Annotated in this window: 76 protein-coding genes and 1 pseudogene (1 of these 77 cut by a window edge); 59 read left to right on the forward strand and 18 right to left on the reverse strand. The window is 67.0% G+C overall.

Features of this window, described 5'->3' with window-relative positions; all coding sequences use genetic code 11:
* A protein-coding gene (gene mutS, locus G332_RS0108955) for a DNA mismatch repair protein MutS (protein WP_026340740.1) crosses the window boundary here: on the reverse strand, positions 1 to 2,430 show its 5' portion. Its footprint begins 174 nt before the window's first position; 2,430 of the gene's 2,604 nt are visible here — the first part of the coding sequence; its start codon is at positions 2,428 to 2,430; its stop codon lies beyond the left edge, outside the window.
* 265 nt (positions 2,431 to 2,695) lie between these two features.
* Between mutS and G332_RS0108960 the strand changes: the two genes are divergently transcribed.
* From G332_RS0108960 to kdsB, 14 genes are all read left to right on the forward strand, one after another.
* Positions 2,696 to 2,998 (forward strand): PilZ domain-containing protein, encoded by a 303-nt coding sequence (locus G332_RS0108960; protein ID WP_019626659.1) that lies wholly within the window; start codon positions 2,696 to 2,698, stop codon positions 2,996 to 2,998.
* A gap of 7 nt (positions 2,999 to 3,005) precedes the next feature.
* Positions 3,006 to 3,521, forward strand: coding sequence for a CinA family protein (locus G332_RS0108965; RefSeq protein WP_019626660.1), 516 nt, complete (start codon positions 3,006 to 3,008; stop codon positions 3,519 to 3,521).
* 527 nt (positions 3,522 to 4,048) lie between these two features.
* Positions 4,049 to 5,095, forward strand: a complete 1,047-nt coding sequence (recA, locus tag G332_RS0108970) for a recombinase RecA (RefSeq protein WP_019626661.1) — start codon at positions 4,049 to 4,051, stop codon at positions 5,093 to 5,095.
* Positions 5,070 to 5,558, forward strand: coding sequence for a regulatory protein RecX (locus G332_RS0108975; RefSeq protein ID WP_019626662.1), 489 nt, complete (start codon positions 5,070 to 5,072; stop codon positions 5,556 to 5,558). The genes recA and G332_RS0108975 overlap by 26 nt, the downstream gene beginning before the upstream one ends.
* Before the next feature lie 187 nt (positions 5,559 to 5,745).
* Entirely contained in the window at positions 5,746 to 6,657 is a 912-nt protein-coding gene (gene cysM, locus G332_RS0108980) for a cysteine synthase CysM (protein ID WP_019626663.1), read from the forward strand.
* Positions 6,654 to 7,460, forward strand: coding sequence for a 3'-5' exonuclease (locus tag G332_RS0108985; RefSeq protein WP_019626664.1), 807 nt, complete (start codon positions 6,654 to 6,656; stop codon positions 7,458 to 7,460). The genes cysM and G332_RS0108985 overlap by 4 nt, the downstream gene beginning before the upstream one ends.
* Entirely contained in the window at positions 7,460 to 8,788 is a 1,329-nt protein-coding gene (gene rlmD / locus G332_RS0108990) for a 23S rRNA (uracil(1939)-C(5))-methyltransferase RlmD (RefSeq protein ID WP_019626665.1), read from the forward strand. The genes G332_RS0108985 and rlmD overlap by 1 nt, the downstream gene beginning before the upstream one ends.
* Before the next feature lie 30 nt (positions 8,789 to 8,818).
* Positions 8,819 to 9,457 (forward strand): MotA/TolQ/ExbB proton channel family protein, encoded by a 639-nt coding sequence (locus G332_RS0108995; RefSeq protein ID WP_019626666.1) that lies wholly within the window; start codon positions 8,819 to 8,821, stop codon positions 9,455 to 9,457.
* Complete coding sequence (locus G332_RS0109000; protein WP_019626667.1) at positions 9,454 to 9,882, forward strand: biopolymer transporter ExbD; 429 nt, start codon at positions 9,454 to 9,456, stop codon at positions 9,880 to 9,882. The genes G332_RS0108995 and G332_RS0109000 overlap by 4 nt, the downstream gene beginning before the upstream one ends.
* Positions 9,872 to 11,653: a lipid A export permease/ATP-binding protein MsbA gene (msbA, locus tag G332_RS0109005; protein ID WP_019626668.1), complete on the forward strand. Its 1,782-nt coding sequence runs from the start codon at positions 9,872 to 9,874 to the stop codon at positions 11,651 to 11,653. The genes G332_RS0109000 and msbA overlap by 11 nt, the downstream gene beginning before the upstream one ends.
* Positions 11,643 to 12,779 carry a glycosyltransferase N-terminal domain-containing protein gene (locus G332_RS0109010; protein ID WP_020722875.1) on the forward strand — a complete coding sequence of 379 codons (1,137 nt, stop codon included), beginning with the start codon at positions 11,643 to 11,645 and terminating at the stop codon, positions 12,777 to 12,779. The genes msbA and G332_RS0109010 overlap by 11 nt, the downstream gene beginning before the upstream one ends.
* Positions 12,780 to 12,781: 2 nt before the next feature.
* Complete coding sequence (gene lpxK / locus G332_RS0109015) at positions 12,782 to 13,804, forward strand: tetraacyldisaccharide 4'-kinase (RefSeq protein WP_026340741.1); 1,023 nt, start codon at positions 12,782 to 12,784, stop codon at positions 13,802 to 13,804.
* 3 nt (positions 13,805 to 13,807) lie between these two features.
* Positions 13,808 to 14,002, forward strand: a complete 195-nt coding sequence (locus tag G332_RS0109020) for a Trm112 family protein (RefSeq protein WP_017942319.1) — start codon at positions 13,808 to 13,810, stop codon at positions 14,000 to 14,002.
* Positions 14,003 to 14,010: 8 nt separating this feature from the next.
* The gene (kdsB, locus tag G332_RS0109025; RefSeq protein WP_019626670.1) at positions 14,011 to 14,778 is read left to right on the forward strand and encodes a 3-deoxy-manno-octulosonate cytidylyltransferase; all 768 of its coding nucleotides are present in this window, start codon (positions 14,011 to 14,013) and stop codon (positions 14,776 to 14,778) included.
* 15 nt (positions 14,779 to 14,793) lie between these two features.
* Here kdsB and G332_RS0109030 read toward each other — a convergent pair whose 3' ends face one another.
* The 3 genes from G332_RS0109030 to G332_RS0109040 form a co-directional block, all read right to left on the reverse strand.
* Positions 14,794 to 18,246 carry an AAA family ATPase gene (locus G332_RS0109030; protein ID WP_019626671.1) on the reverse strand — a complete coding sequence of 1,151 codons (3,453 nt, stop codon included), beginning with the start codon at positions 18,244 to 18,246 and terminating at the stop codon, positions 14,794 to 14,796.
* Entirely contained in the window at positions 18,243 to 19,520 is a 1,278-nt protein-coding gene (locus tag G332_RS0109035; protein ID WP_019626672.1) for a metallophosphoesterase, read from the reverse strand. Before G332_RS0109035 ends, G332_RS0109030 begins: the two co-directional genes overlap by 4 nt.
* A 301-nt stretch (positions 19,521 to 19,821) precedes the next feature.
* Positions 19,822 to 20,469: an ERCC4 domain-containing protein gene (locus G332_RS0109040; RefSeq protein WP_019626673.1), complete on the reverse strand. Its 648-nt coding sequence runs from the start codon at positions 20,467 to 20,469 to the stop codon at positions 19,822 to 19,824.
* Positions 20,470 to 20,858: 389 nt separating this feature from the next.
* Between G332_RS0109040 and G332_RS0109050 the strand changes: the two genes are divergently transcribed.
* A complete protein-coding gene (locus tag G332_RS0109050; protein WP_019626675.1) occupies positions 20,859 to 22,178 on the forward strand; it encodes a DEAD/DEAH box helicase in 1,320 nt (439 codons plus the stop codon).
* Between the two features lie 308 nt (positions 22,179 to 22,486).
* Positions 22,487 to 23,716 carry a methyl-accepting chemotaxis protein gene (locus tag G332_RS0109055; protein WP_019626676.1) on the forward strand — a complete coding sequence of 410 codons (1,230 nt, stop codon included), beginning with the start codon at positions 22,487 to 22,489 and terminating at the stop codon, positions 23,714 to 23,716.
* A 402-nt stretch (positions 23,717 to 24,118) separates the two neighbouring features.
* Here the strand turns inward: G332_RS0109055 and G332_RS0109060 are convergent, their stop codons facing one another.
* Positions 24,119 to 25,630, reverse strand: coding sequence for a DUF255 domain-containing protein (locus tag G332_RS0109060; RefSeq protein ID WP_019626677.1), 1,512 nt, complete (start codon positions 25,628 to 25,630; stop codon positions 24,119 to 24,121).
* Between the two features lie 255 nt (positions 25,631 to 25,885).
* On the opposite strand from G332_RS0109060, the gene G332_RS0109065 reads away from it, so the two are divergent.
* The 4 genes from G332_RS0109065 (at position 25,886) to lysS (ending at position 30,003) form a co-directional block, all read left to right on the forward strand.
* Positions 25,886 to 26,350, forward strand: a complete 465-nt coding sequence (locus G332_RS0109065) for a phosphate-starvation-inducible protein PsiE (protein ID WP_019626678.1) — start codon at positions 25,886 to 25,888, stop codon at positions 26,348 to 26,350.
* Positions 26,351 to 26,517: 167 nt separating this feature from the next.
* Positions 26,518 to 27,306 carry a hypothetical protein gene (locus G332_RS0109070; protein ID WP_026340743.1) on the forward strand — a complete coding sequence of 263 codons (789 nt, stop codon included), beginning with the start codon at positions 26,518 to 26,520 and terminating at the stop codon, positions 27,304 to 27,306.
* Between the two features lie 86 nt (positions 27,307 to 27,392).
* A protein-coding gene (gene prfB / locus G332_RS0109075) for a peptide chain release factor 2 (RefSeq protein WP_156000805.1) occupies positions 27,393 to 28,488 on the forward strand; the annotation gives its coding sequence in 2 pieces (ribosomal slippage) (positions 27,393 to 27,464 and positions 27,466 to 28,488; 1,095 coding nt in all).
* Positions 28,489 to 28,512: 24 nt separating this feature from the next.
* The gene (lysS, locus tag G332_RS0109080) at positions 28,513 to 30,003 is read left to right on the forward strand and encodes a lysine--tRNA ligase (RefSeq protein WP_019626681.1); all 1,491 of its coding nucleotides are present in this window, start codon (positions 28,513 to 28,515) and stop codon (positions 30,001 to 30,003) included.
* Positions 30,004 to 30,014: 11 nt separating this feature from the next.
* Here the strand turns inward: lysS and glgB are convergent, their stop codons facing one another.
* Positions 30,015 to 32,225 carry a 1,4-alpha-glucan branching protein GlgB gene (gene glgB / locus G332_RS0109085; protein WP_019626682.1) on the reverse strand — a complete coding sequence of 737 codons (2,211 nt, stop codon included), beginning with the start codon at positions 32,223 to 32,225 and terminating at the stop codon, positions 30,015 to 30,017.
* A 133-nt stretch (positions 32,226 to 32,358) separates the two neighbouring features.
* On the opposite strand from glgB, the gene glgC reads away from it, so the two are divergent.
* From glgC to malQ, 3 genes are read left to right on the forward strand one after another with little or no spacing between them, the layout of a single operon-like run.
* A complete protein-coding gene (gene glgC, locus G332_RS0109090; protein WP_019626683.1) occupies positions 32,359 to 33,624 on the forward strand; it encodes a glucose-1-phosphate adenylyltransferase in 1,266 nt (421 codons plus the stop codon).
* Entirely contained in the window at positions 33,614 to 35,359 is a 1,746-nt protein-coding gene (locus G332_RS0109095) for a glycoside hydrolase family 57 protein (RefSeq protein ID WP_019626684.1), read from the forward strand. The genes glgC and G332_RS0109095 overlap by 11 nt, the downstream gene beginning before the upstream one ends.
* 3 nt (positions 35,360 to 35,362) lie before the next feature.
* Positions 35,363 to 36,838 (forward strand): 4-alpha-glucanotransferase, encoded by a 1,476-nt coding sequence (gene malQ, locus G332_RS0109100; RefSeq protein WP_019626685.1) that lies wholly within the window; start codon positions 35,363 to 35,365, stop codon positions 36,836 to 36,838.
* Between the two features lie 799 nt (positions 36,839 to 37,637).
* Here the strand turns inward: malQ and G332_RS0109105 are convergent.
* From G332_RS0109105 to mtgA, 5 genes are all read right to left on the reverse strand, one after another.
* Positions 37,638 to 38,165, reverse strand: coding sequence for a hypothetical protein (locus G332_RS0109105; RefSeq protein WP_019626686.1), 528 nt, complete (start codon positions 38,163 to 38,165; stop codon positions 37,638 to 37,640).
* 57 nt (positions 38,166 to 38,222) lie between these two features.
* Positions 38,223 to 38,939: a class I SAM-dependent methyltransferase gene (locus tag G332_RS12830; protein WP_038059665.1), complete on the reverse strand. Its 717-nt coding sequence runs from the start codon at positions 38,937 to 38,939 to the stop codon at positions 38,223 to 38,225.
* Positions 38,940 to 38,965: 26 nt separating this feature from the next.
* A complete protein-coding gene (locus G332_RS0109115) occupies positions 38,966 to 39,652 on the reverse strand; it encodes a zinc metallopeptidase (protein ID WP_019626688.1) in 687 nt (228 codons plus the stop codon).
* Between the two features lie 81 nt (positions 39,653 to 39,733).
* Positions 39,734 to 42,037 carry a mechanosensitive ion channel domain-containing protein gene (locus G332_RS0109120; RefSeq protein WP_019626689.1) on the reverse strand — a complete coding sequence of 768 codons (2,304 nt, stop codon included), beginning with the start codon at positions 42,035 to 42,037 and terminating at the stop codon, positions 39,734 to 39,736.
* A 184-nt stretch (positions 42,038 to 42,221) separates the two neighbouring features.
* On the reverse strand, positions 42,222 to 42,941 hold the full coding sequence (gene mtgA, locus G332_RS0109125) for a monofunctional biosynthetic peptidoglycan transglycosylase (RefSeq protein WP_019626690.1): 720 nt from the start codon (positions 42,939 to 42,941) through the stop codon (positions 42,222 to 42,224).
* 291 nt (positions 42,942 to 43,232) lie between these two features.
* On the opposite strand from mtgA, the gene G332_RS0109130 reads away from it, so the two are divergent.
* The 4 genes and pseudogenes from G332_RS0109130 to G332_RS12835 all read left to right on the forward strand — a co-directional run.
* Positions 43,233 to 43,562, forward strand: coding sequence for a hypothetical protein (locus G332_RS0109130; RefSeq protein ID WP_019626691.1), 330 nt, complete (start codon positions 43,233 to 43,235; stop codon positions 43,560 to 43,562).
* Positions 43,555 to 43,953: a thiol-disulfide oxidoreductase DCC family protein gene (locus G332_RS0109135; protein ID WP_019626692.1), complete on the forward strand. Its 399-nt coding sequence runs from the start codon at positions 43,555 to 43,557 to the stop codon at positions 43,951 to 43,953. Before G332_RS0109130 ends, G332_RS0109135 begins: the two co-directional genes overlap by 8 nt.
* The gene (locus G332_RS13315) at positions 43,877 to 44,122 is read left to right on the forward strand and encodes a DUF2256 domain-containing protein (protein ID WP_081619793.1); all 246 of its coding nucleotides are present in this window, start codon (positions 43,877 to 43,879) and stop codon (positions 44,120 to 44,122) included. Before G332_RS0109135 ends, G332_RS13315 begins: the two co-directional genes overlap by 77 nt.
* A 46-nt stretch (positions 44,123 to 44,168) precedes the next feature.
* Positions 44,169 to 44,477: pseudogene (locus tag G332_RS12835) on the forward strand (histidine phosphatase family protein); the annotation flags it as partial.
* Between the two features lie 17 nt (positions 44,478 to 44,494).
* On the opposite strand, the gene G332_RS0109145 reads toward G332_RS12835, so the two are convergent.
* The 3 genes from G332_RS0109145 to G332_RS0109155 are packed head-to-tail and all read right to left on the reverse strand — an operon-like array spanning position 44,495 to position 50,356.
* Positions 44,495 to 46,072: a TolC family protein gene (locus G332_RS0109145; RefSeq protein ID WP_019626694.1), complete on the reverse strand. Its 1,578-nt coding sequence runs from the start codon at positions 46,070 to 46,072 to the stop codon at positions 44,495 to 44,497.
* Positions 46,065 to 49,139: an efflux RND transporter permease subunit gene (locus tag G332_RS0109150; RefSeq protein ID WP_019626695.1), complete on the reverse strand. Its 3,075-nt coding sequence runs from the start codon at positions 49,137 to 49,139 to the stop codon at positions 46,065 to 46,067. Before G332_RS0109150 ends, G332_RS0109145 begins: the two co-directional genes overlap by 8 nt.
* Entirely contained in the window at positions 49,136 to 50,356 is a 1,221-nt protein-coding gene (locus tag G332_RS0109155) for an efflux RND transporter periplasmic adaptor subunit (protein WP_019626696.1), read from the reverse strand. The genes G332_RS0109150 and G332_RS0109155 overlap by 4 nt, the downstream gene beginning before the upstream one ends.
* Before the next feature lie 136 nt (positions 50,357 to 50,492).
* Here G332_RS0109155 and G332_RS0109160 point away from each other — a divergent pair, with 136 nt between their 5' ends.
* The 5 genes from G332_RS0109160 to G332_RS13870 all read left to right on the forward strand — a co-directional run bounded on the left by G332_RS0109160 (position 50,493) and on the right by G332_RS13870 (position 54,406).
* Positions 50,493 to 51,008 carry a TspO/MBR family protein gene (locus tag G332_RS0109160; RefSeq protein WP_026340745.1) on the forward strand — a complete coding sequence of 172 codons (516 nt, stop codon included), beginning with the start codon at positions 50,493 to 50,495 and terminating at the stop codon, positions 51,006 to 51,008.
* Positions 51,009 to 51,354: 346 nt separating this feature from the next.
* The gene (locus tag G332_RS0109165; RefSeq protein WP_019626698.1) at positions 51,355 to 52,368 is read left to right on the forward strand and encodes an ArsJ-associated glyceraldehyde-3-phosphate dehydrogenase; all 1,014 of its coding nucleotides are present in this window, start codon (positions 51,355 to 51,357) and stop codon (positions 52,366 to 52,368) included.
* A gap of 7 nt (positions 52,369 to 52,375) precedes the next feature.
* Positions 52,376 to 53,611 carry an organoarsenical effux MFS transporter ArsJ gene (gene arsJ, locus G332_RS0109170; protein WP_019626699.1) on the forward strand — a complete coding sequence of 412 codons (1,236 nt, stop codon included), beginning with the start codon at positions 52,376 to 52,378 and terminating at the stop codon, positions 53,609 to 53,611.
* A 153-nt stretch (positions 53,612 to 53,764) separates the two neighbouring features.
* Positions 53,765 to 54,046 carry a type II toxin-antitoxin system ParD family antitoxin gene (locus G332_RS0109175; protein ID WP_019626700.1) on the forward strand — a complete coding sequence of 94 codons (282 nt, stop codon included), beginning with the start codon at positions 53,765 to 53,767 and terminating at the stop codon, positions 54,044 to 54,046.
* Positions 54,047 to 54,049: 3 nt separating this feature from the next.
* Complete coding sequence (locus G332_RS13870) at positions 54,050 to 54,406, forward strand: type II toxin-antitoxin system RelE/ParE family toxin (protein ID WP_081619794.1); 357 nt, start codon at positions 54,050 to 54,052, stop codon at positions 54,404 to 54,406.
* On the opposite strand, the gene G332_RS0109180 is transcribed toward G332_RS13870, so the two are convergent.
* Positions 54,387 to 55,304 (reverse strand): LysR family transcriptional regulator, encoded by a 918-nt coding sequence (locus G332_RS0109180; protein ID WP_019626701.1) that lies wholly within the window; start codon positions 55,302 to 55,304, stop codon positions 54,387 to 54,389. The two genes, G332_RS13870 and G332_RS0109180, sit on opposite strands and share 20 nt — an antisense overlap.
* A gap of 255 nt (positions 55,305 to 55,559) precedes the next feature.
* On the opposite strand from G332_RS0109180, the gene leuC reads away from it, so the two are divergent.
* The 17 genes from leuC (at position 55,560) to iscR (ending at position 74,187) form a co-directional block, all read left to right on the forward strand.
* Entirely contained in the window at positions 55,560 to 56,972 is a 1,413-nt protein-coding gene (gene leuC / locus G332_RS0109185; protein ID WP_019626702.1) for a 3-isopropylmalate dehydratase large subunit, read from the forward strand.
* A 3-nt stretch (positions 56,973 to 56,975) separates the two neighbouring features.
* Complete coding sequence (gene leuD, locus G332_RS0109190) at positions 56,976 to 57,626, forward strand: 3-isopropylmalate dehydratase small subunit (RefSeq protein WP_019626703.1); 651 nt, start codon at positions 56,976 to 56,978, stop codon at positions 57,624 to 57,626.
* Between the two features lie 126 nt (positions 57,627 to 57,752).
* Positions 57,753 to 58,826 (forward strand): 3-isopropylmalate dehydrogenase, encoded by a 1,074-nt coding sequence (gene leuB / locus G332_RS0109195; RefSeq protein ID WP_196800059.1) that lies wholly within the window; start codon positions 57,753 to 57,755, stop codon positions 58,824 to 58,826.
* Positions 58,827 to 58,872: 46 nt separating this feature from the next.
* Entirely contained in the window at positions 58,873 to 59,898 is a 1,026-nt protein-coding gene (locus G332_RS0109200; RefSeq protein ID WP_019626705.1) for an aspartate-semialdehyde dehydrogenase, read from the forward strand.
* An 85-nt stretch (positions 59,899 to 59,983) separates the two neighbouring features.
* The gene (locus tag G332_RS0109205) at positions 59,984 to 62,407 is read left to right on the forward strand and encodes a FimV/HubP family polar landmark protein (RefSeq protein WP_026340746.1); all 2,424 of its coding nucleotides are present in this window, start codon (positions 59,984 to 59,986) and stop codon (positions 62,405 to 62,407) included.
* Between the two features lie 665 nt (positions 62,408 to 63,072).
* On the forward strand, positions 63,073 to 63,699 hold the full coding sequence (locus tag G332_RS0109210) for a hypothetical protein (RefSeq protein ID WP_051080546.1): 627 nt from the start codon (positions 63,073 to 63,075) through the stop codon (positions 63,697 to 63,699).
* 25 nt (positions 63,700 to 63,724) lie between these two features.
* The gene (truA, locus tag G332_RS0109215) at positions 63,725 to 64,573 is read left to right on the forward strand and encodes a tRNA pseudouridine(38-40) synthase TruA (RefSeq protein ID WP_051080547.1); all 849 of its coding nucleotides are present in this window, start codon (positions 63,725 to 63,727) and stop codon (positions 64,571 to 64,573) included.
* A gap of 429 nt (positions 64,574 to 65,002) precedes the next feature.
* The gene (locus G332_RS0109220; protein WP_019626709.1) at positions 65,003 to 65,644 is read left to right on the forward strand and encodes a phosphoribosylanthranilate isomerase; all 642 of its coding nucleotides are present in this window, start codon (positions 65,003 to 65,005) and stop codon (positions 65,642 to 65,644) included.
* Positions 65,631 to 66,839 (forward strand): tryptophan synthase subunit beta, encoded by a 1,209-nt coding sequence (gene trpB, locus G332_RS0109225; protein WP_019626710.1) that lies wholly within the window; start codon positions 65,631 to 65,633, stop codon positions 66,837 to 66,839. Before G332_RS0109220 ends, trpB begins: the two co-directional genes overlap by 14 nt.
* A complete protein-coding gene (gene trpA, locus G332_RS0109230; protein ID WP_019626711.1) occupies positions 66,836 to 67,669 on the forward strand; it encodes a tryptophan synthase subunit alpha in 834 nt (277 codons plus the stop codon). Before trpB ends, trpA begins: the two co-directional genes overlap by 4 nt.
* Before the next feature lie 36 nt (positions 67,670 to 67,705).
* A complete protein-coding gene (gene accD / locus G332_RS0109235; RefSeq protein ID WP_019626712.1) occupies positions 67,706 to 68,668 on the forward strand; it encodes an acetyl-CoA carboxylase, carboxyltransferase subunit beta in 963 nt (320 codons plus the stop codon).
* Positions 68,669 to 68,674: 6 nt separating this feature from the next.
* Positions 68,675 to 70,003 (forward strand): folylpolyglutamate synthase/dihydrofolate synthase family protein, encoded by a 1,329-nt coding sequence (locus G332_RS0109240; RefSeq protein ID WP_019626713.1) that lies wholly within the window; start codon positions 68,675 to 68,677, stop codon positions 70,001 to 70,003.
* Between the two features lie 83 nt (positions 70,004 to 70,086).
* A complete protein-coding gene (locus tag G332_RS0109245; RefSeq protein ID WP_019626714.1) occupies positions 70,087 to 70,683 on the forward strand; it encodes an SPOR domain-containing protein in 597 nt (198 codons plus the stop codon).
* Between the two features lie 73 nt (positions 70,684 to 70,756).
* The gene (locus G332_RS0109250; protein WP_026340749.1) at positions 70,757 to 71,284 is read left to right on the forward strand and encodes a CvpA family protein; all 528 of its coding nucleotides are present in this window, start codon (positions 70,757 to 70,759) and stop codon (positions 71,282 to 71,284) included.
* Between the two features lie 33 nt (positions 71,285 to 71,317).
* Entirely contained in the window at positions 71,318 to 72,826 is a 1,509-nt protein-coding gene (gene purF / locus G332_RS0109255) for an amidophosphoribosyltransferase (protein WP_019626716.1), read from the forward strand.
* A gap of 12 nt (positions 72,827 to 72,838) precedes the next feature.
* Positions 72,839 to 73,414: a L,D-transpeptidase gene (locus G332_RS0109260; protein ID WP_026340750.1), complete on the forward strand. Its 576-nt coding sequence runs from the start codon at positions 72,839 to 72,841 to the stop codon at positions 73,412 to 73,414.
* 293 nt (positions 73,415 to 73,707) lie between these two features.
* Positions 73,708 to 74,187, forward strand: coding sequence for a Fe-S cluster assembly transcriptional regulator IscR (gene iscR / locus G332_RS0109265; RefSeq protein ID WP_019626718.1), 480 nt, complete (start codon positions 73,708 to 73,710; stop codon positions 74,185 to 74,187).
* Between the two features lie 255 nt (positions 74,188 to 74,442).
* Here the strand turns inward: iscR and G332_RS0109270 are convergent, their stop codons facing one another.
* From G332_RS0109270 to G332_RS0109280, 3 genes are read right to left on the reverse strand one after another with little or no spacing between them, the layout of a single operon-like run.
* On the reverse strand, positions 74,443 to 76,464 hold the full coding sequence (locus G332_RS0109270; RefSeq protein ID WP_026340751.1) for a transglutaminaseTgpA domain-containing protein: 2,022 nt from the start codon (positions 76,462 to 76,464) through the stop codon (positions 74,443 to 74,445).
* 44 nt (positions 76,465 to 76,508) lie between these two features.
* Positions 76,509 to 77,534: a DUF58 domain-containing protein gene (locus G332_RS0109275; RefSeq protein ID WP_019626720.1), complete on the reverse strand. Its 1,026-nt coding sequence runs from the start codon at positions 77,532 to 77,534 to the stop codon at positions 76,509 to 76,511.
* Positions 77,516 to 78,454, reverse strand: a complete 939-nt coding sequence (locus G332_RS0109280; protein WP_019626721.1) for a MoxR family ATPase — start codon at positions 78,452 to 78,454, stop codon at positions 77,516 to 77,518. The genes G332_RS0109275 and G332_RS0109280 overlap by 19 nt, the downstream gene beginning before the upstream one ends.
* Positions 78,455 to 78,585: 131 nt before the next feature.
* On the opposite strand from G332_RS0109280, the gene G332_RS0109285 reads away from it, so the two are divergent.
* From G332_RS0109285 to G332_RS13790, 10 genes are all read left to right on the forward strand, one after another.
* The gene (locus tag G332_RS0109285; protein ID WP_019626722.1) at positions 78,586 to 79,728 is read left to right on the forward strand and encodes an MlaE family lipid ABC transporter permease subunit; all 1,143 of its coding nucleotides are present in this window, start codon (positions 78,586 to 78,588) and stop codon (positions 79,726 to 79,728) included.
* A 3-nt stretch (positions 79,729 to 79,731) separates the two neighbouring features.
* Complete coding sequence (locus G332_RS0109290; RefSeq protein ID WP_019626723.1) at positions 79,732 to 80,535, forward strand: ABC transporter ATP-binding protein; 804 nt, start codon at positions 79,732 to 79,734, stop codon at positions 80,533 to 80,535.
* Positions 80,532 to 81,545, forward strand: coding sequence for an MlaD family protein (locus G332_RS0109295; RefSeq protein ID WP_019626724.1), 1,014 nt, complete (start codon positions 80,532 to 80,534; stop codon positions 81,543 to 81,545). Before G332_RS0109290 ends, G332_RS0109295 begins: the two co-directional genes overlap by 4 nt.
* Positions 81,546 to 81,549: 4 nt before the next feature.
* Positions 81,550 to 82,218 (forward strand): ABC-type transport auxiliary lipoprotein family protein, encoded by a 669-nt coding sequence (locus tag G332_RS0109300; protein ID WP_026340753.1) that lies wholly within the window; start codon positions 81,550 to 81,552, stop codon positions 82,216 to 82,218.
* Positions 82,215 to 82,718, forward strand: a complete 504-nt coding sequence (locus G332_RS0109305) for a glutathione peroxidase (protein WP_019626726.1) — start codon at positions 82,215 to 82,217, stop codon at positions 82,716 to 82,718. The genes G332_RS0109300 and G332_RS0109305 overlap by 4 nt, the downstream gene beginning before the upstream one ends.
* Positions 82,708 to 83,235, forward strand: coding sequence for a tRNA adenosine(34) deaminase TadA (gene tadA / locus G332_RS0109310; RefSeq protein WP_019626727.1), 528 nt, complete (start codon positions 82,708 to 82,710; stop codon positions 83,233 to 83,235). Before G332_RS0109305 ends, tadA begins: the two co-directional genes overlap by 11 nt.
* 319 nt (positions 83,236 to 83,554) lie before the next feature.
* On the forward strand, positions 83,555 to 85,687 hold the full coding sequence (locus G332_RS0109315) for a type I secretion system permease/ATPase (protein WP_026340754.1): 2,133 nt from the start codon (positions 83,555 to 83,557) through the stop codon (positions 85,685 to 85,687).
* Positions 85,684 to 87,108: an HlyD family type I secretion periplasmic adaptor subunit gene (locus G332_RS0109320; protein ID WP_019626729.1), complete on the forward strand. Its 1,425-nt coding sequence runs from the start codon at positions 85,684 to 85,686 to the stop codon at positions 87,106 to 87,108. Before G332_RS0109315 ends, G332_RS0109320 begins: the two co-directional genes overlap by 4 nt.
* Before the next feature lie 5 nt (positions 87,109 to 87,113).
* Positions 87,114 to 87,716 (forward strand): response regulator transcription factor, encoded by a 603-nt coding sequence (locus G332_RS0109325; protein ID WP_019626730.1) that lies wholly within the window; start codon positions 87,114 to 87,116, stop codon positions 87,714 to 87,716.
* Positions 87,717 to 87,988: 272 nt separating this feature from the next.
* Positions 87,989 to 88,810: retention module-containing protein (locus G332_RS13790; RefSeq protein WP_019626731.1), on the forward strand; the 822-nt coding region annotated here is incomplete at its 3' end.

An 88,810-nucleotide genomic window follows, 5' to 3' on the forward strand; every position in this document is an offset into this window, starting at 1 on the left:
GAACAGGCCGAGCTGGGGCGAGTCGCTGGCGGCTGCGCGGTCTTCCAGTTCGCGCAGGTGGCTGCGCGCCAGCTTCAGCACGTCGGCCGGCACTCCGGCCAGCTGGGCCACTTGCAGGCCGTAACTCTGATTCGCCGGGCCTTCGCATACCTGATGGAGGAACACGATGCTGTGCTCGTGTTCCATCGCATCGGTATGCACGTTGGCGACGGCCGGTTCGCGCTCGGCCAGGGTGGTCAGCTCGAAGTAGTGGGTAGCGAACAGGGTCAGTGCGCGGTTGTGGCGCGCCAGGCGTTCGGCGCAGGCCAGTGCCAGCGCCAGCCCGTCAAAGGTACTGGTCCCGCGGCCGATCTCGTCCATCAATACCAGGCTCTCGGGACCCGCGTTGTGCAGGATGTTGGCGGCCTCGGTCATTTCCACCATGAAGGTGGAGCGCCCGGAGGTGAGATCGTCGGAGGCCCCGATGCGGGTGAAGATGCGGTCCACCGGCCCGATCTGCGCCCGCGTGGCCGGCACGAAGCTGCCCATGCAGGCGAGCAGTACGATCAGCGCGGTCTGGCGCATGTAGGTGGATTTGCCGCCCATATTGGGGCCGGTAATGACCAAAAGGCGACGCGCCTCCGGATCGAGTTCGGTGTCGTTGGCGACGAACGGCGTGTCCAGGCCATTTTCCACGACGGGGTGGCGACCCTGCTCGATGTGGATGCCGGGGTTCTCCACCAGTTCCGGGCAGTGCCAGTCGAGTCGTTCGGCCCGCTCGGCCAGGCAGGCCAGGGCATCGAGCTCGGCGAGTGCGTCTGCGATCGCCCGCAGACGCGGGGCGCGGCCCTGGAGTTCGCCAATCAGGCCATCGAACAGTGCGCGTTCGCGCGCCATGGCCTGCTCGCGGGCGGAGAGGATCTCGTCTTCAAAGCGCTTGAGTTCCTCGGTGGTATAGCGTTCGGCATTCTTCAGCGTCTGGCGGCGCATAAAGCGCCCGGGCAGCTCGGCCGAGCGCGTGCGCGAGACCTCGATGTAGTAGCCGTGCACGCGGTTGTAGGCCACCTTCAGTGTGGGGATGCCGGTGGCCTCGCGCTCGCGCGCCTCGATCTCGCGCAGGAAGGTGTCGGCGTCATGTTCCAGGGCGCGCAGGCGGTCGAGTTCGGCGTCGAAGCCGGCGCGGATCATGCCGCCGTCGCTGACCCGCAGCGGTGGTTCTTCGACCAGTGCGGCGGCCAGGGTCGCGCTGAGCGGATCCTCCGGGGTCAGTGTCTGATGCAGGACCTGAAGGGAAGCGGCGCTGGTGGCAAGCGGGGTCAGGATCTGGTGCAGGGGCGGCAGGCGCTCGAGGCTCGCGAGCAGGGCGGTGAGGTCACGCGGGCGGGCGCTGCCGAGGACGATCCGCGACAGGATGCGTTCGACGTCCGCACTGCCGGCCAGGGCCACGCGCAGGGGGCCACTGGCGTCTGCCTCCAGCAGGGCGGTGATCGCGGTCTGGCGTTCGCGGATCAGCGCGCGATCCCGCAGTGGCTGGTGCAACCATTGCAGCAGGCGTCGCGACCCCATTGCCGAGCGGGTGGTGTCCAGCAGGGCCAGCAGCGAGCCATGACGTTCGCCGCCCAGGGTGCGGGTCAGTTCCAGATTGCGGCGAGTGGCCGGGTCCAGTACCAGCATCTGGCTGCGCAGCTCGTGCGCGAGGCCGGTAATGTGGGCCAGATCGCCGCGATAGCGGCTCTGCACATAGGCCAGCAGCGCGCCGGCTGCGGCAATACCCAGGTCGAGGCCCTCGCAGCCGAAACCGGCCAGGTCACGGGTGCCGAAGTGGTCGGTAAGTACGCGGCGGGCGGTGACGCCGTCGAAGTGCCAGTCGGCGTGGCGTTGCGGGGCGAACGCCTCGATCCCGGGAATGGCGGCGGCCTGGTCCGGTATCAGGCATTCGACCGGGTCCAGCCGTGCGAGCTCGGCGGCAAGTTCGGTGGTGTCCGCCACCTCGAGCAGGCGAAACTGGCCGCTGGCGAATTCCAGGCTGGCGATCCCGTAACCATTCTTGCGGCCCTTGATGGCGGCCGAGCCGGCAGGGCATACCGCGACCAGGCGGTTGATGTTGCGGGCCTCCAGCAGGGCCTCCTCGGTGACCGTGCCGGGGGTGACGATCCGCACGACTTCGCGCTTGACCGGGCCCTTCTGCGCGCCCACCGCACCGGTTTGTTCGCAGATCGCCACGCTCTCGCCCAGTTTCAGCAGGCGTGCGAGGTAGCTTTCCTGGGTGTGCACCGGGATCCCCGCCATGGGGATCGGCTGGCCGGCCGATTCACCGCGCCGGGTCAGGGTGATGTCGAGCAATGCCGCAGCGCGCTCGGCATCGTCGTAGAACAATTCGTAGAAATCGCCCATGCGGTAGAGCAGCAGCGTATCCGGGTACTCGGCCTTGATACCGAGGTATTGCTGCATCATCGGGGTGTGGGCAGAAATAGCTTTATTATCAGTCACTTGGATGCGTTTGTCTGAGGAGATTGGGTTTCAGTTAGACAGTTGTCCAATACTCGGGGGTGTGGCGCGCACGGTATCATGGGTGCGGACCTGGTGGCGGGTGGTGCCCGGGGTGCGTCACCAGGCTCGGCCCCGGGAACCGGGCCCTTGCGTCCGGTGGGGGCGTGCCGGCCTTTGTGCCACACTCGGGAGTGTGCATCTGGCAGGTTCCAGGGAGGCGAAGGGGATGATCGGGGAAGAGGATCGGCGCGATCACCGGCGCATGCGGGTGACAACCGAGGCGCGGGTGACCTGGCGCGCAGATGGCGAATCCATGGTGGTGCAGCTGGAGGACCTGTCAGCCACGGGTTGTGCCTTCGTGGCATCGCGCGAGTGCGGCGAACGCATGGGATTGAGTGTTTCGGTGCCCAGCCCGGACCATCGCCTGGACGGGCTGGAACGCCGTGGCCGGGTGGTGCGATGCGAGCCGCTCGGGCCGGGCCGCGAGGACGGCTGGCGAGTGGCCGTAGCGTTCGAGGCCGAGGAGTGAGCGCGATATGAGGGCGGCCCCGGAAGGCAGTACGCGGCGCGCCGCGGATGCGACTGGTCTGCCGGCCCTGGCCCATGCGCTGGGTGAACGGCTGCTGGGGCGGGGCGAGCGCCTGTGTACCGTTGAGTCCTGTACCGGCGGGGGTATTGCGAAGGTTGTGACGGATGTCCCCGGCAGTTCGCAGTGGTTCGAGTGCGGCTGGGTTACGTACTCCAATGCGGCCAAGACGGCGATGGTTGGGGTTTCGCCTGCACTGATCGCGGAACACGGTGCCGTGAGCGAGGCCGTGGCCCGGGCGATGGTCGCAGGCGCCCTGGCGCGTTGCGAAGCGGATCACGCGGTGGCAGTGACCGGGATTGCCGGGCCGGGTGGCGGAACACCCATGAAGCCGGTGGGCACGGTCTGCTTTGGCTGGCAGACGCGTGGTGGCCCGGCCCGGGTTCAGACCTGTCAGTTTGACGGCGACCGCCATGGCGTCCGTTTGCAGTCGATCTTCCACGCGCTGAGGGAGACGCTGATTTAATCGCACGTCCGCGTTGGCGCCCCCCCCCCAGTTTCCGGAGACACGCGTTCCGAGACAAGACGCGTCGTGCAGCGATTAGTGGTTCTGCCCGCCCGTTTCTGATGGATTCGGGGCGCAACGCAGGCTCGGGCCATATTCATTCAGAATCGGGGGGGGCACCAACCCCACAAGCCATTGAAAGCAGGGGCTCGGCCGCCCGTTGCTGATCAAAAACGGGCGCGGGAACGGCGTTGCGGTTCACCTGTAGCAGAATGACTGCACGGCCGTCACCGCGCATTAAACGCACGCAAAAGCGACTCGAGCGCGGACGCGCGATTCAATCAGCGTCTCCCCGAGCGAATTGCGCGTGAAACACTGAGTGGTCGGGCTTTCCACAGTTCCGGACCGGGCGATCGGCCGGGCCACGGGCCGCATCATGGGCCATCCAGCGGGTTGGGTCGCCCCCCGCCCTGTGGGATACTGCGACCCCGTATCTGCCCCGGGGAAACGGGTCGGAAACCATCGCTGCAAGCATCGGGAGGCATACCGTGGACGAGAATCGCAAGAAGGCCCTGACCGCCGCACTGGGGCAGATCGAACGCCAATTCGGTAAGGGCGCGGTGATGCGCATGGGCGATCAGCAGGCGGTGGATGTGCCGGCCATCTCCACGGGCTCCCTGGCGCTGGATATCGCGCTGGGTATCGGCGGTGTACCGCGCGGGCGCGTGGTCGAGATCTACGGCCCGGAGTCCTCGGGCAAGACGACCCTGACCCTGCAGGTGGTGGCCGAGGCGCAGAAGCTGGGCGGCACCGCCGCGTTCGTGGATGCCGAGCATGCGCTGGACCCGACCTACGCCGAGAAGCTGGGCGTGAATGTGGATGACCTGCTGGTCTCGCAGCCGGATACCGGCGAGCAGGCGCTGGAGATCGCCGACATGCTGGTGCGCTCCGGCGCGGTGGACGTGGTGATTGTCGACTCCGTGGCCGCGCTGACGCCGAAGGCCGAGATCGAGGGCGAGATGGGCGACTCCCACGTTGGCCTGCAGGCGCGTCTCATGTCGCAGGCGCTGCGCAAGCTGACCGCCAACATCAAGCGCTCCAACACCCTGGTGATCTTCATCAACCAGATCCGCATGAAGATCGGCGTGATGTTCGGCAGCCCCGAGACCACCACCGGCGGCAACGCGCTCAAGTTCTACTCCTCCGTGCGCATGGACATCCGCCGCATCGGCGCGATCAAGAAGGGCGACGAGGTGATCGGCAACGAGACCCGCGTGAAGGTGGTGAAGAACAAGATGGCGCCGCCGTTCAAGGAGGCCTATTTCGAGATCCTCTACGGCCAGGGGATCTCAAGGGTGGGCGAGATCATCGAGATGGGCGTGAAGGAAGGCCTGATCGACAAGGCCGGGGCCTGGTACAGCTACAACGGCGAGCGCATTGGCCAGGGCAAGGAAAATGCCCGTCAGTACCTGAAGGACAATCCGCATATCGCCGAGGAAGTCGAGAAGATTCTGCGCGAACGTCTGCTGCCGAAACGCAACAAGTCCGGGGAGGAGGACGAGCCGGTCGATGCCCCGGTCGAGGAGAAAGGCTGATCCGGCCGATCCGGACGCCGCACTGGAGGCCGGACTCCGGCTGCTGGTGCGGCGTGAGCATTCCGCGCCGGAACTCGCGCGGAAACTGGCCGAGCGTGGTTTCGAGCGCGATGCAGTGGATGCCGCACTCGAGCGCGCGCGCGAGCTCGACTATCTGAGCGACACCCGCTACGCGGACTTCATTGCCCGCCACCGCACCGAACAGGGCTACGGCGAACAGCGTATCCGCGCCGAACTGGCCCACAACGGTATCGGCAGCGATACCGTCAACACCGCGATCGACGCCCTGGAGGTCGACTGGATCGACCAGGCCCGCGGTCAGATGGAACGCCACTTCCGCCAGCTCCCCGAGACCCGTGAGGACGAGGCCCGCTGCTTGCGCCACCTCGCCAGCCGTGGCTTCCCTGGCGGCGTTGCGCGCCAGGCCCTCGCGGCCTGGAAGGCCGCCGGTGACGCTTCCTGATGCACTGCGCAGCGGGTGGCATGTTGATCTCTGGCCCGCCAGGCCGTGGTCGGATGGACCATGCGATTCCGCGCCTTGCAGCGGGCGGCGCGCGGGGTGTGCACGTTGAGGGTCTGTCGGGTTCGAGTGAGGGTCGCGCGCGTGCCGTCGTGGGCAGGGGCGGGCCCGGTCGTTATACTCTGCGCGCATGAAGAAACGCCTGCACCCTGAATCCTTCCCGACCCTTGAGCAGTTCGTCGGCAACACGCCGCTGGTGCATCTGCAGCGCATGGCGGCGGACCTGCCGTCCACCGTGCTGGTGAAGCTCGAGGGCAATAATCCCGCCGGTTCGGTCAAGGACCGGCCCGCGCTGAACATGATCCAGGCGGCCGAGCGCCGCGGCGACATCCAGCCCGGCGATACCCTGATCGAGGCAACCAGCGGCAATACCGGCATCGCGCTGGCGATGGTCGCGGCAATGAAGGGCTATCGCATGGTCCTGGTGATGCCGGACAACATGTCTGCCGAGCGTCGCGCCTCGATGAAGGCCTTTGGCGCCGAGCTGGTGCTGGTCTCGCGCGAGGAGAGCATGGAGGGTGCGCGGGATCTGGCCGATCAGATGGAGGCCGAGGGCAAGGGCCGGGTGCTGAACCAGTTCGGCAACCCGGACAACCCGGACGCGCACTACATCGGCACCGGCCCGGAGATCTGGCGCGACACCGAGGGCACGGTGACCCATTTTGTTTCCGCGATGGGGACCACCGGCACCATCATGGGCGTGTCGCGCTATCTGAAGGAGCGCGACCCCGATGTGCAGATCGTCGGCGTGCAGCCCACCGAGGGGGCATCCATCCCCGGCATCCGGCGCTGGCCGGAGGCCTATCTGCCGACGATCTTCGAGGCCGCACGGGTCGATCAGACCGTGGATGTGACCCAGGAAGAAGCGGAGGACACCATGCGCCGGCTGGCCGCCGAGGAGGGCATCTTCGCCGGGGTCTCCTCCGGGGGTTCCGTGGCCGCGGCCCTGAAGCTTGCGGCCGCGACGGAGGGCGGGACCTTCGTCGCGATCATCTGTGACCGCGGCGACCGCTACATCTCCACCGGCGTGTTCCCGTCATGAGCGCCCCGATCCTGATCTTCGATCTCGAGACCGTCCCGGATATCGACGGCGCCCGGCGCCTGCACGACTTCGAGGACCTGAGCGATCACGAGGTGGCCGAGGCGCTGTTCGCGCTGCGGCGTGCGCAGGCGGGGACGGAGTTCCTGAAACACCCGCTGCACCGCATCGTCTCCATCGGCGTGCTCTACCAGGGGGGTGACGCGCTGAAGCTCTCCGCCTTCGGGCGCGAGAGCGAGGACGGTCAGGTGCCGACCGAGGCCGAGCTGCTGCGTCAGTTCTTCGACGTGATCGACAAGCGCACGCCGCAGCTGGTCAGCTGGAACGGCGGCGGCTTTGACCTGCCGGTGCTGCACTACCGCGCGCTGGTCAACGGCGTGCAGGCCCCGCGCTACTGGGAGCAGGGCGATGACGACCGCGAGTTTCGCTATAACAATTACCTGTCGCGCTTCCACTGGCGCCATGTGGACCTGATGGACGTGCTGGCGGGGTTTCAGGGGCGCGCGGTGACCAGCCTCGACACGATGGCCAGCCTGCTGGGTGGTCCCGGCAAGCTGGGCATGGATGGCTCCAGGGTCTGGCCCGCCTGGCGCGACGGTCGCGCCCGCGAGATCCACGACTATGTGGAGCATGACGTCCTGAACACCTATCTGGTCTGGCTGCGGTTCGAATACATGCGCGGCCATCTGACGGACGCGGCCCTGGCCAGTCGCCAGCAGCAACTGGCCGAGTACCTGGGCGGCACCGGCGCCGCACACCACCGCGAATTCCTTGACGCCTGGCAGGCGGCCGGACGCACCGACTGATGGCACGCATCGACAAGACCCCGTTCGAGGCCACCATCGAGGAGGTCACGCTGGATGGCCAGGGCGTGATCCGCCGCGATGGCAAGGCCTGCTTCATCCACGGGGCGCTGAAGGGCGAGCGGGTGCGGGCCGTGCAGACCGGGCGCAAGCGCCGTTTCGATTCCGCCGAGGTGGTCGAAGTGCTGGAGCCGGCCGCGGGCCGGGTCGAGCCGCCCTGCGAGTTCTTCGGCCTGTGCGGTGGCTGCAAGCTGCAGCATGCGTCGATCGAGACGCAGCGTGCGATCAAGGAGCAGGCCCTGTTCGATGCCCTGGAGCGTATCGGCCACGTGACTGCCGAGGCCCGCTTCGAGCCGCTGACCGACACCACCCTCGGCTATCGGCGCACCGCGCGGCTGGGGGCGAAGTACGTGCCCAAGAAGGGCGGGGTGCTGGTCGGATTCCGCGAGCGCGGCAGCCCGTATCTGGCCGAGATGGACCACTGCGAGGTACTGCACCCGGCCGTCGGTAAACGCATCCGGGCGCTGCGCGAGCTGATTGGCGGTCTTGAGGCGCGCGACCGCCTGCCGCAGATCGAGGTGGCGGTGGATGATGACGAGCGCGTGGCGCTGATCTTCCGCAACCTCGATCCGCTGTCCGAGGCAGACAGCGCACGCCTGTCCGCCTGGGCGGAGGCCGAGGGCATCCAGGTGTATCTGCAGCCTAGCGGCCCGGAGACGGTGGAACCGCTGGCCGGTCCGATCGAGCCGCTGGTCTATCGCCACCCGGAGTACGCCGTATCGGTCCCGTTCATGCCGACGGACTTCATCCAGGTGCATGCCGGGATCAACCGCAAGATGGTCCCGCAGGCGCTGGCCGCGCTGGACCTGGAGCCGGGCCAGCGGGTGCTGGACCTGTTCTGCGGACTGGGCAACTTCACCCTGCCGCTGGCGCGTACGGTGCGCGATGGCGAGGTGGTCGGCGTCGAGGTGGACGACGCGATGCTGGCACGGGCGCGCGACAATGCCCGCGACCAGGGCATTGCGAACACCCGCTACGAACGCGCCGACCTGGACGACGTCGAGGCCCTGAAGAGCGCCGGTTGGCTCGCCGGGCGCTATGACCGCGTGTTGCTGGACCCGCCGCGCACCGGTGCGGCCGCGGTGATCGAGGCGCTGGCGCCGCAGCGCATCGAGCGCATGGTCTATGTGTCCTGCAACCCGGCCACGCTCGCCCGTGACGCCGAGCGCCTGGTGCATCATCATGGCTATCGCCTGGAGCGGGCCGGGATCATGGACATGTTCCCGCATACCGCGCACGTGGAATCCATGGCGGTGTTCCGGCGCGGCTGACGCGCATCGATACGCTACCCGAGGGGAATTATGCTGGAGATCGTACAAGCGGGCGGCTGGCTGATGTTGCCGATCCTGCTGTGTTCCGTACTGGCCGTCGCCATTGTGCTGGAACGCCTGTGGACGCTGCGCCGGTCGCGCGTGGCCCCGCCGCGTCTGCTGACCACAGTGTGGGAGCAGATGCGCATCCATGGGCTCAAGCTCGACGATATCCAGCGCCTGCGCGCGGGTTCCCCGCTGGGTGCGATCCTGGCGGCCGGTCTCGTCACCCATGACCGGGCGCGCCAGATCACCCGGGAGAGTATCGAGGAAGCCGGGCGCCGGGTCGCCCATGATCTCGAGCGCTACATGAACACGCTGGGCACCATTGCGATGATTACCCCGTTGCTGGGCCTGCTTGGCACCGTGGTCGGGATGATCGAGGTCTTTACCGTGATCACCGAGATCGGGGTTGGCAGCCCGCGCGATCTGGCCGGGGGCATCTCCCAGGCCTTGATCACCACCGCCGCCGGCATCGGCGTGGCGATCCCGGCGCTGGCCTTCCACCGCTATTTCCGCGGGCATATCGACGAGCTGGTGCTGGAGATGGAGCAGGAGGCCACCAAGCTGGTCGAGGTGATCCACGGCGAGCGTGCGGCCGGAACGGCCGAGGGCGAGGCCAGGGCGTGAATTTCCGGACCCCGCGACGACAGGAGGAGCCGGGCGTCAACCTGACGCCGTTGATCGATGTCGTCTTCCTGCTGCTGATCTTCTTCATGGTCTCGACCACCTTCGACCAGCACGCGGACATCGAGCTCACCCTGCCCGCGGCCGACCGCGAGGCCGAGGCCGTGGAGCGTGCATGGATCGATATCATCGTGGATGCCAATGGCCACTACTTCGTTAACGGGCAGGAGCTGGTGAACCGTCGCGCGGAGACGCTGGAGCGAGTGCTCGCCGAGGTGCTGGAAGATCGGGAGGATGACCCGGTGCTGATCCGTGCCGATGCCAACGCAAGCCACCAGTCGGTGGTGCGTGCCCTCGACGTGGTGGGCCGCCTGGGCATTACCTCGGTCTCCATCGCGACCCTGGGTCAGGGTGCCGATGCCGACTAACGAACATCACGCGCCGCATTTCGAGTCCGGCTGGACGGTCTATCGCCGTCTGCTGAGCTATGCCTTTGTTTACTGGCCGCTGCTGGCGATCGCGACCGTGGCGATGCTGGGCATGGCGGCGACCGAGGCCGGGTTCGCGGCATTGATGAAGCCACTGATGGACGAGTCCTTCGCCGAGGGCGAGGGGCATCCGCTGGTGGCGTGGATTCCGCTGGCACTGATTGGCCTGTTCCTGGTCCGCGGCATCGCCGAGTTCGGGTCCGTTTATGCGATGCGCTATGTCGGCCGGCAGGTGGTGAAACGCCTGCGTGAAGAGCTGTTCGAGCGCCTGCTGCACATGCCGGTGCAGCGCTTTCAGGAGCAGAGCAGTGGCGAGCTGATCTCGCGGGTCACCTACAACGTGGAGCAGGTGGCCACGGCCGCCACCGATGGCTTCAGCACCCTGGTGCGCGACACCCTGACAATCATCGCGCTGCTGGCCTGGATGTTCTGGCTGACACCGAGCCTCACCCTGACCATCCTGATCATCGCACCGGTGATGGCCGTGCTGGTGCGCGTGGTCACCAGGCACTTTCGCCGCATTTCGCACCGCCTGCAGTACAACATGGGCGATGTGACCCATGTGACCCAGGAGGTGATCGAGGGGCACCGGGTGGTGCGCATCTTTGGTGGCGAGACCTACGAGCGCGGGCGCTTCGAGGACATCAACGAGCGCAACCGGCGCCTGCATATGCGCATGGAGGGCATCAAGGCGGCGTATACGCCGACCATCCAGTTCCTGGTGGCAACGGTGCTGGCCTTCGTGATCTGGGTCGCGACCTCCGATTTCGGCGAGGACACCGTGACTGCGGGGACCTTCGTCTCCTTCCTGACGGCGATGCTGCTGCTGTTGAGCCCGATCCGCCGGCTGTCGATGATCAACGCGACCCTGCAGCGGGGTATCGCCGCGGGACAGAGCATCTTCGCGGTGCTGGACGAGATCCCCGAGCGTGACAGCGGGCACCTGCCACTGGAACGCGCGGAGGGCCGGCTGACGTTCGAGGACGTCGCGTTCCGTTACAGCGAGGATGGACCGGACGTACTGAAGGCCATCTCCTTCGAGGTGAAACCGGGTGAGAACGTGGCCCTGGTCGGGCGCTCGGGCAGCGGCAAGACCACGCTGGTCAATCTGCTGCCGCGCTTCTATCAGCCCACCGAGGGCCGCATTCAGCTGGATGGTCACGACCTCGAGACCATCCGCCTGCGCGACCTGCGCCGGCAGATTGCCTATGTCGGCCAGAACGTCACCCTGTTCGCGGATACCGTGGCCGCCAACATCGCCTATGGCCGCCCGGAGGCGACCGAGGCGGAGATCCGCGAGGCGGCACGCGCGGCGCATGCGCTGGAATTCATCGAGCACCTGCCGGACGGGATGCAGACCCTGGTAGGGGAAAATGGTACCCGTCTCTCTGGCGGTCAGCGTCAGCGCCTGGCAATTGCCCGCGCCCTGCTGCGGGATGCCCCGATCCTGATCCTGGACGAGGCCACCTCGGCCCTGGACAACGAATCCGAGCGTCAGGTACAGGCCGCGCTGGATGCGCTGGTGAGCACGCGCACCACGCTGGTGATTGCCCATCGTCTGTCCACGGTCGAGGGTGCTGACCGTATCCTGGTGATGGACAGTGGCCGCATTGTGGAGAGCGGGCGGCACGAGGAACTGATCGCCCGTGGCGGCGTATACACCCATCTGCATCGCCTGCAGTTCCGCGAGGAGGCAGGGGATGCCGGGTGATGCCGCCGGTTACGGGCGTCGGCCCCTTTCGGTCTGGCATGCGACCTGGCGCGACTATCGCCATGGCGAGGGCGCCCGGGCGCGTGCTCGCCGCGGGTTCCTGACCCCGCCCGCCGACCGCGGGCGACTGATCTGGATCAAGGCCGGTGCCAGTCCCGAGGATGTGCGCCTGGGGATCGAGCTGCTGGGGGCGGTGCGCGACAAGCGCCAGGATGTGCGCATCGTCCTGACCTTCGAGCAGGATTACCCGGAACTCTTCCAGCGCCACATGCAGCCGTTTCGCAAGGTCGGGGTGGGCTACGGTCCCTGCGACCGGCCGCGGGTGGTGCGCCGGGTGCTGCGACGCTTTCAGCCCCACGGCATTCTGCTGGCCGGGGGGCAGGCCCCGGTCAATCTGTTGCAGGAGACCGAGGCGCCGGTGATCGCGGTCAATACCGCTCCGGCGAGCGTGGAGATGAGCCGGGTAAGCAGTCACTGGCCCGTGGACCCCGCCGCGGCGGCGGCCTGGCCGGCTGCTGCCCGGGCGCAGGCGCTGGACCCGGCCGACCCCCAGGCCCGGTTCGTCGAGGCGCAGGCCGATGTCGTGCTGCGCTCGCTGGTCGGGGGCGGGGTGGAGCGCCTGTGGTGGTGGCATGGCACGCCGGCGCAGTGGCCGGCCTGGCGGGCGGCCTGGGAGGCCTCCGGACGGGGCGAGACCGACATCCTGCTGGCGAGCCTGCGTGAGGGGAAGGACGCCGTCCCGTTGCCCGGGGCCGATCGGGTGGTCTCGGCCTGGGATCGTTCGGCATTGCCACCGGGGACCATTCTGCACCTGGACGACCGGCGCTGGTTCGCAGCCGCGGCCAGTGCCGCGCATGCGGTGCACCTGGCCACGCCGGATCGCCAGGCCCTGTGGCAGGGCCTGGCCGGCGGGGCGGCGGTCAGCCTGGGCGCGCCACCGGCTGCGGAGGTTCCCTGTCCGGTGCTGGGCGAGCCGGCCGCGGTACTGGCGGCGTGGCAGGCACTGCGTGATGATCCGGCGGCGCGGCGCCAGCAGGGGGATGCCGCGCGCCGGCGCTTCTGGGATGAACGGCGCCAGGTGGATGCGAATTTCGAGGCGGTGCTGCAGCAGGTCTGGGACTGGTAGCCATGGGCTCGCTACAGGCATGGCTGGGTGCCCGGTTGTGGGATCACTGGAGCCAGCGCGGGCCGTTCGCGGCGGCGATGTTTCCGCTGTCACTGGTCTATGCCGGTCTGGCCGAGTGGAATCGTCAGCGTCAGGAGCGGTGGCGGCGCGAAATCACCATCCCGGCCCGGGCGGTGATCGTGGTCGGCAACCTCACCCTGGGCGGCAGTGGCAAGACGCCGATGACGGTGTGGCTGGCCCGGCGCCTGAGCGCGGCCGGGTACCGGCCGGGCATTGTCAGCCGGGGCTACGGTGGGCGCGGGGGTGGCGCCGGGATTGCGGTAACCCCCGCTTCCGATCCGATGATGGTGGGCGATGAACCCGTGTTGATCGCGCGGCGTACCGGGGTCCCGGTGCAGGTGGACCGCGACCGGGTTCGCGGGGCGCGGGCCCTCACCGAGCAGGGAGTGGATGTGGTGATCGCCGACGACGGCATGCAGCACCATCGCCTGCCGCGCGATATCACCATCCTGATGGTCGATGGCAAGCGTCGCTTCGGCAACGGGCTCTGCCTCCCGGCGGGGCCGTTGCGCGAGCCCAGACGTGCCCGCGAGCGGGCCGATTTCGTGGTGGTCACCGGTGGCGAAGCCGGTCCCGGCGAAGTCCCGATGGAACTGGTGCCGGCCAGCCGCCTGCTGCGGGTGGACGGGGCCGAGGAGGCGCGCAAGCCGGATCGGTTTGCGCGCCGCGATGCCCATGCCGTCGCCGGGATCGCGGACCCGGAGCGTTTTTTTCGCACCCTGGAGGCGGCCGGGATCGGTATCATTCGACATCCGTTTCCGGACCATCATCGCTTCCGGCCACGAGAGATCCGCTTCGACGACGAGCGGCCGGTTCTGATGACCGAGAAGGATGCCGTAAAATGCCGGTCGTTTGCGCAGGACAATCACTGGTACTGGCCGATCGCGGCCCGGTTGCCAACCACTTTCGAGCCGGCGCTGCTCGCGCGTCTGGAGACCGTCAGTCGGCTCAAACACCTGGGGTAATGCATGGACAAGCGTCTGCTCGATATTCTGGTCTGCCCGGTCACCAAGGGTCCGCTGAAGTATGACCGCGAGAACCAGGAGCTGATCTCGGTCTCCGCCGGGCTCGCCTATCCGATCCGCGACGACATCCCGGTCATGCTGGAGGACGAGGCCCGCGCGCTCTCCGAGGACGAGAAGGAACGCTGGCGCGCGGCCTGAGCGTCCGCATGACGGGCTTCGTCGTGGTGATCCCGGCACGCATGGCCTCCAGCCGGCTGCCGGACAAGCCGCTGGCGGCGGTTGCCGGGCGCCCGCTGATCGCGCATGTGATCAGCCGCGCGCAGGAGAGCGCCGCGCGCCGCGTGATCGTGGCCGGGGATGACGAGCGCATCCTCGCGGTCGCGCGCCAGTGCGGGGCCGAGGCCTTCCTGACCGACCCCGCGCTGCCCTCGGGCACCGACCGCATCGCCGCGGTCGCGGCCGCCGAGGGCTGGGGGGACGAGTCCATCGTGGTCAACCTGCAGGGCGACGAGCCGCTGACCCCGGGGCCGTTGCTGGATGACCTGGCGGCCCTGCTGGCACAGACCCCGCAGGCGGACATGGCCACCCTCGGCGTGCCTATCCGCTGCGCACAGGACCTGGCCGATCCCAATCAGGTCAAGCTGGTGACGGACCGCAACGGCCGGGCCCTGTATTTCTCCCGTGCCCCGATCCCCTGGGATCGCGAGGCCCACCGCGCCGGGCGCGCCTCGGCGCTGGATCAGGCGACCCGCCATCTGGGGCTGTACGCCTACCGCGCCGGCTTCCTGCGGCGCATGAGCGCCGAGCCGCCGGCCCCGCTGGAACAACTGGAGCAGCTGGAGCAGCTGCGTGCCCTCGACATGGGCGCGTGGATCCAGGTCGGCCGCCGTGCCGAGGCCCATCCGCCCGGCGTCGATACCCCCGAAGACCTGGACCGCGTCGACGCCTTCCTGTCCGGGCGCGCCCGCGCCTGATCCCCGCCCGCGGACTCAGTTCGAGCGCAGCCCCGCCTGCAGACTCCGCGCCAGGGCCTGGCCGTCGCGGGTCGCGGCGTCCTGGGAGGGGCTGAAGGGTTGTAGTGTGGTGATCACCCGGTGCTCGAGGGTGGTGTCGCTGTTGGTCGGTTCCGGGTCGATGTAGCCGTGCTCGCCGAGCCATGCCTCCAGGCGTTCGCGGGTCGCGCTCTGGAAGCGCTTGACCGCGCCCTGTTCCAGTTCCCGGATCAGGGCCTCGGCGTCTCCGTCCACCTGTGTGGCCAGCTCACTCACCGCTTCGATAAAGGTATCGCTGATCACGCCGGAGGCCTCCAGCGCGGCGCGGTCCACCGGGCGCCCGCGGCCCTGGCGCCAGGCGCGCAGCAAGGCGCGCGCGCCCTCGACCCGGGCCGCAAATCGCTCGCGCTGTGCCGGGTCCCCCAGGAGTTCGGCATCGGGCCCGCGCAGGACGGTCTCCAGCGTGCCGACGCTGTCCACCCCCAGGGTGAGCAGGCGGTGCAGGGCGTCGAGGTCGTCGCGCAGCAGATGGAACGGGTGGATCCGAGCCGCATCCTGCCACGGGTCGATCGGCGGCACGCCGAGCGTGGTGGCGTAGTCCTCGGGGTGGGCGTCGCCCGCGGCCGGGATCGTTTGGCGCTCGGGCAGGGCCAGATCGCCGGCATCGGTGATGGCGTGCTGGGCGCCGCGCACGGCCGGCAGGTCGATGATCCGCACCGTGGCATCCCGGGCGGACCAGTAGCGCGCATCCTCGGGCTGGGCCGTGAGATAGAAGACCTGGCGGTCATCCTCCTGTGCCAGTAGCTGCAGGCTTTCGGCGACCGCGCGGAAGCGCTCCGGGTCGGCGGTGCCCAGGGCCTCGTCGAGGAACAGGGGCAGGGGCGTGCGCCCGCGCTCGGCCTCCAGCGCGAAGGCGATGCGCACGGCCAGCACGAGCTGCATGCGGGTGCCGCTGGAGAGTTCGGACAGGCCGCGGGTGTCGCCCGTGGCGGTCTCGCGCGCGGCGAATGGGGTGGCCGTCGCGCCGGAGCTGAACAGCAGCTCGTACTGATGCCGCGTAAAACGCTGAAACCAGTCACGCGCCCGGCGCAGGGCAGCGGGCTGTGCGGTCTCTTCGTGCTCGGTGGTGACCTGGTCCAGCAGAAACTGGCCCGCGGTGGCGAACAGGGCCTCGTCCAGACGCGCGTCCAGGGCGTCGCGGGCCTGGGCCCACCGGGCGCGCGCGGTCTCCAGTGCGCGATCCCGTCCGGCGCGGTCGATCTCGGTCTCGATGCGGGTGATCTCGCGGGTGAGCTCGTCGCGCTGCTGTGCCTGGTGTTCGCATTCGGCCAGCGCTTCGCGCAGCGCCGCCTCGGCGTCCTGATCGACCAGCGCCAGCAGGTCCGGTTGTGCCTCGAGGTGACGGCTGCGGTCGCCTTCGCGGGCGCGGACGTCGCGCAGCTCATCCTGCAGGCCCTGCCATTCCGGCCGCAGCCGTAGGTGTTCGCGCAGTCCCGCTTCGTCATCCGCTTCCAGCCCGGCCCGGGCGTACAGTTCGGTGACGCGCGAGCGCGTGGTGTCGGCCTCGACCTCCAGGCGCTCAAGCTCACGCCGCGCCGCGTGCTGTTCGCGACGTGCCTCGTCCCGGTCCTGCAGGCGGCGGGCTAGCCGTTCCAGACGCTGCGCCAGGACGTCGGCTGTGGGCTGCGCGTCCTCCGGGGCGGCCGCGTATGCATCCAAGAACCGCACCAGGGCCGTGCGCAGTTCGTCCATACGGGCCGTCAGTGGCTTCTGCTCGCCCCGGGCCGTGGCCTCGTCGAGGCGGGCGCGGTCCAGTTCCGCGCTCAGGTGGATCCAGCGCTGCAACGAGGTATCCAGACACTCGGGGTCGAAGCCGACCGCCGCGGCCGTCTGGCGCAGTTGTTCCCGAGCAGCTGCCAGCGCGGCGTGCTTCTCCTCCAGTTCACGCTCCAGCCGGGTGCGGCGTTCGGCCGCGTGACGGTCGGCCTCGGCCGCGCGCAGTTCCCGTTCCACGGCCTCCAGGCGTTCACGCACCGCCTCCGGCGTCCAGGCCGGGGGTGGCTCGATGCCGGTATCGCGGTAGCGCGCCTCGGCCGCCTGGCGCGGGACGGTGTCGTGGTTCGGTCGTGCGAGTATCCAGCCCGACCAGGCCACGGGGAGCGCCAGGACGAGGAAGCCCCAGTGGACCCACAGGGCCGCACTCCCGATGGCCGCCGCAGCTGCGGCCAGGGCCGTGATCCGCGCTACTCGGTGCAGGACGGAGTTCGCCGGCGGCCGTGGGGCGCCGAGCCAGTGCAGTAGTTCGTCCCGTGCGCGGCGCAGTGCCTCCGGGTCGGGTCGGTCGGGGTCGAGCGCGGGCAGGCCGGCCAGTTCGTCCTCGCGGCGGCGGATTGCGGCCTGCAGCTGGCGCTGGGTCTCGAGGGCCTGTTCCGTCGCGTGGACCGAGGTCGGGTCCAGCGTCGGGACGGCAGCCGGGTCGGCGCCCAGCGCGTCAGCTGCCGAGGCGACGGCCGCACGGGCGGCCTGCAGCTCGCGTGCGGCCTGCTCGGCGCGGCTCTCCAGTCCCTGCAGCTCGCGTACGCGGGCGCGCGGGTCGTCGAACGCGGCGGCCTCCAGGGGGCTTTCGGATAGCCCGCTGGTGTCCAGCTGGTCACGGGCCGTATCGAGCCGGGCTTGGGCCTGCCGGCGCTCGTGGTCGAGGCGGCGCAGCGTCTCCCGCAGCTGTTCCAGGCTGTCCAGTTCGTCGCCGCGCAGCCAGGCCAGCCCCTCCGGGAAGGCTGCCAGCCGGGTCTCCAGGGACTGGCGTTCGCGGCGGGCCTTTAGCAGGTCCAGGGCGCGTTCGTACTGGGCCGCCGCGTCGCTGGCCCGCTGCGCGTCCTGGCGCTGCGTCTCCAGTTCGGCGAGGCGCTGTTCGTCGTCCTGTAGCGCGCGCTGTTCGCGCGTGCGCTGGCGCAGCTCCTGCTCGGCGGTAGCCAGAGCCTGTGCCTCACTGCGGGCATGGGTGGTCTTCAGGGCCAGGGCGGGGTCCGCGCGCAGGGCCGGGAGGTCGTAGCCGCCGGCCAGTTCGCGCGCCAGCCAGTCGCCGATCGCCCGTTCGGTCGCGTGGTCCGCGGCCAGCAGGTCCTCGATGTGCAGGGTGTAACAGTCGATGAAGCGATAATCCGGCAGCAGCGGCGGGTCGCCGCGCTGGCCGTCGCGCAGCCAGTACAGGTCGGTACCGACGCGTTGCGCCTCGAGCCGGCCCTGTGCGTCGCTGAAGCGGGCCGCGACCTGCACGCCCCTGTTGCGCTGTTCCTGCGGATAGAGGGCGGCGCGCAGACCGCGCAGCAGGCTGGACTTGCCCGAGGCATTGGGGCCGACCACGACGTTCACGCCCGGCCCCAGGGCCTCCAGTCGGAAGCCCGGATGGATGCCGGGGAGGCGCTGGATGTCGAGAGAGTCCAGCTTCACTGGTCGCCCTCGCGTTGCAGCAGCAGGCGGTCCAGCGCGTGCAGAGCCGCGGCCTCCAGAGTCGCCGCGAGTGCGGTGTCATCCGGGGCCTCGCGTCCCAGGGCGCGGTAGTGCGGGGCGCGGGTCACCTCGGCGAGGGGCTCGCGCGCGGCGTCCAGCAGGGCGCGGCGCGCTTCGCTGTCCGCCCCTTGCAGTAGCAGAAGCTTGCGTGCGAGCAGGGCGGCCGGGTCATTCCCCGTGGCCAGCGCCTCGAGGTCCACGGCCGGCTGGGCCTCCAGGCGCCAGTCGTGGACGAAGTACAGGCGATCGCCCAGGGTCTGCACCGTGGCGCGCGGATCGTCCGCACGCAGGACGCGTTCCAGTGCCGGGCGCTGGTCGCTGCGGCCGGTGAATCGCAGCCGGCAGCCGACCGCCAGCGGGCGCTGCGGCCACTGCTCGATTTCGGCGTGCAGGCGTTCCAGGGCCTCGGTCACACGGTGATGGATGTCCGTGGCGTCCAGGCCGTCGACCGGGATCTCCAGGGTGTCCCAGTACAGCGGTGCCAGCGGGACCTGCTGGATGGCGAGCGCGCCGTTCGCGGCCAGTTCCAGCTGCCAGGGGCCGTGGCGCCCGGGCTCGCCCGGGTCCATGCCGGTCAGGGAGCCGAGGTAGCCCATCGGGCGCGGCGCGGCGAGGGCATCGGGGCGATGAATGTGGCCGAGCAGCCACGCCTCTACCGGGGCCGCCTCCAGTGCGCTGCTGCGCACCGGTGCGTGCGGGCTGCGCGCCTGGTCGCGATCGCAGTGCAGCAGACCGAGGGTGGGGCAGTCGACGGGCTCGGGAAAGCCGGATTCCAGCGGGCTTTCGCTGACGCGGGCCTGCGGGAATGACCAGCCGGCGATGCGCGCGCGGCCGCCCTCGCGGCCCTGAAGCTCACGGGTCTCCCACTGACCACCGGCGCCCAGCAGCTCGAACGCCGGCAGGGCCTTTGCGAGGCGCGGGAGGACCTGGACATCATGGTTGCCGGCGACCCCGAGTACGCGGATGCCGGCAGCGGTCAGGCGTTCAACGCCTGCGCGCAGGTCGCGGTAGGCCTCGAAGAAGTCATCCTCCTGTTCCACCACGTCGCCGGCCAGCAGGACGGCGTCGACCGGCTGTTCCAGCGCGTAGTCGATGCTGCGCCGCCAGGCCGCGGCGGGGCCGAGTGCGGCAATGCCGACCGCGTCATCCACCGCGGGCGGGATGCGCGAGGGCTGGCGGCCCAGGTGGATGTCGCCCACACACAGGAGCTTCATGGATGCAGGGAGGCAGTCGGGATCATGGCGGCAGTTTGGAAGAACCGGGCCGCAAAGCCAATCCCGGACATTCCTGCTGCCTGCACGACTACGTGGAGGAAAGCCGCGCCCCGGTGCTCCGGGGTGCGGCTCGGCCGGGCGGGTTGGGGCGATCGTCGCGAGCGCAGGGCAGGGGGCGAGGCCCTTTTTTCGGTCTCTCGACGCGCACGGTGGGGCGATGTAACGAGGAAGAGAGCGGAAAACGGGACCGTTCTCCTGCCTGCGCGCAGCCGATGCGTCCCGAATCCGACAGGCTCCTGGTTCAGGTACTGCGGCTGCCGTAGGTGATGACGGAGACGATGCGCTCGGCGCGTTCCGGATCAAGCCCGTCGGTGCGGGCGAGGGTCTCGGCATCGGCGTTGAGGACGTCGCGGACGCTGCCATGGTCGCGCAGCAGGTCGCGTGCGGTGTCAGCCTCGACCCCGGGCAGGCCGCTGACAATGAATTCGGCCGCACGGCGGCGGGTGTCCGGTTTGGTGGGGCGGTCGGCCGGGTCGGGTTCCGTCTGCGCGTTCAGGCCCAGCAGGTAGACGAGCATGCCGCTGTTGTCGGCATCCGGGCTCGGCAGCACGCTGATGCCGAGGGCGATGGTGAGGTGCGCCAGCGCGCGGTGGATATCCAGCGCCTGCTGGTGGAAACGCGGTTCGTACAGGTCGCCTTCGACGATGTAGACCACCTGCTCGTGGTTGGCCTTCAGCTTCGCCGCGTTCTCCCACAGGGTCTTGTCGACCACGCTCAGCACCATGTCGGTAGCGGACTTGCGCTCGACCACGACGCCGTTGGGCAGCAGGTAGTCGCCCACGTCGAGGTCGGTAAATTCCAGCTCCACGCCCTCCAGGCGCTCGATGCGCTGAATGATCTTGCCCTGTTCACGGCGGTCGACGCGGATCGGCAGGTGAATGTTGTCCATGATGGCTCCAGTTGGTGGTCGCGACCCGGCACTCTAGGAAAACCCGTGGACGGCGCCAAATGGCCGGATGTCGGGCGGGGCGAGCCCGAGGGGCGCCTCCTGTTGCCACAGGGGATGAATCGGGGGATGAATCGCGGTCATTGCGAGGGCAATATCCTGCGCGGCCGGGAGCCGGAACTGTGTGGCGTGACCGGGTGCATATGCGAGCGAAAATGGCGGAGTGTCTTTTCATTGACGAAAAGCGTATGATCCGCTGCATCGAACGCCCCGCCCGTCAGCGTCCGTTCATCTGATCCAGAGTCCATTCCGGCTCACCGTGATCCCCCTGATTTCGTTTCCCCCGATGGGTGCTCTTGTTGAACGAGTGGCGGGTAGCGTTGGAGCATTCCATGACTGATACGACCTTTGCCGACCTCGGGTTGGCCGATACCCTCTTGCGCGCGCTGGATTCCGCCGGCTACCAGCAGCCGACCCCGATCCAGGCCCGGGCCATCCCGGAAGTGCTGAAGGGGGGCGACCTGCTGGCCGCTGCCCAGACCGGGACCGGCAAGACCGCGGGCTTCACGCTGCCGATCCTGCAGCGCCTGTCCACCACGGAGGCGCCGCGTGCCGCCAATGGCCGTCCGCGCTGCCTGGTGCTGACCCCGACGCGTGAACTGGCCGCCCAGGTCCACGACTCCGTGAAGACCTATGGCCGCAATCTGAATATGCGGTCCATGACGATCTTTGGCGGCGTGAACATGAACCCGCAGATCAAGTCCCTGCGCGGGCGCATGGACATCGTGGTGGCCACCCCCGGGCGTTTGCTGGATCACGCCAATCAGAAGACGGTTGACCTGTCCGGCGTCGAGATCCTGGTACTGGACGAGGCCGACCGCATGCTGGATATGGGGTTCATCCGCGATATCCGCAAGCTGATTGCACTGATGCCGAAGACTCGCCAGAACCTGATGTTCTCGGCCACCTTCTCCAACGAGATCCGGTCGCTTGCAAACAGCCTGCTGACCCGGCCGGCGGAGATCGACATTGCCCCGCGCAACACGACCGCCGAACGCGTGCAGCAAAGCGTGCATCTGGTGGAAACCAGCCAGAAGCGCGAGTTGTTGAGCCATCTGATCCGCACCCACAGTTGGGAGCAGGTACTGGTGTTTACGCGCACCAAGCATGGCGCCAATCGTCTGGCCGAGAGGCTGACCAAGGACGGGGTGCGGTCGGAGGCGATTCACGGCAACAAGAGCCAGGCGGCGCGTACCCGTGCCCTGAAGCAGTTCAAGTCGGGGCAGGTCCCGGTGCTGGTGGCAACCGATATCGCCGCGCGCGGGCTGGACATCGACCAGCTGCCGCAGGTGGTCAACTTCGAGCTGCCGAACGTGCCGGAAGACTACGTTCACCGCATCGGTCGTACCGGACGTGCCGGCTGCGAAGGCTCTGCGCTGTCGCTGGTGGATGGCGAGGAGATGAAGCTGTTGAAAAACATCGAGCGACTGATCCAGCGCCCCATCGATCGCATCGAGACCGAGGGGTTTGCCGCGCCGCGCCCGGCCGCGAATGACGGGAATGGCAATCGTCGTGGTGGCCGAGGCGGGAAGCCCGATGCGGGGGCACGCAACGGTGCCCCGCGCAAAGGGCGTGGTGGCAAGCCCGGTGGCGGGCGTGGTGGCAATGGTCGTGCCGCCGCCAATGGTAACCGCGCAGCACGCGGGCGGTAATCCGCCCGGCCAGCGTTGTGCCGCGAACCCGCGGTCCCGAGTTTCGGGGTCGCGGGTTTTTCGTATCCGGCCGGCGCGGGCGGAAGCGGTCACCGGCCGCGGCGAAACCGGATGGATGTACCCGCGCGGCTGCGTCGTGATTGCGCGCCGTTTAATTCGGCTGGAGTGCTTCGGGGTGGCGGACGATGTGGTCCGGAGCCGGGCCAGATCAAGGCAGCGGGGGCCGGGTTGCGGGATACTGTGCCGGGTTCGGGACCCGGCTCAAGGCTCGGGTGGTGCGGCCGTTAGTCTGTGAAAGGAGGATGTCGATGAAGATCGGGAATCTGGGTAGCCTGCGGCTGAAGCTGATTATTCTGGTGATCGTGGTGAGCACGGTGCCGTTGTCGATCATGGGCGGCGTAACCTTTCATACGATGAAGGGGGATCTCGCGGCCGAGGTCGATGCCGCCCTGGTTACGCAGCTGTGGTGGTTGCTGTGGGCGCTGTGGGTGATCGCGTTCGTGGTCGCCCTGGGTATTGGCTGGTTCTATGCCAGTGTGCTGACGCGGCCGCTGGAACGACTGGCGAAGGGCCTGGAGGCCATTGGTGCGGGGCGTGCGGATCTGGGGCATCGCGTCGAGGTCACCACCGATGACGAGATCGGACGCACGGGTGCGGCCTTTAACGCGCTGATGGAGCGGCTGTCGGGCCTGATCCGGCAGGTAGCCGATGCGGCGGATGGCATCGCTGCCTCGGCGCGGCAGCTGGATGGTCGCAGTCACGAGCTGGCTCGTGCTACCCAGGATCAACGCGCCGATGTGGAGCTGGTGGTTACCGCGATGAATCAGATGTCGGCGACCGTGCAGGAGGTGGCCAGCAACACACACAGTACCGCGGAGAATGCCGCTCAGGCGACGCGGGCGGCCGAGGGCGGGCGTACTGTGGTACACGGCACGCAGACCGCGATCGACACGCTTGCCGGCGAGATTCGTCAGGCCAGTCGCGTTATCACTGAGCTGAAGGGCGACAGCGATAACATCGGCACGATCCTGCAGGTGATCGAGGAGATCGCCGAGAAGACCAATCTGCTGGCATTGAACGCCGCGATCGAGGCGGCGCGGGCGGGCGAGGCCGGTCGCGGCTTTGCGGTGGTGGCGGACGAGGTGCGTCACCTCGCCCAGCGCACCAATGACTCTACCGGGGAGATCCGGGAGATTATCCAGCGTCTGCAGGCGGGTGCTACCCGCGCGGTGCAGGCGATGGAGGTGAGCCAGCAGCATGCGGAGACGTCGGTGTCCAGGGCGGGTGAGGCGGGGGCGACCCTCGAGTCCATTCACGAGTCGGTCACCACCATTGACGACATGACCCGGCAGGTGGCGACTGCGACGGAACAGCAGAGCCAGGTGGCGGAGGATATCAACCGGAATATCCACCACATCAACGATATTGCCGTTCGCAACGCCGACGGGGCAAACGAGATGCAGCAGGCCGTCGAGGCCCTGGAGGCCCTGGCGCAGCGCCTGCAGAGCGAGGTTGCGGGATTCCGCCAGAGGTTCTAGCAAGACGCGGGTTGCTGGCATTTCCTCGCGGCACAGGGGATGCCGCCGGACTCGACGACGGCAAGGGCGGTTCTGATTCGCAACGAGCGTTAGCCAGTGGGGGCATCAGTACCCCCGCCCTGTCAGCCTGGCCGTAGCGCAGCGCCGGGATCTCCACACGCCGGTCCGGCCCCAACGTACGGGTCCCCAGACCCGTGGCGATCCCGGATCACCACGGCGCTGTCTCCGGGATGGCGAAGTGGGGGCGGCCGGAGACCCGGGCCCGCACGGCCTTGAGCCAGGCTGACGCCCGCTGCGCATCAGGAGGGTGGTTGAGGCCGAAGCAAACGCCGACGCTTCTTGCCAGTGCAAGGCATCACGGGGCCATGCAGCGCGGCCTGCGCCGAGCAAGTCGGGATAGCTCTATTCGGTATTGTCCTGGACCCCGCGGCGCAGGGCATCGAAGCCGAGGGCGACATCGTCGGGGTCGGCCCCGGGCTCGATGCGCAGGCGCGCGCGCACGGTAGCGCGTTCGATGTGAGCTGCGTTGATTGCGGCCTCCGGGACACGATAAAGCCACCAGGCCAGGGCGGCTTGACTGCGCGTCTCGGACCAGGGTGCCAGGTCCGATCCCACGCGTTCGGCATGCGCTCCGAGCTCAGCGTCGAAGAAGGGTGCCAGCCGATCCAGAGTGGCAACCGGATCGGGCATGGACGGGCGTTCGTCTGTCAGTGTCTCGGTGGCCAGTGCCAGCTCCTGGCGGGCGATCTCGGGCCAGATCTGGGCCGGGAGGTAACCCGCCATGGCCGGGCGTCCGGCCGCCGTGAGACCATGCAGGTAGCCGCTATCGGTGAGCAGGTAACGGTCCAGTGCCTGCAGGGCCTCGTGCGCCCAGTCCAGGGTGTCGCGATCCTCCATCACTCGGGCAAACTGCGCCAGAGCGGCGATGGCCTGGCCGGAGGTGTCGGCGTAGGTGTTGCGGTCGATCCGCGGCGGTTCCGTGGCGAGGCGCTCCTCGGTATCCAGCTGGTAGTAGTCGCGGTCGGCATACTGGCTGTTCCCGAAACGTAACTGGCGCGCGTCCCATAGCTGTTCACGCAGGTAGTCGTGAACGCCGCGGGCAATCTCGCCGTAGCGTGCGTCGCCGAAGTGCTCGTAGGCCTCGGCGAACAGCCAGAGGAAGGCGGCGTTCTGGTCCAGACGTTTCGAGGTCTCCAGGGCCAGTACGGGGTCGCGCTGGTCCGGATCGTGGAAAAAGAAGAACCCGCCGTCGACCTCATCAAAGAGGTCGTCCGCAACCTGGTGCAGCAGCCCCGGCATGCGCGATTCCCAGCCCTCGGTGTGCAGCAGGAAACGGTAGGTCCAGGGCTGCGGGCGCTTGCTGAGGGTTCCGAAGGTGGCGCTGCCGCTGAGGCGGTCGGCGCGCGCGTCGTAGACCTCGTCCAGCATCTCCACGAAGGTGTCGAGATCGTCGATTGCGGCGTCATCGGGGGTGATCTCGCGTCCGGTCACCGAGAACATGTCGCGCTGGCGCTCGAGGATGCTCCGCAGGTCGCGCGCACTCACGTGTCCGGTGAAACGGGTCAGCATCTCGTCCTCGGCGTTCACGATCACCACGAAGGGCAGGCCGCGTCCGCCATAGCGCCGGAACAGATCCGCGCGTTCATCCAGATCCACCAGTACCGGGAGATAATGGCGCTCGATGTGGTCAACCACATCCGGGTTCTCCAGCGATTCATCCTGAAAGTCACGGCACCAGGTGCACCACTGGCCGTGGAAGTAGAAGAAGATCGGACGTTCGCGCGCCGCGGATGCGGCGAACAGGTCGCTATCCCAGCTTTGCCAGTTGATACTGGAGTCGGCCGGGTAGTCTTCGGCGGCCACGGACACGGCAAGCGCCAGGAGAAGCAGTCCGGCGAATGCGGCACCCACCATTCCCGCGTGTTGGCGGAGGGGCGATGATGGGCCGAGAATGCGGGACGGGTAGTGCATGGCTGGGACCGGATTCGGCTATGTTTAAATCATTGGACCCGACGGATGAGCGCACGTTCCGGCCTGGAGCGGGTGATACGATGGCGCGGGTCCCGTGAGCCTGTCGGATTCGGAGCGCGTCTCCTGCCCTGCGCTCGTGACGATTACCCGAACCTGACAGGTGCCCGGTTCGGCGAATCCTTGTAACAAGAGAGAGTCATGAACATCGAACACACTGGACGCCGCGTCCTGCATCATGTCGAGGTGATGGTGCTGGTGGTCATTGCCGTAGCCACCGTGATCGCGATCCTGCAGGAGATCGCCAGTATGATCTCGGCAATGTGGGTGGGACTGGCCGACTTGCTGTTGCTCTTCATCTTTCTCGAGGTGCTGGCCATGGTCGGGATCTACCTGCAATCCGGACGCCTGCCGGTTCGCCTGCCGATCTATATCGCGATCGTCGCACTGGCGCGCTACGTGATCATCGACATGAAGGAGATGGATGTCTGGGAACTCATCGCGGTTACCACGGGCGTCCTGATCCTTGCCGGTGCCGTGTTGGTACTGCGCTATGGCCATATCCGGTTTCCCTATAAGGACGAGGGCTGGCCCACGCCGGGTATGGAAAACGACCCGGTGCAGGAACAGGATAGGCCGAGGGGACGCGTCGGGTCCGATCAATGACTGGTGACGGGACGGACAGGCGGATGATCGTGCTGCTCCCTGGCCTGTGGGCGGCACCGAGGACAACCGTGGGTGAGCCATCGCGCCCGGTGCGGCGTCTGGCCCGCTGGCTGGGGCGCGCGCGGGCTTCCGGAGATTCCGGAGCGGCGCCGGGCTGGGAGGCGGTTCTGGCCGAAAGGCTTGGGTATCGGCCGCAAGGCGGGGGAGCGCGGACCTGGCTGGCCCAGCCGGTCCAGTTGACACCGGGGATGAAGGATCTGGTCGCGCATCCGGTGGATGCGGTCGCGGAGTCCGAACGCGAGGCGCTGTGGGCGGCTGCACAGCCCGAACTCGAGGCTGCCGGTGCCCGGTTGGTAGTGGCCGCGGACGGGTTGTGGGAGCTGTGCATGGATGCGGAAGGTGAGGTGGGCGGCGTGCCCCCGTCATTGGGCCTGGGGCAGGCGATGTCTGCGCCCCCTTTGCGTAGCGAGGCCGCGCGGCGGTTGCAGGTGCTGACCACAGGCCTGCAGATGGCCTGGTTCCAGCATCCGGTGAACCTGCAGCGGGAACGGGATGGACGCGGGGCCGTTCACGGCCTGTGGCTGTGGTCGCCCGGACAGCCGGGCGCGGCGCGCGCAGCAAGCCGCGTCTGCGGGGGCGGCGCGCTGGGGCGGTGGCTGGCCGCGGGCGCGGGGCTCGACTGGCAGGCCGATCCGGCCGCGGCCCCCGCGGAGCAGGGTGATACCGTGGTGGTGGTTGATGCGCTGGCGGCGCCACCGATTCCCGAGCGGCGGCTGGAGCTGCTGGAATCGGTGGCCACGGAGGTGGTGGGTCCGCGGTTGCCGGGGTTGCTGCGCGGCCAGCTCACGATGCTGGAATTCATCGACCCTCAGGCAGAGGCAGGGACCGGACCGGGGTCTCTTGTGCTCGGCCGTGGTGATCTGCTGGCTTTCTGGCGGCGGCCGCGCAGGCCCTGAACCGTGCTGCGGGTGTTATACTGCGCGGCTTTTCTCGCCACAGAACGGGGCGCTGCGGTTGTGCCGCGGCACCGGACGGAACTGCCATGGAACTGAACGCGCTGTATGCCCAGATTGATGACCTGAGAGGCCGCCTGGAAGGCCTTAGGGGGTATCTTTGACTATCCGGTCAAGGAAGAACGCCTAGAAGAGGTCCAGCGCGAGCTGGAAAATCCGGATATCTGGAACGACCCGGAGCGGGCGCAGGCGCTGGGCAAGGAACGCGCCCAGCTCGAGAACATCGTCGTCAACATCCGCGAGATTGGCACGCAGCTGGATGACAGCCGCGACCTGCTGGAGATGGCCGAGGCCGACGCGGATGCCGAGACCGCATCCGCGGTGGAGGCCGATGTCGCTGCCCTGACCGCGCGGGTCGAGGCGCTGGAGTTCCGGCGCATGTTCTCCGGCGAGATGGACGAGGCCAATGCCTATCTGGATATCCAGGCCGGCTCCGGCGGCACCGAGGCCCAGGACTGGGCCAATATCCTGCTGCGCATGTACCTGCGCTGGGCCGAGAACCACGGCTTCAAGACCGAGATCATCGAGCTCTCCGAGGGCGAGGTCGCCGGGATCAAGAGCGCGACCGTGCGCATCGAGGGGGAGTACGCCTTTGGCTGGCTGCGCACCGAGACCGGGGTGCACCGCCTGGTGCGCAAGTCGCCGTTTGATTCCGGGAATCGTCGGCACACCTCGTTCGCCTCGGTGTTCGCCTCGCCGGAGGTGGACGACAGCTTCGAGATCGAGATCAACCCGGCCGATCTGCGCGTGGATACCTACCGCGCCTCCGGGGCGGGCGGGCAGCATGTCAACCGGACCGAGTCCGCGATCCGTATCACCCACGAGCCCTCCGGCATTGTGGTGGCCTGCCAGAACGATCGCTCGCAGCACAAGAACCGCGATACGGCGATGAAGCAGTTGAAGGCCAAGCTGTACGAGATGGAGATCCAGAAGCGCAACGCCGAGAAGCAGGCGGCCGAGGACGCCAAGTCCGATATCGGCTGGGGCAGCCAGATCCGCTCCTATGTGCTCGACCAGTCGCGGATCAAGGATCTGCGCACCAGCGTGGAGGTCGGCAATACCCAGGCCGTGCTCGACGGCGACCTGGATCAGTTCATTGAAGCCAGCCTGAAGAGTGGGCTGTAACGCTTTCTTTTAACCGGATTCCCGATGACCGAGATTACCGACGAAAACAAGCTGATCGCACAGCGCCGCGCCAAGCTGAACGAGCTGCGCGCAGCCGGCCCGGCCTTCCCCAATGACTTCCGCCGTGACGCCCTGGCGGCCAAGCTGCACGCCGCGCATGACGACACTGAAGGCGAGACGCTGGAGGGGCAGGGGATCCGCGTGACCGTGGCCGGGCGCATGATCGGCAAGCGCGTGATGGGTAAGGCGAGTTTCGTGCGTCTGCGCGACCAGTCGGGGGATATCCAGTTGTTCGCGGAGCGTGACCGCCTGCCGGAGGGTGTCTACCCGGCGTTCAAGCAGTGGGATCTCGGCGACATCATTGGCGGGCAGGGCACGCTGTTCAAGACGAAGACCGGGGAGCTGACGGTCCATCTGGACGAGCTGCGCCTGCTGACCAAGAGCCTGCGCCCGCTGCCGGAGAAGTTCCATGGCCTGACCGATCAGGAACAGCGCTACCGCCAGCGCTACGTGGACCTGATCACCAGCCCGGACAGCCGCGAGCTGTTCCGCACCCGCACCCGGATCGTGCGCTACATCCGCGAGTACTTCGAGGGCGAGGACTTCATCGAGGTGGAGACCCCGATGATGCAGGTGATCCCCGGGGGTGCGACCGCGCGGCCGTTCGCCACCCACCACAATGCGCTGGACATGCCACTGTACCTGCGCATCGCGCCGGAGCTGTATCTGAAGCGCCTGGTCGTCGGCGGCTTCGAGAAGGTCTTCGAGATTAACCGCAATTTCCGCAATGAGGGGCTGTCCACCCGGCACAACCCCGAGTTCACCATGCTCGAGTTCTACGAGGCGTTCGTGGACTACCACGCGCTGATGGACCGCACCGAGACGCTGCTGCGCGGGCTGTGTGAGGACGTGCTGGGCACGACCGCCATCGAGTATCAGGGCGAGACCTACGACTTCGGCCAGCCGTTCACCCGTATGACCGTGCGCGAGGCAATCCTCGAGCATAACCCGGAGATCAGCAGCGAGGACCTGGCCGACATCGACAAGGTGCGCGCCCACTGCGAGCGCCTGGAGATCCCGATCAAGCAGAGCTTCGGGCTCGGCAAGCTGTGGACCGAGATCTTCGAGTACACCGCCGAGAACAAACTGCGTCACCCGACCTTCATCACCGCCTATCCGACTGAGGTCTCGCCGCTGGCGCGGCGCAACGACCGCGACCCGTTCGTGACCGACCGTTTCGAGCTGTTCGTCGGCGGGCGCGAGATCGCCAACGGCTTCTCCGAGCTCAACGACCCCGAGGACCAGGCCGAGCGCTTCCAGGCTCAGGTCGCGGAGAAGGACGCCGGTGACGACGAGGCGATGCACTATGACGCCGACTACATCCGTGCCCTGGAATACGGCCTGCCGCCCACGGCGGGCGAGGGCATCGGCATCGACCGCCTGGTAATGCTGCTGACCGACAGCGCCTCGATCCGTGACGTGCTGCTGTTCCCCCACCTGCGCCCGGAAGCCTGAGTACGCGAGGGCTAGTCGACGGGTTCCAGCAGTAGGGCGGCCAGCGGTGGCAGGTGCAGGTACAGCGTGGCCGGGAATCCCCTGCGCTCGACCGGTTCCGCATGCGCCTGGGCCGGGCCGCGCGAGGCGCCGCCATAGGCCTCGGCATCGGTATTCATGATGACCCGCCAGTTGCCGGTATGCGGTGCCGGGACCGGGTAGGCCGGGCGCTCCATCGGGGTCAGGTTCAGTATCACCAGGCATTCACGACCGTGGTCGTCGCGGCGCAGGAAGCTGAGGGTCGAGTGCTCGGCGTCGTCGCAGTCCAGCCAGGCGAAGCCGTCCGGTTCGAACTCGCGCGCATGCAGCGCCGGTTGCTCGCGGTAGACCCGGTTCAGATCGCTTACCAGCGCCTGCAGCCCCTGGTGCAGCGGATACTGCAGCACGTACCAGTCCAGCTCGCGATCCTCGGCCCATTCCGGACCCTGGCCAAACTCCTGCCCCATGAACAGCAGCTTTTTGCCCGGGTGCAGCCACTGCCAGGCGAACAGCAGGCGCAGATTGGCGAACTGTTCCCATTCGTTGCCGGGCATGCGTCCGCGCAGGCTGCGTTTCCCGTGGACCACCTCGTCGTGCGAGAACGGCAGCACGAAATTCTCGCTGTAGGCGTAGAGCTGGCCGAAGGTGAGTTGCCCGTGGTGATGCGAGCGGTAGATCGGGTCCATGCCGAAGTAGGTCAGGCTGTCGTGCATCCAGCCCATGTTCCATTTCATGGTGAAGCCGAGCCCGCCCATGGACGGTGGGCGGCTGACACCGGGCCAGGCGGTCGATTCCTCGGCGATCATCACGACACCCGGATGCGCGGTCTGTACGGTCTCGTTCAGGTGGCGCAGGAAGTCGATGGCCTCCAGGTTCTCGTTGCCGCCATGGATGTTGGGCAGCCAGTCGTGCGGCTCGCGGTCGTAGTCGCGGTACAGCATGGAGGCGACGGCATCGACGCGCAGGCCGTCGATGTGGAAGTCCTCCACCCAGCACAACGCGCTGGAGAGCAGGAAGTTGCGCACCTCGGGGCGGGAGTAGTTGAAGATCAGTGTGCCCCAGCCGCGATGCTCGCCGATGCGCGGGTCCGCGTGTTCGTACAGCGCAGTGCCGTCGAAGCGGGCCAGCGCAAAGTCGTCGCGCGGGAAGTGACCGGGCACCCAGTCGAGGATTACGCCAAGCCCGGCCTGGTGCGCCTGATCGACCAGATAACGGAAGTCGTCCGGGTCGCCGAAGCGCGAGGTCGGGGCGAAAAACCCGGTGCTCTGGTAGCCCCAGGAACCGTCGAAGGGGTGTTCGGTCACCGGGAGCAGTTCGATATGGGTGAAGCCCATGTCGCGGGCGTATGGCACCAGGCGCTCGGCCAGCTCGCGGTAATTCGGCCACTGGCCTTCCGGGCTGCGCTGCCAGGAGCCCAGGTGCACCTCGTAGATGCTCATCGGGCGGTGTTTCCAGGCATCCGGGTCGCGGTCCTGCATCCAGTCGTCGTCTGCCCAGGCATAAGTGCTGGACGGACGGATGCGCGCGGCGGTCTCCGGGCGCTGCTGGTAGGCTCGGGCGTAGGGGTCCGTCTTCAGGTGCAGGGTGCCGTGGTCGCGGTTGCGGATCTCGAATTTGTACAGCGTTTCCGCAGACAGTCCCGGAATGAACAGTTCCCAGATGCCACAACCGGGGTGGACCGTCATGGGGTGGCAGCGTCCGTCCCAGTGGTTGAAGTCACCCACTACCGATACGCGTTCGGCGTTCGGCGCCCAGACGGCGAAGCGCACGCCGTCGATGCCGTCGCGGGTCAGCGGATGGGCGCCGAGTATGCGGTGGGCGTGCCAGTGTCGGCCCTCGGCGAACAGGTGACGGTCGAAGTCGGGGAGGTCGGGAGTGAAGGACCAGGGGTCCACCCGTTCGATCGCCGTCACATCCTGCGCCGGCGTCCAGGTGAGCACGGGGTGGGCGGGAAGTTCGGCGTCTGGTCCCTGCCACAGGAACACGCCGGGGTGATCGGGCGCGGCCGCGAGGGTGTCATGGCGGCCATCGCACAGCGTGATGGAGGCACCGGTTGCATGGGGTAGCCAGGCTCGATAGCAGACGGTTTGTGGCCCCGCCAGATGACGGCCGAGCACAGCGTGCGGATTATGGAGCCGGGCCGTGGCCAGACGCTCCAGCGAATCGGCGACGGAACGGGTGCATTTGTCGGGGGCTATTGCCATACTCGGATCAATCTCGCGTTTTCGATGGTGGGACGGCGGGATTCAGGCTGGACGGGCCGAACAGGTTCCTGCGGTGTCGGTCGGATCCGGTGCCGACTTCCCCAGTACAACACGACCTTGCAAGGATGGGTGCATGAATCCGCAATCGCAACGTTACGTCAGCCGCCTGACTCGGGAGACCCTGGCCCTGATTCTGGCGGGAGGACGTGGTTCGCGTCTCAAACAACTGACCCTGTGGCGCGCCAAGCCGGCCGTACCCTTCGGGGGCAAATTCCGGATTATCGATTTCCCGTTGTCCAACTGTATCAATTCCGGCATCCGTCAGGTGGCGGTGGTGACGCAGTACAAGGCGCACTCGCTCATCCAGCACATGCAGCGGGGCTGGAGCTTTCTGCGCGGTGAATTCGGCGAGTTCATCGAGATGCTCCCGGCACAGCAGCGGATCGAGACCTCCTGGTATGCCGGTACCGCCGATGCGGTCTATCAGAACATCGACATCATCCGCCAGCACAATCCGAGCTATGTGTTGATCCTGGCCGGAGACCATATCTACAAGATGGACTATGGTCAGATGATCGCCTTCCACGTGGAGAGTGGCGCCGACATGACCGTGGGCTGCCTGGAGGTCGAGCGCGCGCGTGCCAGGGCCTTCGGCGTGATGGGGGTGGATGCACGCAATCGCATTACCTCGTTTGCCGAGAAACCGGAGGACCCGGCCCCGATCCCGGGCAGCGAGACGCATTCGCTGGCCTCCATGGGGATCTACGTGGTCAATACCAGGTTCCTGTTCGAGCAGCTGATCAAGGACGCGGACGATACCTTTTCCTCGCATGACTTCGGCAAGGACATCATCCCCGGCATTATTGACCGCTATCAGGTGATGGCCTACCCGTTCCGCGACGAGCACGGGGTGCGTCAGGGTTACTGGCGTGACGTGGGGACGATCGACTCGTACTGGGAGGCGAATCTGGAGCTGATCGGGGTGACGCCCGAACTCAACCTGTACGATTCCAACTGGCCGATCTGGACCTACCAGGAGCAGCTGCCGCCGGCCAAGTTCGTCTTTGACGACGATGATCGCCGGGGCGTGGCGATCGACTCCATGGTTTCCGGGGGCTGCATCATTTCCGGGAGTACCGTGCGGCACTCGCTGCTGTTCTCCAATGTTCAGGTCAACGCCTGTGCCACGGTGGAGGACTCGGTGATCCTGCCAAGCGTGACCGTCGGCGAGAACTGCGTGATCCGCAAGGCGGTGATCGACAAGGGCTGCAACATCCCGGACGGGACCACGATCGGGGTCGACGACGAGGCCGATGCCCGCGATTACTTCGTCTCGCCGAACGGGGTGCGGGTCGTTACGCCGGAGATGCTCGGACAGGCGACGCACCATGTCCGCTGAATCGGACAGTACCGCGCTGGCCCCTCAGAACCCGCAACTGGACGTGGTGCTGTGCTGGCACATGCACCAGCCGCAGTACTTCGACTCCGGGGCCGGGGAGTACGTGCTGCCGTGGACTTACCTGCACGCACTGAAGGACTACACCGACATGGCGGCGCATCTGGAGGCCTGTCCTCAGGCACGCGCGGTCGTCAACTTCGCCCCCATCCTGCTGGAACAGATTGCCGACTACTCCGAGCGTCTGGCGTCCGGCATTGGCAACCGCTGCAGTTTCGGCGATCCTGTCCTGGATCTGCTGCAGATGGACATTGTCCCGGTGGAGCCCGAGCAACGGCGCGAGATCCTGCGTGTGTGTCTGCGTGCGCACGCCCCGCGCATGATCGAGCCTTTTCCGCTGTTCGACCGTCTGGCGGCCCTGGCGCGGCAGGCGCTGGAAGACCCGATCCTGCTGAACCATCTGGATAACCGCTACTTCCAGGACCTGGCCACCTGCTACCACCTGGCCTGGCTGGGAGAGACGGTGCGTCGCGCCCACCCCGAAGTACAGGGTTGGTTGAAGACCGATACCAGCTTCAACCGCGATGTGCGTTCGCGTCTGCTCAGGGTGATCCGCGACGAGGTGAAGGCGATCCTGCCGCGTTATCGCGAGCTGGCGCAACAGGGTCGCGTGGAGCTCTCGTTTACCCCCTATGCCCATCCGATCATGCCGCTGTTGCTGGACCTGCGCTCCGCGCGCGAGGCGATGCCCGACGTGGCGCTGCCCGAGGCCCCGGGCTATCCCGATGGCGAGGCCCGGGTGCGCTGGCATATCGAACGCGGGCTGGAGGTCTTCGAGAAGCATTTCGGATTCCGGCCCCGGGGGTGCTGGCCGTCGGAGGGCAGTCTCAGTGCGGCCACGGTGCGCCTGCTGGATGACTACGATATCTGCTGGACGGCCAGCGGGCAGACCGTCCTCGGCAACAGCCTGGCCGCGGCGGGGCAGACCGCGGAGTCACATACCGGTTCCGCAGCACAGGAGGGCTGGTTGCACCGGCCGTATCGGCTGCAGGATTCGGAAATCGAGCTGTTCTTCCGCGACGACGGGCTCTCCGATGCCATCGGGTTTCGCTACGCCGAATGGCATGCCGACGACGCGGTCGGGGATTTCGTGCATCACCTGGAAAACATTGCCGCCGTTTCGCCCCAGGGTGGCGTGGTCACCGTGATCCTGGATGGCGAGAATGCGTGGGAGTATTACCCGGAGAACGGTTTCCATTTTCTGCGTGCGCTGTACGAAAGACTGGCGGTCAATCCGCGCCTGAACCTGTGTACCTTCTCCGATGTCTGCGAGCGTAGCGGCCCGCGGGCCGATCGCGGCGAATTGCCCGATCTGGTGGCGGGGTCCTGGGTATACGGCACCTTCTCCACCTGGATCGGCGATCGCGACAAGAATCTTGGCTGGGATCGCCTCATCGAGGCCTGGACGGCGGTGAGCCAGGCGGTTGCGCAACATCCTTCCCTGGATACCCCGGAGCTGCGGCGACAGCTTGCCGTTTGCGAGGGATCCGACTGGTGTTGGTGGTTTGGTGAGTACAACCCGGCAGGTTCCGTGAGCGATTTCGAGCAGTTGTACCGGCGGCACCTGGCACGGTTGTACCAGCTGGCCGACCTGGACGTGCCCGATTCGCTCGGCGAAGTCCTTTCAGTTGGCGGGGGTGACCCGGCCGCTGGCGGCACCATGCGCAAGGGGCAATAGGTGATGGAGGACGGAAGCGAGCACGCCAATCCCCTGATGCAGCGTCGGCGTGCCGGCGTGCTGTTGCATCCGACCTCGCTACCGGGTCCGGCTACGGTGGGGACGCTGGGTGTCGAGGCCCTGCGTTTCATCGACTGGGCCTGTGACGCGGGTTTTGGACTGTGGCAGATCCTGCCGCTACACCCGCCACAGGCGGACGGCTCGCCCTACGCCAGCATCTCCGCGTTTGCCGGTGATGTCCGCATGATTGACCGGGAGCGGCTGACCGAACGTGCGGGCCTGGGCGATCTGGATGTCCCGGTGGCGGAGGCGTTGTACCGGGCGCGCGCCGGCCTGGCGCAGGCGCCGGATGGCTGGGCGCAGGCCTATCAGGCCTTTTGTGATGCCCAGGGGCCGGTGTGGCTGGATGATTTTGCGCGCTTTGTGGTAATTCGGGAGCAGGAAGGTGGCCGCCCGTGGTGGGAATGGCCGCAGACGCGGCGGGACCGCGAGTCGGGCGCGCTGGCTGCGCTGCAGCGGGATGCCGCAGAGGCGCTGGAGGCCGTACGCTTTGCCCAGTTCGTGTTGTTCGATCAGTGGCAGGATGTGCGCGAATATGCCCGTGCCCGTGACATCATGATCCTGGGCGACATGCCGATCTTTGTGGCCCATGATTCCGCCGAGGTCTGGGCCCACCGCGATCTGTTCGATCTGGATGCGACCGGTCATCCGCTGACGGTGGCCGGTGTGCCGCCGGACTACTTTTCCGCGACAGGGCAGCGCTGGGGCAACCCGCATTATCGCTGGGACCGACTGCAGGCGCGCGACTACGACTGGTGGGTGGAGCGCATGCGCTGGACCCTGGAGACCGTCGACGCCGTGCGCATTGATCACTTTCGCGGCTTCGAATCCAGCTGGGCGATCCCGGCGGACGAACCCGATGCGACCGGCGGCCACTGGGTAGCGGGTCCGGGAGAGGCGTTCTTCGAGTGTCTGGAGGGTCGCCTGGGGGCGTTACCGCTGCTGGCGGAAGATCTGGGCGTAATCACACCCGAGGTCACGGCGCTGCGTCTGCGCTTTGATCTGCCCGGGATGCGCATCCTGCAGTTTGCGTTCGAGGGCGGTCCCGACAACCCCTATCTGCCGGTCAACCATGACGAGCTGAGCGCGGTGTATACCGGCACCCATGACAATGACACCACGCTGGGATGGTTCCACAGTCTGGACGCGCCGATGCAACAGCACGTGATTGCGACACTGGATGCCGGCGAGGCCAACGAGATGCCCTGGCCGATGCTGCGGGCGGCCTGCCGCTCGCCGGCACGACTGGCGATTCTCCCGATGCAGGATGTCCTGCAGCTGGGTTCGGAGGCGCGGATGAACCTGCCGGGGACGGTCACGGATGCGAACTGGAGGTGGCGTTTCGACTGGTCGCAGTTGCCGGCGGATCAAACCGTGGCCATGCGGGCACTGATGGAGGCCAGCGGGCGGCTGGACTGACTCCGGGCGCAGGGGGAGCCGATGGATCGGCGCTGCCCTGTGGTACAGGGATGAGCCGCCGGCAGCGACCGTTTGCTCATCGGGTGGGCCAGGCGGGAAGTGCGGTGACGATGGAGCTCAGCCACAAGTGCCGGAGCAAGGCGGGCCAGTGCTGGAACAGCCATCCTGTTTCAAACTTGCCCAGGGCCGCGCCGGCACTTCTGGCGAAGCGATCGGTTACCGAACTTTCCGCCTGGCCCACCAGGGAGACACTGATTGAATCGCACGTCCGCGTGGGTGCCCGCCAGTTTCTGGAGACAAGCGTTCCGAGACAAGGCGCCTCAAACAGCGGGTAGTGGTTCTACCCGCCCGTTTCTGATGGATTCGGGGCGCAACGCAGGCTCGGGCCATATTCATTCAGAATCAGGGGGCACCAACCCCACAAGCCAGTGAAAGCAGGGGCTCGGCCGCCCGTTTTTGATCAACAACGGGCGCGCGCACAGCGTTGCGGTTCACCTGTAGCAGAGTGACTGCACGGCCGTCACCGCGCATTAAACGCACGCAAAAGCGACTCGAGCGCGGACGTGCGATTCAATCAGCGTCTCCCTGGTCCGGTTTCGACAGGTGTCCGGGCATTAAAAAGCCCGACCCCGCGGGGTCGGGCCAGGCGCTGACGCTACAAACCGGGGGCTGTCGGGTTCGGCCTCTCGAGATCCCTGGAGGAAACGATGTACCGAGGGAGAGCGGGCTCTCCCTCGGTACAGTCGGTCCATTCCGGACCCGGCGTGTGCCCCGGGAACGCCGGGTCGGATTGCCCCGCTTACTGCTGCATCTGCTGCTGTTGCTGCAGGGCCTGCATGCGCTGGAGGACCTCGTCGATGTTGGCGTTTTCCTGGCGCATGGCGGAGATCAAGTCGTCACGCAGGGCAGCCTGTGCCTCCAGGATCTCGTCGTCCTGGGCGACTGCCTGCTGGGCTTCCTGCAGGTTGACCTGGGCGCGCTGCACCTCTTCGGACTGGAAGATCTGCTGCTGCTCCTCGCTACTCAGATTCGGATCACGCAGGCGTTCTTCGGCCGCTTGCAGGGTTTCCAGGTCGCGGCGCGGCTGGTAACCGGCAGATTCCATCTTTTCAAGCACGAGGGCTTCCAGAGCTTCGCCTTGTTCTTCCAGGCCCGGATTGTTCTCGATGGCGCGCTGCTGGGTTTCCGCCAGTGTTTGCTGCAGTTGCTGCATTTCCATCTGTGGGTTGCCGGCCTGGCCCGTACCCTGCGCCATGGCGAGCGGGCTGGCCAGGGCCAATGCGGCCGCAGCAAAAAGGGCGGCGAAGGATCGGGAATGAATCTTCATAAGCTGACTCCTGGTGAAATTCGAACTGATGGTAGGTGAATGGGACTTAACCGCAGCTTAACAAGCCTGACCGGTCCATGCCGCGTCGCCCTGTGGCGGGCGTGTGCGGGCCGTGAGCGGGGTGTCGCCCGCGGGGGTGCCCGAACGCCTGAACAGGGCGATGTCCGGGGCCGGCAGTTCTAGTGTGCAGTCCAGTTGTTTGGCAATCCAGCTAAGGGTGCCGGGCCCGTAAAAGGCGACGTGGGTGGGGTCACGACGGTAATGCCAGTACCGGAACCCGGCTGCGGTTGGGGGCCATTCGGTCATCACGGCGAGGATGCCACCGGGCACGAGCGCGGCGACCAGCTCGGACAGGGTTTCCCGGGGGTGGTGCAGGTGCTCCAGGACCTCGGTGCAGCTGATGAAGTCCCAGCCAGCGGCGGGTGGGCGGGGCCGCTGCGGGGCGAATGCAGGATCCCAGACCTCCAGTGTGTAGCCGCGAGCGCGCAGCAGGCTGGCGAGCACGGGTTGTGGTCCGCAGCCCCAGTCCAGGCCGGTGGCGGGGGCGGGTATGGTTCGGCACAGGGGCGCGATCAGGCGTTCCAGGTGTGCGCGGTAGCCCTGATCATCCGGGCGATTTTCGTGGGTGCGGTAATAGGCATGTTCTGCATCTCGCGGAAGCCAGCGGGCGCGTTCCAGTGTAATCAGGCCGCAGTGATGGCAGCGACGATAGTCACCGGGCGCGGGGTCGCGGGGACCGCGGTGATAGAACGGTCGACTGGGCCGGTCGCACAGCGGGCAGTGTATGGCGGCTGTTGCGTTCAACGGCGTAGGTAGCGGAACCACGAGGCGATGTTCAGCAGGCTCATCAGGGACTGCGACAAGTACGTGTAGGCCGCCGCCTTGAGGATACGCTCGGCATGCGGGTAGTCGGGCGGGTGCAGGTAATTGCCGGCGCGCAGCATCGGCATCGCACGCCGGAAGCTGGCATCCAGCTCGGTGGGCAGGGTGATGAAGTGCACCAGTGCGGCCAGCCCCATGGACAGCACGCCCGCGAGGAAGAACAGGATGCCCGGGGCGGGATGGCGGGTAATCAGGGTGATGAACGGAATGGCGATCAGCAGCCAGGCGCCCAGTTGCTGCCCGTAGCGGGTCATGCCGACCAGGGTGCCGCGCATGCGCAGCGGGGCGTACCCCCGGGCATGCTGTACGGCATGGCCGACTTCGTGCGCGGCCACGGTGATCGCGGTGAGGGAACGCCCGTCGTGGTTTTCCGGGGACAGGCGCACTGCGCGTGTGCTCGGGTCGTAGTGGTCTCCGCTCCGGGTGGGCTCCACGGCTACCTGGTCCAGGCCATGGCGGTCGAGCATTTCTCGTGCGAGTTCCGCACCGGTGCCGTCGTAGCGGTTCGCCGGATGGTGGTATTTCTTCATGGTGCGACGCACCCACCAGCCAGGGGCCCAGGCGGCGAGCAGCAGCAGCGGGACGAGCAGGATCAGCAGACGCATGCTGATATGGTCTCCCGAATGCCGACTGCGCGAAAAGAACCGACACGCAGGGTGGCCGTATCATGCACCTGCAATCGCAGCCTATTCGTCACCCTCATCGTAGTCGCCCTTGTGCCTCGGGTTGGGACGGGCACGACGGTCGCGCGAGTAGTCATGCTCGTCTTCTTGGCCTTCCGCCACGGATTCGATCACATGCAGGTGCGCCGGGGGGGCACTGCCGTCTTTCTCCTGACCGAAGTAGACCGTCTGGTGCGGGAACGGGATCTCGATGCCGGCGGCGTCGAAGTGTTTCTTGACCAGGCGGTTGAATGCGCGGCCCAGTGACCATTGGAACCCCGGCAGGGTCTTGATGCGGATGCGTACATTCACCGAGCTGTCGGCCAGCGCGGTCACGCCGTGTACCTCCATCTCCTCGAGGATGTTGGGGCCGTGTTCCGGATCGGTCTTGAGCTCTTCGAATGCCTCGCGCAGACGCACGATGACCTCGTCGATGTCCTCGCGGTAGGCCACGCCGTATTCGCCAACGTGGTAGGCGAATTCGCGCATGTAGTTGGACACCGCATCCACCGAGGAGAACGGGATGAGGTGGTAGGTGCCCGACAGGTCGCGCAGGCCCAACGAGCGGATGGTCAGTTTTTCGACCGTGCCGGTGGTGCCGGCCACGGTCACGATGTCGCCGGTGTTGATGGCCTTTTCGAGCTGGATGAACACGCCGGTGATGATGTCCTGCACGAGTTTCTGGGCGCCGAACCCGACTGCGAGGCCCAGCACCCCGGCCCCCGCCAGCAGGGGGCCGATGTTGATGCCGATCTCGGCCAGCACCACCATCACGGTTACGACGGTCAACGCGATCGCGATGGCGTTGCGGAACAGGGTCAGTAGGGTCTTCTCGCGGGCGCCGGGTTCCCCGTCACCGGTATTTGGGTTCAGGCGGTGCTCGACCCAGCTGGCAAATACCAGCCAGATGGTCAGGGCCCCGACGAGGATCAGCGCGACCGAGATCACGGTTCCAACCACCCACATGCCGGTCTCGGAACCCAGCCAGGTCGCCAGGTTGAAGATGCCCCAGGCATCCGCGATCACGGCCAGGACGGTCAGCAGGATCAGCAGGCGCATGGTCTTCAGGGCCTTCGGCACGTAGGCGTTCAGGCGTGCCTCCAGCAGCGGGAATTTCTCGCGGGTTTCGGCGGGCACCCGGATCGCGCGGCCAATGATCTGGGTCAGCAGGTTGGCGACAAACACGCCTATGAACACCGCCAGCAGCGTCTGGCCGGTGGCCTTGGCTATGAAGGGCAGGGCATCTTCGGGACGCGTGATGCTGACGACTGCCAGGGTCAGGAAGTACAGCAGGGCGATCCAGTGCCAGCTGTTTGCCAGCAACGACAGGGTGATCCGGGTAAACGCGAATCCGGCCTGATTGGCGACCCGCAGCAGGCGGTCGTGCACGCGCTGGCGATTCTGCAGGATGATGACCGCGGCATAGAAGAAGGCGGTCAGCATCACCAGCAGGCCGAGCGAACGGCCGGCCTCGGTGGAGATATGGTTGTTGGTGATGGGTACCAGCAGCAGGAGACCGTAGCCGATGTAGGAGACCAGACGCGCCAGCCACGCATTCCAGTAGGCGGCCTCGTCGCTGGCCATTGGCAGGAGTCGCAGGCCCTGGTAACGGGTTGCGAAGATCAGGCGCAGGGCCGCCTTGGTGACCTCGATCAGCAGGAAGGCATTCAGGAAAAGCGAATGCCGAGTGAGCATCTCGCCGGAATCCCCGAGGACGAACAGGGCCAGCCCGTAACCGGCTACCCAGGCCAGCAGGACAACCAGGAAATCCACGATCGCCGCCAGCAACACCGCGGGAAGGGCTCGCAACAGGTGGTAGTGCTTTGACGAGTTGATCACCCAGCGGTCAAGTCCGGCGAAGACCGGGCTGCCGAAATGGCGCAGGACCAGGAATACGGCGATGGTGAAGGCGATGAGGATGACGAGGTCCAGCACCCCGGCCCCCAGGGTGCCGAGCTCCACTGCGCGCAGTGTGGTCCCGATATCGGTGGTGATCGCGCCCAGCGTGCGGATCTCGGCTACGGTGCCTTCGGCCAGGGCCTGGGTGAATTCTGCGACCTGCCGTGGCAAGGATACCGTGTCCGCGGGGTCCGCCACCGCAGCGTCATGGGCGGCGGTCGGTGCCCCGGGGTCAGCGCGCTCGGCGCGCAGTGTCTCCAGCAGGCGTTCGCGCGCCTCTTCGTTTTCCAGCGCCTCGATCAAGGCGTCGTGCAGGTCCCGGGTATCCTCTGCCTGTGCGGTGGCTGTGCCCCAGGACAGCAGGAACAGCCCAAGGAGCAAGGGCAGCAGACGGATAAAGGCAAACGGCGTCGAACGGGACTGGAACACGGCAGACCTCGGGTGTGGACAGGCGATTCGGAGCGCAGCGGCGGTCGTGGACCGGGTCCTGTGTGTACGACTCCGGACGCGACGGGGGCCGGTCAGGCGGCCATCTCGGGGGTAACGGACAAACACCGGTCGCAATTGGCAATTCTCTAGCTTAACGGCGCGGCAGGGACATGCTCAATGCGGGCTACTCGAGCAGCATCGGGTCCAGCCAGGCGATGCCGAGTTGTCGCATCTGTTGTTCCACCCATTGGGTGCGCCGGGTCATGCGCGGACCGGGGTTCACCGGGTTGTACAGCCCCGGTGCCGGCAGCATCGCGGCGAGCCGGGCGGACTGCTGACGGTCGAGTTCGCGCGCCGGTCGCCCGAAATAATGCTGTGCGGCATGTTCGATGCCGTAGATCCCGGGCCCGAATTCGGCGAGGTTAAGATAGATTTCCAGGATCCGCCGCTTGGGCCAGATGGCTTCCATGGTCGCGGTCAGTCCGGCTTCCAGGGTCTTGCGGAACCACGAGCGGTTATGCCAGAGGAACAGGTTCTTGGCGGTCTGCTGGCTGATGGTGCTGGCGCCGCGCAGGCGGTCCCCGCGGGCGACATGGTTGTCGACCGCCTCGCGTACGGAGTCCCAGTCGAAGCCACGGTGCAGCGGAAACTGCTGATCTTCCGCTGCGATCACGGCAAGCATCAGGTGACGCGGCAAATCGTCGAGTCGTTGCCATTCGGGCCGCAGTCGCGAGGCCGTCTGCCAGTCCGTCGCCCAGACCATGGCCATGCCGTAGGGTGGGTCGACCCGGGCGAACAGCAACACCAGTGCGATCATTGCGCCCGCGATCAGGCCGAGCAGTGCGGTGATCAGAGCCAGCGCCCAGCACAGCAGAGGACACCGCGGCTGGCGATTGCGTGCCATCAGGTGATCCTCGGGACTGTGACCCGGCAGGGGGCGGGGGAGCGGACAGGGTGGCGTTTCATGACGGGCATAGCATACCGCGCGCACGCGCCGCGCAGGAGTGGCGCGGAAATGCCCGTCGCGGGCGAACTGTTCGCGGTTTTCATGGCCAAAGACATAATAGGAGGCATTGAAAAGGGCGTGTGTGCAGGCGGTCGGATCGTTTTCCGCACAACGCGCTTGTGGCTCCCGAGAGGGCCGGGTCTGATCGGCACCACAACCCGAATTCGCGAACCGTGAAGGAGTAGAGCCATGGAACTGTTGCCCTACCGCTACACCACGCCGAGTGGCGAGGCCGTTTCCTTCGAATTTCGCCTGCACCCCGAGACTGGCTCGGCCGTGCGCGTGCAGCAGCTTCTGGACCGTCTGACCGAGACCCTGGACCACGAGATCGGGATCCTCGGTGACACCTGCAATGGCGACGTCCTGCAGGCGCTTGCGATGGCGCTGGCGGTGCGCACCGAGATGATCCCCGCCGATCCGGATATGACCCGCGGGCTGGCACGCGATGTCGTGGAGCGGGCGCTGCGTTCCCTGTCCGAGGCCCAGCATCGTCAGATGGGGCCTGTGGGCCATGCCTGAGACGCTGCCGGCGCCGGGGCGCCCGATTGTGTTCTTTGACGGCGGTTGCCCGCTGTGCCGGCGGGAGATCGGCCATTACCAGCGCCTGGATACGGCCGCGGCGGTCGACTGGCGCGACATCCACGCCGATGCCGAGCCGCTCGCGGCCCGGGGCATCGAATGGGAGCAGGCCATGCAGCGCATGCACGCGATCGCGCCGGATGGGCAGGTGCGCAGTGGGGCCTGGGCCTTTGTGCTGGTCTGGCGCCATCTGCCGTATTACCGCTGGATGGGTGCGGTGCTGCACCGTCTGCCGCCGGTGGTCTGGATGATGGATGCGGTCTACCGGTTGTTTGCGCGCTATCGCTGGCGTTCGCGCTGTGCGGACGGCCTGTGCCGTCCGGATCGCTGACCTCGCCGTGGCCCACGCCAAGCCCCATCTCCCGCACAAGACCTGTACGGTCTGCGGGCGGCCGTTTGCCTGGCGACGCAAATGGGCGCGTTGCTGGGACGAGGTGCGTTACTGCTCCGAGGCCTGTCGGCGCCGGCGTTCGCAGGTTCGACCTCCCCATGATGCGTAGTGTGTGAGGCAAGGCCTGTGAGCCCGTTTTCGAAGCTGGGCCTGATGCTCGCCTTCATGGTATTCGCGCCGGACCCAGTTGCCGCAACCTCGAGACGGCCGAGCTGCCGGGCCAGGGTACGCCCACGGTGCTCGAGAACGCGCTGGCGTTGATCTTTCGGGCCAACGCAGTGCACCGCGAACGGCGCATGCGGGCCTGGCGCGAACAACTGGCCGAGGCATACCGGGATGGGACGGGGCCCGCGGTGTATGTGACCCACCTGGCCACCATTCGCGAGCTCAGCGGTCGCAGTCTGGGATCCGGTGCGATGCTGGTGGTGGAGATCGACGCCGCCGCGCGCCCGGTCGACCCGTAATCCGGCTGAAGGCCCGGTTACAGGCGGATCTCCACGCGTTCGGCGCCCGGGGCGTCAATGCCGCGGTGCAGCAGCAGGGTGCCGCTGGCATTGAGCAGTTCGGTACTCAGCTGGCGAAAGCGCACCACCGTCTCGGTCAGGCGCAGGCGGCTCTCCAGCAGGTCGCGCTGGGCCTGGGCCACCGCCAGGGCGGTACCGGCCCCGACCCGAAAGCGGGTCTGTTCCACGCGCAGCAGTTCTTCCTGCAGTTCCACCGTTTCTTTCTGCGCCTGGATCTGTTCGCGCACGCGGGTGGCATCGAACCAGGTGGCGCGCACGTCCTCGATGGCCAGCTGCTCCAGGTTGGCCAGGGTCTCCTGGATCTGCTGGCGGGTCAGGCGCGAGCGGGTGTGCTTGGCCTCGGCCGCGCGATTGCCGATCGGCATCTCGAAGCGCAGGCCGGCGGCCAGGTCGTAACCGTCGCCCTGGCGGTCGCGCCAGGTGCGGCTGAAGCTGTCGGCGTAGCCGGACTGGCCCATGGTGACGAAGAAGTCCAGGCGCGGCAGCAGGCCGTTGCGGGTGCGCACCACCTCCAGCTGATTGCGCTGCACGCGCAGGCGGGTCTCGTTGAGGTCGGCGCGGTGGTCGCGGGCCAGGGCCACGTAGGCATCCAGTGGCTCCAGGGTGTAGCGCTCCAGCTCCGGCTCCGAGCGGGCCTCCAGCCGGGTATCCCAGAGCCCGCCGTTGTCGGCCTGCAGCAGGCGGGCCAGTGCGTCCTGGGCGCGGGCACGGTCGGCATGCGCGTCGATCAGGCCCTGGCGGCGCAGCGCCACCTCGGCGCGCGCGGATACGACCTCGGTCTCCGGACGGTCGCCGGCCCGGATGCGGCGTTCGGTCTGGTCCAGCTGGGCGCGGGCGACCGCCAGGGCCTCCTCGAAGATGGCGATCTGTGCGTCGGCCAGTACCAGGTCCCAGTAGCGGCCCTCCACGTCCGTGATCAGCTGCTCCACGAAGCCGCGCACCTCGTATTCCGAGGCCTCCACGTCCAGGCTGGCCTGGCGCAGGCGCACCAGGTTGGACTCGATGCGGCCACCCCGGAGCAGGGCCTGGGTCAGGCTGAGCCCCGCGCGGGTGGTGAACTGCGGGGTGTCCACGCGCGAACTGGAGGCGCGGGAACTGCGCAGCGAGACCGTCAGGTCGGTGCCGGTGGGCAGCGCCTGGGTGATCCCGGCCTCCCCGAAACGGCGGGTGGTCGTCACGGTGTCGGTCTCGCCGATCTGTTCCAGCTGGCGCACGCTCTGATCGCGGCTGATCTCCAGTTCGGCGAACAGCTCGGGGTCGAATACCGCACGCTCCTGGGCCTCGAAGGTGCCCTGGATGGCCGTTTGCAGGCGCTCGGCGCGCAGGCCGCGGTTGTTCTCCAGCGCGCGGGCGACGGCCTCCTCCAGCGACAGCCTCTCCTCCGCCACTGCCTCGCGCTCGAACGTGCGGGTGTCCAGCAGGGCCTCGGCGGGCAGCGACAGGCGCAGGCCCTCGGTGGCGTCCTGGGCGTCGGCGCCCTGGGCCGGGAGGGTCAGGGCGAGCGCGACGAGGCAGGTCAGCGTTTTTCTAGGCATGTTCCGTGGCGACTCGGTAGACCGGTTGCGGGTGTTCGGCCCGGCGGTGGAACAGCAGGTACAGCGTCGGGATCAACACCAGGGTAATCAGGGTAGACGACAGCAGGCCGCCGATCACCACCCGCGCCATCGGGGCCTGGGCCTCGCCACCGTCGCCCATGCCGATCGCCAGCGGCGACAGAGCGAGGATGGTGGTCAGCGTGGTCATCAGGATCGGGCGCAGACGCTCGCCGGCCGCGGCCACGATCGCCGCGTTCAGTTCCATGCCGTCGTCGCGGTGGCGCCGGGCCATGCGGTCCACCAGCAGGATCGCGTTGTTCACCACGATCCCGACCAGCAGCAGGATGCCGATCAGTGACTGTACGTTGAGGGTGGTGTCAGTGACCAGCAGTGCGCCGGTCACGCCGATGAGCGCCAGCGGGATAGAGAACATCACGATCAGCGGGTCGCGCAGGGATTCGTACAGGCTGGCCATGACCATGTACACCAGCAGGGTGGCCAGCAGGGTGCCCAGCAGCAGCTCGGAGAAGGCCGCCTCCTGTTCCTCGATATCGCCGGTGACCGAGAAGTCGATCTCCTCCGGCAGGGGGATATCCGCCAGGGCGGCACGCACGTCCGCCGCGACCTCGCCCAGCGAGCGGTCGCCGATATTGACGAACAGCGTGCTGATGCGCGCCTGCTCGCGGCGCTGGATGCTGTCGGGGCCCATCGCGGTTTCAAAGGAAACAAGGCTGCGCAGGGCGACGCGCTCGCCGTCCTCGCTGCGCACCGTCAGGTTCAGCAGGTCGTCCAGCGAACTCTGGTCGGCGTCGCGCAGCTGGACCCAGATACGGGTCTCATCTCCGCCGGCGCGCAGCTGTCCGGCGCTGGAGCCGCCCAGCGCGGTCTCCAGGGTCTGGGCGATGGTACGCACGTCCACGCCCAGGTCGGCGGCGCGGGCGCGGTCGATGCGGGTGGCGAACTCGGGCTGGCCGCCGTCGGAGCCGACGCGGGTATCGGTCACGCCGGGGATGTCGGCCAGCGCGGCCTCGAACCGCTCGACCACCGCGTTCATCGTGGGCAGTTCGAAGCCACGGACCTCGATGGACAGGCTCTCCTCGTCCGCGCCGCGGCCGAAGCCACGGAAGAAGATCCCGCTGGAGGCGCGTACGCGGATCTCGACCCCGGGCGGGCTGCCCAGCGCCTCGCGCAGCGCGGCGGCGATGGCATCCGAGGAGCGGCTGCGGGTATCGCGCGAGCCGACCATCACGCGCATGTTGCCGGAGGCCGGCGAGGAGGCCCGGAACGCCGAGGCGCCGGAGCTGGAGACCAGATTCTGCAACTCCGGGACCTCGTCGCGGAGGATCGCCTCCAGTTCCGCCATGGTCGCGTACAGCTCGTTCAGGGGGGTCCCGGGTTCCATGCTGACATGCACCCGGATCTGGCCCTCGTCGGTGGCGGGCAGGAACTCGGTGCCGACGCCACGCAGGCCGACGAGGGCGAGCATCAACAGCAGCAGGCTGATGCCGATGACCATCCACGGCTGGGTCAGGGTGCGCCGCAGCAGGCCCTGGTAACGCCGTTCCATGCGCGCGAGGGCGCTGGTGTCGCGCCTGGGCATCGGTGCTCGGGCCATCAGCATCGGCACCAGGGTCAGGGCGACGATCAACGAGGCGGCCAGGGCAAACGCGACCACCGCCGCCAGTGGCTTGAACAGCTGTCCGGCCAGTTCCTCGGCGAAGAACAGCGGCAGGAAGATGGCGATCGTGGTCAGGGTGCTGGCGACGATCGCGGGGGCGACGCGTCCGGTGCCGCTGATCGCGGCCTCGGCGGCGGTCTGTTCCGCGTGCTCTTCGCGTCTGCGGGCGATGCTCTCGATCACCACGATGGCGTTGTCCACCATCAGCCCCACGCCCAGCGCGATCCCGCCCATGGTCATCAGGTTGAGGGAGTGCCCGCCGAAGTAGACCAGGCCAAAGGTGGAGATCACCGCCAGCGGGATCGCGGTGGCTGCCACCAGCGTGTAGCGGATGTTGCGCAGGAACACGAGCAGCACCAGTACCGCCAGTGCGCTGCCGTAGAGGATGGCCTGGCCGACGTTGGTAATGGAGTTGCGGATGAACCCCGCCTCGTCGGTGATCGCGCGGATGTCGATCTGCGGAAAGTCGCGGTTCAGGCGCACCAGGTCGGCTTGCACCGCCTCGGAGACCTCGACCGTGTTGGCGTCGGCCAGCTTGCGCACGGCGAGCTGGACGCCTTCCTCTGCGTTGACCCGGAAGCGGCGGGTGACGCGCTGATGGGTATCGCGCACCTCCGCGACCTGGTGCAGGTAGGTCACGCCATCCTCGCTGCGCTGCACGATGGTGTCGCGGACCTCGTCCACCGAGCGGAACTCGGCCGGGGTGCGCAGGCGGTACTCCCGCCGGCCGTCCATGATCGGCCCGCCGGGGGTGATCACGTTGGCGTCGCGGATGCGGTTGCGCAGGTCGTCCAGGCCCAGGTCGATGGCCTCGAGACGCTCCGGGTCCACCTCCACGCGGACCTCGCGCTCCAGCCCGCCAAAGGTATCCACCGCGGCGACGCCGGGGATGCGCTCCAGGCGCGGGGCGATGCGGTTGTCGATCAGGGTACGCAGGTGGATGGCGTCCAGCTGCGAGCCCACCCCCAGGCGCATGATGGGCGAGTCCTGGGTGTCGAACTGGCGCACCAGCGGGCGGTCGGCATCATCCGGCAGGCGGTCCTGGATGCGCGCCAGACGATCGCGCAGGTCGTCCACGGCCTGGCGGATGTCCGTGCCCCAGGCGAAGTTGATGCGGACGTTGCTGTTGCCCTCGGCCGAGGTGGAACGGATCTCCTGGGCACCGGTGATCGCGGCCGCTGCCTGTTCCACCGGGCGCGTGACCAGTTGCTCGACCTCCTCGGCCCCGGCGTTGGGGTAGGAGGTCATCACCGTGACCACGGGGTAGGTGATGTCGGGCAGCAGGTCCACCGGCAGGCGCGTCAGCGCGGTCAGCCCAAGGATGACCACGATCAGCGCCACCATGCTGGTCAGCACGGGGCGGTGGACGGTCAGGCGCGCGGGGTTCACGGGGTCTGTGCCTCGTGCGCGTCATCGCGGTCGGGGATGCGGCCCGGTTCGCTCAGCCGCAGCGGGGTGCCGTCCGCAAGCAGGTGCTGGCCGAGGATCACGACCTCGGTGCCCGGCGGGAGATCGGGTTCCAGCAGCTCGACCCAGTCCCCGTCACGGACACCGGTGACTGCCTGATGGCGCCGGGCCGTTGGGCGCTCGCCACTGGGGTCCACGCTGAATACGGTGGGCCCGGCCTCGCGCTGGATGATCGCGTCGCGCGGGATGGCCCGCGCGCCGTCGCGCTGGCCCAGGGTGATCGCGGCCTCGACAAACATGCCCGGGCGCAGGCGGGCGTCGTCGTTGGGTAGTTCCACCTCGATCCGCGCCTGGCGCGAGCCGGGGCGGAACTCCGGTGCGATCCGCGCGATGGTCCCCGCGAACGCGGTGTCGGGGTAGGCGCCGGTGCGCACCTCGGCGGCCTGGCCGGGAGACAGGCGACCGTAGTCGGACTCCGTCACGGCCAGGATCGCCCGGACCGGCTGGAGCCGGACCAGTGCCAGCGCCGGTTCGCTGGCGCTGATGACGGCGCCTGGATCGACATACCGTTCCGCCACCCAGCGCGTGGCGCCGGGTGTATCCGCCTCGAGGCGGGCGTAGCCAAGCTGGATCTCGCGCGTACGCAGTGCGGAGCTTCGCTGCCGGATCTGCGATTCGGCAAGGGCCACTCGGGTCTGCGTCAGGGCCAGCTCGGTCTCGGCGGCCTCCAGCTCGGAACGCGAGGCGATCCCCTGGTCGCGCAGTTCCCGGGTGCGCTGCAGCTCGCGCCGGGACGCGTCGCGGCTGGCGATGGCCTCCGCCAGGCTGGCCTCGGCCACCTCCAGTTCCGCTACGGCCTGGGCGAGGTCCTGCTCGAACTCCTCGGTATCCAGCTGCAGCAGGGGATCCCCCGGCTCCACGCGGTCCCCCAGATTGACGAAGACCTCGGAGACCCGGCCGCCGACACGGGGTGTGATCTCGATGCGATCCGCGCCCTCGATGCTCCCGGTGAAGCGCCGGCGCTCGACCAGGTCACGGGTCTCGATGACGGCAACTGCCACGGCTACCGGTCTCGTCTCGCCACTGCCGGGGCGACTGCCAGGCGTGGCATCGTCCTCCGGGGCGAGCAGCATCCAGCCCAGCACGCCGGCGGCCAGGATGAAGAGAACCGCGGTGATCAGGGTTGCGGGGCGGGGCATTGCAGCTCGCTTTTGTTCGGGGTGGTCACGGGGAGTGTTGCGTGGTTCACTGAATCCTGAATGAATTCGGTTCGGAATCCGGGCCTTGTTCGGGGCATCCTGCCTTGCGACCGCGAATCTCGAGGGGAATTCTGTAATGACACGCGATACGCCCCATGCGTCGCATCCGCGACGGCGCTCTTTTGGTGGGGACATGCTCGGGCTGCTGGCCTGGATGGTACTGGTGTTTACCGTGGCGGGGCTGGGGGGCTGGGCCACCAGTCTTTCGGTGGGTGACTGGTACCCAACCCTGGCCCGGCCGCCGTTGAATCCGCCGGATGCGGTGTTCGGCCCGGTCTGGAGCGTGCTGTTCGGCCTGATGGGGCTGGCCGCCTGGCATGTGTGGCGCCGCGTGGGCCTGACCGGGGCACCGATCGCGCTGGGTCTGTTCCTGGCGCAGCTCGCACTGAACCTGGGCTGGTCGGTGCTTTTCTTCGGCCTGCAGCGCCCGGATCTGGCGCTCGCCGAGATCCTGATCCTGTGGCCGCTGATCCTCGCCACGTTGATCGCCTTCTGGCGCATCGACCGCATCGCCGGCGCGCTGCTGGTGCCCTACCTGCTGTGGGTCGGCTTCGCCATCTACCTCAATGCCGGCATCGTCTGGCTCAACTGATCGGTTGCCGCTGAAACCCGGTTCCACCACGAAGCGCACGTTGGCACGAAGAAGGGCAAGGGCTTCTAACCACAGAGTGCACGGAGGGCACAGAGGGAAAGAAGCGGCTCGGGCTTTCGGGGGGCGAAAGAGGACAGAACGCGCGATCGTGTTGATTGGACCTTCCTGCTTTTCAGTCTTAGCCCTTCTCCGTGTCCTCCGTGCACTCCGTGGTGAAATCGCCCTTGATCTTGACCTTCTTCGTGCCTGCGTGAGCTTCGTGGTGGAACCGGGTCTTGGTGGCCGGGTGTCATGCGCTGGTCATTTGGGCGGGGTATCCTGACGCGATTTTTCGCGGGAGGGCGTTATGGCCGTACGGGTTGGCATCAACGGAATGGGGCGGATCGGCCGGCTCGCGCTGCGTGCGGCCTGGGATCGGGACGACCTCGAGATCGTGCATCTGAACGAGGTTGCGGCAGACGGTGCGGTCACCGGCCACCTGTTGGAGTTCGATTCGGTGCACGGGCGCTGGGGTCGCGAGCCCGAGGCCGAAGCCGAGCAGATCCGCATCGACGGGCGCGAGCTGCGCCACACGAGCCATGCCGAGCCGGGGCAGGTGCCCTGGGACGAGTCGGATGTCGACATCGTGATCGATGCCACCGGCGCCTTCCGCACGATGAATACGCTGGAGCCGCATTTCACCCGGGGCGCGAAGCGCGTGGTGGTCGCCGCGCCGGTGAAGGACGAACGCGCAATGAACGTGGTGATGGGCGTCAACGAGGCCGCCTACGATCCGGCCCGGCATCATGTCGTCACCGCCGCCTCCTGCACCACCAATTGCCTGGCGCCATTGGTCAAGGTGCTGCACCCGGCACTGGAGATCCGCCACGGAACGATCCTGACGGTGCATGACATGACCGCCACGCAGTCGCCGGTGGACCTGCCGCGCGACAACCTGCGCCGGGCCCGGGCCGCCGGCCTGAACCTGATCCCGACCACCACCGGGTCGGCGAAGGCGATCGGCGACATCTTCCCCGAGCTGAACGGGCGGCTGAACGGCCATGCCGTGCGCGTGCCCTTGATGAACGCCTCGCTGACGGATTTCACCTTCGAGGCCGCGCGCGAGACTTCTGCGGAGGAGGTCAACGAACTGCTGCGCGCGGCGGCCGCGGGCGAGCTCGCCGGCATCCTGGGCTTCGAGGAACGTCCGCTGGTCTCCAGCGACTTCCGCACCGACTCGCGCTCGTCCATTGTCGATGCGCAGTCCACGATGGTGGTCGACGGGACGCAGGTGAAGGTCCTGGCCTGGTACGACAACGAGTGGGGTTACGCGAACCGGCTGGTGGAGCTGGTCGCGCGCGTGGCCCGGCTGGGCGTCTGACGGCGGCGTGAGCGAAGGGGCCGAACAGCCGAATCCGGGCGCCCCGCCCACCCTGGGACTGGGCGCCTACGCGCGGATCACCGCGAACTACTGGGCGTTTACCGTCACCGACGGCGCGATCCGCATGCTGGTCGTGCTGTTCTTCCACCAGCTGGGCTACAGCCCGCTGGAGATCGCGTTCCTGTTCCTGTTCTACGAGCTGTTCGGGGTGATCACCAACCTGACCGGCGGCTGGCTCGCCGCGCGGCTGGGGGTGAACACGACGATGATCGCCGGGACCCTGCTGCAGGTCGCCGCACTGCTGATGCTCACGGTGCCGGAGGCCTGGCTGGGCGTGGCCTATGTGATGTTCGCGCAGGCGCTGTCGGGCATCGCCAAGGACCTGAACAAGATGAGTGCGAAGTCCGGGGTGAAGCTGGTCGCCGGCGACGGCGAGGGGCGGCTGTTTCGCTGGGTGGCAGTGCTCACCGGCTCGAAGAACGCGCTGAAGGGGGTCGGCTTCTTCGTCGGTGGCGCGCTGCTGTATTCGGTCGGGTTCCAGATGGCGCTGGTGATCCTGGCGGGAATGCTGGCCGTGGTGATGCTGTTCTCCATCGTCGGCCTGCCACGCGGGCTGGGTCGGGTCGGCGGCAAGCCGAAGTTCACCCGGATGTTCTCCAATTCCGCCGCAATCAACGTGCTCTCGGCGGCGCGGTTCTTCCTGTTCGGCGCGCGTGATGTCTGGTTCGTGGTCGCGCTGCCCGTGTTCCTCAGCTCCACGCTGGACTGGAACCACATGCAGGTGGGCGCGTTTCTGGCGCTGTGGGTGATCGGCTACGGCATCGTGCAGGCGTCGGTGCCGCGCCTGCTGGGCAAGGGCGGTGTGCATCCGACCGGCCTGACGGCGCGGCTCTGGGCGTTCATCCTGATGCTGTTGCCCATCGGTATCGTGATCGGCCTGGAGACGGGCCTGGACCCGGCCTGGGTGCTGATGGTCGGGCTGGGCGTGTTCGGCGTGGTGTTTGCGATCAACTCCGCCGTGCACTCCTTCCTGATCCTCGACTACGCCGAGACCGACCGGGTCGCAATGAAGGTCGGCTTCTACTACATGGCCAACGCCGGTGGGCGTCTGGTCGGCACCGTCGCCTCCGGTGCCATCTTCATGGTCTGGGGCCTGGAGGGCGCGCTGATCGCCTCCACCCTGTTCATCTTCGCCACCTGGATGATCTCCTCCCTGCTCCCCCGCGAGGCCGCACGCGCCTGATGCCGGCAAGGCTCGGTTGCCGTTGTCGAGAATCGTGCAGCGCTCGTTTTGTTGAGTGCACAGCTCGCAGAGAAGGGGCGTGCAGCAGGGTGGCGCTTGGATCGCCTGTGGCTCTTGGCATAAAATGCCAATAGTGATGGACGGAGGTTAACCATGCCTACACGAAACATTGTCCTGACGCCGGAGCAAAGCGGTTTTGTGGAGCAGCTGGTTCGATCCGGGCGCTACCAGAATGCCAGCGAGGTTCTGCGTGACGGGCTCCGCCTCGTACAGGCTCGTGAGCGTGAGCAGGAGGCGCGGCTGGAAGCCTTGCGGCGGGCGACTGCGGAAGGTATCGCGGACCTGGAGGCAGGCCGCTACGCCGAACTGGATACCGAGCGCGACCTCGATGCGCATTTGCAGGAACTGACAGAACAAGCCATCGCGAAGAGATAAGCCGTGAATGCATCATCCGGACAATGGACTGTCCGTCTCGCGGCGCATGCCGAGCAGGATCTTCGGGATATCGTTTCGTGGACGGCGGAGCACTTTGGTGAGCATCACGCCCGTGCCTATGTCGGCACCCTTTCCGCGGCGATCCGGGCATTGCAGGGCGGGCCCGCCCACCCGACTGTGCACAGCCGCGAGGATATCGGTCCGGGTATCTGCACGCTCCATGTCGCACGCGGAGGGCGGAGAGGCCGACACGTGCTTGTTTTCCGGCCCGCGTCCGACAAACCCCGTTGTGTAGAGCTATTGCGTGTGCTCCATGATGCAATGGACCTGCCCAGCAGGCTCACGCCTGGAGATCGGTAAGGTCCAGGGGCTTCTGATCTTCCCCGTTATGTAATCCCTCGATCACGGCCGCAAGGGTCCGGGAGCGGTAGCGGTCCGCGTGGCGGACCCAGCCGAGCTGGCGGGTGATGGGTGGGGCGGGCCATTCGAGGATGGCCAGTTCGTCGGTGGCCATGGTACGGGGGAGGAAGCCGATCCCGAGGCCGGCGGCGATCATCATGCGGATGACCTCCAGGTACGGGCTTTCCTGGGCTGCGGCGGTGTGCAGGCCCAGTGCGGCCAGCGCATGGTCGATCTGGCGGCGGGTGGTGGAGCCCACCGGCGGCAGGATCGCCGGCCAGTCATGCAGCCGTTGCAGAGTGTCCAGTGGGGCATCCTGGGCGCGGCCGCGGGCGATCATCGGGACCAGGTCATCGGTCCAGACGGGCTGGGCCTCCGAGCCCTTCGGCAGGTCGTTGGGCAGGGTGGCCAGGGCCAGATCGGCGTCGCCGTGCATTACCGCCTCGATGCCGGCCTCGGAGTCCATGAACGCGAGTTCCAGCTCCAGCTCGGGGTAGCGGGTGCGCAGAGCGGCCAGCGGCGCGGGCAGGCGGTGCAGGGCGATGTGGTGCGAGGTGGCGAGGCGGATGCGGCCACGCACGACCTGGTCGAGGTCGGCCACCTGCTGCTCGATCGCGTGCAGGCGGGCCAGGATCTCGCGGGCCTCGGGCAACAGGCGCACGGCGACCTCGGTGGGCCGCACGCGGCGCCCCTGGCGCTCGAACAGGGGGCGTTGCAGGCTGGCCTCCAGTGACTGGATGCGCTTGCTGATCGCCGGCTGGGTTAGGTGCAGCCGCTCGGCCGCGGCGGAGAAGGCGCCGGTATCGACCACCGCCACGAAGGCCTGCAGGGACTCGATGCTTAGCTGTTCCGGGCGCATCTATCGCCTCCGTGGAATAATGACCGACTGACTGATGCGGCGCCGGATCGTTAATCCATAACCAGATGGAATGGTAAATATAATAAATCGGATTTGAAAGAATACTGGGGGTGGCCGCAGACTCCGTTAAACGGTCGTCCTGAAATGACGGTGCATGCCGCGACGCGGTGCAAGGGCGGGCCTTTGGAGCGCTGATCGATCATCGGTGGTGGGGCGCAAGAACGATAGAACGCGGCGCGGCCGCGGGAGCAGGTAATGGCAGGCAAGACACTGTACGACAAGCTGTGGGGGGCGCATGTGGTGCGCGAGGAGCCGGATGGCTCGACGCTGCTCTACATCGACCGCCACCTGGTGCACGAGGTGACCAGCCCGCAGGCCTTCGAGGGTCTGCGTCTGGCCGGGCGCGAGCCCTGGCGCGGGGACTCCGTGCTGGCGGTGCCGGACCACAACGTGCCCACCGCCGATCGGGACCGCGGCATCGCCGATCCGGTCTCGCGCACCCAGGTGGAAACCCTGGAGACCAACGTCACGAGCCTGGGGCTGAAGTTCTTCCCGATGGCCGACGTGCGCCAGGGCATCGTGCATGTGATCGGTCCCGAGCAGGGCGCGACCCTGCCGGGCATGACGGTCGTCTGCGGCGACTCGCACACCTCCACTCACGGTGCGCTGGGTGCGCTGGCCTTCGGCATTGGCACCTCCGAAGTCGAGCATGTGCTGGCCACGCAATGCCTGTGGCAGAAGAAGACCAGGGCCATGCAGATCCGCGTGGAGGGTGAGCTGCGCCCGGGCGTGACCGCCAAGGATGTGGTGCTGGCGATCATTGGCCGCATTGGCACCGCCGGCGGCACCGGCTATGCGATCGAGTTCGCCGGCTCGGCGATCCGGAGTCTGTCGATCGAGGGGCGCATGAGCATCTGCAACATGTCCATCGAGGCCGGGGCCCGCGCGGGCATGGTGGCGGTGGACGAGAAGACCATTGAGTACGTGCGCAACAAGCCGCAGGCGCCGAGTGGCGAGCTGTTTGAAAAGGCGGCGGAGTACTGGCGTACGCTGGTGTCCGACCCGGATGCCGAGTTCGACGCGGTGGTGGAGATGGATGCCGCCGAAATCGCCCCGCAGGTGAGCTGGGGCACCTCGCCGGAGATGGTCGCGCCGATCGACGGCCGCGTGCCGGACCCGGCGGCCGAGTCCGATCCGGTGCGCGCCGAGGGCATGAAGCGTGCGCTGGAATACATGGACCTGCAGCCGAACACGCCAATGACGGAGATTCGTCCGGACAAGGTCTTCATCGGCTCCTGCACCAACTCGCGGATCGAGGACCTGCGTGCGGCCGCCCAGGTGGTCAAGGGCCGCAAGAAGGCCGACAACATCAAGCTGGCGATGGTGGTGCCGGGATCCGGACTGGTGAAACAGCAGGCGGAGCAGGAAGGGCTGGACCGGATCTTTCTGGACGCCGGCTTCGAGTGGCGCGAGCCGGGTTGTTCCATGTGCCTGGCGATGAATGCGGACCGACTGGAGCCGGGCGAGCGCTGCGCCTCGACCTCGAACCGCAACTTCGAGGGCCGTCAGGGGCAGGGCGGGCGTACCCATCTGGTCAGCCCGGCGCTGGCCGCCGCGGCCGCTGTGGCCGGGCACTTTGTCGAACCGTCGGCACTGAAGGAGGCGTAAGCGATGCAGGCCTTTACCGTACACAAGGGGATCGTCGCGCCGCTGGATCGCTCCAATGTCGATACCGACGCGATTATCCCGAAGCAGTACCTGAAGTCGGTCAAGCGCACGGGCTTCGGGCCCAACGCGTTCGACGACTGGCGCTATCTGGACCCGGGCGAGCCTGGCATGGACAGCTCGCAACGCCGCATCAACCCGGATTTCGTGCTCAATCAGGCGCCGTTCGACCAGGCGAGCATCCTGCTGGCACGCAAGAACTTCGGCTGCGGCTCCTCGCGCGAGCACGCGGTGTGGGCGCTGACCGACTTCGGCTTTCGCGCGGTGATCGCGCCGTCGTTCGCGGATATCTTCTTCTCCAACAGCTGCAAGAACGGCCTGCTGCCGGTCGTGCTGGCCGAGGACGAGGTGCAGGCGCTGTTCGATCAGGTCGAGGCGAACCCGGGCGCGCAGGTTGAGGTGGACCTGGAAGCGATGACCGTAACGGCGCCGGACGCTACCGTGTTCCGTTTCACGCTCGACGAGGACCGGCGCCACCGCCTGCTGAACGGCCTGGATGACATTGCCCTGACGCTGCAGTACGCCGATGACATTCGCGCCTATGAGGAACGCCAGCGCCGCGAGTGGTCCTGGATGGCGGAGCACTCGCAGGGCTGAATGGTGCCCTTTGCAGGAGGCCAGCCCTCTGGCCGATGGGGCGCCAGGACAGGCCCAATCGGCCAGAGGGCTGGCCTCCTACAGGTAAAGAAAAAATTCGATTGATCTGATGGTTAGGAGAGGTTTGTGAGCCGAATTCTGGTATTGCCCGGGGACGGGATCGGGCCCGAGATCGTGGCCGAGGCGCTGAAGGTGCTGGAGCGTGTGGGCGAAATCGGCGGGCTGGATCTGGAGATCGAGCAGGGCCTGATCGGGGGCGCGGCGCACGACGCGGCCGGGCATCCCTACCCGGAGGCCACCCGCGAGGCAGCGCGCCGCGCCGACGCGATCCTGCTGGGCGCGGTCGGCGGTCCACAGTACGAGTCGCTGGAGCGCGATCTGCGTCCGGAGCGCGGGCTGCTGGGCATCCGTTCGGACCTGGGCCTGTTCGCAAACCTGCGTCCGGCGATCCTGTATCCGCAGCTGGCCTCGGCCTCCACGCTGAAGCCGGAGGTGGTCAGCGGGCTGGATATTCTGATCGTGCGCGAGCTGACCGGCGGGATCTACTTCGGCCAGCCGCGCGGGATCGAGGAGCGCAATGGCGAGCGCTACGGCTTCAATACGGCCGCCTACAGCGAGTCGGAGATCGAGCGCATCGCCCGGGTGAGCTTCGAGGCCGCGATGAAGCGCGGCAAGCGTCTGTGCTCGGTGGACAAGGCGAATGTGCTCGAGGTCTCCGAGCTGTGGCGCGAGGTGGTCGAGCGCGTCGGGAAGGAATTCCCCGAGGTCGAGCTGTCTCACATGTATGTGGACAACGCGGCGATGCAGCTGGTGCGTGACCCCAAGCAGTTCGACGTGATGGTGACCGGCAACATGTTCGGCGACATCCTGTCCGATGCCGCGGCGATGCTGACGGGGTCTATCGGCATGCTGCCATCGGCCTCGCTGAACAGCGAGGGGGTCGGTCTGTACGAGCCGATCCACGGCTCTGCGCCGGATATCGCCGGGCAGGGCAAGGCCAATCCGATGGCGACCGTGCTGTCCGTCGCGATGCTGCTGCGCCACAGCCTGAACCGCAATGACCTGGCCGAGCGCATCGAACAGGCGGTGGGCCGGGTGCTGGATCAGGGTCTGCGCACGCCGGACATCTTTGGTGAAGGCATGACGCTGGTCGGCACCCAGGGGATGGGTGATGCCCTGGTGGCCGCGCTGGAAGACTAACCAGATATCAGTAGCTTGAAGATTAAAATTAAACCGGGAATGAACGATGAGTGACCGCAAGTTTGACGTGGCCGTGGTGGGCGCAACCGGCGCCGTCGGCGAGACCCTGCTCTCCATCCTGGCCGAGCGTGACCTGCCGCTGGGGCGGGTGCATGCGCTGGCCAGTTCGCGCTCGGTCGGCAAGACGGTCGCCTTCGGCCGCCGCGAGCTGGAGGTGGAGGATCTGGCTACCTTCGATTTCTCCACGGTGCAGATCGGGCTGTTCTCGCCGGGGGCCTCGGTGTCCGCGGAATACGCGCCCAAGGCGGCCGCGGCCGGCTGCGTGGTGATCGACAACACCTCGCAGTTTCGCTATGACCCGGAGATCCCGCTGGTGGTGCCGGAGGTGAACCCGGACGCGGTGGGGGACTACACCCGCCACGGGATCATCGCGAACCCGAACTGCTCCACCATCCAGATGCTGGTGGCGCTGAAGCCGCTGCATGACGCGGTCGGTATCGAGCGCATCAACGTCGCCACCTACCAGGCCGTCTCCGGCACCGGCAAGGATGCGATCGAGGAGCTGGCGCATCAGACGGCAGCCCTGCTGAACGGCCGCCCGGTGGAGTGCAACGTGTACCCGAAGCAGATCGCGTTCAATGCGCTGCCGCACATCGACGTCTTCCAGGACAATGGTTACACCAAGGAAGAGATGAAGATGGTCTGGGAGACCCGCAAGATCATGGGCGACGAGTCCATCCTGGTGAACCCGACCGCCGTGCGCATCCCGGTGTTCTACGGCCATTCCGAGGCCCTGCACATCGAGACCCGCGAGAAGATCAGCGCGGAGAAGGCGCGCGAGATCCTGTCCGCCGCCCCGGGGATCACGGTGCTCGACAAGCACGAGGACGGGGGCTATCCGACCGCCGTGACCGAGGGTTCCGGCAAGGACGCCGTGTTCGTCGGGCGCATTCGCGAGGACATCTCGCATCCCCGGGGGCTGAACCTCTGGGTGGTCTCCGACAACGTGCGCAAGGGCGCCGCACTGAATACGATCCAGATTGCCGAGGTTTTGATCCGGGATTACCTGTGATTTAATCCGGGAAAGCGGCCGAGCTCTGGTGCGGGCAAATCCGTGGCCAGAGGCCTGGGTCGCGCGGCACATTCAGGGGGGATTCGTGCGCAAGTTAATGGTAGGGCTTTTGTTCTTGCTGCTGGTGGCTCCGGTGTCCTCGAGCTCCGTGGGCTTTGGTGAGGTTGACCTTCAATCCTTCCTGAATCAGCCCTTGCGGGCCGAAATCCCCTTGCGCGGCGCAGTGGCCGTGGCGGACTCATTGCGGGTACGCCAGGCACCCGAGGATGCTTACCGCCGCGTCGGTCTTAACCGCGGTGGTGTACCGGGGGATCTCGATATCGAGGTGGAAGACGACCGCGTTATCCTGACCACGCGGCGTCCCGTGCGTGAGCCCTACGTTGGCATCCTGCTGGAGGCCCGCTGGGATGGTGGCCGTGCGATGCGCGAAATCTCGCTGCTTCTGGACCCACCGGGAACCATGCCCTCTGGTGCACCGGCGCTGACCCCGGCGGAAGAGGACGCGCCACCGAGGCCGCGCGAGGCCGAGACGGTCCGAGTGGGCAGTGGCGACACGCTGTACTCGGTCGTGCGTCGCAGCGGCATCTCGGGGTACAGCGACGCACAGGTGATGCTGGCCTTCCTGGACGCAAACCCGGATGCCTTTATCGACAATAACATCAACGCCTTGCGTGCAGACACCGAGCTGCGCATGCCGACGCGTGCCGAGCTCGAGGCTCGTGGCGAGGCCGAGGCCCGCGACGAAGTCGGTGAACAAACCCGGGCCTGGCAGGCCTCGGTTCGAGCGGCACGGGAGGAACCGGAGCCCGCACCGGAGGATGCCGAGGTCGGCGCCGAGGACGAGGTCGCCGTAGCCCCCGACACGGTCGCACGTGAAGAAGAGGAGGCCGTGGTCGTCGACGAACCGGCGCCGGAAGTGGCGGCCGAAGCGGAGGTCATGACCGAAGATCGCCTCGAGATCGTGGTCGACTTGTTGCCCGATGACGTGGCCGCGGACGAGGATCGCGTCCGCTCCGAAGAGCTCCTGCAGGAGGCCCTGTTGTCGCAGCGTGCGGAAATGGAGGGGATGCGCGAGCAGATCTCCGAACTGCGCGAGGAGCTGGGGGAGCGCAGTCAGCTCGCTGATCTTTCCAGTGAGTACATGGCCGAGCTCGAGGCGCAGTTGAGTCAATTGCGTTCCGAGCGCGAGCAGCTGCGTACCCGACTGGATCGCGCCGATGCCGAGCGCCATGCCCCGTTACACGAACGGATCATGAACGATCCGCTGTTGCTGATGATGGCGATTGCCCTGGTGATCCTGCTGTTGCTGGTCCTGCTGGCCTTTGCCCGCGGTGGCCGTCGCGAGATCATGGTGGATGAACACGCCACCGGGCTGAAGCCGCGTGCTGACAACAGCAAGGTTCAGGCAAGTGAATCCGTCACCGCAGGCTATGAGGCCCGATATATGGCCGAAGGCCGGCGGAACCCGACCCCGTCCGCAGCAGCCGGTGCTACCGCGGGGGGGGTGGCGGGTACCGCCGCGGCCAGTACGGGCGAGGAAGCCGGCGGGCAACCGCAGCCCGAAGAGACGGAGGCGGTCGCCGGTCCTGATGAACAGGCTGAAGGTGGCGGCGAGGCGGTGGTCGCTGGCACGGGTCCGGAGGGACATGACGGGGCCGACGATGTGCTGGCCGAGGTGGATGTGTGCCTGGCCTACGGCATGAACGACCAGGCGGTAGAGACGCTGAATGCGGCGATCGCAGGCAGCCCCGAGAACAAACAGTACCGCTTGCGGCTGGTCGAGGCGTATCTCGCGCTTGAGGATGAAGATAATGCCCGTCAGGCGGCCAGCGGGCTGCGTGACTTGCTGGATGAAGGTGATAGCGACATCCGCGATCAACTGGCCGGGCTGGAGTCGCGCATGGGCGCGGCCGGGGGGGATGGTGACGTGGCGGGCGCTGAGGACGAGCCCGCGGGCGAACGTTCCGAGGTGTCCGATGCGGGTGCGGCGTCGGGCAGTGTGAGCAACGAGATCGATTTCGCCGAGCTGGAATTGCCGGAAACGGACCGCGGCGTTGATGCGGAGGCTCCGGCGGTCAGTACCGAGGATGACGGGCAGGGCCTGGCGTTCGATATCGACGAGAATCTCGAATCGGATCTGGCGAAGGCAGCCGAGGCGGGCGACGCTGCCGGTGATGCCAGCGCTGACAACCTCGATGACCTGGCATTCGATCTGGACGAAACGGTGCTCCCGGATGGGGACGACGATCGGGATTTGCCGGAAGCCAGTCCCGATCGGGACGACGTCGGACTGGATCTGGACGAGAACCTGATCGAGGGTGAGTCGGGTGAGGGTGCGGAGGATACCTCGGAAGACGAGAACGTCACGCGCCTGAGCCTGGCACAGGCTTACGCGGATATGGGTGATCAGGAAGGGGCCGAGGAGCTTGTCGAGGAAGTGCTGGCATCCGGTACTGAAGAGCAGAAGCGCGAGGCCGAGGCAATCCGGGAGCAGCTCAAGGGGTTGTGACCTGTCGACCGGCCGTGATTGCGCGGAAGGCGCGACACGGCCGCCTTCGGGGCCTGAAGAGATGGTCGGCCCCGCACTCGCTGCTGCATCGCTTTGTGCACGCTCAGGTCAGTGGTCACGGCTGCATGGCTTTCGGTTGCCGGTGAGCCGCAGCGTGAGGTGTGCTCGATCCGCTCGTGTCGTCAACCCCGGCTGGATCGACCCCGTTTTCGATCCACAACGGGCGGCTGCGGCTCTATCCTGGCCTTCGATCGCGTATGGCTTTCTACCCATCAAGGGACTGTCCGGTCCGGATGATCGTTGCGAGCGCGGCCGAGAACAGGACTGTTCTCCCGCGTGTGGAGCCGGTCTGTCCCCGATCCTGTGTCGTGTCCCGAATCCGTGAAACGAGCTCCATCCACAATGGGCGGATGGATCGGCTGCCGGCGCAAGCCGCGTCGGGTTGCGAAGAGCCCCGGGGGTGGCAACGTGAGTGGGTACATGAATCGGTGTTTGCTTGACCAAGTCCCGGACCTCGGCCGGGGAATGTCCGGGGCGGGGTGTTTTGGGCCGGATATCCGGAGCGGGATGCCCGGCGGGTGAGTGCGACACGGGAAGACCCGGTGGAGCCGGGGTCGAATGCCCGGGAGCGGGCACATGGGGTGTGGGCCCTGTTGGGGGTGCTGATGGCTACCCTGGCGCTGGTTTCGGCACAGACGCTGGTAGTGGCGGTTACGGGGGGGATGGCACTGCTGCTGGCCGTCGGCAGTGCCTTTGACTGGCACAGGGCGGGCCGGCTGCTGCTGCGGATGAAGTGGTTCTACCTGTCGCTGCTGGTGTTTTACGGGCTGTGGCCAACGGGGTCGGATGGCCCGGGGGCCGGTTTGGGCGAGGCGGGTGTCCGTATTCTCGCGTTGATGGTGGTCGTGGTGCTGGTGGTCTGGCTCACCGAGTATGTGGCACGCCCGGTACTGGTGCGCGCGTTGGGGGTGATCCTGGGAGCGGGTTGCCGGTCCTCGAGGCGCTGGGCCGAGCGGTTCGCGCATCGGCTGTTTCTGGCGCTGGCTTATTTCGAGGCGGAACAGGGCGCGCTGCGGCGCCAGCGGCGTGCGCTCTCCGGGACACGCAAGGCGCGTATTGCGGTCGTGCGCGAGTGGTTGATCGTGCGCCTCGACCAGGCCCTTGCAGGCCAATGGGAAGATCCGCGAGTAGCCGGGTGCTACGACGCCGCGCAAGTTCGTCCTGTCTCTCCGTGGCCGGTGGTTGCGCTGTGGTTCGGGGCGGTGGTGGCATGGGGATTATGGTGGTTGTGAGGGGCGGGATTTGACGGGCGGTGGAATCGAACAGGAGGCGGTGGTGTCGCGGCCGGGCTCCGGGGATGGCGCCCGGCGCTGGGCGCTGGGTGTCGAGTACGACGGGCGTGGGTTGCTCGGGTGGCAGCGCCAGAAAGACGGGCCCAGCGTACAAGGGCATCTGGAGTCTGCACTGGGTTTTGTGGCCAATCACCCGGTTGAGTTGAGTTGCGCCGGACGTACGGATGCCGGTGTGCACGCGACGGCCCAGGTGGTGCATTTCGATTCCCCGTCCCGCCGTGCCCCGGGTGCATGGGTGCTGGGGGGCAACAGTCGGTTGCCGGACGGGATCGCGGTCACCTGGGCGCAGGCGGTGCCGGAAGGCTTCCATGCCCGTTTCAGTGCCTTCGGGCGCCGCTATCGGTACGTGATCCTGAATCGGGCTGTACGTCCGGCACTGGATGCAGGGCGCGTGTCCTGGTGGCGGCGGTCACTGGATGCCGAGCGCATGCACCAGGCCGCTCAGGCCTTTGTGGGCGAACACGACTTTACCAGCCTGCGGGCGGCTGCCTGTCAGGCCAAGTCGCCGCTGCGGCGGGTGCATTCGCTGTGCGTGCAGCGGCGCGGTGCGCTGGTGGTGCTGGATATTCACGCGAACGCGTTCCTGCATCACATGGTGCGCAATATTGCGGGGGTGCTGCTGGCCGTGGGGGACGGGCGCATGGACACGGACTGGCCGCAGCGGGTACTGGCCGCGCGCGATCGCCGCGCCTCCGGGATTACCGCACCGGCGGGCGGGCTGTATTTCGTGCACGTCGATTACCCGGCCGAGTTTGTGCTGCCCGTGACGGCGGGACCGGTGTACGACGGTGTTCCGGGCAATGGAGCGGGCTGATTGCGGGAAAGGCGGGCAGGCGGCCGGCTTCTGGTAGGCTTGCAGCCGGCAGGAAAGCGCTGCCCAGGAGTCATCCTGGCCTTTTCAACGCACGCGGCGTGGTTTCGTCCAGTGTGCCCCTGCACTGGCAGAGTGCGGCGGTCGCCTGCTTCGGAATCAACGGCCCTTGCAGTGGTCGATTCCGGCGGCACGTATCCGTGTTGCAGGGAAACGCCGATCAATCCGTGTTCGTTCGGGAAGATGCGGATGAATGTACAGCTTCGCGTGGGGTATCCAGGGCTGCCGTGAGCCGGTGCGGTGCGGTGCGCAGCCGGCAGTGGCTCCAGCGGCTCGTTGTGGGACAGGCCGGCTGTCGACCAGGCGCGCGTATAAGCGACCCATCGGCGAGTCTGTTCAGTCATCGGTGTTTTTCCCGGAGGGTGGGGGCGCATGCGGTATCGGGTGAAAATTTGTGGCGTGACGGACCCGGAACAGGCCTGTGCCGCAGCAGCGGCCGGGGCCGATGCAATCGGGCTGGTGTTTCATCCGTCAAGCCGGCGGTGTGTGGACGCAGAACAGGCAGCCCGGATCGCCGCGGCGCTGCCGCCGTTTGTGACCACGGTGGGGTTGTTTGTTGACCCCGATATTGCCCGTGTGGAGTCGGTTCTGGACCGGGTTGCCCTCGACTGCCTGCAGTTCCACGGTGGGGAGTCCGCGGCATTCTGCGCGGGTTTCGGGCGGCCTTATCTGAAGGCAATCGCGATGGGGGCCGAGGCCGATCCGCGCCACGAGATGGACCGGCATCCGGATGCGCAGGGCTTCCTGCTGGACAGCCATGGCGGGGCGCAGACCGGAGGTTCCGGGCATCGCTTCGACTGGCAACGGGTGCCCGCGGCCCTGGGCCGGCCGTGGCTGCTGGCGGGGGGGCTGGATGCGGCCTCGGTACGCGTGGCACTGGAACGTCTGCGCCCTTATGGAGTCGATGTGAGTTCCGGTGTGGAATCCGCGCCCGGGATTAAGGATGTACGGCGGATGCGGGCCTTTGTGCAGGCCGTTCGCCAATGCGAGGTGGAGACTGATGAGCAAGATTGACTGGGCGGCATTTCCGGATGTCCGCGGGCATTTCGGGCCGTATGGCGGGCGTTTTGTGTCGGAGACGCTGATGGGGGCGCTGGACGAGCTGCAGGCCGTGTACGAGCAGTACCTGGGCGACCCGGACTTCATGGCGGAACTGGATCACGATCTGCAGCAGTTCGTCGGGCGGCCGAGTCCGCTTTATCACGCCGAGCGCCTGTCGCGCGAGCTGGGCGGTGCGCAGATCTATCTGAAGCGCGAGGATCTCAACCACACCGGCGCGCACAAGGTGAACAACACCATTGGCCAGGCGCTGCTGGCGAAGCGCCTGGGCAAGACCCGGATCATTGCCGAGACCGGCGCCGGCCAGCACGGGGTTGCGACTGCGACGGTAGCTGCGCGGCTGGGTCTGGAATGCGTGATTTACATGGGCGAGGAAGACACGCGGCGGCAGACGCCGAATGTCTATCGCATGCGTCTGCTGGGCGCCGAGGTGGTGGCGGTCAAGTCCGGCACGCGCACCCTGAAGGATGCCCTGAACGAGGCGATGCGCGACTGGGTCACCAATGTCGACGATACCTTCTACATTATTGGCACGGTGGCCGGACCGCATCCGTATCCGGCGATGGTTCGGGATTTTCAGGCCGTGATCGGTCGCGAGGCACGGGAGCAGCACCTGAAGATGACCGGGCGTCTGCCCGATGCGCTGGTGGCCTGCGTGGGCGGCGGTTCCAACGCGATTGGTTTGTTCCACCCGTTCCTGGCGGACGAATCCGTACAGATGATCGGGGTCGAGGCCGGGGGCGAAGGCGTCGCGACGGGCCGGCACTCGGCGCCGTTGTGCGCGGGGCAGCCGGGTGTGCTGCATGGCAATCGTACCTACCTGATGGAGGACGAGAACGGGCAGATCATCGGCACGCACTCGGTATCTGCGGGGCTGGACTACCCGGGGGTCGGGCCGGAGCATGCCTGGCTCAAGGATCTTGGCCGGGCGCGTTACGTGTCGGTTACCGATGACGAGGCACTGGCCGGCTTTCATCGGCTGACGCGCACCGAGGGTATCATCCCGGCGCTGGAGACCAGCCATGCGGTCGCGCACGTGCTGGAGCTGGCGCCACAGATGCGTCCGGACCAGAGCATTGTCATGAACCTGTCCGGTCGCGGCGACAAGGATTTGAACACCGTGGCCGAACGCGAGGGAATCACGCTATGAGCCGTATCGAACAGCGCTTTGCCGAACTGCGCGAACAGAATCGGGCGGCCCTGATCCCGTATGTGACGGCGGGCGATCCGGAGCCCGCCGCCACCGTTCCACTGATGCATGCCCTGGTCGCGGCCGGTGCGGATCTGATTGAGCTGGGCGTGCCGTTCTCTGACCCGATGGCCGATGGCCCGGTGATTCAGAAGGCCTGCGAGCGCGCGCTGCGCTTCGGTACCGGGCTGCGGGATGTGCTGGCCATGGTGGCCGAGTTTCGCAAGACCGACAGCCAGACGCCGGTGGTGCTGATGGGCTACCTCAATCCGGTGGAGCGGATGGGCTATGAAGCCTTTGTGTCCAGTGCCCGGGTGGCCGGTCTGGACGGCCTGCTGACGGTGGATCTGCCACCGGAGGAAAGCGAGGATGTGGTCGGGCTGCTGGAATCGGCCGGGATCGACCCGATCTTCCTGGTTGCCCCGACCACCTCGGAGGCGCGTGTGGAGCACGTGGCGCGTGCCGCGCGTGGATTTGTGTACTACGTTTCGTTAAAGGGTGTGACCGGTTCGCAGTCACTGGATACCTCGGCCCTGGCCGCACGCCTGGAAGGACTGCGACAGCATACCGGGCTGCCTCTGGGCGTTGGTTTCGGGATTCGCGATGCACGGACGGCGGCGCAGGTGGCCGCGGTCGCGGATGCCGTGGTGGTGGGCAGTGCGATCGTACGGCTGGCGGAAGACCACGATGGCGATGCGGACGGGTTCGCGCGGGCCGCGGCGGCAGTGGTGCGTGAAATGCGTGATGCCATGGACAGCGCGCGTTCCACCGGTGTGGCGGCCTCGGTGTAGAATGCGCGGCGCCGATTCGGATTACGGGGAGACGGCATGAGCTGGTTCGAAAAGTTGATGCCTTCGCGCATCCGCACTGACAACGCGACCAAGCGGGGTGTACCCGAGGGCCTGTGGGTGCGTTGCGAGGGTTGTGACGCGACGTTGTACCGGCCGGAGGTGGAGCGCAATCTCGATGTTTGCCCGAAGTGTGGCCATCACCGCCGCATGAGCGCGCGACGGCGTCTGGAGGCCTTTCTGGACCCCGAAAGCCGCGAGGAGATTGCAGCGGAGATCGAATCCTCGGACGTCCTCAAGTTTCGTGACTCGAAAAAATACAAGGACCGCCTGCTGGCCGCGCAGAAGGGGACTGGCGAACGCGATGCCCTGGTGGTGATGCAGGGGCAGCTGCTCGGTCGCCCGCTGGTGGCGTCGGCGTTTGATTTCCGCTTCATGGGCGGGTCCATGGGATCGGCAGTGGGCGAGCGCTTTGTACGCGGCGCCAGCCGTTCGCTGGAACAGGGCATTCCGCTGGTCTGTTTCAGCGCTTCGGGCGGGGCGCGTATGCAGGAGGCGTTGTTCTCGCTGCTGCAGATGGCCAAGACCAGTGCGGTTCTGGCGCGTCTGCAGGAAGAGCGCATTCCGTTTATCTCGGTGATGACGGACCCGACCATGGGCGGCGTCTCGGCCAGCCTGGCCATGCTGGGCGACCTCAACGTGGCCGAGCCGAATGCGTTGATTGGATTTGCCGGTCCGCGCGTGATCCAGCAGACCGTACGCGAGACCCTGCCGGAGGGGTTCCAGCGTTCCGAGTTCCTGCTCGAGCACGGCGCGATCGACATGATCGTGGACCGCCGGGACATGCGCAGTCGCCTCGCCTCGGTACTGGGTATTCTCACGCATGCGCCCGCGCCGGGCAGCGACGACGTCACGGCCGAGGCCGTTGCGGACGAGGCCGACCGCACTGAACCCGACGACGGTGACGAGGCCACGGACGCGACGTCACCGGCGCGCAGCTGAGCGTCCGTGCGTTTCTCGACCCTGGCGCAGTGGCTGGCCTTCCAGGAGCAGTTGCATCCGGTTGGCATGGACCTCACCCTGGAGCGGATCGCGCTGGTGGCCGATCGGCTGGGGCTGCGCGACGGTAAAGGCCCGCGCAGCGTGGTGGTGGCGGGTACCAACGGCAAGGGTACGGTCGCCACGCGCACCGCTGCTCTGCTGCAGGCGCGTGGTGTGAAGACAGGGCTGTTCACCTCTCCGCATCTGCTGCGGTATAACGAGCGCATTCGCATCGATGGCATCCCGGCCAGCGATAGCGAGCTCTGCCGTGCCTTCGAGGCCATCGACCAGGCGCGCGGCGATGATTCCCTGACCTACTTCGAGTTTGCCGCGCTGGCGGCGGCCTGGTGGTTCCGCGCGAGCGGCGTGGCGGTGCAAGTGCTGGAGGTGGGTCTGGGGGGGCGTCTGGACGCAGTGAATATCTGGGATGCCGACGTGGCCGCGATCACCGCGGTCGATCTGGATCACCAGACCTGGCTGGGTGATACCCGTGAGGCGATCGGGCGTGAAAAGGCCGGGATCATGCGCGCCGGCCGTCCGGTGGTATTGGGCGAGCCGGAGCCTCCCGCCAGCGTGCTGGCGCATGCCGAGCAAATGGCGGCGCAGGTACTGCGGACGGGACAGGACTTTCGTCTTGAGCGCATGGGCAGTCGGCTTGAATGGCAGTACCGGGGTGCCACGTGCGCGTGGCGGGTGGAGGGCCCTGCGGCAACGCTGGACGGTGCCGCGCTGCTCAATTCGGCCACGGCCCTGGCAGTGGTCGAGGCGCTGGGGGAGGCAGACGGTATCACGGACGCAGCCCTCAGCCAGGCCCTGAGCACCTCTGCGCCCGGGCGTCTTCAGGTGTTGCCGGGACGCCCGCAATGGTTGCTGGATGTCGCCCACAACGTGCACGCGGCAGGCGAGCTGGCGCGCTGGCTGGAGGCACACCCGGTCGCGGGGCCGGTGGTGGCCCTGGTTGCGGTGATGGCGGACAAGGAACGGGCGCTCATGTGGGAGCGACTCGACGGCCGCATCGCCGCCTGGCTGCCGTTACCTCTGACGCTGCCGCGTGCGTTGCCGGCCGATGCTCTGGCGCAGGAGCTTGCCCGCTGTGGCGAGGAGACTGTGGAGCGTCCGGGTGATGTACAGGCCTGTATCCGGCGCGCAGAGGCCATTGCCGGTTCGCAGGGCCGTGTCGTCGTTTTCGGTTCGTTCCATACCGTGGCTGCAGTGCTGGAGGCATCCCCCGCGATCGCCGCGGCCGCTCGGGTCGACGGGGTGTCGGTGGCGGAGGGGGCCCGGCGTGCGGGTTGAATGCATGTTAGGCGCCTGTGGCGACTCGGGGCGCGGGTGTCGTGCCTCGACAGCCGGGCCGGGTTTCGGACACGGATAACGACATGAACCCTGACACTCCAATTCGTTTCCGCCTGGTCGGTGCGGTGATCCTGATCGTGCTGGCGGTGATCTTTCTGCCCTGGCTGTTTGACGGGGCGGGGTACGAGCACATGAGCGGAATCGACGAGCCGGTGCCGACTGCCCCGAGCTTTGCCGAGCCGGATATCGCCCTGCCATCGGAGCGTCCGGAGCCGCGTCGCGAGTCCGCGCCTGCAGCGCCGGCGCCGGAACGCGAGGGCCCGGTGGCCGAGTTGCACAGTCTCGACAATTCCGCGGAGACGGGGGCCGCCGCGAACGATCGCGAATCCGAGGCCGTCACTGCGGCGCCACAGGAGGCCCCGGAAGAGGCAGAACAGCCCGTGCAGGCGGGCTGGGCGGTGCAGGTGGGCAGTTTCCGTGATCAGGCCAACGCCCGCGAGCAGCGCGCGCGACTGCGCGAGGCGGGCTGGGCGGCCTTCGTGGACGAGTCGATGGCCGACGGTCGTCCGATCTATCGCGTCAAGGTCGGGCCGCTGGCCCAGCGTGAGGAGGCGGCCGAAATGGGTGCGCGTTTAAAGGAAGCGTTCGAGCTTTCCGGCATTGTGGTGGCGCACCCGTGAAGGCGGTCGGGACCTGCGCGCAAACTGCGGCTGCGGTAAACTGTCAGCCTTTTCACTCCGCGGTGACTGCTCCGTGATCTGGATCGACCTCGTCATTATTGCCCTGATTGTCATATCGGGGCTCATTAGCCTTTTCCGCGGTTTTGTGCGTGAGTCGTTTTCACTCGCCACGTGGATCATCGGCGTGTGGCTGGGTATTCGCCATGCGGAGGCGATGGCCGCGTATCTGCCGGACGCAATCGCCGATGCCACCCTGCGCCTGGGTATCGGTTTCGCGGTGATCTTCATTGGCGTGCTGATTGCGGGCGGGCTGCTGGGTATGGTCGCCAATCGTCTGGTGCATGGCACCGGGCTGAGCGGGACGGATCGTTCCCTGGGGGTGGTCTTTGGCCTCCTGCGCGGCGTGCTGCTGGTCGCCGTGCTGGTGTTCCTGGCATCCCTGACCCTGATGCCGGATGAGGCCTGGTGGGAGAACAGTCGCCTGATCCCGGAACTCGAACGTCTGGTGGACTGGCTGATTGCACAGTTGCCGGAGGGCTGGCAGGAGCAGATCCGTGACCTGCAGGCGGCTGAAGAACCGGCCGAACCCGTGTTTCCTTGACACGCGCTGTCAATCTCTGGAGCCAGATACCGTATGTGTGGAGTTGTCGGAATCGTCGGGCGCAGCCCGGTGAACCAGCCCCTTTATGACGCCCTGCTGGTGCTGCAGCATCGTGGCCAGGATGCCGCAGGCATCGTGACCTGCGATGACGACGGGCGCCTGCACCTGCGCAAGGACAATGGTCTGGTGCGGGACGTGTTCAATAACCAGCACATGCAGACCCTGACCGGGAACATGGGCATCGGCCACGTGCGCTATCCCACGGCCGGTTCCTCGAGCTCCGCCGAGGCGCAGCCGTTCTACGTGAACTCGCCCTTCGGCATTACCCTGGGTCACAACGGCAACCTGACCAACGCGCGCGATCTGAAGCAGGCGCTGTTCGCCACCGATCGCCGGCACATCAACACGGACTCGGACTCCGAGATCCTCCTGAACGTGTTTGCGCAGGAGCTGATGCGGTTCCTCGACAACGGTCTGACGCCGGATGCGGTGTTCAATGCGGTGGAGCGCGTGCACCAGCGTGCGGACGGCGCCTACGCCGTGGTGGCCATGATTGCCGGGCGTGGCCTGCTTGCGTTCCGCGACCCGTACGGTATCCGTCCCATTGTCTACGGATCGCGCCAGGCCGAGGAGGGCGGAATCGAGTGGATGGTTGCCTCGGAGAGCGCCGCGCTGGAATCCCAGGGATTCGAGCTGGAGCGTGACCTGGTGCCGGGGGAGGCGCTATTCATTACGCCCGAGGGCGAGGTTTCGACTCGTGTATGTGCGGAGGAGACCCGGCTCAACCCCTGTATCTTCGAGCATGTCTATTTCGCGCGGCCGGATTCGGTCATCGACAACGTCTTCGTGCATCGCGCCCGCATGCGTATGGGCACCGCGCTGGGCGAGAAGATCCGGCGGATCTGGCCGGATCACGATATTGATGTGATCGTGCCCATCCCCGATACCGGCCGTACCGTCGCGCTGGAGATGGCGCATGAACTGAACATCAAGTACCGCGAGGGGTTCATCAAGAACCGCTATATCGGGCGTACCTTCATCATGCCCGGCCAGACCAAGCGGCGGAAGTCGGTGCGCCAGAAGCTCAATGCGATCTCGCTGGAGTTCCGCGGCAAGAACGTGATGCTGGTGGATGACTCCATCGTGCGTGGCACCACCTCGCGCGAGATCGTGATGATGGCGCGCGAGGCGGGAGCCAAGAAGGTCTATTTCGCCTCCGCGGCGCCGCCGGTGCGGTATCCGAACGTCTACGGCATCGACATGCCGGCGGCCGAAGAGCTGATCGCCCATGGGCGTGACGAGGCCGAGGTCTGCGAGGCGATCGCGGCGGACCGGCTGATCTATCAGGACCTGGAAGATCTCCAAAAGGCGGTACGTCGTGGCAACAAGAACATCCAGCACTTTGATTGCTCCGTGTTCACGGGCGAATACGTAACCGGTCTGCCGCCCGACTATCTTGAGCATCTGGCGGCTCTGCGGGGCGACGGACTGGTCCATACGCCGGTGGCGGGCGAAGTGCTGGACCTGGCCAACAAGAAGTAGAGCGAGGTGCCCTTGCCCAGTCTCGAATGGATGGACCCGGTGGTGGAAGATGCACGTCGTCGGGCCCCCAATGCGAATGGTTTGCCAGTCGCCGTGGTGCGGGTGGACCAGCAACGGCTCTATGTCTGGGATCAGGGCCAAGTGACCGATATCTACGACGTCTCCACCGCCGCGCGCGGTGTTGGCTTCGAGGAGGGGTCGTTTACCACGCCGCTGGGTCTGCATCGCATCGCCGAGCGTTTCGGCGAGGATGCCCCGCGGGGCACGATCTTCCGGGCCCGCGGCAACACCGGCGAGATCGCCGAGATCCTGACGCAGCCGGGTGCGCGCAGTTCGCGTGACAACATCACCTCGCGCATCCTGTGGCTCGACGGTCTCGAGCCGGGCATCAATCGCGGCGGATCGGTGGATTCGCTGCGCCGCTATATCTACATCCACGGTACGGACGAGGAGGGGCGCATTGGCGAACCCGCCTCCGAGGGTTGCGTGCGCATGCGCAACGACGACGTGATCGAGCTGTTCCCGCGTCTGCCTGTCGATACCCCGGTGATCATCCTGGACGGCCCGCAGGTTCCGGACTTCTCCTGATCCCCGTATCCGGGCTTTTCTGATGACGTTCTCTGTAGCGGTATCCGGGCACACTCTGCCCGGACGAGCCCGGCTGTCCGTGGGTGGCGTGCGGGGCCCCGAACTCCCTTTATTAGCAATTCGTGATTTTTGTTGATTCGCCTGCTAGAATAAGGGAATTATTCCCGAGTAGTCTTGTCAGGTAAGAAGGGAATTATTCCTGATGCGTGTTGTCAGGAAATGAGGAACGGATTCAAGCCTGCGAACGGATGTCGAGCAGGACACTTACGCTACGTTTTTCGGAGGCAACGCATATGAAACTCTCTACCAAGGGCCGCTACGCGGTGACCGCGATGATGGATCTGGCGATCCATGACCGGATCGGGCCGGTGACGCTTGCCGACATCTCGCAGTGCCAGGGCATTTCACTCTCCTATCTGGAGCAGTTGTTTGCCAAGCTGCGCAAGGCCGACCTGGTCGAAGGCGTTCGTGGTCCCGGCGGTGGTTATCGCCTGGCCAAGCGTGCGGATCAGATCAGCATCGCCCATATCATCACGGCAGTGGACGAGTCCGTGGACGTCACCCGGTGCAAGGGTCACAAGGACTGTCAGGACGGCAGTCGTTGCCTGACACACGAGCTGTGGGATGACCTGAGCCAGCAACTCTACGACTTTCTGGACGGCATTACGCTGGCGCAGTTTGCCAACCGTCCGGAGGTGCAGAAGGTCGCTCGACGCCAGGACGAGCGTCGCGGCGCACGGCACCACTTCATCTTCCGCAACGACGCGGCGTAACCGCCCCTCCACGCGGGTCCGGAACGGGCCGCCCGGTCAGAAGGACCGGGCGGTTTTTTTTGCGCGCTCGGCCCGAGGACCACCTGGCGAGGCTCCACACCCAGGAGCCGGTCGGATTTGGGGGATGGTCGCGAACGTGTTGAAGCGTGCGACCTCTTTTTCCGTTCTCGCGAAGCGCATGGTGACGACGTTGTAACGAGAGAGAGCGGAAATCGGGCCGCTCTCCTGCTCACGCGCAGTCGGTTCGACCGGCTCCTAATTCGCCGCGCGCTGGCGGGATGCGTCGTTGCGGCGTGGCGCGAAGGCCGGGCGGGCTCGGGGTACGGTGCGCAGGAGGCCCCGGAGCTGGTGAAGATCCGCCGTGCGCTGTTCGGGCGTCAGCCGGCCGAAACGCTGTCGGTTGTAGGTTCGGGCGAAGGTCTCCAGGGTCGTGCCGAGCTCGGGGTGCGCGTGTGCGACCCGCCGCGACCAGGCGTCCACGGGTTCGTACGGCGCTCGCGCCAGCGTGGGGTCGTGGCGGGCCAGCCGGCGTGACAGCTGCCCCAGCACGCGGTCGGCCGCGGGCCGTCGGTGTCGGGGGGTGCGGATCCAGACCCAGGCCAGTGCGATCAGGCCGATGGTGCCGAAGCCCGTACCCAGGGCGATCAGCACCGATCGCCAGTCCCTCGGGTCCAGCCCGAGTCGCGCGAACAGTTCGCGCTGGCGTTCGGGGTCAAAGGCCAGGACCCAGCTTTCCCACCGGAACCGGGCAAAATCGCGCCAGTCCTCGAGGCTGAGGTGGGTGCTTTGCAGCCACGACAAACCCTCGCCCCGGCGCAGGAAGGCCGGGATTGGCTCATCGGTGTCGCGTGCCAGTCCCGGCAGGCCCTGTTCGATTCGCTCTGGTGCAATCGCTGCCGTCGGGTCCACCCGTACCCAGCCCTGGCCATCCAGCCAGACCTCGTTCCAGGCATGGGCGTCGGCATTGCGCAGGCGCAGGTATTCGCCGCGCGTTTGCCAGGAGCCGCCCTGATAGCCGGTGACGACCCGGGTCGGGATACCGGCGGCGCGCATCAGCACCGCGAAGGCCGAGGCGTAGTGTTCGCAGTAGCCGGCCTGGGTCTCGAACAGGAACTGGTCGGTTGCGTCGCCGGCAAGACGGGGTGGTTGCAGGGTGTAGCGATAGGGCTCGGCGGCGAAGCGTTGCAGGGCGGCGTCGATGAGGGCGCGATCGTCGTCGCCATGAGTGGCCCGCCACAGGGCGACCTTGGTGCGTGCGCGTGGGGCGGCTGCAGCCGGCAGGTCCAGCGCGCGTGCCCGTTCCGCGGGGGGCAGTTGCGGGTCGTCGGCACCGGGAGGCGTGGTCAGGTCGGCCGCTGCCTGGTACTGAATGCGACGGGTGATGCGGCGATCGCGGAGCACCTGATAGTTTGCGTGCAGTTCGGCGCCGTCCGGCAGCACGGCGGGGTAGTCCAGTACCGGCAGGTAGCGTACGCGCGTGGGTTCCAGGGTGGCGGTGTAGTGCACCAGGGTGTCATCGGTCACCGGGGGCTGGATGACTTCGGTGTTGCGGTCTGTCGACCAGCGACGGCCGTCGAAGTCGGTCATGACCAGGGCGCGCCAGTACTGGGCGCGCAGGGGCGGCGCTGCGGCGTCGAATTCCACGCGCAACGCGGTCGATTCGTCCTGTAGAAGCTCGGCAATGTCTCCGGGGTTGAGTTCGTCGGAGAGCCCGGTGCGGGCGGTCTCTTCGCGCTGCGGGTCACCCCACAGCGGTCCCTGGATGCGCGGGAAGGCGAGGAACAGGACCAGCATGAAGGGCAGGGCATGCAGCAGCATGGCGCCGGCCTGGCGGGCGAGACGGCGGCGTTCGATGTGGCGCTCGGCATGGACCTGGATCAGTGCGGCGGTGAGCAGCCAGGTGGCCAGCAAGGAATAGGCCGCGGTCAGGATGGATTGATCAAAGAAATAGGTGGTGACCACCACGAAATAGCCCAGGAACAGGGCGATGACGATGTCGCGCCGATTGCGGGCCTCCAGCAGCTTGAACGCGATCATGATCAGCAGCAGGGCGGTGCCGGCCTCCTGACCGAAGACCGTCCCGTACTGGACCAGGGTGAGACTACCCGCGAGTACGGCCAGGAGGGCCATGATGCCGATCGACGGCGCCTGCCGGCCGCTGCTCAGGAGCCAGGCCCGCGCGGCAATCGCCAGTACCACCAGCAGGGTGATCCAGGGTGGCTGATGTGCGATATGGGGCAGCGCCGCTACTGGCAGGGCGATCAGGGCGAGTTCCAGTCCGCGCAGGTCGGGGTTGGCGGCTGCGGTATTGGCTCGGGTGTTCATGTGCGCGGCGTCTCCGGGGCAAGCACGCGCGGTTCGCTGCGGAACTGGGCCAGGCTACGCAGGCACCGTTCGCGGTGCCGGCTGCCCTGTCCGGGATCCACGGTCAGGTCGGGCAGGCGCATGCCGAAGATGCGCCCCTCCGCGTGGGCGGCGAGGACCTGGTGGCACAGCATGGCCAGGCGGGTCTCGGTGTCGGTTGCGGGCATGGCCTCCCAGTCGAGCCAGAGGTGGTCGCCGCGGCCGCTGACGGATTCCCGTACGTGCAGCTTGCCGCTGCGGGCAAAGGCCTTCCAGACGATGCGGCCGGGCGGGTCGCCGGGGCGATAGGGGCGCAGATGATCGGGCGTCTCGCCGCGGTGGCGGGTTCGGAGCTGTGACGCGGTCGCTTGCCCTCCGGCCCCGCCGAGCACGTTGCCGGGGTTGACGGGGGCCGGGTAGACCAGGATCTCCGGGCTCAGGGTGAGCCAGGTCCAGGCCTCCAGGATGCCCAGCGGATAGCGCGTGTGCAGGCGCTGACGCGGTAGCCGGTAGATGCCGCGGGCAGGCGCCGGGAGTGTCAGCTCGACCTGGGCCGAGTCCTGCGCGGGGATGGCCAGCGGGGCGCTGGCGCGCGTGCCGATACTCAGGGTGAGCGCTTCGCGGGGGCGCCCGGACGCCTCCTCCAGCCGGAACGGCAGGCTCAGGGTGGCACCGGCGAAGACAGGTGCCACGGGCAGAGAGGTGATCCGCAGGCCCAGCAGGTTGCGGTGGGTGTACCACATGGCGTTGTGACCGATCCCGACCAGCAGGAAGGTCAGCAGAAACGCCATGTTACTGGAGTAGTTGATCGCGCCCAGCAGCATGACCAGCAGGATCGCGACCAGGGTATAGCCGGCGCGCGTGGGCAGGATGTAGACGCGGTCGCGGCCAAGCCGGGCGGTCTCGCCATCGTGCGCGTGGCGCCGGGTGATCCAGCGGATGGCATCGTCGCGCAGGCGGTGCAGACGGTGACGGTCGGCCCCGCTCACGGAATCGGCACGCATTCCATCAGGCGCGCAACGCTGTGCGCCGGGGATTCCGGCTCATGCGTGCGCAGGCGGTGGCCGGCGACTGCGGGGAGCACGCGTACGATGTCATCCGGTGTGGTGTAGTGACGGCCATCCAGAAAGGCCTGGGCGCGGGCGGCGCGCAGCAGGCCGAGGCCGGCGCGCGGGGACAGGCCGCGGGAGAAGCGGGCGCGATCACGGCTGGCGGTGAGCAGGTCCTGCAGGTAGTCCAGTACCGCGCCCGCAGCATGCACTTCGCCGACCCGGGCCTGCCAGTCCCGCAGCTGCTGTGGTCCGGCGAGGTGCGGCAGGGGCGGATGCATCTCGGCGGTTGCTGACGAGGACGTAGTCGGGGCGGAGCGTTCCAGCAACGCGCGCTCGGCGCGGGCATCGGGATAGCCGAGCTGGATGCGCATCAGGAACCGATCCAGCTGGGATTCCGGGAGGGGGTGGGTGCCGACCTGTTCCTCCGGGTTCTGGGTGGCGATTACGAAGAAGGGCACCGGCAGTTCACGGGTAGCCCCCTCGACACTCGCCTGGCGTTCCTCCATGGCCTCGAGCAGGGCGCTTTGGGTCTTGGGCGGGGCACGATTGATCTCGTCGGCCAGCAGGACCTGGGTGAAGATCGGTCCGGGGTGGAAATGGAATTCCCCGCTGCCCGGATCGAATACGGACACACCCAGCACGTCGCCGGGCAGGAGATCACTGGTGAATTGCACCCGGCGATATTCAAGGCCCATTGTGTTGGCCAGCGCGTGCGCCAGTGTGGTCTTGCCGACCCCCGGCTGGTCTTCGATCAGCAGATGGCCGTTGGCGAGCAGGCAGGCGAGCGCCAGCCGTATCGGTTCGGGCTTGCCCAGAAGGACTGCGTTCAGCGCGTGTTCGACCCGCTGCAGGGCCTCCAATGCCGATGCCATGCCGATCTCCTGATGCGAATGGGCCGGGGGCTTTATCGCGCAGGCCCCGGTGGAAGAGTTTTCTCCGGGGTGAATGGTTCCGAGGGGCGGGTTGCGGCTACCATGATCGCAACTGTCCCGCGGGTGATTGGATGGACGCTGCTGCCAGTTTTGGCCGACCGTTCGAATATGATGCCACAGCCGGCCCGCCGGCCAGCCTGCACCTGCGCGGGCGGCTGGACGTGCGGGCCGTGGAGCATGCCTGGGGGCCCTTGCGACATGCGGTGCAGGGGCTCGGTGTGGCCGGTGCGGTCGTGCACGTTGAGCTGTCCGGGCTCGAGTACTGCGACGGGGCGGGTGCGGCCCTGCTGCACGCCCTGGAGCGGGATCTGGAACAAGCCGGTGCCGAGCTGCGATTCGAGGGCATGGGCCGTATGGTCGCGGATCAAATGAATCCGTACCGGGAGCTTGCTGCCGTAGAGCCGGCGCGGGTCGGCGACGGGCGAGGTTGGTGGCCGGGGCTGCTGGACGTCGTGGACAGTGTCGGGCGGGCGGCGCATTCGCAGTTGAGCTTTGTCGGCGAGCTGACGCGTGCCGTCGGCAGTGGCCTGCGCCATCCGCGGCAGGTGCGCTGGGGCGATACCCTGCGAGTGGCGGAGGCCGCAGGATTCAGGGCGCTCCCGATCGTCTCGTTGATCGCCTTTCTGCTGGGCGTGATCCTCGCCTTTCAGTCTGCCATCGCGATGCGCCAGTTCGGGGGCGAGATCTTCGTTGCCAATCTGGTGGCCGTTTCGTTGTTTCGCGAACTGGGGCCGCTGATGATGGCAATCCTGCTGGCGGGCCGTTCGGGGGCGGCGTTTGCGGCCGAAATCGGCACCATGAAGGTGAACGAGGAGGTGAACGCCCTCAAGACCATGGGGCTGGATCCGGTGCGCTTCCTGGTGCTGCCGAAGGTGCTGGCGGGGCTGCTGGTGGCACCGTTGCTGGCGCTGTACGCGAACATGATCGGGCTGATTGGTGGCGCGGTGGTCATGCAGGGCTTCGGTATCCCCTGGGTCGCCTATTTCAACCAGGTGGCGGCTGCGCTTACACCGTCCGACCTGTTCTCCGGGCTGGCCAAGGCCGTGGTATTCGGTCTGGTGGTGGCGAGCGTTGGCTGCCTGCGCGGCCTGCAGACGGGCAGTGGCGCCGCGTCGGTCGGGCTTGCGACTACCAGTGCCGTGGTTACCTCCATCATCTTGATCGTGGTGCTGGATGGCCTGTTCGCGGTCCTGTTCTACCACATGGGGGTTTGAGGCATGGTTGTGGAGACGGCCCGGTCGCAGGCATGCGCAGAGTCCGATGTGGTGATCCGCGTTCGCGGACTGACCATGGGCTTTGGCGATCGGGTGTTGATGCGCGATCTGGACTTCGAGGTGTGCCGCGGCGAGATCTTCGTGATCCTGGGTGGCTCCGGCAGCGGCAAGAGCACGCTGCTCAAGCACATGATCGGGCTTTATCGTCCGCAGGCCGGTCACATCTGGGTGGGCGGTGCGGATATTGCCGTCGCGGATGGCGCGCAGCGGGAGGCGATCCTGCGCCGGGTGGGTGTGATGTATCAGATGGGGGCTCTGTTCGGTTCCATGACGCTCCTGGAGAATGTGCGCCTGCCGCTGGAGGTGCATACCGATCTGCCGCGCGAGGCCATGGATGCCATCGCCGGGTCGCGGCTGCAGCTGGTGGGACTGGGGGCCTTCAAGGACTTCATGCCTGCGGAGATCAGTGGCGGGATGCAGAAGCGTGCGGCGATCGCGCGCGCCATGGTGCTGGACCCCGAGGTGCTGTTTCTGGACGAACCCTCCGCAGGGCTGGACCCGATTACCTCGGCGGACCTGGACCGCCTGATCCGGCGGCTGGCCCGTACTCTGGATATGACCATTGTGATTGTGAGCCACGAACTGGCCAGCATTTTTGCGATCGCGGACCGGGTGATTATGCTCGACCGGGAGAGCCAGGGGATTGTGGCGGAAGGTGATCCGGCCATCCTGCGCGATACATCGAATCATCCGTGGGTGCAGCGGTTCCTGCGGCGGACCGAATCCGACGACGAGAGGCCCGCATGAGTGCGCGAAACCATTTTCGCCTGGGGCTGTTTATCCTGGGAGGCCTGACCGCCCTGGTGGTCGCGTTGTTGATCCTGACGGCCGGCAACCTGCTGCGTCCGTCGATCCAGGTCGAGACCTACATGGATGCCTCGGTGCAGGGCCTCGAGATCGGGGCGCCGGTGAAGTTTCGCGGGGTTACGATCGGCGATGTGACCGACCTCACTTTTACCTCCGTGGTTTACGAATCCGATGTCCCGCCTGCGGACCGCAAGCGGTACGTGATGGTCCGGGCGCGTGTGTATCCCGATCGCTTCGCCTCCAGTGCCCAGTCAGGGGGCTTTAATGCCGGGATTCTGGAGGGTCTGGTCGAGGCCGGACTGAGGGTGCGCATGGCCGCTCAGGGCATTACCGGGATGAACTATCTGGAAATGGACTTTACCGACCCTTCCGCGCATGTACCGCTGGAACACGGATGGGAACCGGAGTCCACTTACATCCCGTCTGCGCCCAGTACCGCGATGCAGTTTCTCGAGCATGCGGAAAAACTGCTTATGCGCCTCGACGCTCTCGACATCGAGGGCCTGGTGGACAACCTGACCGGCCTGCTGGTGACCGTGGAGCGCAGTATCGACGATCTGGACATCGGTGCGCTGGGGAGTCGTGCGGACCACATGATTGCGGAGCTGGAGACAGCCACGCGCACTGCAACGCGGGTGATGGCCTCCGTGGAACGCCTGGTCGAACACCCGGACACCCAGGCGCTGCCGAGCGAGACCCGCGCAGCACTGCGCGAGCTGCGCCAGACGGCCGAGGCCGCCGATGTCGGCCGCCTGGTGGAGCGTATGGACTCAATGGTCGAACGCCTGGATCGGGGGATGGATGTGAGCGAGGGCAAGCTGCTGGAGACACTCGACGAACTGCAGGCCGCGATGGCGGGGCTGCGCAGCCTGTCGGATGATGTGCGCCGTAATCCTGGCGGTGCATTGTTCGGCGCCCCCCCGCCGCGCAGCACGATGGACGAGGAGTAGATTGATGCCCCGATGGAGAGCCGTTGCCCTGGTGTTGATGGCCGGGATACTGGGAGGCTGCACCCTGATCCCCGAGCGTGAGCCCGTGGATCGTGCGTGGTTCCTGCTGGAGCTGCCAGCGGAACCCGCCCCGCGCATGGCCGCTGGCGGCGAGCCCCTTGCGGTGGAACTGGGGGCGGTGCGCGTGGCACCGGCTTATACCGGCAAGGGGCTGGTGTACCGCCTGGGGGACCATCGGTACGAGTCCGACTATTACAACGAATGGTTCCTGCGCCCCGCCGAGCAACTGGAACAATTGCTGCGGGAACGCTGGACGCAAGGAGGCTCCGCATTCGAGCTGGTGGACAATGCCGAGGCCGCACGGGCCGAGGGGCGCGCGGCCGTGCAGTTGCATGTGCTGGTCACGGCGTTGTACGGCGATCTGGATACGGCCCGGCTGGAGACGACTCCGGCAGATACGCCGCTGCGCGGGATGGGGCGAGTGGGGTTGCGAACACAGATCCGCGGCGAAGGTTACGTGCGTCTCGCGCACATGGAGGCGGAACACGGTATCGACCGGCGCTCTGCGCCCCGCCTGGTCGCGGCGCTCTCGGAGGCAACGGCCGACGTCTTGGCCGAGCTGGAGGACGAGCTGCTGCGCGAGAGTACCCCCGATACGGGGGACCGCTTATGACCGGCGTCTTCGATTTTGAGGCCCCGTTACCAGAGGGTGGCGCCCAGCCACTCGCGGCCTGGCGGGGCGAGGTGCTGCTGATCGTGAATGTGGCCAGTGAATGCGGCTTCACCCCTCAGTACGCTGGCCTGCAGGCCCTCCACGAACGCTACGCCGCGCAGGGTTTTTCGGTGCTCGGTTTCCCGTGCAACCAGTTCGGCGGCCAGGAGCCCGGAGATGCGGGGCAGATTCGGGCCTGTGGGCTGAACTACGGGGTCACGTTTCCGGTATTCGCGCGCATCGAGGTGAATGGCGCGGGTGCGCACTCCCTGTACCGTTACCTGAAAGGTCAGGCCCCGGGTGCGCTGGGCACCCGCGCGATCAAGTGGAACTTCACCAAGTTCCTGGTCGGGCGCGATGGCGCCGTGCGCGAGCGTTTCTCGCCCCGGCGCAAGCCGCAGGATCTGGCCGGCGCCATCGAACAGGCTCTTTCGGCACCGCGCCCGGCTGATGGCCGCTGAGTGCGCCCCCGATCCGCGGACCCTGATCCCCGGCGATCGCGGTCCGCAGCCTACGGAGGCGGGCGCCCATGCCTTCTGGATGGAACTTGCGATGGTACAGGCGGAGCGGGCCGCCGCGACCGGCGAGGTCCCGGTTGGTGCGGTGCTGGTGGCTGCGGACGGCTGTTGCCTGGCTGCCGAGCACAATGCGCCGATTGGTCTGCACGATGCGACGGCTCATGCCGAGATCCAGGTGCTGCGGGCGGCGGGCCAGCGCTGTTCCAATTATCGGCTGACCGGCACGACGCTGTACGTGACGCTCGAACCCTGCTCCATGTGCGTGGGCGCGATCATCCATGCTCGCGTAGGGCGGCTGGTCTTCGCGGCTGCGGATCCTCGCACCGGTGCGACCGGGGGCGCGATCGACCTGCTGCAGCATCCTGCACATAACCATCGTCTTGAATGCATCGACGGCATTGCGGCGGAGCGTTCCAGCGAGCTGCTGCGAGATTTCTTTCGGTCACGCCGCAAGCGCTGAGAAGACACGTGATTCATGCTCTCGCTTGCCGAGTTGATTTTGCGTGTAATTTCGCTGCAAGAAGGTGTCGCAACGGATTGGTTGGACGGGACAACGCGGTATAGTGCAGTGACCGATGAACGCGGTAAGCCGTTACGGGTCCCGGGTCGCAGGTGGGCGCGGAGCGAGCGGGTTGCCATCAGCAGCGGCTGGGGGTGTTTCGATTAGTCAGCGTCCTTTCAAAGGTGGTGGTGCGGGTCCGGCTGCGGATGCGGCCGATGGGGTGCCCGATAAGAGGTCCAGCGGTGACGGTCACGGCGATGCGCCGGAGGTTCCGGTTCTGGATCAGGAGGGCCGGCCCGACAGCCTGCTCGGTGGGTTGATCCTGATCGCCCGCATGCACGGGCTGCGCCTGACACCGGATTCCGCGCTTGCGGGGTTGCCGCTGGAGGACGGTCGGTTGTGTCCCTCCCTGGTACCGCGTGCGGCTGAGCGTGCCGGCCTGACCACGCGCACCGTCACCCGCGATGCCCGCGCGCTGAAGGATGAGCTGCTGCCCGCGTTGTTGTTGCTGGACCAGAACGAGGCCTGGGTGCTGGTCGGCTGGAACGATGACAGGAGCGTGGCTCGAGTGATCGACCCGGAGCTGGGTGACGCGGTCATCGAGGTCCCGCTCAGTCGGCTCAACCAGCGTTATCTGGGCCGCGCAATCTATGTACGCCCCGAATTCCGGATGGATGCTCGCGCTCCGCGGGTCTCGAAGGATCGCAAGGGGCACTGGTTCTGGCGGGTTATTCGCGAGAATCGGCCGCTTTATCGCGATGTGCTGGTCGCGGCGGTGATGATCAACCTGTTCGCGCTGGCGATGCCGCTGTTCGTGCTGAACGTGTACGACCGCGTGGTCCCGAATCACGCGACCGAGACGCTGTTCATGTTCGCGGCGGGTGTCGTGATCGTGCTGATCGCGGACCTGATCCTGCGCACCATGCGCAGCCACTTCGTCGACAAGGCGGCGATGCGCGCGGACGTAAAGCTCTCCTCGCACATCATGGAGCGCGTGCTCGGGCTGCGTATGGAGAACCGCCCGGCGTCGGTCGGGTCGTTCGCGTCCAATATCGGCGCGTTCGAGTCGGTGCGCAGCTTCATATCGTCGGCGACAATCGTTGCCTTCGTGGACCTGCCATTTGCGTTGATGTTCATCGCCATCATCGCGTTGATTGCCTGGCCGCTGGCGATACCCGTGGCGATCGGCGCGCTGCTGCTCCTGCTTTATGCCACGGCGATCCATCGCAAGCTGCACGCACTCGCGGAGGAGAGCTACCGCGTGGCGGCGGAGCGTAACTCCACCCTGGTCGAGAGCCTCACCGGCGCCGAGACGCTCAAGGCCCTGGGCGCGGAAGGGCGCGTGCAGGCGACCTGGGAACGCGCCACGACCCACCTGGCCCGGACCAGTGCGCAGAATCGGCTACTGACCGCAAGTGTGACCCACACGGCGATGTGGGCGCAGCACACGGTCGGCGTCGCCATCATCGTGCTCGGCGTGTTCTTGCTCATGGAGGGGGACCTCTCCATGGGTGGTCTGATTGCTGCCTACCTGATCTCCTCGCGTGCGATGGCGCCCATCAGCCAGACCGCCGGGCTGCTGATGCAGTATCACCAGGCCTCGACCGCGCTCGGCTCGCTGAACGAGATCATGGCGCTGCCGATCGAGCGTCCGACGGACTCGCACTTCCTGAGTCGTGATCGCTTTGAGGGCGCGATCGAATTCCGCAATGTCGGCTTTGCCTATCCCGAATCCGCCACCCCGGCCCTGCAGGGAGTTTCGCTGAAGATCGAGCCGGGCGAACACGTCGCCGTGCTGGGACGCGTGGGTTCGGGCAAGAGCACGCTGGCCAAGCTGATCATGGGGCTTTATCAGCCGACCTCCGGCGCGGTGCTGGTGGACGGAATCGACGTGCGCCAGCTGGACCCGGCCGAGTTGCGGCGGTCGCTGGGGTATGTGGGCCAGGAGGTCACTCTGTTCTACGGGAGCCTGCGCGAGAACCTGGTGGCGGCCGATCCGCTGGCCAACGACGAGGCGATCCGCAAGGCGATTGCGATCTCGGGTATCGAGGATCTGATCAATACCCATCCGGAAGGGATTGATCTGCAGGTCGGGGAGCGGGGGAGCCGGCTTTCGGGCGGGCAGAAGCAGAGTGTCGGTGTGGCGCGCGCAGTCCTGCACGAGCCCAGTATGCTGTTGATGGACGAGCCGACCAGCTCCATGGACAACTCCACCGAGCAGGGCATGAAACGCCGTCTGGCAGAGTTCATTCAGGGGCGCACCACCGTGATCGTCACCCACCGCACCTCGCTGCTGGAGCTGGTGGACCGGATCATCGTGCTGGATCAGGGCCGCGTGGTGGCCGACGGGCCGAAAGATCAGGTAATCCAGGCGCTTCGCGAAGGCCGTGTAGGCAAGGCGCAGGCATGAGCGGGCGCAAGCGCAAGGACGGTCAGGGGTTCGAGGCGCTGGGCCGCGGTATGGATCAGACCGGCAAGGTCGGTGCCCCGATGGTGGACCGGATCTTTCGGCCCTGGCTGACCAAGGGCGGTGGCGATCATCGCAACTGGGCCTCGGATGCTGACTGGACTCAGATTCAGGAACGACCGATCCGCGCCCGCGCGCTCCTCTACGGGATCCTGATCACGCTGGGCCTGCTGGTCTATTGGGCCTCTATCGCCGAGATCGACGAGGTGGCGCGCGCGGATGGGCGGGTGATCCCGTCGCAGAACCTTCAGGTGCTGCAATCCATGGACGGGGGCGTGGTGTCCGAGGTGCTGGTGCGCGAGGGGGATGTCGTGGAACAGGGCGACGTGCTCGTGCGCGTGGACCCGACTCGGTTCCTGTCCGACCTGGGGGAGGCGAGGGCCAGCGAGTTCGCGCTGAAGGCGCGGCGCGCGCGGCTTACGTCGCTGCTGTCGGAGACGCCGTTCCTGATTACACCGGAGCTGCAGGCGGGCCCTCTGGCCATCGTCGAGCAGGAGCAGCAGCTCTACGAGGAAAGCCTCGAGGAGATGCGTTCACGGATTCGCATTGCCGAGGAGCAGATGCGTCAGCGTCGCGAGGAGCTGAACGAGGTGCGGGCCCGGCGTAGTCAGGCGATCCGCGCGCTCGAACTGGCCAGTCGGGAGCTCGAGGTGACCGAACCGCTGGTGGAAAGCGGTGCGGTATCCGAAGTGGAAATCCTGCGCCTGCGCCGCGAGGTCTCCAATGCGCGGGGCGATCGTGATCAGGCGACCGCACAGATCGCCCGGCTGGAGGCCGCGATCGAGGAGGCGGAAGAGAAGATCCGCGAGGTGCGGCTGAACTTCCGCAACCAGTGGCGCTCGGAGCTGGCCGATACCCTCGGGCGGCTGCAGGAGCTGGCCGAGGGCACCGAGGGCCTGGAGGACCGGGTGCGGCTGTCCGAGGTGCGTTCGCCGATGGCGGGGATCGTGCAGCGGATGTTCATCACCACGCGCGGCGGCGTGATCTCGCCCGGGCGCGAGGTCGCCGAGGTAGTGCCGCTGGAGGACGAACTGCTGATCGAGGCGCGCGTCTCGCCGCGCGATATCGCCTATCTGCGCCCGGGGCTGAGCGCCAAGGTGAAGTTCACGGCCTATGATTTCGCCATCTACGGTGGTCTGGATGCAATCGTGGAGCACATCAGTCCGGACACGATCACCGATGACGACGGCAACACCTTCTACAAGGTGCGCGTGCGTACCGAGGAAACAGGGTTCGACGAGGAACACCCGATTATGACCGGGATGGTCACGGAGGTGGATATCATCACCGGGCGCCGGACTATCCTGCAGTACCTGCTCAAGCCGGTCCTCCGCGCGGGGGAGATGGCTTTTACGGAGCGCTGAGGGATATGCAGATCTTCATGGTGGACCAAGACTCGCGGCCGTCGCCGCGCTGGGAAGAGGCCTTTCCGGATGCCCAGGTACTGCGCCCGCCGTTTCCGGCGACCCTGCCGGAGGGCGCCGATGCCTGCTGGATCGGCACGGACGTGGCCGACTGGGACGAGTACGTCAAGCAAAGGACGCTGGTCCATCGGGTGGTCGTGCACTCGCGCCACCCGAACGACGAAGAGGGTATCCGAGCGTTCGACGCAGGGGCCCACGGCTACTGTCATACGCTGGCCAACGTGGCCCAGTTGCGCACGATTGCCGCGACCGTAACGGGTGGCGGGCTGTGGGTCGGCCCCGACCTGATGACCCGCATGATTCGTACGGTGCGCAGCGCACAACCCCGCGATCCGGAAACCCCGCCCGAGGGCTTCGATAACCTGACGCCCCGCGAGCGCGAGGTCGCGCTGGCCGTCACCACCGGGGCGCACAACAAGGAGATCGCACGCCAGCTCGGTATGACCGAACGCACGGTCAAGATGCACCTGGGCTCCGTCTTCAAGAAGCTCAACGTGGGTGACCGCGTTCAACTTGTTCTCCACCTGACTCGTCTGCGCGAGATTTAACCGACCGTCTGAATCATGTTCCCGGCGCTGTCTCCCTTTTAAGCGTTGGGGAGGAGGCAGCCTTACTGCGCTCTTCGCCTCTTGCGAGTAAAACAAAAGGGGTTGCCCGGCAGCCCCTGTGCTTCCTCGGCGCGCTTCCAATCGTCTCTCGCACCGTCACTCCAATCAGCCACAAACCCTGTACCTCGGTACACCTGTCGTGCGAGTACCGACTTCCATATGGTGGTACTCATCAAGAATTGTGAAGTGCTTCCGAGTCGAAGGAGAAGGTCATGTCTGAAGTCGTCGTCGCTACCGTCGAATCCGTGGTGGGTACCGTTATTGCGCGTGACGAGGACGGCAATACCCGCGTCCTGCAGCCCGGAGACCAGATCTTCTACGGCGAGGAAGTCATCGCCGAAGCCGGTGCCTTCATCGAGATGGTCTTCGAAGACGGCTCCACCATGTCCCTGGCAGGCAACGAATCCGCCACAATCACCGACGATCTGGCGAAGTCTGCCGAATCGGCACCGGAAGACGGTGAGATCGCCGAGGCCACAGTCGAAGAGATTATTGCCGCCCTCGATCGTGGTGAAGATATAACTGACTTGATCGAAGCCCCCGCCGCGGGTCTGGACGGCGGCCCCGCCGGCGAAGGCGGTGGCTTCATCCGTATCACCCGCGGATCCGAAGAGGTGGATCCGATTAGTTATGCCTACGACCCGAACGCGCTGCGTGGCCCGGGCGAAGCCGACATCGGTGAAGGCGGTAGTGTTGCGGATGACCCCGAGGTCGAGGGTGATCTGAGCGTGGAAGCCACCGTCGACAACGACGCGGCGACGCTGGACATCAGCGGCACCAGCCAGGATGTGCCGGAGGGTGGTGAGGTCGCGATCACCATTACCGACCAGAACGACAACACGGTCACCGCCACGGCGACCGTGGATGCCAACGGCGACTACAGCGTTGCCGATGTGGATGTGAGCAGCCTGACCGACGGTCCGCTGACCATCGATGCCGAAGCGACCGACAACAACGGCAACACTGTCACGGCGCAGGATACGGCCGAGCTGGATGCGGTTGAGTCGAATCTGACCGTGAGTGCGGACGATCCG

The sequence above is a fragment of the Thioalkalivibrio sp. ALJT genome, assembly GCF_000381825.1.
Lineage (GTDB): Bacteria > Pseudomonadota > Gammaproteobacteria > Ectothiorhodospirales > Ectothiorhodospiraceae > Thioalkalivibrio.

Excerpts from the sequence above, each read along its gene's own strand:
- G332_RS0109285 (WP_019626722.1), top strand. The coding sequence starts at position 78,586 with ATGGACGCTGCTGCCAGTTTTGGCCGACCGTTCGAATATGATGCCACA.
- leuC (WP_019626702.1), top strand. The coding sequence starts at position 55,560 with ATGGCAGGCAAGACACTGTACGACAAGCTGTGGGGGGCGCATGTGGTG.
- G332_RS0109165 (WP_019626698.1), top strand. The coding sequence starts at position 51,355 with ATGGCCGTACGGGTTGGCATCAACGGAATGGGGCGGATCGGCCGGCTC.
- G332_RS0108965 (WP_019626660.1), top strand. The coding sequence starts at position 3,006 with ATGAGGGCGGCCCCGGAAGGCAGTACGCGGCGCGCCGCGGATGCGACT.
- cysM (WP_019626663.1), top strand. The coding sequence starts at position 5,746 with ATGAAGAAACGCCTGCACCCTGAATCCTTCCCGACCCTTGAGCAGTTC.
- G332_RS0109105 (WP_019626686.1), bottom strand. The coding sequence starts at position 38,165 with ATGAAGATTCATTCCCGATCCTTCGCCGCCCTTTTTGCTGCGGCCGCA.
- iscR (WP_019626718.1), top strand. The coding sequence starts at position 73,708 with ATGAAACTCTCTACCAAGGGCCGCTACGCGGTGACCGCGATGATGGAT.
- msbA (WP_019626668.1), top strand. The coding sequence starts at position 9,872 with ATGCCGACTAACGAACATCACGCGCCGCATTTCGAGTCCGGCTGGACG.
- lysS (WP_019626681.1), top strand. The coding sequence starts at position 28,513 with ATGACCGAGATTACCGACGAAAACAAGCTGATCGCACAGCGCCGCGCC.
- G332_RS0109130 (WP_019626691.1), top strand. The coding sequence starts at position 43,233 with ATGGAACTGTTGCCCTACCGCTACACCACGCCGAGTGGCGAGGCCGTT.
- trpB (WP_019626710.1), top strand. The coding sequence starts at position 65,631 with ATGAGCAAGATTGACTGGGCGGCATTTCCGGATGTCCGCGGGCATTTC.
- rlmD (WP_019626665.1), top strand. The coding sequence starts at position 7,460 with ATGGCACGCATCGACAAGACCCCGTTCGAGGCCACCATCGAGGAGGTC.
- tadA (WP_019626727.1), top strand. The coding sequence starts at position 82,708 with ATGGCCGCTGAGTGCGCCCCCGATCCGCGGACCCTGATCCCCGGCGAT.
- G332_RS0109200 (WP_019626705.1), top strand. The coding sequence starts at position 58,873 with ATGAGTGACCGCAAGTTTGACGTGGCCGTGGTGGGCGCAACCGGCGCC.
- G332_RS0109145 (WP_019626694.1), bottom strand. The coding sequence starts at position 46,072 with ATGCCTAGAAAAACGCTGACCTGCCTCGTCGCGCTCGCCCTGACCCTC.
- G332_RS0109135 (WP_019626692.1), top strand. The coding sequence starts at position 43,555 with ATGCCTGAGACGCTGCCGGCGCCGGGGCGCCCGATTGTGTTCTTTGAC.
- G332_RS0109320 (WP_019626729.1), top strand. The coding sequence starts at position 85,684 with ATGAGCGGGCGCAAGCGCAAGGACGGTCAGGGGTTCGAGGCGCTGGGC.
- lpxK (WP_026340741.1), top strand. The coding sequence starts at position 12,782 with ATGGGCTCGCTACAGGCATGGCTGGGTGCCCGGTTGTGGGATCACTGG.
- G332_RS13315 (WP_081619793.1), top strand. The coding sequence starts at position 43,877 with ATGCGGTCTACCGGTTGTTTGCGCGCTATCGCTGGCGTTCGCGCTGTG.
- trpA (WP_019626711.1), top strand. The coding sequence starts at position 66,836 with ATGAGCCGTATCGAACAGCGCTTTGCCGAACTGCGCGAACAGAATCGG.
- G332_RS0109065 (WP_019626678.1), top strand. The coding sequence starts at position 25,886 with ATGAACATCGAACACACTGGACGCCGCGTCCTGCATCATGTCGAGGTG.
- G332_RS0109180 (WP_019626701.1), bottom strand. The coding sequence starts at position 55,304 with ATGCGCCCGGAACAGCTAAGCATCGAGTCCCTGCAGGCCTTCGTGGCG.
- glgB (WP_019626682.1), bottom strand. The coding sequence starts at position 32,225 with ATGGCAATAGCCCCCGACAAATGCACCCGTTCCGTCGCCGATTCGCTG.
- G332_RS0109210 (WP_051080546.1), top strand. The coding sequence starts at position 63,073 with ATGGCTACCCTGGCGCTGGTTTCGGCACAGACGCTGGTAGTGGCGGTT.
- G332_RS0109280 (WP_019626721.1), bottom strand. The coding sequence starts at position 78,454 with ATGGCATCGGCATTGGAGGCCCTGCAGCGGGTCGAACACGCGCTGAAC.
- G332_RS0109035 (WP_019626672.1), bottom strand. The coding sequence starts at position 19,520 with ATGAAGCTCCTGTGTGTGGGCGACATCCACCTGGGCCGCCAGCCCTCG.
- G332_RS0109220 (WP_019626709.1), top strand. The coding sequence starts at position 65,003 with ATGCGGTATCGGGTGAAAATTTGTGGCGTGACGGACCCGGAACAGGCC.
- G332_RS0109290 (WP_019626723.1), top strand. The coding sequence starts at position 79,732 with ATGGTTGTGGAGACGGCCCGGTCGCAGGCATGCGCAGAGTCCGATGTG.
- G332_RS0109040 (WP_019626673.1), bottom strand. The coding sequence starts at position 20,469 with ATGGACAACATTCACCTGCCGATCCGCGTCGACCGCCGTGAACAGGGC.
- G332_RS0109020 (WP_017942319.1), top strand. The coding sequence starts at position 13,808 with ATGGACAAGCGTCTGCTCGATATTCTGGTCTGCCCGGTCACCAAGGGT.
- kdsB (WP_019626670.1), top strand. The coding sequence starts at position 14,011 with ATGACGGGCTTCGTCGTGGTGATCCCGGCACGCATGGCCTCCAGCCGG.
- G332_RS0109115 (WP_019626688.1), bottom strand. The coding sequence starts at position 39,652 with ATGCGTCTGCTGATCCTGCTCGTCCCGCTGCTGCTGCTCGCCGCCTGG.
- G332_RS0108960 (WP_019626659.1), top strand. The coding sequence starts at position 2,696 with ATGATCGGGGAAGAGGATCGGCGCGATCACCGGCGCATGCGGGTGACA.
- G332_RS0108985 (WP_019626664.1), top strand. The coding sequence starts at position 6,654 with ATGAGCGCCCCGATCCTGATCTTCGATCTCGAGACCGTCCCGGATATC.
- G332_RS0109060 (WP_019626677.1), bottom strand. The coding sequence starts at position 25,630 with ATGGTGGGTGCCGCATTCGCCGGACTGCTTCTCCTGGCGCTTGCCGTG.
- G332_RS0109155 (WP_019626696.1), bottom strand. The coding sequence starts at position 50,356 with ATGCCCCGCCCCGCAACCCTGATCACCGCGGTTCTCTTCATCCTGGCC.
- leuD (WP_019626703.1), top strand. The coding sequence starts at position 56,976 with ATGCAGGCCTTTACCGTACACAAGGGGATCGTCGCGCCGCTGGATCGC.
- mtgA (WP_019626690.1), bottom strand. The coding sequence starts at position 42,941 with ATGGCACGCAATCGCCAGCCGCGGTGTCCTCTGCTGTGCTGGGCGCTG.
- G332_RS0109305 (WP_019626726.1), top strand. The coding sequence starts at position 82,215 with ATGACCGGCGTCTTCGATTTTGAGGCCCCGTTACCAGAGGGTGGCGCC.
- purF (WP_019626716.1), top strand. The coding sequence starts at position 71,318 with ATGTGTGGAGTTGTCGGAATCGTCGGGCGCAGCCCGGTGAACCAGCCC.
- G332_RS0109275 (WP_019626720.1), bottom strand. The coding sequence starts at position 77,534 with ATGCGTGCCGATTCCGTGAGCGGGGCCGACCGTCACCGTCTGCACCGC.
- G332_RS0109175 (WP_019626700.1), top strand. The coding sequence starts at position 53,765 with ATGCCTACACGAAACATTGTCCTGACGCCGGAGCAAAGCGGTTTTGTG.
- G332_RS0109055 (WP_019626676.1), top strand. The coding sequence starts at position 22,487 with ATGAAGATCGGGAATCTGGGTAGCCTGCGGCTGAAGCTGATTATTCTG.
- G332_RS0109300 (WP_026340753.1), top strand. The coding sequence starts at position 81,550 with ATGCCCCGATGGAGAGCCGTTGCCCTGGTGTTGATGGCCGGGATACTG.
- G332_RS0109050 (WP_019626675.1), top strand. The coding sequence starts at position 20,859 with ATGACTGATACGACCTTTGCCGACCTCGGGTTGGCCGATACCCTCTTG.
- G332_RS0109245 (WP_019626714.1), top strand. The coding sequence starts at position 70,087 with ATGAACCCTGACACTCCAATTCGTTTCCGCCTGGTCGGTGCGGTGATC.
- malQ (WP_019626685.1), top strand. The coding sequence starts at position 35,363 with ATGGAGGACGGAAGCGAGCACGCCAATCCCCTGATGCAGCGTCGGCGT.
- G332_RS0109295 (WP_019626724.1), top strand. The coding sequence starts at position 80,532 with ATGAGTGCGCGAAACCATTTTCGCCTGGGGCTGTTTATCCTGGGAGGC.
- glgC (WP_019626683.1), top strand. The coding sequence starts at position 32,359 with ATGAATCCGCAATCGCAACGTTACGTCAGCCGCCTGACTCGGGAGACC.
- G332_RS0108975 (WP_019626662.1), top strand. The coding sequence starts at position 5,070 with ATGCCCCGGTCGAGGAGAAAGGCTGATCCGGCCGATCCGGACGCCGCA.
- G332_RS0109095 (WP_019626684.1), top strand. The coding sequence starts at position 33,614 with ATGTCCGCTGAATCGGACAGTACCGCGCTGGCCCCTCAGAACCCGCAA.
- accD (WP_019626712.1), top strand. The coding sequence starts at position 67,706 with ATGAGCTGGTTCGAAAAGTTGATGCCTTCGCGCATCCGCACTGACAAC.
- G332_RS0109010 (WP_020722875.1), top strand. The coding sequence starts at position 11,643 with ATGCCGGGTGATGCCGCCGGTTACGGGCGTCGGCCCCTTTCGGTCTGG.
- G332_RS0108995 (WP_019626666.1), top strand. The coding sequence starts at position 8,819 with ATGCTGGAGATCGTACAAGCGGGCGGCTGGCTGATGTTGCCGATCCTG.
- G332_RS0109160 (WP_026340745.1), top strand. The coding sequence starts at position 50,493 with ATGACACGCGATACGCCCCATGCGTCGCATCCGCGACGGCGCTCTTTT.
- G332_RS0109325 (WP_019626730.1), top strand. The coding sequence starts at position 87,114 with ATGCAGATCTTCATGGTGGACCAAGACTCGCGGCCGTCGCCGCGCTGG.